This window comes from Alteromonas sp. ABH4_452, assembly GCF_056311825.1.
Genome location: NZ_CM149973.1, coordinates 1,667,058 through 1,782,400 on the forward strand (window position 1 = coordinate 1,667,058; position 115,343 = coordinate 1,782,400).

A 115,343-nucleotide genomic window follows, 5' to 3' on the forward strand; every position below is an offset into this window, starting at 1 on the left:
ATAATAAATTTAAAGATCATGACGACATTCCTACCCCCTTGAGCGAGGCTTCTCGTGAGCATTGTAAAGCGTTAACGGAACTTGCCAAAAGCTGCGGCACTGATGCTTTCGATGCTGACACGTACTGGCAAATGCAGCGACAACTTTTCAGTTCTCTTATCGAAAACGACCCGGAGAACAACTGGCTGATTTCAGATTTTATCACCCTGGGTTCGCCACTTACTTATGCCGATGTGTTGCTTTATAAAAATCAGGAAAACTTTGAAAAGCGTAAGCTGGATAGAGAGCTGCCTACTTCTCCGCCGCTCACCGAACACGGTGCCTGGTATTACGGAGGCGATGATGAATATTACCTGCATCATGGCGCAGTATTTGGTGCAGTGAAGTGGACGAATATTTACATGCCACACGGCTGCTATATTAAAGGAGATCTTATCTCAGGGCCGGTAAGCCTAAACTATAGCTTTGAGGCGTTTGATGTGGCCAATGGCACTATGATGCCCCCCAGCGACATGTCCAAAACCCCCATTGAAGAGATTTCATTGGATTATTCAAAAATAAAAGATGGTTTCACCCACACGGCCTACTGGAAGAGTGCCGAAGTACCTTCAGATAATGAACATTTAGCTGTGCTACGCAAAGCGGTGGGGTTGTATTAATTTATTAGAAATCTAAGGAAGGATGATGAGAAAGACAGTCAGTTTAGCGCAGCAAACAAAGCCCCTAGTTGCCATTAGCGTTGCTACTATTATGCTAGCCGGTTGTAGTGTTGCACCAGAGCATCACGTCAGAACAGGGTCTGACCCCAGGTTTCAGGATAAAAACGTCGCTTTTAGGACCACTTACTATTTTAGAGTATTTGATTATTGCAAAGGGCAAGATGGCAAACATCCGAATGTGCCTGCATCAGATGGGTTATATCGGTTTACCATGACGGGTAAAGCCAACACGTCTACGAATAACATCAAATTCGAATCAGGAAGCTTGAAGAGTTGGGAAATAGACCCTCTAGGGGCAGCGGTAATTTATGATGAAAATATTAAGCGCTATCGGTATGTATCTGAAAACGAAACCCAGGCAAAAGCAGAAAAAGCACAAGCATGGGATGAGTATCTAAGCCTACAGAAAGAATACAGTAGAATCCTTAAACTCGTGGATGAGCAATCCGGCGTACAAAACCTTGTTCATGTTGAATTGTTAAAAGTGCTTGAAGAAAGGGATATTGCAGACGCAGCAAAGTTTGACACAACATTAAGCGGCGACATTCTAAAAAGCAAAAGTGCCCTCGACAACTCATTTAAAGAAAACCTCGCAGAAGCAGTGATTCAAAAAAGAGCGACGCTGATTAAGGCAAACAAAGACGCCTTAAATGCGAAGCTTAAGACATTGTCTCTCGAATGGTTAAAAGCCCAAGTAATCCAAAAGATGAAGGAAAATTTGGATAGCGCTGTTAACTCTGCTTCGTTACCAGATAATTTTCTCAGCTCCCCAAATTCAAAAACGAAGTGGGATGCAATGATAACAGGGCAGTTAACCCCAAAGCTGGACTTTAACGCTAACGAAAAAGCTTACGTTAATGCCTTGTCGACATTTCTTGTCAGTAACAAAGACATATCGAATATCGCGGGCTCAGATGGCACTACGCCTTTTTCAGAACAGTTTGCTCAAGTGTTTGTGGATGATGCCAAAACAAAAAATACAGAACTGGCGGTTGTCACCGCTGATTTTACCTCGGTGCTAGATTGGCTAAAGGATTTAGCAAAAGGAGATTCAGGTGATACCTTCAAAGATTTAACGCCAGAGCATAGAGAGGCGTTAAAAAAGAAGTTATCAGAGAGAGTTGATACAATACTGGCCTACATTTCGCAGCTGCCAAGTCGCGTTGATAATCTTCCAGATTCGCTGGATTTTGATAATGGAAAAAAGTTACTTCTTCTCGCGAATAAAGATAACGTTGCAAAAGCGCTGATAGATCAAAGCGGCGTTATGATTGCGGCAGTGGCTGAAAATAGTTATCTCAATGGCGATAACAACTATGGAGGTGTATTAGCCTCTATCCGCACCGCAATGAATGCGAAATTGCAAGCAGCAACAGGAGTCGAAATATCTTCTTCAGCTTCAGTTTTAGGTACAAAAGCAATGCTTGCAAACCAAACAGAGACTATAAATTGCGAGATGCGCAAACACAAAGGCTTCCAGGTACTTGGGCCTGAAGGGTGGCGTACCTTCGACCAGGACGAAAGGCTTATTATGGCCATGTACGTTGACAATTCACCCATTACACAAGTACTCAAGCAGTTATCACAGCAAGTTTTAAACGCCCACCAAGCGAACGAGCCGCAACTACTACCTGTGGTTGAGGCTGAATTACGGCTGAGCGAAGCCAAAGAAGCGTTGACACAGAAAAAGCATTTGCTTGACGCGGCTGCGGATAGTGACCAGTTAGCGTCATTATGTGAACTGACAAAAGCCGTTGAAGCAACGCTACACGATGACAACCAGGTTGTCAGCGCAACTGGTTTGTCTTGCCAAGGAGAGGCACTATGAAAGCGTTCACTTTAATTGCAGCGTCACTTTTTCCTGTTATGGTCCATGCTGCAGGGGCTATGCGAATAGATGTGGAGGTGTACGACGGCCCACTTAGCAAAACCTTGGAAGTGCAAAAGGCGGAGTTGATAGGCACAATCAACCTCACTGCCCATGTTTTGGAAAACATAACCCGGGCGATTCAAGTCAGCGAATGCAGACTGGGTTGTTTCGGTACGCGAAGCGAATTTGGTACCGAGCACCCGAATGAGATGATAAAGCAGTGTACTGCTCCGGCACACTACTATTCTGAATTAGATATTTTAGAATCAGTAGATAAAGCCCCTGCAACCGTTGACAGGTTATTTTCTACTATTTTCCCGGAGAAAGATCACAATTGGTTTAGTTTGATGACGACAAAGCGAGAGCCTACAAGTAGCAATAGGTCTGACGAACATCTCAAATTTGACTTTTTACAACCGTACGAGTACACCACCATACCCACAAAACAAGAAGATCAACCTCATCAAATTTGTCCCCAGTTAGCGGATGTAAAGCTCAACGTACTTAGCGTACTTAATTATATTTATAACAAAGGAGTGTCACAGATTGATCAAGGTAAAAACAATATTCTGGAGTGCAGAAAAACCTTGCTTACATCGCCAAGTGAATCAAATAAAACAGTCACGGGTAACGAGCACAGCTTGGGCGTCACCGAAGACTGCCTTACTCGCATTGCCAATGTTGGTAAGCTTTTAACGGAAGGGGCAGAGCATTGGGCAACAACGCAGGTGGCTATTTTGCCGAATTCCAAACGCACTCGCATCGCCATTGCAAGAGCTGCGGTGACTGTTGCTGAATTAGGTAACGAAATTCTTGCTCGCACTGATGCAATTGTGCGGCAACAGCGAGGCGAAGCAAAAGCGGAATTCTTGCCCACCAGTGTGTTTTTAAGAGAATCTGAAGGTACAGATTATTTAAACCTTTTCGAGTGGTTAGATGCCACACCGAGAAAAAGTCGGCAATGGCCTGTGCAAAGCAGAACTCGCATGATTGAAAGGCTTATTAACGACAACAACTGGTCCAAAATCAATACAGCATTTGCCCAGGGTAATGGCAAAACCAGTATGGTATTTGTGAAAGACGATATTGGAAACTGGAATCTAAAAAACTACGACAATGACCCCAGCGAAATGTTACAGGCGTACAAAAGTGTAGGTACCAACCTATTAGCCAGTGCGGCAAAATTAGCGTCTGGCATGACTACGGCAGAAAATGTGATAGGAAATTTGGCGGGCATGCAGCAAGCAACGCAACAAGCGCAGAGTATGTTATTTGGTAGTTCGACAGGCACGCAGACGGATGACTTAAGCAGCAACATTGAACAGCGGATTAGGAAGCGAATAGCATCTACCTACGAAGACTACGCAGCTCGCATTAAGGCCAAAGATGCCGAGATTAAAAGTCTCGAAAGTGAAGTGCAGTCGACGGAATCAGCCTTGAAGGCAGAGAAACAGGCGTTGACAAACTATTTTGAAGAGCTCGATGTCAGGCAGCAGAATATCGCCTCTGCACGAGTGCGATTTCGAGAAGCAGAAGACGCTTTTACCTCAAAGCAATCTGAAGTAACGGCAAGTGATAATCCCACGAAAACATTGCTCCAAGAATACAAAGATGCCAATGAAGAAATGCAAAAAGTAAAAAATACACTTACCACTGCGGAAAGTAACTTAAAGACATTCCAGACGACAAATTCAGAACTTCTAAGTAATTACCAAATATTAGAGACAAAACTTAATACGCTGAATGATAAAAAAAGCGAAGCAGAGAAGGTACGTGAAGGGTTACCGGGCGAAGCCGTAGTGGTAATAGAAGAGATTCTCTCCCACTACCAAGAAAACCTCGTTGCATTGAAGAGTAGTATTCTTGGCGCCTCGATACCACAGAAGTAATAACCCGAATGTCCACTGTCAAAAAATAATAATTTCACTAGCTGAGCCATCATTTTTAGAGCGGGTTAGCGCTTTCTGCTTTGGTTTAGGAAATAATAGTAAGTTGTTGGTGGTGGGCGCCTTGAGCCTGTACCGAGTATCATGTTTACCATAGCTATTCCATTGCGCGGAATAGAATGCATCCTTTTGGTGCTCGTATCCGCAATACTTAGGAAGTCAACCTGAACCATGTCAAGACAACTAACAACAAAACAACTGTCAACACACCAAAAGTGAGTCGAGCCTTTTCACATTTTTCTTTGAGTTTTATTAAAGGCTCTAATTCCCCCTTTAAGTTTGCATTTTTGCTCTTGAAGCCTTCATTCTCTGTGACGAGTGATACCTGTCTTTTAAGTAGGTGTTCTATCATGTTTTCGACAGACATTTGTTCAATTTTGTCATTTTAATTGAATCAATAGTACGAAAAGTTCGGGGTCTATTCCCAAATTCCAAATTTTTAAACTAATTACCATTTTTGTTTCCAAAATGCCTGAAGTCAGAGCTCAATAGCAAAGTTATAGTTTGTTCGAATCAACGCAGAATTGTTGTTTCTTTATTACTAATTAATTATTGAGGATATTATTATGGCACAATCAAATTCATCTAAACCTGCTTCTAGCCACCCTGGTCCTGGTGGAAACTGGCCATCTACTACAGGCAATAAATCAGGTGGAGATCGAGGTAATGCAGCTCCTAAAAGCGGCAAAAAGTAATAAAGAATGGGCCCTTGAGGCCCTTTATATAAATGGAAAATAATACAGCCACATTTCCGACCGTCGGTGAGTACGTTCGAGAAATTTTTAATATTACAGGGCTCTTAGCGCAAAAGGATAAAAGTAGTTCGATTTTAAGCGATAGCGAAAAGAAAAAACTACAAACCAAGCTAAAGCGATTAGCTGATGAAAGCTCTAAAATTGATGGAAAGCTCGACGAATTACTAGATTCACTTAAGCTCCTGTTAGAAAAAGCATTAGGCGAAGAGAGAATTGTTTGGATGGTATTGGAAGCCGTTGAAGATCTACTCTCTACATACAAAGGAGTTTTGGGTGATGATGGTACTTATCTTGATAAGAAAAAATCGACTAAGTGGTTTATAAAACAGTATGTCTTAGATCGAGTTTTGCTTTCTTTCTATAAGAACTATTTAAGACTAAATGTACCAGCATCGAAACTGAGCCTACCGGACTTAAGAATCTGGGCTTTGCCTAATATTGAAGGACAGAAAATCAGTTGGCCATTAAGGCATGCCTGGCAACTCATTTATGACTCTTAGTCTATTAGCCAGTCTTCATTTCATTATCCAGATAAGAGCTTGGAGGACTACAGAGCAAGTCAGAATTTAGAAAATGCCCAACACTGGAGCACTACCGATCAAATCCCGACCATTAGTTCGCTATTTGATAATTTGGAATATTCGCTAACGTTATTGGACTCTACATCAAATGACCCTGCTAGACGAATAGTAAGTGCATCAGAAAAACAGCGATTAAAGCTAATTTTGTTTATTGGGCGAGTATCTGCTTATTGTTTTAGAGAACTAGAACGTAACTTTGGGCGTGAGTTTTTGATCGAATGCCTGAAGCATGTCCAAGGCCAGTCTAGTAGGCTATCACGTATCAATCTAAGGCTAGAAAAACACTTAAAGACTGTAGAAAAATCCATAGGCTTAATGAGTGAAGTCGATGTTAATCAACTTTATTTTTATGAAATATCTGAATATTGGGCACAGTTTGCAATATCTACTGAATACGGCTCTAGATTATTACAGGGTTACATAACTGATGAATCTTTTTCGAATTTAACTGAATTAGAAAAATCAAAATTGGTAATTGCTCATGTTGGGACATTTGCTGGTCATGGTGTGTTAACTCTGCTAGGAATGACACCTAGTGTAAAAGGAATGCCATCTGAGTTTCCTGAGCTACTTTGTGTAGGCCTTGAATTAAAGAAGAACCCTACATCTTTGGGCGACATTGATAATTATCACAACTGGTTGAGGAAAACTGGGCTTGATGATGTCTTAAGTTGGTTAGTAAATTGGTGTTATGCCAATTACTTTTATACTCATAAGTCATTCGATAAGTCATATGGTTACTATGAGAAAGCCTTTAATCAGGCAAAATATAGTGCAGGTCGTAATCAGTATCTACTTGTTAACCAGTACATTGAATCATGTGCTAAAAATGGTAAATATAAAGAAATGAAAAAAGCTGTAGCTTGGGCGCAGTATTTGGGTATAAAAATAAGGTGGCTAAGAGGCTGGGATGATCCAGAATCCGAAGCCAGCCTAAAAGGCTTATACGAGTTAATGGGAAATCAGAACATGCAATATGCCCAAATATAGTAAGTGAAACTTGCTGTTAGGTCCTTTATGCAAGTATTCACATTTTTAATTGTTGAATCGACCAGATTTCTCTAGACTCTTAATTGTTTTATAACTATGTGTACCAAGGGCAAAAGGTGGTTCACTTCTCCCAAACTGAGATTGGTTAAATCAAAGATGCCAAGAGCTTTGTAAAAGGCACGATATCTTGGTTGACGCTGGCAGCCTCCAACACTTGCATATATTCATCTCATCGTTCGACGGGTACAATTGTCCATGGATAGCCACCAGACGCCATCAATAAATTCATAACAAACCTTCCCATTCTGCCATTGCCGTCAAAGTAAGGGTGGATGTAGACGAAAATGAAGTGCCCCAGTACCACTCTGACGGCTGCATTTTTCTCTTCTGCGAGCAGGTCGAAGAGTATTGGCATCATATCGCGAACCGCTTCTCTACTTGGTGGAGTATGCATAGATTGACGAATATAGACTGGTCCTGTCCGGTAACCAGCCAAGTCCGACTGCTTAATAATACCACCAGCCACACTTGGGCCAAATAAGGCGAGATACCAATCACTGTGATACTGCCCAGCTATCAATCCTTATCTATAGGTTTTAGTGTTATATCATTTATAGGTTTTAATGACTTTTTTGTTTTAAGGCTTTAGCGCTTTTCTTATGTCATCGAATTCGATGATGTTAGATAAGAGGCCGGTTTAAATGATTTTACACTGAAGGTCAGGTTTAAACTTTGCTTCATTGAAAGGGCTTGAAGATTAAAATGAACTAGTTCAAAGTTGATCGTGAATATTCGCCGCAATCCGACAAGTCGAATTACTTTATTTATACCAGTGCGGTAAAAAAGCCTAACATTCCGAGAACACTCAGTCTTACCGCTTACTATTCCTTTACACCTCGAATATTCCCATCCATCACAAGCGCCTCAACCAATCCGCCATCGCTTTCATCATCCGTCTCAAAACGAACACTACTCCCATTCTTAGCAAAAAATCGTCCGCCACCCTCATGAAAATATTCTTCATTTTCAACATACGGTAAGGCGTTAAGCACAAAGCCATTGGCTGTTTTTTCTAGCACCACATCAACGTTAACTGGCTTGGCCACCACATAGGTTCCAATATATTTACTTAATTCCTTTTGGCTTATGGGTACTAACTTCCTAACTTCAGCTTCCGAGTAGCCTACGTTTAACGCTTCTTTTAAGCGTATTTCTAGTTCAGTTATTAGCTGCCTACCGTTGTTGCCGTTCGTCATAATGGCGTAGCCGTTGCCGGTATCTAGTTCAAGGTATAGCTGCGACATGAACCCAGCATCTGCGCCACCGTGACCGAATCCTAAAATTTCACCGTTATCATCCATATTGATGAAAAAGCCGATGCCAACATTAGGTGCTTCATTGGTTGATGTATTGTTGGTCAACATTTCCTGTGCGGTGGCTCGCGATATCCAGTCGGTTTTCTCCCCTAAATACGCACTGCGTACGCCGCTTGCCAGTTTCAACATGTCTGATGGCGTGCTCCACATACCTGCTGCTGCAAGCGTAGCGTAAGTATGCGGGCCACCCTTAATTGGCGCACCGTCGCCGTCATAAGGCGTAGCCATGTTGTTCGATAGTTTTTTCGATATGGGTTGGTCGAAGCCAGAGCGGGTCATGCCTAAAGGTTTAAACAAAAGCCGTTGCGACATGGTTGGCAGGGGCTCGTTGGCTACGTCTTGCAAGGTAAGTTGAGCAAGCGTAGTGCCGCCACCGGAATAACGCATTTGCGTGCCGGGTTGAGTATCCACAACAACAGCGTCGGTATTGGCGGGGAATGCCCCTTCTAGCACTTGCTGCAAGTTAGGTACTGGTTTGCCCGCCGCGTAACCAGGGAAGCCATGTACTGTGGTGCCCGCCGTGTGGCTTAACAATCTGCGCAATGAAACAACGTCTTGCCCAGTCCATTCATGTTCAGGTAACTGCCAGCTGGTGAGTAAGGTATTAACATCTGCGTCTAAATCTAGTGGGTTATCTTCGCGGTAGTTCATCAATACTGCTGCAAATGCGGGTTTAGAAATACTGCCTGCTTGGAACACCGTGTTTTCATCAACAGCCAATTCAGAAGTTAAATCTTTAACGCCGCTTTGCATGGTCCAAGCTAGTTGCCCATTTCTCATAAACGCGACAGACACACCAGGTACATCATAATGCGCCTGTCTTTGTTCTAAAGATTGGTAATCAACCTCTTGCCCTTCAATTCGAATGCGTTCTGTCAGTCCAGTTTTTAAAAGATTGGCTTCTTTTGACTTTGTGCTTTTCGCAATCTTCTTTCGCAAGTTAGCTAGCCGCGTTTTATAAGCGCCATTCTCAACGTTTTCTTCATAGCTCATTGCCAGCGCTTTCTCTCGCATCTCAAGTGCCATGGCTAAATCACCGTTAGCTTCATAACCGTCTGCCAGGCTGTCGTAGGCATCAGACTTGTTAGGGAAGCGAGCTATATTTTTCTTAAAAATTGAAATGGCAGAGTCAAAGTCTTCTTTGTTTAGCGCCGCATAACCCGCGTGGTTTACGGCTTTATATTCTGGCTTTGCTTCAAAAGCGTATTTTGCAGAAAGGTCTTTATAGTATTGCTCTACCGCAGGAATACCTTCTTGTATTATTGCACCTGTTGGGCGTAACGAATTTAGCTGCTTTTGAAGCGCCAAGCTCATACCAGCAAGCGCGGTCGTATTGTGGCTTTCAGATGTGTCTAGCTCGGTGTCAAAGGTAAACCCTTTTCGTTCGCTGCTATTTAGTAGTTCAGAGTAACGTTCGTATGCGCTTTGCATGTTTCCACCTTCGTTACCCATATTTATGTATAGATATTTGTTAAGGTCGCTATTTGATGCAAAGAATGCTTTTGCCTCTGGAAATATCACTTCTTCGTGCCACCACAAACTTGGGCTAAATGCGAAGTAAGCTTGAAACAGCTCAGGCCGCTCTTGCAGTGCGTATAAGGTAAAAAGGGCGCTTAATGAATGCCCGGAAACAATCGCGTAGTTATTGGTGCGATAGTTTGCCTTTACGTAAGGCTTTAGTTCTTTTTCTAGAAAGTCTAGAAAATTCTCGGCACCACCAGATATTCCCCACTGGTTGTAGCTTTCATCATAGGTAGGTGTGAAGTCTCGCGTGCGCTCGGTGTTGGCAATACCGATAACAATCATTTCCTGCGCCATTCCAGACTGATTTAGCAGATCAAGCGTGCCTACGGTATGGGCAAAATTACGCTGTCCATCTAGTAAATATAAAACTGGGTAGGTGGTGTTTTTGTAGTGGGAATAGTTATTAGGTAAGTGAATAAGCAGTTCTCGCGACTCATTCAAAACTTCTGACTTTATTGTTGTAACCACGGCCTCGCCACGTACTTTGGCGTTTACGTGAAAGCTAAGGCTAAAAGTAAGTAAGGCGCCGATAAAAGCACAGGCAAGCTTTTGATACATTTGAAATTCCCTTTTCCGCTATCAGGCGCGAGTTTTGTATTATTTGTTTATCCTACGCTGTCATAGTCGCTCTTGCTTGTCAAAAAATAGCCAAATAATAGCCAGCTAAATAGAAAAAAGCCGCATTCAGCAACGTGATGCGGCTTTCCGAGCTGGGCTGAATAGACAGCCTTATAGAGCAATTGCGTAAAAGGGGTTAGCTAGAACGACCCTCACTCATAGCTGCCTGTTCAAATACCTTAACTCTAGACATATGATCACCTCCTTATCTTCGTTGCTAAAACTAAATTGAAAATAACATAGGCGAGGCTTAAGTAAAGCATGGCTTTATTAAAGAAATTTTAGGGAAGTACATACCGTTCAAAATACGAATAACAAAACCACCGCGACAATATAAACCTGTTTAATTAAATCTACGTAACTAATGCTAACTGAAACCCTTTGCGCCGCCCGTTGACGTGTAATTAACGCCTCAACGTGTAAGTAGCAGTACGCAAACCTTAAAAAAGGTTAGAACGCAGATGCAAACAACAAATACGCACAAAAACAGCATGAGCCGAAACGCTGCACTATTGGTTATGCTTTTTGCTACCTCTTTTTTTACGTTTGGCCAGTCAAACTCATCTGAACAAATTGATATGAAAGGCAGTAATGGCACGACTGTTAAAGGTAGTGTTCAAGCTACCTTCGACAGCCCGTGGGCTATGACGTTTTTGCCAGATGGGCACAGCTTGGTAACGGAAAAGGCTGGCACTTTGTGGCTGCTTGATGAAAATCAGCAAAAGCGTTTTGCGGTAAGTAATGTGCCAAATGTTACTGCGCGTGGACAGGGCGGTTTAGGTGATGTCATTATTCACCCGGGTTTTGCGTCAAACAACACTATTTATATTTCCTACATTGAACGGGATGAAAAAGACGATGCGTTTAGCGGCGCAGTAATTGAGCGGGCCACGCTTACCTTATCTGATAGTGGCGCGAAGCTATCTGATAGAGAGCTAATTTGGCGTCAGTCGCCCAAAGTGACGGGGAACGGTCATTATTCTCACCGCATGGCGTTTTCCCCTGATGGCTATTTATTTATTACCTCTGGCGAACGCCAGAAATTTACGCCAGCTCAAAACATGGCAATGAATTTAGGTAAAGTTGTACGCTTAAACGACGACGGTAGTGTGCCAGAAGATAATCCGTTTTATGGTCAAGGCAGCGTAACCGAACAAATTTGGACGCTAGGGCACCGCAATCCGCTAGGTATAGATTTTGATGATCAAGGGAATTTATGGGTTCACGAAATGGGACCGCGCCATGGAGATGAACTCAACCTTATCGAAAAAGCTCGCAACTACGGTTATCCCACTGTGTCGCAAGGCGACCATTATTCGGGCGTAAAAATTCCTAATCACGAAGATATTCCTATTTTTAAATCGCCGGAATTAGCGTGGGTGCCTGCTATCAGCCCCGCCGGCTTTATCATTTATAAAGGGGATAAATTTAGCGACTGGAAAGGTAACGGCTTTATCGGTGGTTTGTCTTCAAAAGCGCTGGTACGTGTTGCTTTTGGCAAAGATGAAGAAGGCAAGTGGAAAGTGGAAGAAGCAGAGCGTTACGAATGGGGTAAGCGCGTACGCGAAGTCGAGCAAGACAGCATGGGCAATATCTATGTGCTTGAAGATAAGGAAGGTGGGCGTTTGATTAAATTAAGCCAATAAAACGTAAGCGCGTTATTATTTGGCTTGTTGATGTGATAGTTTTCAATTCACGCTCAAATATGGAAAACGGAAACAAATTTTAGGAACTCTATGATTCAATCTCCTCAAAACTTTAACTTTGAACGTTGTGAAGACGAGCCAATACACATTCCCGAAAGTGTACAAAGTTATGGGTTTCTTATCGCGTTTAGCTACGACGATTTAAATATCTCAATTGTTAGTGAAAACTGCGACACGATATTTGCTGAGAAGATCATAGGTAAAAACTTTTTAGATATTCTTTCCTCTGATACTAATGAGCGCGCGTTTCTTGAAGAAACCTTCGATAGAGTGTCGAAGAGCAAAATACGGCTGCCCATTAAGCTGATTTTAAATTCGTCGCTTTTAGTAGAAGGGGAAGCAGGAGATTATTTAGCGGTTGTTTACGATTCAGGTCATCATTATGTGGTCGAGCTCGAGCCTGCTACAGAATTTAGAGATGCCTACAGCGCAGAGCAATTTATTAAGCTTTATTCAATGTCTATCGCGCCACGCTTCAAGGAAATGACATCTCTCGGTGAGATGGCGCAAGAGATGGTGTCGACCATTAAATATCTCACTAACATGGATAGAGTGGTGCTTTACAAGTTCAACGATGACTACTCAGGTAAGGTTATCGCGGAAGCTAAGGCTGAAGATATGGAGTCTTATCAAGATTTGTACTTTCCCGCTTCAGACATACCAAAACAAGCCAGGGAGCTCTACAAAACAAATTGGGTACGGTTAACGCCTGATACAGAATTGCCCCCAGCTAGATTGGTGCCGTCCATCGAGGAGACTGGAAGAGACCGGTTAGACCTCACTCGTTCGCTGTTGCGCACTTTCTCGCCTATTCACCTTCAATATATTAGAAACCAAGGGTTACGCGCGTCGTTTTCCATATCTTTAGTTACAGACGGAGAGTTATACGGGCTTATTTCATGTCATCATCGCGAGCCTTGTTATATCCCTCAAAATGTTAGGCTGCAGTGTGAAAACTTAAGCCAGTTATTTAGCTGGCATCTGTTGGCAAAAGAAGAAGAAATAGCCAAGCACAAAAAATATGTCACCGACGAAGCCGTGGATGCCATGCTAGACAAAATAGGGCCAGCAAATCCTATCAGTCGCGTTGTGAAAAGCGGTGAACGGGCGTTTTTAGATGCGCTTAATAGCTCTGGTTTTGTTTACTATTCACAGTATGAAACCATTACGCTTGGTGAGAGCTTACCAATAGAACTTATCAAAGATATCTTTTCTAAAGCTAGCAGAGAAGGCGGTTTTCCTTACACTAACGATTCACTTTATGATGATTATCCTGAAGCGCGAGAGTATGGAATAGCGGGTATTATGATTATCCCGCTGTTTGAGAAAAAGCAGTACTTTACCGCTTGGTTTAGAAAAGAAACCCATCGCGTTCAAAAGTGGATTGGCGCTGAAGATGAAAAATCGGAAGATGCGCCGAAAGCAGAACGTCTTAAACCTCGTTCAGCGTTTACTATCCATACCCGTACAATTGAAGGGCGTTCAACAATATTTGATAAAACTGACGTCGATACTGCCAACCGGTTAAACAGGATGTTTTTGGTTTATGCACTTGATGTGCAAGAACGTATGCATATCAGTATTCAAGAACTTGAAAAGCAGGATAACTACAGAAACGAATTTCTTGCTACCTTGGCGCATGAGTTGCGAAACCCATTGGGCCCAATTATGTCGGGCGCAAGCATTTTAGAATCGGTTGATGATGATAAAACCCGCAAAAGAGTAACGGCAATTATTAATCGTCAAGCCGAATACATGTCCAAACTCATTAACGATTTAATGGACGTATCTCGTATTACGCGAGGCAAAGTTAAGCTTGAATTTGAGCGGTTAAGCATTCAAGACGTGCTTTCTGATTCTCTTGAAATTGTCGAACAGCAAGTAAAGGCGAAAAAGCACGATATAACCGTAAGTTGTCTTGAGGAAGATGTGACCGTTTACGGCGACAAAGCGCGTTTAAGCCAGATCTTCTCTAACATTATTCACAATGCGACCAAGTATACAAAAGAGTCTGGAAAGATTGTTGTAGATATCAGAAAAGAAGGCGTGATGATCGTCGTTTCTGTGAAAGATAACGGAATGGGTATTCCAGAAGATAGGCTAAAAGACGTGTTTAACATGTTCACTCAAATTGAAGCCCATTCTACCCATACCAAAGGCGGTCTTGGTATTGGCCTAACCCTTGTGAGTAAGCTGGTGGCTTTGCACCACGGTGAAGTCTCTGTAGTGAGTGATGGCGTTGACCAAGGCAGTACCTTTGAAGTAAGGCTACCTATTTCTAAAACCGCTTACGAACAGACAGAAAGTACAGAACTGGAGTCTTCTGTTCAAAGCAAAGGTAAAGTGATGTTTGTAGATGATAACGCAGACCTTATCGACGCTTATTGTTTGCTGACTGAATCTATGGGGGTTACCGCTCTGGGCATTACCTCGCCTAAGGAAGCTGTTGATGCATTTAAAACCTTCAAACCTGACTATGCATTTCTAGATATCGGCATGCCAGATATAGACGGTTACGAGTTAGTTAAAATGCTTAAGGCGTTACCTGAAGCGGAGAATACGAAATTTTATTCTCAAAGCGGGTGGGGGTCAGAAAAATACGTTGAAGACTCTAAATCAGCTGGGTTCGACGAGCACTTTGTAAAACCTTTGTCCAAAGAGACTATTAAATCTGTGCTAAGTTGAGTTTGCTAAGCGGGCCAGTGCGGTAGCTAAAGGTTGGTGCTGAGCAAAGAAAAGTGCATGCAAGTGAATAACAGCCGCGAAACGGTTATAATGACAGGCAAACGTAATTAGGAATAAATATGAAAGTCTGTGGTATAGATTTAAAAGGTAACGAAGCAATCATTAGTTTAGTGTCGCTAGCTGACGGTTTGTTTCATTTGCCCGACTGCCGTACGCGCCGTTTAACCCTTGCCGATACCAGCGCTAAGGGCTTGAAAAGCTTTCAAAGCACCTTCGCGAAGCTTGTCGAAGACTATAAAATTGATGCGGTAATCATTCGCCAACGTCAAAGCAAAGGCAAATTTGCGGGAAGCGCAATTGGTTTTAAGCTAGAGGCCGCTATTGAGTTAATTGATGGGTTAGAAGTTATTGTATTTAGCCCAACAGATATTAAAGAATCGCTACGCAGAAACCCGCTAGCGGTTCCGTTCTCTGAAACTGGTTTAAAACAGTTTCAAGAAACCGCGTTTACCACAGCATATGCATGGCTGATGAAAAATGAGTATGCGTCGCAAGAGTCTAGCGAAGGCTAATCATTTGCCGCCTGCTGTTTGCTAATACAGAAGCGAAGCCTACATTTTTTTGTAGGCTTTGCTATTTACCCCATCATCCCTTTAACTTTTTCACCTAATTCCACCAAAGCGTCGTGAAGGGTTTCCAACTTTTCATTAAAGTCGTCGGTTATTTTATGTTCGTTGCGCTTTATGGTTAGTTCTATCGTGCTTGCTAATTCAGCGAGTGGAAATGCGCCGATATATCGAAGCGCCGTTGTGAAGATGTGCGCTATTCTTGCGATGGAAGGGTAGTCATGGGTATCAATGGCTTGTTTGAGCGCGCTTATCTCACCTTCTAAAGCCACAAAATCGTTAAGCAAGTCGTTATAAAGCGTTTCATCACCAAGCAAGGTTTCTAGGGCTTTTGATTTGTCTATTAACGTAAGTGAATCAGTCGCTATGAGCTTGTCTTTAGCGACTTCTGAGGTGGCCGAAGACTGCCTTTTATCCAATACCTCAACAAGTACATCAAAAAAGCGATTAGGGTCGACGGGTTTATTTATATGACCATCCATGCCAGCCGCTAGGCTTTTATCAATGTCTTGCTGCATCGCATGAGCGGTTGTGGCGATAATAGGTAAAGTTAACTTCAGCTCTTCTCTAATGTGTTTGGCAGCCGTTAAACCATCCATTACCGGCATCTGAATATCCATCAATACTACGTCGAATGCGCTGTCTTTACGCAGTATGCTTATTGCTTCTAAACCATTATTGGCAACTTCAATCGAAGCTTTGGTTTCTGCTAAAAGGCCTATAGTTACTTTTTGGTTTAGTGCATTATCTTCAGCAAAAAGAATACGTGTACCTTTTAAATTAGGCACTGTTGGCTTTTCTTTAGGCAAGGCTTTAGTTTTTACGTTAAGACAAAGCTCTTGCAGTTCATCTATCAGTTCACTTGTGCTAAATGGTTTCTTAATAAAGTTTCGTATACCAAGTTGGTTCGCCTGTTCTCTCATACGTGGCGATTCAAACGCATAGAGCATGATCACTTTTGGCTGCTTAATTGAAAACTCTTGGCTCATTATTGCCGCTACATCCAGGCCATCTATATCTGGCATATTCCAATCTAAAATGAGGACATCGTAGGGTGATGATGCGGCCAATGCAACGCGCATTTTTACAACCGCGTCTTTTCCGCCAGAGGCGATATCAGCTTGAATGTCGGCCATTGAAAGAGCTTCAGAAATTGCGTCTCGCGATGCTTCAATATCGTCTGCGATAAGCACTTTCAGTGCAGAAAGCTGCTTAGATGGCGAAATAATTTGTTGAGAAGCGTCCTGCGTCACTTTTACGGTAAAGTGGAAAATAGAGCCTTTTCCTAGCTGGCTTTCTACCCAAATTTCGCCACCCATTAAAGCGGTGAGCTGTTTACAAATTGCTAGGCCTAAACCTGTGCCACCGTAGCGCCTTGAAATGGACTCGTCACCTTGATTAAACGGTTGGAAAAGTTGGGCTTGATGGGCGCTACTTAAGCCAACGCCTGAATCTTTCACTTCAAACTCAAGTTGAATATCGTCTGCGGTTTGTGTGCACCTAACGCTTACCGAGATAAGACCATCTTCAGTGAATTTAAGCGCGTTACTTAGCAGGTTGTTGAGCACTTGTTGTATGCGCAACGGGTCGCCAATCAAGTTTAGCGGCACGTCTCGAGAAATATGTTGTATAAGTTCTATGTGCTTTTCTTGTGCGCGTGTTAGGTGCAGTCTAATAGTTTGGTTTACTAAAGCATCCAAATTGAATTGCGTCGACTCGATATCCAGCTTGCCAGCTTCAATTTTAGAAAAATCGAGAATGTCGTTGATTATACTAAGTAGCGTTTGCGATGCACCTTCAATCTGAATCAAATTGGTTTGCTGATCTTTGTCTTCTGCAGTGCGTTGAGAAAGCTTGGTAAGGCCTATAATTGCGTTTAGCGGTGTACGAATTTCATGGCTCATACGGGCTAGAAAATCTGACTTAGCTTTAGTCGCTTTACGTAAGTCCTGCGTCAGAGTATTAAGTGCTTTTCGCTGTAGTCGGGTTCTAAGCCATAGCCCGACTACTAAACCTAATGAAAGGATCACAAAGCCAATAAAATAAAGTTGCTGAGTGTTCTTTTTCTGTTGGATAAGGTTTCGCTGTTCTTTGAGCTGATTGTCTTTTTCTAGAAGCTTTATTGTTTCTTCTTTTTCGGACACGGCTAATCGCACGCGATGAAGTGCCATTAATCTGGACTGTTGCTCATTAAAACTTTTCTTGAATGCTTGTTGATGTTGCTTTGAATAGCTAAGTGCGGCTTCGAGGTTTCCGTTTTGTTCGTGAAGCTCGATAAGTTGGTTTAAAAGGTCGGTAACTAATACTTTGTCATTTTTAATGACGTCTTTTTCGAGCCCTGCTTCAAGTTCGCCGATAGCAAGCTCAATTTCACCCTGTTGTTTATAGATATCTACAAGGTGAAGAAGGTGAGAGCCTTCGTTATAGCGAAACCCAACCTGACGGTCAGCTTCTGCTGCTTGATTCAGTTTTTTCAGTGCTTCGCTCAAATTCCCTTGTGCAATGTGCAGCTCTACCATTGCGCTGTGTACAATGCCAATAAAAGGGTAGTTAGCTTCGCGAAGCATATTTTCGGCTAACAATAGGCTTACTTTCGCATTTTGATATTCGCCTAACGCACGCTGTGCATACCCTTGGAAAAAGTATGCGGTTCCTTCTCCCTCTTTATTATTAAAACGTTGCGCTGCAGCCAAATACTGATGCGCAAATGTCAGCATTAGTTCGTAATTTTTTAGCGACATGTAAACGTTGCCCATGGCGCTATACACCAAAAGAACGCGGTCGCTTCCTACTTCATTGTAAAAATCTAGCGCTTGGTGCATGGCTTCTAGTGCGCTGGCATGCTCGCCTGAAAAGTCTAGAATTAAGCCCTCTAAACGATACGATTCTGCAAGCGCCCGCAGATTTTCTGATGAATTCGCATACTTTCGGGCTTCAAGTAACGCTTGGTAGGCCGACGCATAATCCTGTTTTAAAACATAAAAATACGATTTAATGTTTAAGAACTGTGCATGTTCGAAAGCATCTGGCTGAGCTGCAAAAAAAGCATGCAATTCTGTAAACGTATTTTGAACGTTCGGGTCGTTCTCTTGAATTCGAGCTCTAAGCTCAGAAAGCTGATGTACAGCAGAGGAAACCTTGTCTTGCGGTGTAGCGAGAGCGCGCGCAGGCAGTGTCATTAGGGCAATGACACTAATAATGCACAAGACAAAGCGCTTCATAATTCGCTTACTATGAGTTAGTAGCTAACAACACGAATCGTCTTACTGGTATCGTCAAAGCGCTTAGATAATTCGTCCCAGTTTTTATCTGCAATAATTTTTACTTCATCGGCAGATAAGCCGTATTTCTTTGCTGTTGCAACAGGGTCGCTTTTGTAGGCGTCCATAAGCTTACTGTTGGTATCTAGTTCAACCATGAAATCTTGAATAGATTTTGCCATTTTTATTATCCTTTTTAATTTACAGTCGGGTTTCTATAGTTAGTCACTTGTTTTTCTGTTAGCCCTAGCTTTGCTAATCGGTCCTGCCTATACGCTGGCATTCCTCTGGAAGGAACAACGAGAGTAGAGATTAAAGTGGGTTTTGCGAATTCTAGTTCACGAAGCAGAACTTTTTCTATTTTGGGTTCGCAAAGTGGCAGTGTCGCCGCTTCATAAATAATTAGTTCGTGATCCGCTGGATAATGCTCCGCCAATATATCTGCCAACATGGCCAGCCCTGATTGGCTATGATTTGCGTCTAATACGCTCAATGTGGCTTCTCCGGCTAAACCAATTTGCCAGATTATTTGCGTCATATGTGGGTCGATGCGGTAATCGCGAAACAGGAACTGGGTGGCTTCGTAAGACTGACAGCCAAAGCGTGAGGGGTCTATGCCTAAATCGGCAATTAAGCAGTCTTCTGCCGATACTCCGGGCAACATTTTTGCCTCTAAGTTCATCTGTTGAACACGGCGGACAGCTTCATGAGAGGGGGTAACAAAAACACCAGGGTGACCATAAAAAGCAACGCAAACTTTATTGCCTTCTACTACAGAATCTACAATTCTATCGGCCATTTGAGAATAGGTGAGGGCGCGGGATTTACCTTCTTCATAAAGGTCGTCTAGCGATACACTATTAGGATTAAGTTTGGTTACTACGTGTTCGCCAATTTTGTTCATGATGCCCATGAAGACGATGTCGGCATTTTCAATATGGCTTCTAGCGGAAAGCGTCATTTGGCCTGCAACACTAATGCCTGTGCCGACCACAACGAGTGACCCTTTTTTATTGGTGTCCATACTTCCTATACCGTCTACGACACTGTTGTTTTGCCCACTATAAAATAGAATTAAGGTTTTTGCTATATTCACAAGTTAGCCCAAGACCAATAAATTATATTAAGTAAACGTTTGATTGTGTTTAGGCTATTATCGAAAAATATCGCTAATAAGAATGTATAAAAAGGATTAAAGCGTGTTCTCAATTCATGTAGAGCGAACCATAAATAAACCTGTTAAAGAGGTTTTTTCCATATTAAGTGACCATGCTAACTATGCACAGTTCAAAGCTATTGAGCAGTCTAATTTATTGGTTAAAGGTAAACATGAACCAAATGGACTGGGTGCTGTACGAGAAATTATTTCTGGGGGCTCGAACCTTCATGAAGAGATAGTGGCTTACGAGCCGCCTTATAAACTAGGCTACAAAGTGGTGAAGTCGAAGCCTTTACCATACGATCATCAGTTAGGTGAAATAACACTGAAAGAAGAAGATGGAAAAACGCATGTTACTTGGCGCTCGAAAGGGCACATTACCATTTTTCTCTTAGGTAGCCTTTACTTTGATAAACAGATTCAAAGTGTTGGGAGCCGAGCCTTTGGCAGTATTTTAAAGCAGATTGATAATATGGCGTAATCAAGCGGAATAAAGCGTAATCAAGCGTAATCAGGCGTTAGTGTTAAAGTTTCGCTAACCCGGCGGTAAACACGGCTCATGTAACGGGTATATAGTAAGAAGCATATGCCCGTTTTTAGTAACAGGCACGAGTTTAATTTAAGGCTGGCCCGTTATTGGCCCTTAACAGCTGGTTCTACAAGTCATTGGCATAGAGCTGTGTTCACTTCTTCTAGAACGTCTGCATATCGGCAGTGTTCAAAACTGCCAAATCCTTTCACTTGTCTTATTTTTAAGCGGCTAAATAAAGGCATTGTCATGCCAGTTAGAAAGCGGCAATAAATAGAAGGGGTAATAGTGCCTTCAAACTTACCGCTTAAATGCGCTTTTAGCGCTGTCATAGCTTCAGATACTTGCTCACTATCTGGTGTTGATATTGGTGATGAATAGCTAAGCTTGGCCACATCGCCTTTACATACACTGCAATGTCCACACGTCTTCGGCGCTAGAGTATCATCAAAATATGCAGCCAAGTTGTGGCTTAAGCAGGTGTCTTGTTCGAAAAAGCTTACAAGTGCGGCGATGCGCTCAACCTCTTTACGCTCGTTTTCCGCAAAATAGTGGGCTAGTTTGTTTGCCAAATCGCCGTCTTGCAGTAGTTCGTTGTTAACACGGTATACATCTGTAATTAAGCGCGATGCAAGCTCTATATGATTGTGCTCGTGCAAGTATTCTAAGGCAGCCACTACTCTAGAACGTTCTGCGCCGTAGTGCTGATAAATACTATCAAAATCGACCACGCCCCAGACTTTTTTCATATTTGAATGGGTAAATACGGCGTCTAAAAAGCGCGCACGCTCTTCTGAAAACAGACTTAATATAGTGGCTTTATCGGTAATGAAGCGGAATTTGTATTCTGCGAAATAGGCATATAAAGGGCGAATAACGTTAGCCAGTTCAAGCTGTACCAACAGCGTTTTAAGAGGGAGCTGACGAATATTACTCGCACTTGATAAGCTATTTATCTGTGTTTCCCATTGGTATACGCTAGCTTCGTTTTCAATTGATGGGGTGATTTGGTTAACTGCACCTTGCATTTCTCTATTATGCGTTACTCTTTTTTCCATCGCAGGGGCTTGCGACTTAATGTCGTTAATAACGCGTTCAATAGCGCTTTTATCTGGCGTGTCGCCGTAAACAAAGTTTTCTATGGTGACAAGCCCATCTAAGTTCGCGAGTACGGTACAGTTTGCTGCTTTTCCATCTCGTCCGCCCCTGCCAATTTCTTGGCTGTAGTTTTCGATAGATTTTGGCAGGTCGTAATGAATTACAAAACGAATATCCGATTTATCTATCCCCATACCAAAGGCAATAGTAGCTACAACAACTTGAATCTTATTGTTCATGAAGTCTTGTTGGATACTTTGCCTTATTTCACTGTCGAGGCCAGCGTGGTAGGCCTTCGCCGCAAAACCTTGCTGCTGCAAAAAGCGCGCTACTTCCTCTGCACTATTTTGTAATGTAACGTAAACAATCCCTGCACCTTGTTGTTTTTGAATTTCTTCAATCAATGCTTGGTTTTTATGGGGCTCGAGAACAGGGCGCACATATAAATTTAAGTTAGGTCGATAAAACCCTGTTTGAATAATATTGGCAGGTGCGATATCGAAGCGGGCCGACATATCTTCTTTTACTTTTTTAGTGGCCGTTGCTGTAAGTAGCAATACCAGTGGGATGTTAAGCTCTTTTGGGTAGGCGGGAAGTTTAAGATAATCAGGGCGAAAGTTATGGCCCCATTCAGAAATACAGTGCGCTTCGTCAACCACCAACATACTGACCTGAACGGATTCAATAAACTGCCTAAAGCGCTCGTTCTTAAAACGCTCCACTGACACCATTAAAATTTTACACTGCCCTGAACGCACATCGTTCATCACTTGTTTGTTTTGCTCAGGTGTTAGCGTGGAATCTATGCTAGCTGCTGCAATGCCTTTGCTATGCAAAAATTCCAGCTGATCTTTCATCAGCGCTAGTAGTGGCGACACTACCAAGGTCAAATGTGGCAGCTGCGTAGCGACGAACTGGTAACACAAAGATTTGCCCGAACCCGTCGGAAAGATCGCTAACGTTGAATGTCCACTAAGTAGAGAATCCACCGCCTCTTTCTGCCCCTCACGAAACGCTGAGAAACCAAAAGTTTGCTGTAAAATATTGGGGTCAGAGTACATTAATTTATTTCCAAACAGTTTGTCGTTAAGTGTTCGCAGGTTTGAGCTAGTTAGCCAACGCGACGTTTTTAATAATAAAGGGGTCAGAGTACATTAAGCTATTTCCGAGCAATCAGCGGCTAACTGCTTACTGATTTGCGGTGGCCTACCCAAAGCTTCGTGTTTTAAGCGGTGCCCAGTCAGGCTTTCAATTTGCTGTTTAAATGTATCGTTTCCCAGAACTAGTCCTCTTCGAGTACCGCTTTGAATTTTATCAATGTCAGTTTGAGGCAGTTCATCATCGAACAGAGCGCGGTAAGCGGCAATACGCTGGTTTTCTGAAGCTCCTAAATTTAGGTATACAGGATGAGGACTGTGCAGTGACGAAGGTGTACCTAACGCATTTATTCTGTAACTTGACCATTTATATTCAACCGGCTTTTCGACCATGTTCGCTCTTACAGGGTTCAGCTCGATATATCTATAAACCGTGAGAAGATATTCGTCGTTAGAGACCAGACAGGAATGAAATCTTCCTTCCCACAACGTCCCAGAGCGTTCATATTTGTGGTTAAAGTACCTCACATACATGCGGCCAAGCGCTTGCATCATCTTGCTTACGCCAAGGTTATCAAGCTTAGGAGTGCAAAGTAAATGAACATGATTGGTCATCAATACCCAAGCATGTATGCCTACATCAAATTTTGCAGAGAACTTTTTAAGCCAGCTAATATAGGCAATGTAGTCGTTTTCACACTTAAAGCATATTGAGCGATTGTTACCTCTTTGGATGACGTGTTGAGGATAGCCTGCGGGAGCCAAACGAGGTTTCCTTGCCATAATTTCACCAAATTCCTTTCTATATTCTTTCTACTAAAATGAATGAATTGAGAAAAGGCTACAACCCTGTACCTATCAAAACTGGTCTAACGGGCAAGCTGGAAGAATGAAATGAATGGCTTGTTTGGCTCTCCTAAATTAGAAAATGTACTCTGACCCCATTATTCATATCCCCAGGGGGCGCTTGGCGTTGCTATGGGATTTTCGAGATCAAAGTCTACCTGTACTTCGCGGGCAGGGCGAATTAGTCGATAGATAAAGCGACTTGGGTAGATCATCATTTGCCAGACATTATCCGTTGATGCTGCAATTCCCGATTCTATAAATAACGCTTTTGAATATACATCTGCAGGAAACGACTGCACTTGGGGGAACCCTTCATCTACTGTGTGGCCGCCATACATGGTCGAAGAGTGGAAACTGCCGTCTTTATTTCTGTGGTCGTGTTTTAACATAAGACCAGCGCCAGTCTTTGTTAATATCCAGGTGCGGGACGCGTCTTCACCCACATGAAAAGGTATCTGAATTTCTGAGTCTGTACACTTTCGTATGTGCATAACAAGTTCTGCATCACCGAAGGTATTACCTACATTATCTTTACTCACTTTTCCTTGAAACGCTTTTCCGCAGTGCGCTTTTATCGAATTAAAAAATGCGTCCTGGGTAGGAATTGAAACCAAAGGTGCAGCTTTACCAAACGCCACATTGCTTATTACAGCAAGCCCAAGTAAGACGTACGCACAATACTTTTTCATTTCTTAATTCATCATAGCAAGTTGATACAGGCTTAGCAGTGTAACCCATCTGATTAATGGGGTCAGAGTACTTTATTGATAAAGGTTATGACGTGATGTGTGATTAGGATATAGGCGCTATCACTTGGTGAAGCCGTTAGGTTGCTTCGCGGAAAAGCTCGTAAAAATGTACTCTGCCCCATTAATTTTGAGGGGCTCTATCTGAGTTAGCGGGGAAATGTACTCTGACCCCATTTTTTTTGAGTGTATAAGTGGTCGAAACGCATATGTATTCGAAATATAAATACTGCTGATAGTGGTGGCATGTTAGCTTAACAGTACATAGAGCGTTTAATTTTTAGGGCACAAGAGTCAATATGAATAAATCTAAACAACTATTTACGCTAATTACATCAGAAGGTGAGCTTCAGGTATCGCTAAAAGAGGTAGATGTTCCAGAGCCGAAGCCGCACGAAGTTATTGTGCGCATGGAAGCTTCTCCAATAAACCCGTCAGATATGTGGCCTATGTTTGGCCCGGCAAGCCTTGATAAAGCCACTTTCGATGCTGATAAAAATGCATTGATTGCGCCGGTACACAAGCCTTTACTTAGCCGTATTAAGTCTCGTCTCGACCAAACTTTGCCTATCGGAAATGAAGGTGCAGGTACGGTTGTTAAGGCAGGTGAAAGCCCGGAGGCGCAAGCATTAATGGGCAAAACCGTATCTATTCTTACGGGCGCAGCGTACACCGAGTTTGCGTGTGTGCCCGTGCAGGCGTGTTTACCTCATATGGATAGCACTACGCCACAACAAGCTGCGTCGTCATTTGTTAATCCGCTTACTGCACTTGGTATGGTTGAAACCATGCGTATGGAAGGGCACAAAGCCTTGGTTCACACTGCAGCGGCGTCTAACCTTGGGCAAATGCTGAACAAGATTTGTTTAGAGGAAGGCGTAGAGCTAGTCAATATCGTTCGTAGCCAGGAGCAGGTAGATCTGCTTAAAGGTATTGGCGCGAAAATTGTGCTTGATTCCAGCAGTGAGAATTTCAAAGCAGAACTTTACCAGGCCATAGACAGCACTGGCGCTACGCTTGCGTTCGACGCCATTGGTGGCGGTGAGTTAGTTAGCGATATCCTTACCATGATGGAAGCATCGGGCAGTAAAGATGCAAAAGGCTTCAACACTTATGGATCTGACAGCAATAAACAAGTGTATATCTACGGTGGCTTAGATTTCTCTCCGACTATTTTAAATCGTGCTTATGGCATGACGTGGAGCATTGGTGGATGGTTGCTAATGCGCTTCTTAGGCAAGCTTGATAAGAAACGCGTAGGCGAACTTTATCAAAAAGTGGCTATGGAAATTAACACAACGTTTGCGTCGTCCTACAGCAAAGAGTTGAGTCTTGAAGAAGCGCTTCAGCCAGAGAATGTGGCTCTGTACAATGCGAAGAAGACTGGCACTAAGTATCTGATTGTGCCAAACAAGGGCTAGTCAGTAGAACGTTTAGATACGACAATCTGAGTTTAATTTTAATCAATAAAAAGGGGCTGTTGATCTTTGGTGTACAAACTGCGGTTTAAAGTACATTAAAGGGCTACAGGCCTTTTTTGTATTCGTTATCATATAGCTGCAAAGAAGCTGAAAATGATGCGAACTAACCATTAACCCAGATAAAAGGTCGTTAAGATAGCATGCCTGAAGGCCCAGAGATCCGTCGCGCTGCGGACAAAGTCGAAGCAGTAATTAAAGATACTCTCTTAGAAAAAGTAGAGTTTGGATTAGCTCAGCTAAAACCCTATGTTAAACAGCTAGAAGGCGAAAAAGTCTTGCGCATGGAAACCCGTGGCAAGGCGCTAATTACCCATTTTAGCAATGCGCTCTCTATGTATTCACACAATCAGCTTTATGGCGTGTGGCATACCTGTAAACGCAACGAAATGCCCGAGACTACCCGTCAGCTAAGAGTAGGGCTTCATACCGCAACACACAGTGCTATTTTGTATAGCGCGTCTGATATAAGTATTTGGCCAACACAAACCATTCATGAGCATCCGTTTTTGCAGCGAGTAGGGCCTGATGTACTAAACAATTCGGTGACAGAAAAGTTGGTACTAGAACGCTTACGTTCAAAAGCGTTCTATAATCGAGCGCTAAGTGGTTTATACCTAGATCAGCGCTTTATGGCGGGGCTGGGCAACTACCTTCGCAGCGAAATACTATTTGCAGCAGGCGTTCACCCATCACTTAAACCCTCTCAGTTAGATGATGAGCAGCTGCGCAGCTTGGCACATCACACCTTAGCAATATGCAAACGCAGCTATGAAACCGGTGGCTATACCGTGTACACAGAATTACGCGAAGTGCTTGAAGCAAAAGGCGTCAACTTTGAAGGTACGCGATTTATGGTGTTCGACAGAGAGGAGCAGCCTTGTAGAGTCTGCGCCACTCCAATAAAACGCCAAACGTATAACGGGCGACGTCTTTATTGGTGTAGCCGGTGCCAGGCGAAGTGAACCACATCCCCGTTTTTTGATGATCAAACAATAATCTGTTTGACTTGTCTCCAATTACGATTAATTATATCCGTAACTGGTTACGGAGTTTTATAAAGTGAAGTCATTTAATGAATTGGGGCATATTGCATTAGGTACTGCCTTACGTCAGTTAGCCGCGCAGGTGTCAAAGGATGCGGAAAATACCTATGCGAAATTTGGATTTGCGATAGAGCCAAAGTGGTTTCCAGTATTTTACGTGCTCGCGTCAAAAGGTGCTGATTCTGTCGTGAATATCGCTAAAGAGATAAATCATTCTCACGTGTCGGTGAGTAAAATCGTAAAAGAAATGAAAGCACGCGACCTTATTGAAAGTTATAAATCGAGCGACGATTCGCGGGTTACTTTGGTGGCTTTAAACGATAAAGCGAAAGCGATGGTGCCCCATATGGAAAAGCAGTGCGATGCCATAGACGCTGCCATGCGCGAGCTAAGAGATGAAACGGGTATCGATTTATGGGAAGCGGTGAGCGTAGTTGAAAGGCATCTTCGATATCGCCCCATAAGTGCAAGAGTGGACGGCGACTCGCCTGATATTAAGGTAGTCGATTATGCGCCTAAGTATCGCGAGACATTTAAATCGCTCAATGTAGAATGGATAAGCAAATATTGGGAGCTCGAAGAGCCCGACTTTAAAGCGCTCGACGACCCTGAAGGCTACATTTTGAATCAGTCGGGTGTGATATTGATCGCGTTAGATAAGGGCGAACCCATAGGCTGCTGTGCACTTATCAAACAAACTGACGATACGTTTGAACTTGCCAAAATGGCGGTGTCTCCCAAAGCTCAAGGTAAAGGGGTAGGGCTGCTGTTAGGTAAAAGTATTGTCGAAAGAGCGAAATTGATGGGATTAAAGCAGCTTTATTTAGAGAGCAACTCAGTACTTAAGCCGGCAGTAAGTTTGTATGAAAAGATCGGTTTTAAGCATATTAAGGGGGCTTCATCGCCTTATGCTAGATGTGATGTGCAGATGGAGCTACGATTAAAATAGTCTGGGTGTACTAAAGCATAAAGAAAGTACGCGCAAAAAAAGGCAGGCTTCTAGCGACCTACCCGGTGCTTTACAAACATGAGCACTATCATCACGATCAAACCAAATATAGCAATACAGAACGACCCAATGGTGGCATCTCTGAAGCTAAAAAATTGTGCCACGGAGCCTGCACCGATAGTGCCTAACATCATTCCCACGCGGGTGGCATTTGAATAAAACGCTGATGTGAACCCTGTTAAATCGGGTGCTTGTTGTTGCAGTAGCGTCAACCCAATGCCAGCATATAAACCGTAGAACAGTGCGTTTAATATTTGAAGTGTTAACAGCTCCCAACTTGACTGAGAAAAGTACACGCCAACGTAAAAGCAACAGCCGAAAATAAAAGCCACAGCCATAATACCCGCAGGAGGGAAGCGTCGAGCCAGCTTGGCCGCGAGTAACATAGTAGGTATTTCAAGCGCAGCCACTACGCCCATCATTAGCCCTGGCAAATTTTCCGCTAATCCTAGCTCATTCATAACGTATAAAGGCATGGATGATAAATACATAACGTTGCCCGCCATTCCGGCAAGTATGGCCAACCCAACTAGCCAAAAAGGCAGCGATAGCGAGCCTTTGAGGCTTGTATTGAGCGACTGTTGGTTGGCTTTTTGAGGCGGCACAACATTCACTACGAAAAGCGTTGCAACAACCACGCACGAGATGGCCACCGAGAAGGACGCTGCGAAGCCAAAATTGGCAACCAGCGTAAATGCCAGCGGCGGACCTACTACCCAAGCGAGAGAGATAGCAGCGCGAACTTTTGAGTTAAAGGCGGCTAAGTCGATGTCTTGGTTTTTTGCCCATAATCCCGAAACGGTCAACATCTGAGACACGGCCCCGGCACCTACCGACATAAACAATACGCCTGCTAGAAAAACGTGCCAAAACTGTTTGCTGAATATAAACGCGACCATGGCTATACCCACGCAAATCATGGTGAGCCCGTAAAGACGATTTGCGTTAAAACCTTTGTCTGCCAAGTGACCTAAGTATTGACTGATCACTAAACCTGATAACGTCACAGACACCATATATATACTGATATAAATAGGCTCAACATTGATCTCATCAATGAGAAAGTAGCTCATCAGTGGCGTAACAAACGATGATGTTAGGCCAGTAAAAAGGCTTAACAACAGAAAAGGAAGTTGCGGTGAAAATGTGTGACGCGATGACATGAGGATACGAGCTCCGAGGGGCTGTTGAACGAGGTTGATCGAAAATCGTAAAGAAAAGGTCGCAGCCCTTAATAACGAGGGCGCATTATAAGTGCTGCGTATCTCATGTCTATGACAAAGCTTTTATTAGTTATGCTGTTTCAGAGACTCGGTTTACATCATACGCTCAAGCCCTGCGCGCTTTTTTAATTTACAGAAAACTCGCAATCTCGCTAAGCGATTTTTTATTTTTGGCGTGAGCAGGAATGGTGGCATTGTCCGCCGGATAGCCAGCAATTATAAGCATGTAAGCGCGCTCGTTGTCTGGTCGTTGGCACACATCGGTTAGAAAGTTCATAGGTTTTGGCGTATGGGTCAAGGTTGCTAAACCTGCGTTGTGAAGTGAGGTGATAAGCATACCCACCGCGATACCCACCGATTCGTGCACATAATAGTTTTGGCTTTTTTCTCCTGCTTCCGTCTCACCAAACTTCTGACTGAAAACTGCAATAAGCCAAGGCGCTGTTTCCAGATAGGGTTTACTTGCGTCAGTACCTAAAGGCTTAAGGTCATCCAGCCACTGTTGCCCAGCACGTCCATTGTAAAAGCCTTGTTCATGGGCTTCAGCTTGTTCGCGTATTTGTTGTTTTACTTCGGGCGACTGTATTGCGGCAAAATGCCAAGGCTGATGATTCGCTCCACTAGGAGCAGTGCCAGCGGTCAAAATACAGTTTTCAATTACTGCTTTATCAACGGAGCGGTCGCTAAAGTGTCGAATGCTGTGGCGACGCTGCATGGTTTTCAAGAATTCTTCGCTGCGAGCTAGCATTTGCTCTTTAGGGTATTCAATAAAATCGTTGAGTGGTGAATGGTCGTGAGGCTGCATTTACTGTCTCTTATTTGTTTTCTATTACTTTATCGCTTCTGACGCGTTAATAAAAATAAAACGGGCAAAACAAATGTTGTAGTGCAGAGCAAAATACCAGGTTACGTGATTATGTATGCACATTAAAAAAGCGATTCACTCAGGCAAAAGTGAATCGCTTTGGTGCAACTATACGGGAATTGCAAGCGACTATTAGTGACGCTTGAACGGTGGGCGCGTGCCTCGTTTTTGTGTGTCAGCTTGCTCTCCGAGTACCTCAAGTTGAGCTACGTCGTAGACCGGCATCATTTTTGTCACTCTACGAAATGGGGGCTTGCCGCGCATAATGACGTCTTTCACTTCTACATACTCGATGGCGTCTTGTCCTACCGACTCTAGTTGTGCAACATCATTAACCGACAAGCTTACGATTTTGCGTTTAAACGGTGGCTTACCTGAATAATCAACAACTTGCACATCAACCGTTTCATCGCTTGATGCGGACATTGCCTGTACTGCATTTGCAGAAACGCCAAGTGAAACAGCGGTAATTAACGAACCCAATACATAGCGTAATTTCATGTTGTGTCCTCTTATTGAATTGCTACTTTAGTCTATTGTATGACCAAAAAAGTTCTAAACAATGGCGATTGGTGATAGCCATTTACTATCACTTAACTGCTTATAGAAAATTTCAACAATCAAGAAGATCGCGAGGAATAGAGCGATAACGGTTCACGATAGACATTGGGTGGTTAATCATAGTGCAGAAAAAATGAGTGGATGCACCGTTGTGGTGCTATAGCGCTATGTAGTTTTGAAGACTGCTGGCTAAATCAATCACTTACCCTTTGGTCTTTATCTTGCTGTCACCTAATACCTATTTAGAATCGGCAGAAGGTATCGTTGCGGTGAAGTTAAAATTCAGGGTGCCGTCTTTGGCGCTATCAACTTTATTATTCGCTTTTGCATCGACAGTGTCGGCGATAGAACAAAGTATTCCACTTTCACAAAGCAAAGGCGGCACGCTCTATTTAGAGGCGACCTTGGAAACGTCTGTGAATGCTTCATTTTTATTGGATACGGGCTCAAGTCTGCTGACCCTAAATCAAGCCACCTTCGATGCTTTAACACGTAACCAAAAGCTGCTTGCCACTCGAACTTCGGCAGCAAGAATGGCGAACGGAAAGATCGTAAAGATATCTCAGTATCAGTTAAATTCTGTTCGAATTGGTAACACTTGTGAAGTCGGGCCGGTGGAGGTCGCTGTGCTTCCGAAAGGCAATAATATTTTAGGCATTAATACCTTATTAAGGGTTGCCCCCTTAACGATAACGTCCGATTCTGTGATTTTAGCTGGGTGTGAATAGCCTTAATTAAAAACACCTGTTTTATCAAACGCCAACAAAAAAGCGAACCCGAAGGCTCGCTCTCTATTTTTTATAGCGCGATTAACTTAATCGTCGCACTCGCTAACGTCGCCGCCCATTTGCTCTTTCATTTTCACGCAAGCTTCATGTGCTTTCTTCGCTGCTGCATCTTTAAACTCACCTGCTTTTTCAGCAGTCGCGTCATACGCGTCAGAGGCCATATCTTTGCCGTCTTCATATGCGTCTGAAGCCATCTCTTTGCCATCTTCATAGGCATCAGAAGCCATTTTCTTACCGTCATCAAAGGCATCAGATGTTGCATCTTTGGTTTCATCCCAAGAATCTGCCGCGCCTTCTTTCGCCTCTTCATAGGCTTCAGAAGTTGTCTCGCCTGCCTTTTCCATCTCTTTGCTTACTTCGCTTTTTGTTTCTTCGCTAGATTCTGTACAGCCCATTAAAGACAGTAGTAGTGCTAACGCCATTGCTTTAGTTTTCATTATGAAGCTCCTTTTACTGGGATAGTGGCTATTTTTATAACCGATCAACATGGTGTTCGAACATGCAGCATAAGGCTAAGTGGTACTAGCCATTTAATATCAATATTTGGCAAGCTGAATATTCAACTAATCCAGTCTAGCCTACTTATCTAGTAAAGTGTAAGTAGACTTTATGCGGAAAAATGAAAGGTTTATAACAAAATTTACGCGATTTATAGAATATGTGTGCATCGCAAGACGTGGTTTTGTGATGCACTACGCGGGTTAATCTTCTGGACCTTGCGTAGTGAATACAAGATGTCGACGCATGTCTTTCAACACTACACCTTTTTTAAGTAGCGCTGCACTTAATCGTCGCTGCCATTTTTTTAATTCAGGCTCGGCCCGTGACAGCGTCTCTTCACTTTCGAATTGAAATCTTAGGAGTAAAGAGCCGGGGAATTGATGATATTGAACGTCGAACCAGCATTGTTGCATACCTTCAAGTTCTTCAATTCCTTGTGCTTCCAAGCTATCGGCTACACTGAAAACCAGTGCTTGTTGTTTAAGCTGAACGGCAGAGAGCTTTTTCATTACAGGTGTTTCTCGATAGCTACTTCAACGCTTTCGGTGACGTCGGCACCTTCAATGGTTAACCAAACTTGCCCGTCTTGAATGGTAACTTGTATTTGCATAGAGCGATGAACTGCTTTCGCCAACGTAGCAGCTAGCGGCTCTGGCAAAGAAAAAACTGATAGGTTTTTTCTTGTCTGTAACTTGTTTTGCTCTTTCTTCCACCAGGCATCAAAGCTATTGTCAGCGTATGAATAAATCATCATCTGTTGACTTTGATTACAGCCCTTTTTGATGCGCTGTTCTGACGGTTGGCCTAATTCTATCCACAATTCTATTTCATCGCTGAAGCTCTTCTGCCATAGATCAGGCACGTCGTCATCAGAGAGCCCTTTGGTAAACTCCAAACGCTCGTGAGCATTAACAATAAAGGCGATAATGCGCAGCATCATGCGCTCGTCATTTTCGGATGGATGCCGGGCAATAGTAAGGTTGTGATCGTTGTAGTAGTTACGATCCATATCCGTTATTGATATGTCAGCTTTAAAAATGGTCGCTTTAAGAGCCATGGTGATCCTGCTTTGTGTTTATTAAGGCTTTCGAAAAACCTCGTGTGCCATGCGAACAAACGCTACAGCAAATTTTGACGCTATATTACCAGTAAAATGCGTTGCCTGCTGTAGCTAAGAGGCCTATATCACAGGTAAGTACGCGTTTATTTTCATGCGTAATGAAATTTTAAACAAACCTTCTCGGTCATGTTCTTGGGCATCGCGCGAAGCGCGAATAACTAAAACAGTAAACAAGCCACAATAAGAATATAAATTTGGAGAAGGATTAATGAAAAGACTCGTCGCTATGGCAGCTATGGTATTCGCCTGTATTGCGGGTACATCAAATGTACATGCTTTAGAGCGCGGAGCCATTGCAGAAGATGCTAATTCGGTGACGCCATTACTCAATGGCCAAGTTGCGCCTAAAACAACGCTTAAAATGGCTGACGGTTCACCAGTAAGCTTACAAGCGCTGACTATGCAAAAGCCCAGTATTGTACTTTTTTATCGTGGCGGGTGGTGCCCATACTGCAACGAACAGCTTGCCCAGCTGAAAGATATTGAAAAAGACTTAGTGGACATGGGGTATCAGATATTGGCAATTTCGCCTGAATCACCTGCGCGTTTACAAGAGCAAAAACTTGAAACTGAGTTTTTGGTTACACTGCTATCTGACGATAAATTAAATACGATCCGCGAATTCGGCGTTGGGTTCTACGTAGATACCATGACTGAATTAAAATACAAAACCTATGGTATTGATTTAACCAAAGATGAAAGTGGAAAAAGCGTGTTGCCAGCGCCTGCTATTTTTATGCTAGATAAAAAAGGGAAAGTTTTATTTAGTTATGTGAACCCAGATTACAAAGTTCGCCCTTCGGCAGAACTGGTATTAGCAGTAGCAAAAACACTTAAAAAAGAGATGTTATGACTTTTGCAAGCCTTATCAAGGCTCAGCCCTTGAGCCTTGATAAGCTATCGCCACCACCACTTAAAAAGCCGCCAGTACTTAAACGGAAAGCAGAGTTGCGATTTGCGACGCTAGTTTTTTAGGGGCAATGTAGGTATCGCCCTTACAGTCTTTTACTACGTTCAATAGTGCTTTAAGCAGCGGTTTATTTTCTACATTGCGCTGACACACCGCGTGAATAGTATTGAGCGCTAGTGTCCCTCCCAACGTTTGCATATTGTCAATATTCAAATTTTGCAAAACGCGATTTGCCGTATAGCGGCGCCATGACATGTGATAGCTGTCGAAATCGCACGATAGGTCAACGCTGAGTGCCGCTTGAAGCGCCCAACTTGAAGGTCGGTAGTGCAATAGGTGTTCGGTAAGTAAAAAGATCTCTAGTGCGTGCTCAACAAATAAACAAGGCTTAGCGTGTTTACTTAATTCAACTATCGGGAACATGCCTTCAGTAGCAAACATCGACGTCACAAATTCAAAGGTGTAATAGCCATCGCCATGAATGGCAAGCAGTAACGATTCTATCTCATTTAGAAGAGCTGAATCCGAATGGTTTCCGATGTGCTGCAACGTTAAGTTATCTAAAAATTGCGCAACGATTGGGTAGCGTGCATTAAGCTCTACCCATTTGCTGTTTGTTGAATAACGTTTCGCTTTTTGGCTTTCTAGGTAACACTCATAGCAGGCCAAATTGACAGAAACGTAAGGCGAACTTGTCGAATAAACATATCCTGCCCATGCCATCATTGGCGATGAATTTAGGCCGAGCGCTTTTATATCTTCAATTGACGTACCTGGCGAACAAACTATTTCGACAAACCCATGGGCGGCCATCACATCTAGCCCCATAAAATCGGGGGCTTCTTGCATGTGTTCGAATGAATACGCACCATTACGCCAGCCTGCTAAATAGCAGCCTTCTATACACTTTCCGCACATAACTGTGCTCCTATTATTTACGTTATAAGGGGAGGTGACTGGTTAGTCTTAGGTGGAAAACAGCTTATGTACAAAGCCACATCATAAATTGGGAGAACTTGGCTTTGAAAAACTGCACAAAGCATCGATAAGTATTGCGTCGACACAATGGCCTAAACATAAAACAAATTTCGTTTCAAAAAAAGCACAGTTTTGTCCCGCTATAAAAAAGTTATTTTCTGGCAGAAAGCGAGGGTTTATGCGGCAAGTGTTATACTTAAGAATGCTCTAATCCAAATCGTATTCCCATGATCAATAACACACTTCCGCTTCTAGATTTACACCGCCACCTTGATGGTAATGTGCGCCCGCAAACTATTCTTGAGCTTGGGCAGCAGTTTAATATTAATCTGCCCGCTAACTCGGTAGAGGGGCTGCGACCGCACGTTCAAGTAATGAAAATCGCGCCGGATTTGGTGTCGTTTTTAAATAAGCTAACGTGGGGCGTTAAGGTTTTAGGCAATCTTGATGCTTGTAGACGTGTGGCTATTGAAAACGTTGAGGATGCGGCAAGGCAGGGCATTGATTACGCAGAGCTGCGCTTTAGCCCCTACTTTATGGCAGAAAGCCACGGTTTGCCTACACAAGGTGTGGTTGAAGCGGTTATAGACGGTGTAAAAAGCGCAGCCAAAAAGTATGATGTTAAGGTTAACCTGATAGGTATATTGTCGCGCTCTTATGGCGCGAAAGCATGTCAGCAAGAGTTAGATGCAATACTGGCGTGCAAAACTCACATTACTGCTATCGATTTAGCGGGCGATGAAAAAGGATTTCCTGGTGACTTGTTCGTAGAGCACTTTAAACAAGTGCAGCGTGAAGGGTTAGCTATCACAGTGCACGCGGGTGAGGCGGTGGGCCCTCAGAGTATATGGCAAGCTATCGATGATTTAGGTGCTACGCGAATAGGGCATGGTGTTAATGCCATTTATGATTGTAAGCTTATGGACTATTTGCGCGATAAGCGCATTGGCATAGAAAGTTGTTTAACCAGTAACATACTCACAAATACGGTAACTTCATTACCAGAACACCCGTTAAAAACCTTTTTAGATCACGGCATATTAGCCTGCCTAAATACCGACGATCCAGCCGTCCAAGGTATAGAGCTAGATCACGAATTTAATGTGGCGGCTAAGCAAGCGGGCCTGACTGCTTCTCATATTAAACAAGCGCAAGAAAACGCCTTAGAAATAGCATTTTTAAGCGAAAGCGAAAAATCCGCACTCATCAAGAAAGTGGGGTCAGAGTAACGACACTGACCCCACAACTTCAGTTTTAGGAAGGCTTGAGCTCGACAACTAACCTTAAATGGTTGTCTTGGGCGATGGTATGAAATGGGTAACAGGTGACTAAATACAGCCTTTTTTGATTGCGCTGAACATTCAGCGTTTGGTTTTTTATATCAACAATGCGCTTGGCTGAAATTCGATAGGGGTGCCATATCCCATCAGACGTTTGAAGTTGTAGCGCATCACCAATATTCACCTTTTCAAGAAAGGCGAAATGGGTGTCTTTGTGGCCTCCAATAACGCTGGTTTCACTGGCCAGCTCTCCAGCATTGATATGTCTTCCTGGGCCAAAGGCCAACGCATTACCCTGGGCACCTTCTAGAATATATAAGTCGGTATCGCTTTTGGGGTGCACTAACCGCCCGACGGGCCACGTGTCTGCCCATTGCCACGGCTTAACTTCAGCGCCCGTTTGCAAGGTTTCTGCCCAAGCTTTTTTGATCAGTACTTGGGCTAACTCTGCTTTTATCGATATCCACGCAACATTGCCAAATCCAAAGGCTATAGCCGCAATAAGCAACACACTTATGAGTATTTTAGGCTTAACCATTGTGCGTTACTCTTTCGTCTTTTATGAAAATACGGCATTGCCTTAAAAGAAAACCTTGAGTTTCCCTCGTGTAAAGCAGTATCAAAAAGAGGAGTGAAAGAGCACCAATTGCCAGGTAAAAATTAATTCCTGCAGAAGTTTGCGGATAGCTAACGGCACGCATTTGTGTACCCTGCGGCATTAGGTTTTTTATATTCTGCGATTGAACGTTTGCCGATTCAGGTCTTGATACTACCTCTTCAATAGCAACAAAGCTGGTATATGCCGTAATTAAATTGTGGGCTAAGGCTACGTTAATAATGTCGTTTTTAACCTCGTTTTCTTTTCTACCAAGAGCCTTTTCATCCATTAGCGCCGCAACTTTTTTACGTGCCCATGCGGTAGCGATACCATTGCGTTGAGTTGAGTGTGATGGTTTAGCATTAGCCGAATTATCGCTTACGTTATTGGTACGCTGAGCTATTAAAGAACTAGCTTGTATACTGCGTTGCCATCTATGGGTATTACCGTCTTTGTCAGTTAAAGTACCCTCAAGCACCAAGCTATTGTCCGCAGTATTCTGTTCCAAATTATTACCATGACTGCGCTTTTCGTAGGCAAGGTCGGGCACTTTTAAATTAATGAGCAGTGGCTCGCCAGCGTACAAATCAGGCAGACGTTTCGGGTAAACTTCAACATTATCCTTGTGCCGCATATTCATTGGCAGCGTTAAAGAAAGATTGCTCAATACAGGGCTTTCAAGCTTGCTAAATAAGCGCTGCATTTCTTTTTGAATGTTATTTTGGTTGTCGACAAACACATAACTACCTCGGCCGAATTGTGCTGCGCGGGTCATAAAGTAGCTGTTAGGTGCGCTGCCAATTCCTACCGTAAAAAGCCTTGCGCTACCTAGCTGTTGTTGAATCATTGAAAAGAGTGCAGCTTCATTTCCGACGGCGCCATCAGTGATAAATACAACCTGTTTAATGTAGTTTTCTTTTGGCTGTGTGCTTAGCGCTTCTAAAAGGGCGCCCGCCATTTCGGTCCCACCGTTTGCGTGTAGCTCAGAGATAAAAGATAGGGCCGTTTTTATATTATGTGGCTTAGTATTGGCAGGTTGACTGAATAGTTTTGTGTAGCTTGAATTGAATGCCACAATATTGAACCTGTCCTTTGCGCCAAGTCTTTCAACCGCTAGCTTTAACGCGGCTTTAGCATCTTTAATCGGACGTCCGCCCATCGAACCCGATGTATCTATGATAAAAGTAATGTCGCGCGGAAAGTCTTGTAGATCGTCAGGGTTAACTTGAGGTGGTGTTAGCATAACTAGCGCATAGTGATCTGAATCTATATCTTCAGCGAAATAGGCTGCTTGTGGAGTAGCGTCCTTCGATGGACGCCACCGCAACCACACATCTTTATTCATGGTTACGTGTTTATCACCAATCCAAGCGCGGTATTGATATTTAGCGTTTTCAATAGCATGCCAGTTAAGTTGATGGCCTGTGCTATTGATAGAATCAAGCGGCACTCCCGCGTTTATTGTTGCATTAAAAGAAAGCTGATTCGTAATACTATCGGGCTGAGCTGGCGCCATAAACGGTGTTATTTTATCGGCGTCACTGACTTCATTTGTGGGTAGTGCCCAGCCTGAAATAAATGTGTTGTTGCTCGATAAACGACTGCTGCCATGCTCTGTGCTTTGCGGGGCTCGCTTACTTCTACTATCAGCGTCGTCGCTGGACGCGTCATTGACATTTTCTTCTTTGTGATTGTTTGCGCCAGTGTTGCCAGGGTAAGCATGTTCAATTAAATCGGCATCGCTTAAGTTTCTTGTAGGAATGCCAGGGATATAGCGAGGAGTAAGGGTGGTAGGAAGGTGGAAGCTAAACTCTCCATTATCATACGCAACCTGCTGTATGTACTGTAACTTAACCGTGATCTGTTCATGTGGAGCTATATTTGCTAAATGTTGAGTGAATAAGTTCGGGCGCTGTTGTTGCGTTAAGCTGGCTTTCTTTCCCGCTTTTTTTGCTGCATCAAACGCTTCTTTGGCTTGAGCTTTCGGCTTTATTTTCCCGACGATAACTCTATCGCCAATAAGCATTTCCATACTATTTATCGCCGCGTTTTCATTAAGCGGAAAGGTATACACACCATGTTTCCATTCATCGCTATCATTGGTAAACGTTTGAGAATAGGTGACGTGAGCAATCATGCCGTTAACTTGCAGCTCAACGTGAGTAGAGTGTAATAAGGCGGGTGACGGTTCTTCACCCTTGCTCTGCATCATGAGCTCACCTGACTCTGCGCGACTTAATGGGCTTACCGCCACACCAAGCAAGAAACACAGAAATGAAATAAGTATTAACAAGGTATGGCTGCGAGACTTTGGCGCGTGTTGCCGCTCGCGAAACAAGGGCCTATGTGTGCGACTAGGGGTAATGTAGTCACGCTTGGGTGTTTTGGTAAATAGCATGGAATAAGCTCGCGTTAAGTGACGATGCTTATAATTAAACGCCCAGAATAGGGCGAATTATGAACAGTTATTATGGCGAGGTGGTGAAGAAAAATGGCGAAAGTGTGTTTCCCGCTTGCCGTTCAGTGCATTCTGGAAGGCGCAACATTTAAACACGCTAACATTGAACAACCTATGCAAGCTACAAACAGCGAAGAACTTCCTAGGTTTAAAACGCGTTAGCCCAGAAACGCGTTGCATTAGATAAAACTGTTTACAGGCTAGCGCTTTATTATAGGGGAGGGGAAGACATTTAGCTTTTTTGCTCCGATAGTGCAAAGCAGAGTTATGACGAAAATGACTGTTGTTGTAATCACCATTTCAGCATGCTCATGAAAACGGAAAAAATATGATAATGTCCTTAGCGCAAATACGCTCACTACAATTATAAAAAGCATGTAGGCAATATATTTACCTATTTGAACAATTGATATATTCATTGAATAGCTCCGAAGTCGGAGGCGTTACGCCTCCGGATTTTTATTCTAGAGACGTGCGTTCTGACATTTTGTCGCCAATTTTACCTCCAGCGTAACCTAGGCCGCCAGAAATACCGCCTAAAGCTGCGCCAGCCCAGCCTCCACCGATACCACCTAGTGCCCCTGCACCTACAGAAGCCATAAAGCCCGCAAAACTAAAATCACCCCAGCAGTGCTCTTCACAGCCGCCGGAAACATTCTCGATATCAGTAAAACTTAATTCTTGCATTGTATAATTCCTTTTATGAATTTACCCAACATTGGGTAAGAGAAAAGGTATACAAAATGCTGACTGAATTTAACTGAATAGAAGTATAGTTTTGTTAGAAACCCCTATTGCGCGGTTCACTAGCTGCTTGCAAGATTAGCTTTCAATATTATCGCGCGCTGCTTGATTTAAGAGCGCTTACGTTTCAGGTCATCTGGGGTATGGTCAGCTACAAAAGCATTCCTTTCGCCCATAGGCTTGTCTTCGCCTTTGGTACTATCGGCTGTTGTTTGAAGCTCTATTGCAGAATTGACCTCTGCACCGATAAGGATGATGTAGGCACTTATATATAGCCACATGAGTAAGATGATAATGCCGCCCACAGAGCCATAGGTTTTGTTATAACTTGCAAACTCATTCAGGTAGAAAGAAAACGCATAGGATGCAACCAGCCATAGTATGGTGGCGAACAGCGAACCTGGTGTCACCCAACGCCATTGGGCTTCGCGGCGGTGGGGCGCATAGCGGTACAACGCTGATAAGGCTAGGTTGAACAAGCCAAGCATGATAGGCCAGGTTATCCATGTAGCTTGCTCTGCGCTAATAGACTTTGCCGTTATCCAGACTATCGCTTCTGGTAAAATGGTTATGCAGGCTAGTGCGACTATTACAGTTAAGATCATGAATATCGTGCAGGTCACACGAGCCAGTATCCCTCTTAAAAAGCCTCGCCCTTCCGATTCACTGTACGTGATATTACAGGCTTTTATAAGTGCATTAGCGCCTTTGCTACTGCTCCAAAGTGAGAGCAAAAGGGTAAATAAAAAGCCCCAGCCGAGGGCCGAGCTTGATTTTTCGGTCAAATTGGTAAGCTGCTCTTCAATAATATACCGGCTATCGGCTGGCACTACGTTAACAAGTAACGACATATGGGATTGTAATTCTTCTGGTGAAACCATAAGACCGTATAGGGCGATAGTTGCACCGAGTAATGGGAATATCGCCAGTAAACAGTAAAAAGCAACACCCGCAGCAATAAGGGGAATATTGTCTTTTTGCAGGCTAGTGAATATACGTTTCGTTATGCTCCACCAGCTTTTTAGTGAAAGCTCGAACGCAGATTTTGCGTGGCTGAATCGTCCCTTGCTCATATTTCCTCAAATCTTTCACGGTAAGTACGCGTTTGTATACTTTGATACATCAAAATGAAGAAGACGGCTTAATAAGCTCTGTAAATCATTCATGGAGCGTGCGAATAATTGATAAAGCCTTCAATAAAGCTTAATTTGAACATTAATTAAAAAATTTAATTTAAACAATGGATTACGTGTTGTTGAAGATGGTGGTTTGTAATTTGCAGTCTACTTTTTACCAAATTGATAAGCGTAGCCCTAGATAATCGTTCTAGCGTCTGTAGGGCTTCGGGTATTCGATAGAACGTTCAAAAGGAGTAACTAGTATGAGCAACACGCAAAATCTTCAGGGTAAAAAAATTGCTATTTTAGCGACCAATGGTTTTGAGCAAAGTGAATTGGTTCAACCTAAAGAAATGTTCACCGAACGTGGCGCAAAGGTTGATATCCTATCTATTGAAGATCAAACCTCTATCAAAGCCTGGGATGAAGACGACTGGGGTAAAGACGTAAATGTTGATTTGCAGGTTACATCGGCAAATCTTAGTGATTACGACGCTCTTGTTCTTCCGGGCGGTCAGATAAACCCAGATGTACTTCGTACCAACAAAGACGCGGTAAGCTTTATCAAGGAAGCAAACGGTACTGACAGCATCAAAGCCGTAGGTGCAATTTGTCACGGCCCATGGCTATTAGTGGAATCGGGTTTAGCGAAAGGTGCAACACTTACTTCATTCCCTAGTATTCAAACGGATTTGAAAAACGCAGGTGCGAATTGGGTAGATAAAGAAGTGGTGACCGATGACAAGTTAGTTACCAGCAGGAATCCTAACGACATCCCAGCCTTTGTCGATCAAATTAGTAAGATGATTGCATAGTGTCTTTCCAAACTTTAGCTTCTCTTCACATTACGAAGCTGTGAGAGAAGCAGACTTACGATAATTTCTATGAGTTAAAAATGGGAGATGATATGTCAGATTCTACACCGAGCGACAAGGTTATTGCGATTACCGGTGCTTCTAGCGGTATAGGTAAAGAAACGGCAAAACAGCTAGTTGATAAAGGTTACAAAGTTGCGCTTATCGCGCGAAGTGAAGATAAGTTAAGCGAATTAGTTAACGAATTGGGCGAAGACAATGCACGCGCTATCAAGGCTGATGTGAGTAACTTCGACGAAGTGAACCGCGCATTTGAGCAAGCACATAAGCACTTTGGTCGTCTAGATGGCGTATTTGCCAACGCTGGGCGCGGATCCAAAGCTGCCGGCATCGAAAAAGGTGATGTAGAAGACTGGGACGGGATGTTAGGCGCTAACGTCAACGGTTTACTCTATACCGCTAAAGCAAGTTTACCTTTTCTTCGAAAAACGAAAGGGCACTTTATTATCACCAGTTCTGTAGCCGGAAGAGTGGCTATTAAAGGTTCTGTTTACGGTGCAAGTAAATGGTTTGCCTATGGTTTCGGTCAAAATCTTGCCGAGGAGATGCGCGAGTGGGGTGGTCGATGCACTACAATCTGCCCCGGCATGGTAAACACACCATTTTTTGACGAGCCCAAGGAAGATAAGCTTCAGCCAGCAGATATAGCAAAGTCGGTATTGTTTGCGCTAAGTGCAGATGAATCGGCCTGTGTTCGAGAAGTTTATGTGATGCCTGCGAAGTAAACGAACTAACCACCGGGTAAGAGATAATTTATTCAAGCAAAGGGCAGGGTTAGTCACTGCCCTTTTGTATTTGCCCCGCTACTATTTTTAACCTGCCTTATTAATTTCATGAAGCTATCCAAATTAGCCAAATAAAGTATTTTCCCCATCCTGTTACCCCTAATCTAGGTGTGTAGATAAGCGCTAATTGAGTGAGGTAGGCGATTTCTAATTCTTCATTGAAATGGCTTTGCCTAAGGGGCCGCGGCGCAATAACAATAACAGGAGAGTAAGATGTCTAACGAATTTACGGGTAAGACCGCTATTATTTCTGGCGCCGCTGGCGGCATAGGGTTAGCGCTGGCAGAGGCATTGGCAAGGCAGGGTATGAATATCGTCATGGGCGATATTGATAATAATGCATTAGCCGAGTCGGGCAATGATTTACGAGAGAAAGGTTTTGATGTACTGACTTGCGCCCTAGATGTTACCGACTACTCCCAGTGGGAAGATATAGTTGCCAATGCCAAAGAGAAATTTGGCAAGGTTCACATGGTCATTAACAATGCTGGTGTGGGCGGCACCCCAAGTAAAGTAGAAGATTCAGAGCATGAAACCTGGCGCTGGGTTATGGATGTGAACGTAATGGGCGTGCTTTATGGCGCACAAGCATGCGTACCAGCCATCAAAGAACACGGCGAAGGAGGCTGGGTATTAAACGTAGCGTCAATGGCGGGAATGATGGGAATGCCATATGCTGGTGCTTATTGCGCTTCAAAAGCGGCGGTGGTATCTATGACAGAAAGTTGGGTGCCAGAGTTGAAACCTTTTGGTATTCACACCTCGGTATTGTGTCCAGCATTTGTAAAAACTCGCATCCATGAGTCGTACAGAAACAGACAAGAAAAGTATGCAGTGGCAGCTGAAAAGCGCATTGATAAAGAGAAGCTCAAAGCAGGCGCTCAAGCGGCAACTAAAGCAGTAGAGTCGGGAATCGATGCCTCTGTGCTAGCTGAACGCGTGATAGAGGCGCTTCAGTCAGAGCAAACTTATATTTATACACACCCGAATTATCGAAAGGTTACTACGGCCCGCTTTAGCGCGATTGATAGCGCCTTTGTCGATGCTGAGCAGAGTCAGGCCGTAGGTCATCTTATTGATGATGAAATCGTGACTTTTTAGTTCATTCGCGGCTACGGTTTGCGTATAAACACACGAAAGAGCCCTGAATCTTGTCTTCCAAAAGCCGTTATATAACGGCTTTTGATGTCGTGGGAGTCTGAAGGTCAATGACGCGGTCACAGACTTTTTCTAGCTGTGTTCTATCGTGACTGATAAAGAGCACCGTGCAATTTTCTTCTCTGCATTGATCGACAAGTAAGTGAGTAATTGCCTTACTTGTAATGGGGTCGAGCCTAGATGTTGGCTCATCAGCTATAAGTAGCTTGGGCTTTAGTAGCAGCGCGCGCAGCAAGGCAATGCGTTGAAGCTCACCTCCACTTACCTCAGAGGCGCTGCGCTCAAACAATTGCTGGTTAAGGCCTAGTTGAGATGAAAGTAAATCGGCACGCTTTTTAGACACCTTGTGAAGCTTTATTACGTCATCAATCAATGATTTAAGCGTAGTGTGATCGGCAAATGAACTGGGGGGATCTTGATATAGCTTTAGGGTTTGATAACGGTGTAAAAGCGTATGAAACGCAATATTGCCTTGATAGGGTAGAAGCCCAAGTAGAGCATCACCTAGAGACGTTTTTCCACAGCCGCTATCACCACAAAGCCCGACAATTTCGCCTTCCCCTAAAGAAAAACTAAGGCCAGTAAATAGTGTACGGTTACCTCTCATAATTGTGAGGTCATTCACCGATACCAGCGGTGCAAACCTATGCGTTTTTTTTGTTGTAGCCGTCCAATGTTGCGGAGCCGACGCAATAAGGGCTTTGGTATAATTTGATGAAGGGGAGGACAGTATCTTGCGGGTATCACCTGTTTCAACCAGTTTCCCGTTTTTAAGCACCATACATTTACCACCCAATGCCTCTGCCACTGAAACATCGTGCGTAATGGTAAGTAGCGTACCGTCGTTAGCTTTTTGCCTTAGTTGCTCAATAATATGATGTTTGCGTCCGGCATCTAGCCCTTTTGTGGGTTCGTCGGCTAGAAATAAAGGTGCATTAGTCGCTGATGCACAGGCAAAAGCAACACGCTGTGACATTCCACCGGAAAGTTGAGAAGGGACCTTATCACTGTCGTCTTTAAGAGCCAGGTTGTCTAGCTGTGTCTTCGCACTCTTTTGTGCTTCGCGAGCACCGTTGCCCAATGTAAATCGAAAAACTTCGGCGACTTGCTGGCGAATTTTCATCATTGGGCTTAGAGAATGCCATGGCTCTTGCGGCAGCATAACAATGTCTCGCCCCCACAATTGTTCACATTCACGTCGGTTCGCACGAAGCATATCTACACCGTTTACCAGAACATTTCCCGTAACCTTCAGTGCAGGCGGTAAATCGCCCATAATTGCTTGCGCTAGCAGACTTTTACCTGCCCCAGTTTCACCCAATATAGTAAGCGTCTCGCCTTGTTCAAGGTTAAGGGATAAATCCTCTACAATAACGGTGTCTTGCGCGTAAATTGATAAGTGTTCAATAGCAATATATTGGCTCACAGTTTGCGCTCCAATGCATCACTCTTTGATAGTCTACTGCTGCTGTCAAAAATGAACTTATTTAAACGAGGTGTATTGTCACTCTTCGCAGAAAGTAAGTGAAAGCCCAGTACGAGAACGAATAGGATGAAAATAGGTTGTGCGAGCAGCCAAGGTGCTTCGTGATAGTATGGAAAAAGCTCAACTATCATCAGCCCGAGCTCAGGGCTGGGTGGTTTTAAACCAACATAAACGAAGCCCACCGATGCCATGGCGATAATTGAGGAGGAGGCACCAAAAGCAGCAAGTGATAACACGTCTTGTCGAATGGCGGGCCATATATGCTTACTAAATAAATAGCGTTTTGGAAAACCCATTAGCGCAGAGTTTTCCAGTGCAGGGCCTGCCACTACTGGTAGAGTGATAGCACGTACCAGCCTGAAGTACTCGACGGCCAGTACTAAGGAAATGGCTAAATACAGCATAATGAAAGAGCCTGGTACTAGCGCCGCGAAAAGAAGAATAAGTACCAGTCCGGGGAGCGCCAATATTGTATTGGCAATGAAATTCAATGTCGTATCTACCCAACCTCTACACCACGCTGCAATTACGCCCGTTAGCACGCCAATGATTGATGAACTTAGTACACACAGTGCAGCGAGAGAAAGTGATATGCGTAGACCCTCTGAGATTCTGGCCAGCATATCGCGTCCGAATTGATCTGTACCTAACCAATGTTCCGCACTTGGGGCTTCGAGCACTTGCTTTAAATTTTGTTGGTTACCGTTTGTTCCCAATAGAACAGGCTCGCCCAACGCAAGTAATAAGAGCAGCATCAAAAGTGAAAAGCCAATCACTTTTTCAACAGGTAAGGCGGGTGTATTCATTGGCTATGTCCTCGATTTTCCCTCACCCTTGGGTCGAGTGCATACTGACTTAAATCGACAAGTGTGTTGACCAATACGAATAACAAGCCCATTAGCAAAGCAGTGCCTTGTAACATAGTGATGTCGCGGGCAAAGACAGCATGGGAAAGTCCGTGTCCTATGCCGGGCCAAGCAAAAAGGCTTTCAATCATAATTACGCCTTCAATCAACCCAATAAGCTGAATGCCCATGAAGGCTAGAGCAGGTATAACGATGTTTGGAAGCGCATGGCACCTGAACGCCTCTAGAGCGCTTAACCCTTTGATCTTGGCGAAATGGAAATAACCCGACTGAACCGCATTAACAGTACTGTTTCGAATTACGCGGTTTGATATAGCGGCCAGGCTTAACCCTAAGGTCATTACAGGTAAAATGGTATAGACAAAGCCTGAAGAGCCCGCAACCGGAAGCCAGTTGAGCTCTAGAGCAAAAATAAAGATGAGAATTAGCCCTAAACAAAATACCGGTTGAGAGCGCACGAACGTGGAAAATACTAATACTGTTTTATCGAAGAGAGAGGCGCGGCTTTTAGGAGAATTTTCACTTTTTCTAGCGCTTCTGATGCCGCTATAAATTCCCAGAGGAAACGCAATTAATGTGGATACAAGAATAGCGAGCCCAGCGAGAACAAGGGTGTAAGAAAGCTGATTTTGTAGCTCAACAACAATAGGGGCTCCCGTAACCAAACTTGTGCCTAAATCCAGAGAGGCTAAATCGGCCATCCAGCTTACGTACTGTTCGAAAGCGCTTCTGTGTAGACCAAGTTCTTCTGCTACGGCGTTAGCGGCACTTGTGCTTACCGCATCATCACCGTAGCGGCCAGCCGCTATTTTGTAAGCCATATCTCCAGGTAGTGAACGGGCTATAATAAATGTGAGTGTGCCTACACTCCACGCCATCAGTACTGCTTGAAGCAGCCGTTGAAGTAGGATTTTTCTCATTGCTATGGGGTTATTCTCATTTGAGATACACGAAAAGAGCGCTCGTAAGGGTCGAAGCTAAAGTTTCTAAGTCGCCTAGATGTAGCCGTTTGCTGTACATAGTACATAACGGGGATGAGAGGAACGTCTTTTTGAACTTCTTGCATAATTGATGATATCAACGATTTGTAAGCGTGTTCATCCGTGGTGTGACTTAAGGTTTTTAAATCACTAAACACTTTTTCATTTTGCCAGTTCATTGGCCCCCAATCTCCGCCTTCTTTTGAAGAAAAGTCAGCCAGCATTATACCGAGAGGGTCTGGGATGTTAGCAAAGTTACGCGCCATAAGTGCAGTCTGCAATGTACCATCAGCATGCCCTGAAGGAATGGCACTTACATTTTCCATATGGACAGAGAGCTTCACTCCAATGCTAGCCCACTGATCTTGAATTGCCGTGGCAATGGTAATGAGTTCTGGGCGATTGGCATAGGTAATCATATCCAGCGTTAAAGGTGAGCCATCTTTGTAGCGCACGCCATTCTCACCTACTAACCATCCTGCGTCGGTAAGCAGTTGTTCCGCTTTTTTCCTGTTTAACAATGAGCCGCCATTTTCAACGCTATTATTAATTGTTGGGTTATTGTTAGCGTCACTCATTGAAATAGTATTGGTAGCATTATCTGTAGTAGAACGAATATGCCAGTCTCGAATATTTGGGCCAAATAGCTGATCAGCAGAGATATTCGATATACGCATTACGCCAGATGCAATGCCTTTTCTGTCAATCGCTAAACTCAGTGCTTGTCTTACTTTTACATCTGAGAGGATAGGATGGCCGCTATTTAACTTAACTAAAGTGGTGCGAGGGATCCTGTCGCTAAACACGTTTACGTTAGAGTCAGTGCGCAACATGCTAACCGCGGCAGGGTCGAGGTTGTACACAATATCTGCTTGCCCCGTTCGTACCATAAGCGCCCGCGTTTCAGAGCGGTGACCCGTTACGTACTCAACGTTTTCAATAACAGCGGGCTCGCCCCAATAATTGTCGAAGCGTGTGGTTGTAATATTGTGGGGTGGTTCAAAGTGCGTAATTTGATAGGGGCCTGTACCTATTAAGGTTTTAATTCGATTGAACTTGCCGAAGGTAGCAGGTGCCACGATCGCAGTTGCATAATTACTTAACAGAGAAGGGAAAGGACGGTAACTTTGGTTCAAGGTGAACTTGATAGAATATTCTGATACCACCTCCATGTTGGCGATCATATCTTTTGAAAATGGCGTTGGTTTACCAAACGCGACCGAAAGGCTTTTGTAGACGGCGTCGGCGGTCATTAATGTGCCGTCATGAAAATACACATCAGGACGTAAATTAAATGTCCAAACAGTAAAGTCCTCATCATTTGACCATGAGCTAGCAAGTCCTGGGATAAGCTGACCTTGGGTATCCACGTCTATGAGAGTTTCCAGAATTTGCATTCGTGTAAACATGTAGCCGGTACTTGCCGGATCGTTATTGACTGGTTCAAAAGGACCACTGATCAGAATTTTGTTTGTAGGTTGTGAAGGTGTGCAGGCACTAAGTAGAACGCTGGCAACGACGAGTAAAATTGTTAGATGTCTAATCCGCATATTATTTTTATGTATTCCCTTCGAGCCTTTAAGCTTTTTCGTGTCTATTTGAATCCTGTGAATCAGTATTAGTATTCTTAGGCTGACGCCCTGAATAGTAAAACAAAGATCCAGCTCGGATAATATACGATTTGTTGAATAAATGTACAGATTGAGTCGGTAGGGCTAAACTACTTTTTGAAAAAATGCACTGGCTAATGACCATCAAGATATTAAGTAATGTTAAGTCGGTGCACAATATTTTCAACTTTTGTAATGGGCAGTTGGTCGTATGTTACATTGTAACTTTAAGCATTTATTAGTAATGCTATAGAGTGATAGTACTACAAATTAAAAAAGGGTTTTGAGCCCTATCAAACACACTGGATAACAATAATGAAAAAGTTTCTTAAAGCGGCAGTTGCTGTATCAGTTGCACTTGCGTGCCCCCCCGCCTTTGCAGACAAAAACGACAAGAATGAAGTCTTCAGCAGTTCAACATTCAAAGCCATGGAACTTAGAAACATTGGACCTGCTTATATGTCGGGCCGAATAGCCGATATTGCAATTGACCAGAACAACCCATCTACTTGGTACACCGCTGTTGGCTCTGGCGGTGTGTGGAAAACTACCAACGCGGGCACAACCTGGGAGCCTATCTTTGATGACCAGCCTGTTTATTCCATTGGTGATGTGACCATTGCGCCAAGTAACTCAAATATCATTTGGGTGGGAACGGGCGAAAATAATGGCGGTCGCCACATCAGCTTCGGCGACGGTGTTTATAAGTCGTTAGACGGCGGACAGACCTGGAAAAACATGGGACTGTCGAAGTCAGAGCACGTTTCAGACATTATTATCCATCCTACTAACCCGGATATTGTATGGGTTTCAGCTCAAGGTCCACTTTGGAGTGGCGGAGGTGAGCGAGGCTTGTATAAAACGACCGACGGGGGCGAAACCTGGAAGCAAGTGCTTAAGCCTGCTGATAAATGGACGGGCGTAACCTCACTACTTATTGACCCGCGTAACCCAGACAAACTTTATGCTGCAACGTGGGCGCGTCAGCGTTCAATTGGTGCCTATGTGGGAACGAACGAAGGCGCAGGTATCCATACTTCCAGCGACGGAGGCGAAACCTGGACTGAACTTAAAACAGGTTTACCACAAGGCAATATGGGTAAAATTGGTATGGCTATATCACCCATGAACCCTGATGTTATCTATGCCACTATTGAAACCGATAATCGCGGTGGTGGCTTCTATCGCTCAGCTGATCAGGGCGCTAGCTGGACTAAAATGTCTGATGAAGTAGGCGGCGGTACTGGCCCTCACTATTATCAAGAAATTTTCGCCGACCAGCATCAGTTTGACCGTGTTTATATCGCCAGCAACTACAGTAAAGTATCAGACGACGGTGGTAAAACATGGACGCCTATTAATACTAAGCGCAAGCACGTGGATGACCACGCTATGGCCTTTCACCCCACTGACCCGGATTTTGTTTTAATGGGGTCTGATGGCGGTATCTATATGTCTCACGACAGAATGGCAAACTGGCGCTTTATGGCTAATTTGCCATTGACCCAGTTCTATAAAGTTGCGCCAGACGATTCAAAGCCTTTTTACAAGATTTACGCAGGGGCGCAGGATAACTCTACCCAAGGCGGCCCTTCACGCACTATGCGAGAAGAAGGGATTAAGAACAAAGATTGGTTCTTAACGTTAGGTGGTGACGGACACGGCCCTGCGGTAGAACCTGGCAACCCTGATATTATGTATTCTCAGTGGCAGCAGGGTAACTTGACCCGCGTTGATATGAAAACCCGTGAAGGTGTATACATTAAGCCTCAGCCACTTCCAGGCGACCCGGCAGAACGATACAACTGGGACGCGCCGATAAATGTTTCAGCTCATGACCCAGCGCGTATTTACTTTGCATCGCAGCGGGTCTGGCGTAGCGATGATCGCGGTGACAGCTGGACACCAGTATCAGGCGATTTAACGAAAAACGGCAATCGTATGCACTCGCCATTAATGGGGCGCACGTGGTCAGTAGAGGCCGGTTGGGACTTATATGCCATGACCGAATTCCACACCATCGCCAACTTTGCTGAAAGCCCGGTAGATGAAAATATTCTGTGGGCAGGCACTGACGATGGCATTATTCAAGTGACCACCAACGGCGGCAAATCGTGGAAAAAGATTGAGTTAGACGATATTAGAGGCATTCCTGCCAATTCTTATGTGAATGATATTCGCGCTGACTTGTTCGACCCTAACACCGTATATGTGGCGCTGGATAACCACAAATATGGTGACTACAAGCCTTATCTTATTAAATCAACTAACTTGGGTAAAAGCTGGACATCACTTGCTGAAGACTTGCCTGAGAAGCATTTGGTTTGGCGCATTGTGCAAGACCATGTGAACAAAGACCTGCTCTTTATTGGTACAGAGTTTGGTGTGTTTTTCTCGGTAGATGGCGGTAAAGACTGGGTTGAGTTAGATGGTGGCATGCCGACCATTTCGACTCGTGACGTGAAAATTCAGCGCCGTGAGAATGACCTGGTGGCAGGTACTTTTGGTCGTGGTATCTACATTCTTGATGACTATGCGCCGCTGCGTTCCTTAACAGAAAAGTCAATGCAGCAAGAAGCTATCTTGTTTGCCCCAAGCCGCCCAGTTAAATGGTTCCAGCTAGATGACAATCATACTGACTCTGACGGCGACGACCGCTTTGTTGCAGAAAACCCTGAGCATGGTGCAACCTTCACTTATTACCTGAAAGACAGTTTGCTTACGGCAAAAGAAAAACGCCAAGAAGCAGAGAAGAAGTTAATAGAGGATAAGAAGTACCCTAAATACCCTAGCTGGGAAGCTGTGGAAGCAGAGAACCAAGAAGCGGCGCCTGCGGTTTATGTTGAGGTACGCGACAGCGACGGAGACGTTATAAAGCGCGTTGAGGGTAAAGCGAAGAAGGGCTTACACCGTATTACCTGGGATATGAAGCATACATCGACGAGTCCGCTTACGGATAAGGAAAGCAAAGACAGAGGTCTGATGGCGTTGCCAGGCACCTACACTGCTACCTTGTTTAAGCGCGTTAATGCTGAGGTAACACAACTTTCTGAACCTGTTTCGTTTGAACTTAAGCCTATTGTTCAGGGGGCGCTTGAAGGTGCTACTTATGAAGAAATTGCTGCTTATTCAGATAAGGTAAGCACAGCGCAAAAACGTGCACTTTCTTCAACGACAGTGCTGACGCAGCTTAAAGATACAATGGCTCTATTGCGCACAGCTATTGACCGCACGCCAAATGATGTGGCAAAACTTGAAGCCCAATTTGCTGCGATTCAAGACGAGTTAAACGAAGTGAACAGAGCGTTTTACGGTCTTAAATCACGCGATAAAATGGGCATTAAGCCAGCGAATATCATGAGTCGCCTGCGCTATGCTCGTTCTGCGTTAGGTTCATCTTATGGGCCTACACAGCAACACAAAGATCAGCTTGGCTATGCTCAAGACAGCCTAGATAGCGTAGTTACGCGCATCAGTACTTTACAAAATACTGCTGTACCTAAGCTGCAACAAGCTGTGGTTGATGCTGGGGGACCGTGGACAACAGGTCTTCCTGTAATCGCTAAATAGCGGCCGACTAGCCTGACTTTCAGTCTAATTGTTAGTCTAGTTGGGCTTAGCACGCGGCAGTAGCATTACTGCCGCGTTTTTCTTTTTATTTTCAATCAGATTTTCGGTACGTACTTCTATCATTCGTACGTATCGGTTAGTGAGACCTTTATTGTTTTCTTTTTTTCCAGCTCAACGTTCTTCAATGTTTATTGATACTTCATCAGGTTTACCTGCATCTATGACTTCGCCTTTAATATGTTCGTCGCCTATATCTTCGACAAGGGCTTTTGCAGTGTTTTTGCTATTACTTTTATCGACACCGAGCTTTGCTCAAAGCGAACCATCCAATAGCGTTGAACGCTATACGGTAACGGCTACGCGCCCCTATTATGACGAAGCGCTCTCACGCATATTTCCACAATATGATTTTGATAAAAGTAGTCTTGTTTCGCCTTTGCACGCCAATGATGTGCTGCTTCAATCGCCGTCAGTATCGTTAAACGGGCAGGGAGGACAGATACAAAGTATTAGTGTGCGAGGGTATTCGCGGTGGCGAATTCAAACCTTGCTGGATGGCGTGCCTATTGTTAGCGATAGGCGCGCAGGTTCAAGTGTAGGCTTTATTCCGCCTGACTTTATTTCGTCAGCCACCGTATTACCGGGCGCAGCTTCCACTTATCTAGGCTCGGGCGCTATTGGCGGCGCGGTGAACTTACAGTTTGAATCACTCAAAGAGTCCTATTTGAGAGTAGGTTACAGTAGTAATCAGCAGATGAAAGCCGTGAGTTATGCCGGAACCAGTGCTGCCGATAGCAGCAAAAATGGCGCAAACGGCACATACAATTCAGGCATTACAGATTGGAATATCTCATACAGAAGCGCGAATAACGGTGAGGATGCGAACGGAAATACCCTGTTTGATCAATTTGAACAAACAGGGTTGTTTCTTAGGCACAGACCTGAAAATAGCATGATAAAAGAAGCATGGACACTATATTCAAACAACAACGACATTGGTAAATCCAGCAGTGATTATCCTGAAAGCAGAATAACAACCTACCCAAATAATACCCATTGGCTTGGCAAAATAGCGTTTGAAGATAAACTATTTGCTGGGAATATTTGGTGGCATAAATCAAGCTTAGATACCTCGGTGTTGCGACCAGAAAGCAGGATAAATGACAGCGAAAACGAGGCGTTTGATTATGGTTTCAATATCAATACAGATACGCAGTTAAAAGGCTGGGACTTAAACTGGCAGTTTCAGTTATCCGGTCGTGAAGGTGTGGTGGCAGATGAGAGAGAATTCACTTTAACCCCAGTCGAAAGCGCATCGCCTAACTCTACATCGCCCAGTTTGATAACAAACGCATTTGAATCTGAACTTGCCTATGAAGTGCGTACTCTCGACGCTAGCGAGATTAATACTGCAGCGGTTGTTGATGCTTCACATCAATGGCAACGCTGGTCCGTTGCCATGGGGGCAAGGATTGATTGGCAGCGACAGTCTGATGGTTCAGGTGCTAGCACAGCTCAGCCTAATGATGTCCAGCCTAGTAGGTCGCAATCAACCACGAATTTTAGTGGCTATCTGGGCGCAAATTATCAGATTTCTCCCCATTGGTCAGCTAGCATGTATGTTTCTAGTGCATTTAGAAACCCATCTTTAACTGAGCGCTTTTTTGCTGGGGAAACGCCTCGAGGTACGGTGCTGGGTAGTACTCAGCTTGAAACCGAACAAGCCCTTAATAAACAGCTAACCCTGGCCTATAGCGCAAGACACATTCAGGGCTCGATTGAAGTGTTTCATCAGCAAATTGATAACTATATTGAACGTATTACAGTTGCTGAAGATGTACTTCAATATGCTAATTTAGATAGTGCAACTATAGAAGGCGCCAGCTATCAGGTTAGCTGGCAATCACAAGACAGCATCGTAGATGCTCGTCTTAGTGGCATGTGGATTAGCGGTGAAGATAACTTGGGCAACACCATTGCAGATATACCGGCAAACTATCAGCGTCTAGATGTAGGTGTTAATTGGCAAGCCACGCGCTTTTTTACGGTACTAAGCTATCGGGCTAGTAAGTCAGACATTGCAGACGGCGAACGAGCCCTTAGCGACGTTTTTACCCTGGATATTGGCGCGAACTGGCAGTTAGGTGAGGATATGCAACTTCAAGCAAGCTGGAGTAACCTCACTAACCAACACTATTACACCAGCGCTGATGACAAAGCCGCGTTTGCTCAAGGGGAAAGTGTACAGCTAGCCATCACTTACCAACTATGAGTTATTAAATGGCTGGCGGTATTTCTTTTTTCGATATTTGCTTTTCAGGGTGGTGTATAGCATAACAAGGCCGGTTACCCACAGCACAAAAAGTAAAAGGGCGGCGGGTAGAAACAGCCATAGCTTGGCACCTTCAAAGAACCAGCTGCCGTCATGAATGGCTTCGATAGTGTCTGTGCGTCGGTAGGCAACCTGAAGCACATCGCCACTTTGGGCATCAAGCTGCACTTCCCAATGGTTCTTGCCGCGAACTTTTATGATGCCTTTTCCGGGGCGAACATCTAAACGGTCGATATCGTCCCACGTATTTAAGTTAACCTGAGGCACCTGTTTTACAGCATCAAGCACTTCCTCAAAGGGCAGCGTCGGCGCGCTGTTTTGGCCTTTTTGCACTTTTTGCGTAGGCGGTTGGATCCAGTCGAATTCTTTTTTAACCTGCAATAACAAGCCGCTAGCGATAACAATGATCACAGGGATAAAAATAACCAGCGACAGCCACAAGTGAATACTGCGACTATACTTGCGACTGTTTTTGCGAAAGGAAGCGGACATGAAACAACACTTAAAACAAAACGTTAAATACACCGCATACTATACGGTAATCTCGATAGGCAGTAAAAACCGTCTAGCGCGAGGTTTATCTGTTTAAACGGAATTATCCAACGTCATTTGGTTGCGGGGTGATTAAAGTGAAGCTTTGTATCGCAGGTAAGTGAAACAACCGACTCGGTTAATATAATTTCGCCAATTTCTTGCCAATGCGCTTTGTCTATTCCTGCATCATTAAACTCGGCGGCAGAAATAGCCCAAGTCAGTGTCTTATTGGGGTAATGCTGTAACGACAGCTCATCTCTGAAATCATCTTCGTCTACCAGCGGTGTATCTGGGCTTAATGCGGCTCTCAGCCAGTGAGGGCCTTGTTTTTCGGTTTTTACTTCAAGCTCTCGCTTTATCTTGGTTTCTTTCGAAGTTATTGGTGCTGAAATGCTCAGTTCTGACGAACTTTCTTCTGTATGCCCCGCCATTCTGGAGTTTGCATCACCAACCTTTACCGCGGCTAAATGAGAAACGGGTCTAAACCGCGCATTGGCTTTTTTACCGCTAAAGTCTTTATCGGCTTTCTCAAGGTCGCTTTCCAATCGATAGGCAGTAAGCAATTGGCTAAAGGGCGGCAGCTCACCAAGTGCTGGTTCGTTAGTCATTCGCAAGCTTGCAACATGCTGGGTTTTAGTTCCCCCCAGCGAGTGCATTAAAAATATGTTCTCAGTAAGTGCACTATGGGCATTGGGGAAGAGCTTAACTGCCATACCAAAAGCACGCTTATCTCGCTGCTTTGTTCCGCTTAAACTGACTGAAGCCCTGACAATAATAGGTACCTCTGTACCCGCTTGAAAAAGGCCAGAGTAAGGGCTGTTTTGACTCATCTTCCAAGTACCAGCAAAGCAAATTCCGTTGGCTTGAAGTAGCTTATGTTTGGTGTCTAATTCGATAAAATTTGCATCAGATGAAAGGGTCCTTTGAGCATGTTTCAACAGTACATTTTCGTCGTTGACGTCAAAGTGTTTGCGCGACACATCATATTGCGGAAGGCTTGAGTAAGGGTCAGAAAAAACAAGGCTTTTCACTTCCTCGAACGCACTCAATGGCGCAGCTAAACCGAGCTTGGCTTCACTAGTTTCTGCATGACTTGTTACACAATAAAAGAAAGTGGTTAGTGCAAAAAAACGGCATGCCTTGAAAGTATTTTTAAGTGTAAAAGGTCTTTGTTGATACTGAGTAGTTTGAAAAAGGCACATTGAAATGACGTGCTCCCCTGGTACCACAAGAAATCAACAACTTGCCTCTACACGAAAGCGAATGGGCGAACATTTTACTCCCAATCAACTTTTGGGGCGAACGCATACCATTGGCTGTGTTGCTGTCGAAATCACGCAAAAATGTAATCTTGATTGCACCTTATGCTATTTGTCAGAGCATTCGCAAGCAGTTCGTGATATTCCCATTCAAGAAGTGTTCAAGCGATTAGACAATGTGCTTAAACACTATGGGCCTGGAACTAGCGTGCAAATTACTGGGGGCGATCCTACCTTAAGAAAGCGCAGCGAGCTTATCGATATTGTTGCCTATGCAAATCAACTTGGCTTACATACGGCGCTATTTACAAACGGTATTGCTGCCACTAGGGGCCTGCTCACTGAGCTTGTCGAAGCAGGGCTTAACGACGTTGCATTTCACGTAGACACCACCCAAGAACGCAAAGGTTATGATGATGAGCTGTCGCTAAATGCTATTCGTGAAGAATACATAGAACGAGCCAAAGGTTTGGGGCTCATGATCATTTTTAATACCACAGTACACACCGATAACTTCAAAGAACTGCCCATGCTGGTGGATTTTTTTGTACAGCACGCAGATGCGGTAAGTTTTGCTTCGTTTCAGCTACAAGCTGAAACCGGACGAGGCGAGTGGGGCGCACGAACTGATGTGGTCGACCCGCTTACCGTAAAAGCTGCAATCGAGAAAACAATTTCTAAAGCTTTGCCGTGGGAAAAGGTACGCATAGGCCATAGTGATTGCCATAGCTACATGCCCACTTTAGTGGCTGATAAGCAGGTCTATTCGGTAGTTGACGATAGCGAGCTATTCGCCGAGTTCATTGAAGATTTCAAGCATATACAAACTACCCGCCAGCATGGTAAGGCAAAAATAGTAAGAGATTACATTCAAGCTTTACTGTTGCGCCCTCACTGGATTTGGCGGTTAGCAAAGGCATCATCGGCAAAGCTGTTAGAAATGCGCAGTAGTTTAGTTAAAAGTCGCGGGCGAATGCACAAGCTGTCGTTCTTCGTTCAAAACTTTATGGATGCCAGTGCGCTGCAGCAGGACAGAATTGATGCGTGTTCATTCATGGTAATGACAGCAGACGGCCCCGTTTCCATGTGTAAACACAACGCAGAGCGCGACGAGCACATATTAAAGCCGCTTTCTTACACCAACCATCGGGGGCAGGTAAAGCAATATCAGCCTTTAGGCGAGCGGTATCGAGAGAATAACGTGATCCCTATTCGACTGCTTGCCGATGATAAGGCTGTTCACGAACCCATCATTGGGGCCTTAAATGAATCAATCAGTGAGCCAATTAGCGATCTAAAGCAAGAGCTAACTCAGAAGTCAGCTCACGGGGTAAATAACGATCTTGGCGCTAGACCAAGTAGCGTTCACTCAAATCAACAAACTTCAGAAATAGGATAAGGAAAAAGCCATGCAGTATTCTAATTCGCTCAAGTTTAACAGCGCTTTCGGTGACGCTTTACGGGCGTTTGTTTCATTGGGTTTAGCGTTTTTCTTGTTGTTTTTCGTACAAAGTGTAAGTGCAAGCGAAAAGCCAAATGAAGTAAGTTCAATGAGTGCTAACGCCGAAACCCAAGCGCTTGTTACGCTAAAGCAAGCTTACAAACAAGCGAACCAAGACTGGGAGTATGTATTAGCAAATTATGTTGATGAAGAAGGGCGAACTAATTTTAAGGCCTTGTCTGAGGATATTGCGCGGCTCGAAAATGTCGTGACGTTTATTGGTTTTGCTAGCCCAACAGCAACACCTGAATTATTCACTTCGCCAGAAGAAGTAATGAGCTATCACATCAATAGCTACAACGCATTAGCAATGTTTGGCGTGATTGAAAAAGGTATTCCAGATGGCTTTACCAGCTTTTTTTCTCGCGCCGCGTTTTTTAAGTTTCGGGATGTGGTGATTGGCGGGAAGGTCACTAATCTATACGACTATGAAAATGATGTGATAAGGCCGCTTGACGAACCAAGAGTACACTTCGCCCTTAACTGCATGGTGAAAGATTGTCCACGACTACCTAAAACACCGTTTTACCCAGAGTCATTAAATGAAACGCTAGAAAAGCTTACCTATGAATTTTTCAACAAGCCAAAGTACTTCTATTTGGATGATAAACGCAAACGAGTGTATGTATCAGAAATATTAGACTTCTATACAGAAGACTTTGTTGCGTCGGGCAAAGCCCGAGACTTACCTCAATATATCAACAAATATATTGAGCAACCTATACCTTCCAATTACAAGCTTCGCTTTATTGATTACGACTGGCGTATCAACGCACAGCCAACACAAAGCCGCGTAACACAGGTTTCAGAGAGCGAGTTAAATAAAACGCCTAGCGAAGCTTCAAACAACCCTATAGTAGAGGCTGCTTTTGCGCTTCATTCTAGGGAAAGTAATACCCATGAACCTGAGCGTGGAACTGCATCAGACGCGCCTTTCATACTTACCAGTACGCCTAATCAAACGACAGTTTTGGAGCTTTATACATCTCAAGGTTGCAGTAGCTGCCCGCCGGCAGAAAAATGGATTTCAGGCTTTGTAGATAGCGATAAATTATGGACAGAGCTGGTTCCTATCAACTTTCACGTGGACTACTGGGACTACCTTGGTTGGAAAGATCCGTTTGCCGATAGTGCTTTTAGTAAAAGGCAACGAGATTACAAGCGCGTAGGCAAAGCCAACACTATTGCCACGCCCGGTTTTGCTCTAAATGGTCGCGCTTGGAACGGTTGGTTTCGCGGGCAGCCGTTACCGAACAAAACTGTCCCTCTGTCTGGCGTACTTCACGCTTCGGTAGAAAACGGCAACATAGACGTGACGTTCAATAAAGCAAACGCCAACAAGGATAATCCTTCACTAACGGTACATACGGCATTACTGGGCTTTGGCATAGAAACATCGGTAAAGCGAGGTGAGAACGCAGGGCGTAAGCTAACTCATGATTTCGTAGTGCTAGATTACAAAAAAGCGGAGCTAAGTAGCGAAACTGACAATGCTCGCGCATTTCAATATGAGACAAGCTTACCTTTGCCCAGCAACACGCATGTAGCAATCACAAAACGCGCCCTAGTTATTTGGATATCCCATACTAACGACCCTTCTCCAATTCAAGTCGCCGCGTCTTGGTGGATGTGAAGCGGCCTCGTTGGGCCGCTTTTGATGCTCAGTTTTTACCAGCGATTATCTTATCCATAGTAATGGGGAAGTCTCGCACCCGCACTTTGCATGCGTCAAAAATCGCGTTAGCGATAGCGGCGCCAGCACCAGTAATGCCTAGCTCACCAATGCCTTTTGCGCCTACCGGCGATGCGGCATAATCAGGCTCTTGTAAGAAATCTAAACTTACCTCGCTAATATCTCTATTTACGGCAACGTGATACTCGCCGAAGTCTGGGTTTACGAAGCTTCCCGTGTCTGTATGGTGGTGGATCCCTTCGGTGAGCGCGTAGCCTGCGCCCCATACCATTCCACCTTTTATTTGAGACGACGCCGTTTTCATATTTAAAATTTGCCCCGCACTGAACATGCCGTACTGTCGAAGAAGCCTAACTTCACCTGTGTACTCATCTACCTCGACTTCCGCGAAGTGCGCGCCACAGGAGTACTGTTCATCATCACTGGTGTCGTCTTCGGATACTTTGCCGCTTGCTGATAACGGGAAGTCGCTGCGAGAGATAAAGTCGTCTAGCAAGTGCGTGTCAGTCGTAACATCAATGTTACCTTGTGCGCTAGGCTGTAACTTTATCTGACCATCTGAAATATGCACTTCCGCTTGGCTAAGGGCAGAGGGAAGTGAGCTTTTAATATTCGCAATAAGCGCTTCACACGCCTTTTTCACCGCCGAACCAGAGCTAGCGGCTCCGAATGAACCACCTGAACCGCAAGAGGCGGGGTAGCGGCTATCGCCGAGTTTTACTGTGACATTGTCTACCGACGTATTTAAAGTATCGGCGGCAATTTGAGTAAGAATAGTGTAGGTGCCTGTACCAATATCTGTCATGTCAGTACGAACAGTTACCTCACCATTGGCACTTAATTCAACTTCAGCGGAACTCTCTACCAACACATTCATACGCATAGCGCTCGCTACGCCATGACCGATTTTTTTACCCGGTGTGGGCTGTGCTTTGTGCTGCCAATTGAAGTTTTGCGCGCCTTGGCGAAGGCACTCACCTAAGTTGTGGGTGGTAAACCGCGTGCCTTTCATAGGGTGTACGACAGGCAGGTTTTTTATGCGAAACGTAAGCGGGTCGATACCTGCTTCGTGAGCAAGTTCATCAATAGCCGACTCAAAAGCAAGAGAGCCAATGGCATCTCCGGGAGAGCGGGTAGAGTCGATAAGCGGTAGGTCTACGTCTTTAACCCTATGCGTGCTCTCGATAAACTGTGATTTATAGGTAACCCGTGCGCCAGCCCCCGTTGCTTCGGCAAATTCATAGCCTTTAGCTTTTGGCATAGCGCTTTTGTGCTGTACGCTTAGCAGTGCATGATCATCACCAGACGCAAGGTTTATCTGTTGTGTACTGTGCCCACGGTGAGGAGTGTTATAAAACACTTGTCGTCTACTTAACACCACCTTTACCGCGCGTTCTAAATGTCTGGCGCCTATACAGGCAAGCGTAGCATCGTAGTGAAGACCTAATTTAGAACCAAAGCCTCCACCTACAAAAGGGCTCTGCACTACAATGTCTTCTGGCTCCATTTCAAGAGTAATAGCGAGAGCTTCTACAGCCGTTGCAATAATTTGCACGCTACAATAGACCTCAAGCTTTCCATCTTTAAAATCGGCAACCGTAGCGTGAGGCTCCATAGCGGCCGAGATTTGGCTTGGCGTGGTATAGGTTGTGTCAACGCTTGCGTGAATATCGCTTGGCTGTGGTTTATTTCCGCTAGATGCGTCTGCCTCAAATCCACCATCTAATGACTCTGGCTTTTGCGTAGCATCATCAAACTCTATGAGTAAGTCTGGTGTTTTACCATTTATGGTATAGCTGACTAGACTTGCAGCATAGCGTGCTTGCTCCAAAGTGTCTGCAATAACTAATGCCACGGGCGCACCAAAATGACGAATGTGAGGTTCGTTAAGTACGGCGCGACTTTGGGTAAACCGGCTTTCATCCGCAGGCTTACTAAATGGCTTAAGGGGCCCTGCATTAATATGTGTGATCACCGCGTGTACGCCATCGGCCTGTTCTGCTTGCTCTGTATTAAGGGATGTGATTTCACCGACGGCAGTGTCACTTGATACAACCCAGCCTATCAAAGGAGTGCGTTCGCTCATATGCTCTGCTGCATACCTTGCTTGGCCTGTCACTTTTGCAGCGCCATCAACCCGGCTAACTGACGTTCCTACCGTTTTAGCGTTATGCGTTGTCATATAAAGCTCCTTCATGCTCGGGGTGCTTTTCCTGATGTTCTGCTATCTCTAAAAGCACTTTTTCTAACGTCCTGCGCAATAGTTCTGGTTTGAAATCGTTACTGCCGTAGGTTTTTGCACTGGATAATTCAGCCTCAGCCGCTTGCGATATAACTTCAGGTGTTATCTCAGCGCCTTCAAGAACGCGTATTGCCTTTTGCGGGTACCAAGGCTTGGTGCCTACACCACCAAAGGCGAGCGTAAGGTCTTTAACTCGTCCATGGTCAATTTTTAAGCCAGCAGCAACAGACACAAGGGCAAACGCATACGAAGAACGGTCTCGTACTTTATGGTAGTACTGCGTGCCGCTAGATTTCTTCTCTATGCTGATATGGGTGATAAGTTCATCTTCGCCCAACTGATTTTCTATGTGTGGAGTGTCGCCTGGTTCACGATAGAAATCCCTTAGCGAAATTTGTCGAGTTTTGCCATTAGGTTGCTGGGTATGTACTTGGGCGTTTAGGGCCATCATGGCCACGGCCATGTCGGAAGGGTGTGTGGCAATACAATGTTCACTGGTGCCAAAAATGGCATGTATTCTATTCATGCTGTTAATAGCGCTGCAACCAGTACCAGGCTCTCTTTTATTGCAGGCTTTTGTTGTATCGTAGAAGTAGTAACAACGGGTACGCTGTAATAAGTTGCCGGCCGTCGTCGCGCGGTTTCTAAGTTGGACCGTTGCGCCGCTTAATAAAGCTTGTGCAAGTAAAGACAGTGAGGGCTGCGTGTGAGCAAACTTCGCTAAGTTTGAATTAGTCACCATGGCGCCAATATAATAGTGATTGTCGTCTTCGGTGATAGCGTTAGCTTTTTCCCATTTCGCAAGACTCACCAATGTTTTAGGCGTTTCTACCTGTAATTTCATTAGGTCTATTAGGTTGGTACCGCCGGCCAAAAAACGTGATGTATTATCTAGCGGGACATTATCTAGCGGGGCATTATCTAACGGGGTTTCGCCGTCGTAGTGATGGAGATTAAATGGCTGCATTACTGTTTCTCCAAAGCAATCACATCTGTGATTGCGTCCACAATATTTGGATAAGCGCCGCATCGACAAAGGTTACCGCTCATGCGTTCGCTGATGTCTTCCTTAAGAGATACTGTACTATTACGAGAACGGCTGTAAGTAACAGCGCTAGGTTCTTTATTACTTAGTTCGCGAAGCAAGGATACCCCTGAACATATCTGACCGGATGTGCAGTAGCCACATTGAAACGCGTCACGCTCGATAAAGGCTTGTTGCAAGGGATGGAGTGATTCACCTTCGCCTGCACCGTTGTTTATACCTTCAATAGTTGTGACTTCAGCGCCTTCTAGCTGAAATGCAAACACTAAGCACGCGTTGATGCGCTCGCCGTCGGCGATTACAGTACACGCACCGCACTGACCGTGGTCGCAGCCTTTTTTAGTGCCAAACAGTGATAAATGTTGATGAAGAAAATCTAACAGTGTAGTTCGCGGGTCATCAGGAAGACTGACGTCTTTCCCATTGAGATTTAACGTTGCCATGGAAGGTTCCTTTTACCAATGAGCTCAATTTCGGTACTCCAGTGAAATGAGCGTGACGAGATTTACAATATGGTTACGCCATCAAAGTTAATTTGGTTTCACCATGAGCCAACTGGTGACGCTTGCTTTTAGCCCGTGATAGATGCAAATGCTTAAGTGGTGTAAAATATAAAAAAGAGCGGATGGCTCTACACCTTTAATCTATGCCGCTTATTGGCTACTCCACTTTTCAGGCCCATTTTCATGATCCACAACGATGTTCTACGTCGCCTTCGTTATGCATTAGCTATAAACGACACCGCCGCAATAAGTATTTTTAAATTAGTTAACTACGATATGGAGATTGACTATTTACATGCCGTAATGAAGCGAGAAGACGAAGCTGGCTATTTGCCGTGTCGTGATAAGATTATTGCGCTGTTTCTTGATGGTTTGATTATAAAGAACCGAGGCCGACAAGAAGGGCAAGCGCCCAGAGAGCTTGGGCCAAAAGAGCGATTAAGTAACAACGAAGTACTTCGCAAAATTCGTATAGCAATGAGTTACAAAGATGAAGATATGATTGAAGTACTTCAACTGGCTGGCTTTAGAATTAGCAAAAGTGAGCTTTCTGCATTGTTTAGAAAGCCAGACCATCGCAATTACAAACCAGCGGGTGATCAAGTGGTCCGTAATTTATTGCAAGGTATGGTGAAAAAGTATCGACCTGATTCATCAGGTACCGGCCGCAGTGCGCAAACAGGTCTTCAAAAGCCAGCCGCTAATGTGTCACACGAGAATCGGTCAAACGATAGTAAACGCGTTAAAGGTAAACCGAACGAGAATAATCCTCATACTAACAAGCCAAGAGTTACATCGTCGGTAACTAATAAGGCTAAGCGCTCAGTTAGCCACAGTGCTAACAATGAAATGCAAAAGGCCAAAAAGCAACATAATGCATCTGTGTGGGGCGAGCTACCTGCTAAAAAGCGGTGAATAAAGTTCACCGCTAGATGACTTCCATTTGCCAGTGCTTGAGAGCTTGTTAGGCTTACTGACTTCAATCAACATAGGATGGAGTTTTCATTTATGCGGTTTACTTTTGGGCTTGCTACGCTTCTAGGTATAGCAATCATGCTAGTAGGGTGCGGTACGACTAAAAGCGATAAGAGCGAAACAAAGAGCTACAAGGCCGAAACGCCATCTTTAAATGTAGACAACATTAGCTCCCAGTCTATAGTTTACAAGACAGTTAATGGTAAACGTTTAGCATTGGACCTATACATGCCAACTTCCTCTGAAACTGCCCCTACACTCGCCGTATGGGTTCATGGTGGTGCATGGATGAGAGGGAGTAAAAACGAGACCCTGTCCAAAAATGGTAATTTAGTCGCCTCTTTGCTCAATGAAGGTGTAGCGGTTGCCGCAGTAAATTATCGACTTAGCGGTGAGGCTATTTATCCTGCAGCACCCAATGACATAAACGATGCGATTAATTTTTTAGTTGATAATAGCGATAATCTTAAACTAAGCGCTGATCACGTGATCATGATGGGGCGCTCAGCGGGAGGGCATCTGGCCTCGCTTTTGACCACATCAAACAACGACGACGCTCCATTTCTTGATGCAAAGCCGCGCTACCGCGTTATTGGTATGGTCGACTTTTTTGGGCCTTCTGATCTTATGGCCTTGCGGGGTAACAGCGGCAAAGTGGATCACGACGCGCCTGATGCCGCAGAAGCTCAATTTTTGGGTGAACCTCCGCTGGCCAACGAAGCTCTAGCGCGAGAAGCCTCGCCGACCACTTATATAGATAACGAAACGCCGCCTTTTATTATTTTCCATGGACTTGATGATGGTGTAGTACCCGCTACGCAAAGCGAATTATTAAGTCGCCGCCTAGACCAGTTTGGCGTGCCAAATGAGTTGTTCCTTGTTAAAGGTAAGCGCCATGGCGATCCGGTATTTGATACCGACGAATTTGTCTCGAAAGTAGTTAACTTTGTAAGAGAAGTTAAAAAGGAAAATAACTAAATTTATTTCAATAGAGTAAAAGGGAAAAATTATGAGCCGACATTTTGATAAGGCCGAAGGCCTGTATGAAGAAAAAGATGCCGCCACACAAGGCTTTGTGTTCAACCAAACTATGCTGCGCATTGCCGATCCCAAGCGAACGCTAGACTTTTACACGCGAGTGATGGGGATGACGCTCATTAAACGTCTAGACTTTGAAGAAATGAAGTTCAGCCTTTATTTTTTGGCGGCAGGTGATGATTTCTCTGATATTGCCGATGATGAAAATGAACGTACCCAGCAGACTTTTGGTCGCCCAGCTATGCTTGAATTAACCCATAATTGGGGCGATACGCCAGAAACCGTTAGCTACCACAATGGCAATACCGAACCTAAGGGCTTTGGTCATATTGGTTTTCATGTACCCGATGCAGAAGCAGCCTGCGCCAGATTTGAATCCCTAGACGTTCCTTTTCAAAAAGGACTCAATGATGGCTCTATGAAAGGCATCGCATTCATTAAAGACCCAGACGGCTATTGGATTGAGATTTTTGATGCATCAAAAGTTGCTGAAACCTGTGCGCCGCATTTGAAAAAGTAGCTTAGAGATTTTGAGGGCTCTTGCGTGTTGTTCGCAGCGTTTAGCTAGCCAGAAATTTTAAAAAAGGTGTCAATGGAAAAGGGTAGCTTAGTTAAACCGGCTACCCTTTTTGTTTATTAGTTCGCTTCCAAGGTTAGCTCAACGCCGCTAACTTCAGTATGTAAGTCGTGCTGAGTATTAAGCAAAAATAAACGGTTTGCTTCAATTTCCCCTTCGTTGGCTAAATAGCTTTTTACCGCTTTACTGCGCAAGCCGGCAAGTTCAATTAACGCGCTTTCTGGAATGTCGATACTATTGCGAAGCTTGTTGTAACGGGCAATCGTCAGTGCTTTTTGCACGTCTTCTTCGTTAACCGTATCAATAAAGTCATCATTACTGTTTTGACTTTCACCTTCACTTGCTAACTCAGGGTATAGCTGAGCCACCATTTTCTTATATTCTTGATCAAGGTCTGGCGTAAACATCTCTACATAATGTGACAAAAGGGCGTCGGCTAGTGGACCTTCCAATGGTATACGGCTGCCGGTTATTACCTCATCTTGCGTGCTACCACTGTTGCTGGGATTTTCAACCTCACTATCGGCAGAAGTACTCTCGTTCGCACTCTCATTACCTGAAATTCTAGATGGTTCAACAAGCCCACTTTTTGCAAACAGCGTGGTGTTTAACTGGCGTTGTGCCAGCATACTTGCATCTGATACCGCATTTACCGTACCTTCAATGTTCACTCTTAGCCCTGGGCGTTTTTTTAACGCCTCTGCTAGGGTATTCAGCTTTTCCTGTGCATCCGCGCCGAGTGAATGTTCTCCAAATTCAAACTCAACGCTGTCTAGCTCGTCATCGCTGCCAACCAGATTTGCTAGTAGCGAAAACGGCGCGGTCACAGCCTTGGTAATGATATTGCCAATAGCATTAAGGATTATGGAGCCAAAGCTAAAATCTGGGCTGTCTACGTCTCCAGATACATCTAAACCTAAATCTATAACGCCGTTGCTATCCTCTAGCAGCGCGATAGCGAGCCCAAGCGGCAAACTTAGCGCTTGGTCAGAGTTAGATTTTTTGCCTAACGTTAGCTGGTCAATAACCACATGATTCTTACCTTCCAGCACTTTCCCATTAAGCTTGTATTGCACGGCTAATGACAACAAGCCTTTGTCAATGTAATAGCCCATATAGGTGCCAGAGTAGGGGTTAACTGAAGTCAGTTCAGCGCCTTTTACAGAGAAGTTTAAATCTAGGTCTAGATCACTTTTTAATGGGTGAATGGTGCCCGCTAGTTTTACCGGTGCATAGTTATCTATTTTTCCAGTGATATCCACATTAGCTGGCGTATCTGAACGCGAGTCTATGCCTGATACTTTGCCATTTAGGCTTTCTATGGCCGACGCGAACTTCGGTGTTAATGAGTGATCAGCAAAGTAGGCTTTACCGTTCTCAATTGATATGGCATTCACAACAATAGCAAGCTCTTCAGCGTTTGAAGTTGCCATTTCGTTAGTTGCAGATGCTGCCGAATTTGCTGGGTTTATGCTTTCAGGTTCACCAGCGATATCATTCTTAACTGTCTTTTCTGTTTTGTTGTCTTTGGTTGAAGCAACAACTAGCTTGCTCACATTGGTTTGCTTGGCTTCGTCAATAATGAGTCGAGCGAAGGGAGATTGTAACTGAATATTGTCTACGCTTAGCTGGTTTAAGGCGCGGTTAAAGTTAATATCGTCCACTATTAAAGATTGCCATTGCAACAACGGCTCTTTGGCGTCATCTAGTACACTTAAGTCAGACACCTTCGTATTTGCCTTAACGTTTAGTGTTTCAGTTCCCTCATCACCCATTGCAGCGTCAAATTCAACATTTAGATTGAAAAAACCTTTTTCAAGGGTAACGTTGGCATAGGGTGAAGCATATTGCTGAAATTGGTTAAGTGCTAGTTGCTCAATGGCTGCTTTGCCTTGCACCTCTTGTTCTGCAATAACTAGGCTTCCGCTACTTGTCAGGGTACCTTTTGATGTATTGCTAAAGGCTTGGGTATCGGCAGAGACTTGTAGGCTTGTGGTGTAAGAAATGGGTTTAGAGAAATCAGTGGTGATTTCACCGCTTTCAATATCCAATCGACTAATTCTATAGTAGGTGCCATTACTTATGCTGCGCTCTAGCATATCAACGGTGCCGTTATTGAATGCAAACTTTTGTAGCGCTACTTTCCATGTCGTCTCTTGCTCTAGTTCCGGTGAGCCATTTTTAGTTTGGGCTGCTGTTTGCATCTCTTCGCCTGTTGATTCTAGCGAAACGGTCTCTGCATCAACGCTGTTGTCAGTTTCAGGTGTTATTTGTTCTTTAAGCTGAAGGCTCTTGTCCTTAATTCCAGACTCAGAAGGCGAATTTGTGTTCGCTTTGGCGCTTGCTTGAGTAGCAGAAGCGGTCAGACTTTTAGGTGTAAACAGGCGTTGTAAATCGAGCCCTGTCTCGTCAAACAAGCCAGACACTCTGACATCGTCTAGCGCAACTTTAGCAATATTTACCTGCTGCTTTGCGCCGTTTACGTTTATGTCGTGAACGGCAAATGAAGGGATGGCGAGGATCTCTTTCGAGGTACTGACACTATCTGGCGAGCTTGATGACGCGGCTGCTGATGTGGGTGATGGTGCAGCGGAATTAAACACCAAGTTGTTGACGGAAAACTCACCGCCTTCCAGTAAAAACTGAAACGCCTCTCCCTCTTCAAAAGCCTGTGCTCGAAGGCTTAAGTTAACCGTGCCGTCCACTAGTTTCGCTTCTACCAAATCTTTCGATAGCGACCAAAGCGGTGCTAAAGCAACGTCACTTATCGCAACGTCTGTAGCAACTTTAAAGGGAGACAGTTGGAACTCACCTTTAATCGAAATTTTGCCTTTTTCGGCGGTAAGTACATCAAACTGGTATTGATTAAACGCTGCTTCGCTATTGTCATTAACACTAATTACAGCATGCGTATCTAGATCTTGAAGTGCAACGTCCAATTCAGGGTAATCAAGCAAGGTATCGGTAATTTCGTCTTCTAAAACAATATGGCCGTTACTTAGTTTAAATTGACCTAATGTTATTCTAGGGATCTGCCCGTCAGATACCTCTTTCTCTTCATCTTTCTCATTTGTACTGCGCTTTTCAATGTGGGAAAGAATGTCGGAAAAGTTAAATGTTAGTGTGTCGCTATCGGTATTTAAACGTGCAACTTTTGCATATGGCGAATCGATAGTTAACGACTCAATTGCAGGAGTGAGAGTAAGCAACGTTTGCCAAAAGCCAATGTCTAAAGAAAAATTACCGACACTGAAAAAACGGTCGCGTGACAATTCATTGTTGATATCGCTTTCACTGCTACTTTTACTCAGCTCGTCACTATCACTGGTGGTTGATGGCTTAGATTCTGGATAGATGAAAAAATCAGTAATGCCTACCTTCAATAGAAAAGGGTTTATTGCAATATCTTTTACCGTGGCATTTCGGCCTGTATTTTCTTTTACTAGGTTAGGTAATTTTGCCTCTAGTACCGCAGGAGTTACTACGCCTAAAAGAAGGGCATAAATAAGATAGAAAAGGACAAGGTAAGTAGAAACCCGAAACCACTTTGGTTTCGCTGAAAACCAAGATGTTGCATTTTGCATAGGCGATTAGGCTGCGTAATTGAGTATGAAAAGATGAGCAAGGTTGCTATTAGAAAAATACAACCTTGCAAAAAAGGTTTAAAGCGTATTAGTTTTTGCTAAGCAGCATATCTCAATACGCTTTCGATAGATTACAGAGCTGCTAGTAAATTATCTAGGCCAGATTTAAAGAGTGCTTGTGTTTCTTCATCGGCATTTACATTTAGGTATGAGCTGATTTGCGTGGCAAAGCTGGCAATCATATCGGTTGATAAGCCTAGCGCCTCAAACTGTTGCTTCAAATCATTTACAGATTTAAGTGTAGAGCTATATTCAGAGGCTTTATTAAGCAAACCTGTTAGTGACGAACTAGAGCTTGCAGCCGTATCACTGCTAAGTGACGGTACATTTTCAAGTAGGCCATCAATGCCAGGAATGTTGTTTGCCAGTTGCGCATATTCACCGCTAGAAAGGTTACCTTGAACATAGTTCATAATAGAGGCAATACCGCCCTCTGACTGCGTTTTAGATACATTAAGATTGTCAGAAACTGTACCTATCAAGCTAGATAGGTCGATACCAGACGCAGCACTTGTTGCCATTTCAGTTAGGCTACTAGTAGTAACAGTCGAGTCAGCTTTCTTATCGCCTAAAAGGCCTTTAAGCTGGTCGATATTGGCGTTTGCGTTTGTTGTAAAGACGGTAAGAGCAAGCACAGCAGGTGCTAAAGCGAAACGGTTCATAATAAGTTTCCTTGTTGTACGCCAAAAAAGTAAAAGCCCTAATGGCGTTGAGCGATTGCAAATAATCGTAGTTATTAGCTATCGATTATCTAAACCTTCCATAAATTAGAAGTATTAAGGTATGTGATTACTTACATTCTACCTTAGAAAAGCGGTGTTTTCTTCATGTGAAATGTAAAGGTGCTTTACACTTTTACTTAATTGAAGTGGAGCTAGGTAGTACGCAATAGTGAGATCTAGGCTAGTTTGGATCAACGAAAAATTAAGTCAATTAGACAAAACACTAAAAGGAGCGGTGTGCTCCTTTTAATATTCTGACTGATTGTTGGCCTTGCTTACTTTGTTTCTGGCGGAATGATTATACGCTCTACATCTGGAGAAGCATTCTTTCCAGCATTCGTGGTATCGAGTTGCGAGCCCAGTTGATAGTCTAATTGGACGAGAAGCCCAGTTTGTCTGACGCCTTTGCCACCTTGAATACGTGGTTTATATTCCCACTGTTTTAATGCCACTTTAGCACTTTTATCAAACACGCCTGCCGGCTGAGATTTAACCACTTCTACATTATCCGTTGCGCCTGTTTCAGTGATATCGAAAGACAGAACGACAAAACCTTCAAGTTCATTTTGTTCTGCTTTTTCTGGGTAGATGGGTGGAACGCGTTTAACTGGTGATGCTTCATTAACTTTTAATTTATCCATGTTAGCTTCAGCTTTTGGCGGTGGCTGAGGCACATTAGCCAATGCGGTATTAATAGTCAGTAAAGCTGCAACAGAAAGTACGCTCGCTGCCAGTACTTTATTGCTGCGCATAGGTTGTTTTATAGCATTTAGACGTTTGATCATAGTCGTCTTTTCTCCAAAGGTTGGGTACAAAGTTATAGTGCTTGAACAATGCTCGGCACACTGCACGAGTGCTTTTGCATAGGTGAGTTTTTCCTTCTCTGTCTTGTTTTTTAGTACAGTATGATCACAAGCCAGCTCTTGGTTTATTCTGAAAGATTTAAGCGCAAGCCAAACTAGTGGGTTAAACCAAAATAGAATGGCGATAGTGAGTGCTAGCGTATTCCACAGGTGGTCATAATGTTTGCGATGAACGTTTTCATGTTCCAATACCAGTGTCTGTTGCTGTTTTGAAAACGTGCTTTTAAATGAAAAGGGAATAAGCACTTTGGGCGCGATGAAACCAAATAACATAGGGGTTGCTGCCTTGCTGGAATAGTAGGCATTGGTGTGGATAGCGCGTCGCTTCCCTATCGATGTCCATGTTGTAATATGGTGTACTAAAACATAGGCAGTGATAATGCTTGCGCCTATGGCCCAAAGAGTAAACCAAGTTTCGAACGCTACGGTATTCACTGTAGGTTTAACACCCACTACATAGCGAGCAAAGTTATTTGACGGGATACTAACCATCGACAGCGGAAGGTTATTAACTATCAGGCTGCCTGGTATCAACGCCCATAGCTTATACATAAATGAGGCACCTAACCTAGACGTGAAAAAGTGCTCGGAAACAATGAGTAAAATGAGACCGAGCGACAAAATGCCTTGTTGAGCGATGATCCAATCAATCATTATTTTCTTCCCACTCCTTTATAAGCGCTTTAAGCTCGTTCACATCTTGCTTAGACAGTGAGTTTTGATTTGCAAACCCGGCGACCATAGGCGCGACTTTCCCTTTAAACAGGCGACTAACGAAGCTCGCTGCTTCTTTTTTCGTATAGTCTTCGCGCGCAATCAGTGGGTAATAAAGGTACTGACGCTGCTGTTTTTCAAAACCTAATACTTCCTTTTTTACCAAGCGACCCAATAGCGTTTTTACGGTTTTTTCGTGCCAGTCTTTTTTATCATTTAACCTTGAAACCACTTCACTTGATGTAGCGGGGTGGTCGTCCCACAATACGTCTAGTACTTCAAATTCGGCGTTCGAAATTTCGGGCTTATCTGACATTTTACTCATAGTGACGAATTCTATTTTACTGATTACAGTTGTAGTCGATATGTTTAGATTACACTTGTAATTCTAAAGCGCAAGGTTTTTTTGTGTGTTTTTTAAACCAGTTTTGTAAGGAAAGAGAAATAAGTTCAGTGCTTTCGTATTTTAGATCAGGGAAGTGCCTGAAAGTGTGAGACAAATAGGCTAACACGTCGGCATACGTGTGACGATGTGTTAAAAAAGCGTGTAGTTCTTTTTAGTAGAGGACGTTAAAGTTAAGCTCGTTTGACTCTAAAAATTCGCCTAAGATACGCGATTGTTGGTTTCCTCTTGGAACCATTACGTAACACGATGGCTTAGGGGATACTTCCTGAAGGTCATACCATAAGGTATCCAGTACATCATTGCCGAATTTTAAAAACGTTTCCCCCCAAGACGTTTTATAGATTACTGCTACATCCTCAACCGTGGCTTTTTGACGTAAAGTCGGGAAATTCACAATAGAGAAGCATGCGGTTATACGCTCAGGAGCAAGTAGGTCATTTCGGGGGAGGGACGACACTCTGACGGGCGGGAAATGCTTGCACAAGTGCTTCAGAAGATCGTTAAGGTCTAATTCACTTACTTCGCCATAGTTATAATCTAAATAAACTTTACTGCGAGTATCAATTATTTTACTTGAGACCAACCATATCATTAGCGCAATCGCACTAGGCGCTTGGGATATTTTCTGTGCTTCATCAATAATACCGGATTTACTCAACAAATCACCGGCATAGGCAGACCATACTTCATCACCGTTTTTAAGCTGGCGCATGGCGATAGTGATTTTTTCGCAGTAAAGGCTTTCGTCGAAGGCGCGCCGAAGAAATTCTATTTTATCTTCTTTTTTTGCGTAATAGGTACTTAAGCGCCTGCCCAACACCGTCATGTCCTTTTCGTCCATAACTTGCTGGTGGTCGCTAAGCTCTTTAGAAATACGTCGATAGCACTTCAAAAGAAAACTATGAACACGGCGACTAAGTTGTACACGCTCACTAAATGTCCAATCCTGTTGGTTGTCTAGGTGGTGAATTTGCTTTCGGCTCCACCACCATTGTCTAGCATAAGACGCCAAAATCCGGCGTTTAAAGTTTGGCTTTTCTCCCTCAAAAAGCGGCTGACTTAATGGGCATGCACATTTTAAGTACAAGCATTGCTGTAATATCTCAATGTCCTCGGGCTGTCCGTTGGCTTTATAGTGGGTAATAAGTTCGTCAAACATCAATGCGTAAGGGTCGATGTCTGCAACGCGGCCCGGTGCTTCAACACCACGATGAACGTGTTTTTTAAGCAGATTACAGAGCGGCTGCCCGTGTGCAATATTGGCCAAGTAGACTTCGAGCTTTGCCATTTTCAAAACCGACTTGAATGGGGAGTCCATTGCTTTCCCCAGTTGCCAAATGGCTGCGCCAAACAGTTCGCTGGCATCAAGCTTTTCTAAGTGGCCTAAATCCATAAACCAATCTAAATCTGGTGAGCCGCCTTTTTCCAGACTGTTGTAAATAGCCTGATATTGCTTTTCGCTGGTTTTTTCTGGGGTAAGCCACCAAAAGGGCGCTTTGCCCGCTACCACTATGTTGGTGTTGTAAAACTCAGCTTTTAAAAATAAAGCTTGTGCAGAGCCAGCGCTTTCACCTTCAGCAATACCGAAGTCATTCTCCTTTACTTTATCAATCTCAGATAAAAAGAAGTGAACTTCAATGCCAAAGGTGCTTTCCGCCCATTTCTCAATAGCAGTTAACTTTTGTTGTAGTAAGGAAAGTTCAGTTTCTGAAAAGCGATTGCCTTCAATGCACACCCAAAAATCGAAGTCCGAGTCATCGGTTTGCGCAATAGTGCCCACGCTACCCATGAGTACGAGTGACTCAATGGCTCGCTGTCTAGGCCAGATCTGCTTGATATCAGAGAATAGATGATTCTTCGTTGGGAAAGACCGTATAAGCGCTTTTTCTATATCAGGCCGAAAAGAATAGTTATTGATGCCAAAAGGTACGCTTTCGCCGGACGATGGTGGGGCAATATAACCAGGAAGATCTTCGTGATTTACGTGAACGAGGAATGGAAGCACATGAAAAAGTGGTTTGTGCTTTTCAGGCATGAGGGTAAGCGCACGTTCGATGCGGGCTTTGTTATACCTTAATACACGCAATAACCTAATGGTAAGGTTTTGCTGAACGGAAAGCGGCTGCTGCGTTGCCATTATGTTAATCTGCACTTCTTCATGCCGCCAAGCATAACGCTAATTCGCGTCGACTTCCTCTATTTTTGGTAACTAGTTAAACTTGGTCGTGGAATCGATTTTGTGCAGTAAGCCATCATTTACCAAGTGAACGCATTGTGCCATCGATAAGTCCAGGCTGCTTTCCAGAAAAAGATGTTTCATAATTGTCTTGGTGTGTTCTTAGGTAACGTAATTTCAACCCTAAGCCCGCCTTGTTCTGGACTTTGCATGACAAGCGTTCCGCCATGCTTTTCCACAGCTTTTAGCGCAATGGTTAAACCCAGTCCAAAGCCCTCGGTATGCATCTGATTTCCAGCTCGGTAAAACGGCTGCATCAACTTTTCAATTTCGTTGTTATCTACGCCCACACCCTTGTCTTCAACAACGATGAAAACATTATTAGTATCCGAAGCAACGTTTACAGATACCGGCTGCCCCTTGTCGGAGTACTTACACGCATTACCTACGATGTTGTCTAACGCCTGGTGCAGCGCTTCGGGATAACCATTTATGATGGCATCGCTTTTACAGGACTCTTCGAAGTCTAGCGAGGAAGGAATACCGGGATAGTTAATAGCCATATCGTCCAAAACACGAATGCATAACGCAATAACATCACAAGGTTCAGCTGTCTGTGGAGTATGTTCTAGCGTTGAAAAGTTCAGTATTTGCTGAATGAGTTGGTCCATTCGATGGCAGTCATTGTGTATCTGCAGAACGTGTTTGTTTTCTGGTTGATGCTGTTCGATTATTGCTGCTGACGTTTGAAGCCGAGCTAGTGGTGCGCGCAATTCATGGGATACGTCGTGCAATAACCTTTTTTGTGCCTCTATAGCATCAGCGGTTTTACGAACCATAAAGTTTATATCGGCTGCTAAATCGCTGAGTTCGTCTCCACGAGAGAGTAGCTGAGAGGGAACCTGCGTCGCTGTCTGGTCGTTCGCGTATTTTCGACTAAAGGCGCCTAAATACTTAATCGGTTTTACAATACTCCAACTAAGTAGGGCACTTACTAATGCCGAGGCTAAAAATATAAATACAAACTGCACTGACTGGAAGCGGCTTAATACATGTTTATAGATGCGCGGTGTTTGCGGTTGTCTAAATTGAACGATGTACTGCGTATTTGAGGGGCCATAGATTTCACGTGTTACCCGTTGGTCCTCAGGCACCTTATTCATTCGGTAGTGATAAATTGGTTCGCCATCTACCGAGGAAATTAGCATGGGGATTAGCTGGTTTTCTCGGCCATTTCTTCGTTTAATCCACTCTTTAATCTCGTTTCTAGCCCTGCCTTTTGTAAACGTTTCATGCTCGTATCGCCATACAATTTTCTCTGCCTGATTAGTCGCATCGTCGAAAAAACGTTTGGTATAGTTACTTGAGGTATATTCGTTTACCAATACGTAGCCAGTTGCCGCCATCACCGCTAGGCTGGCTATCCAAAAAGCAACAAAAATTCGCCAAAATAAGCGTTTAAACCCTAAGTTAGCTTTTATGTCCGACCATTTAATGCTACTTATCATGACCTATATCTTCTATTCTGATTTCTGAGGTACGGTTAGCATTTGATAGCCAACACCGCGGACAGATTGAATAACGTTAGTAACCCCTGCAGCTGAGAGCTTCTGACGAATTCGGCTAACGTGAACATCCATCGCTCTATCATAGGCTTCCAATGGTCGTTTCAATACCTCTTGCGTCATCTCCTGCTTGGAAATGGTTTGCCCTACACGCTCCATCAGGTAGCTAAGCGCGTTGAACTCAGCCCCCGTTAACGCAACAGATTTGCCATTGACGGTGGCTTGGCGTGCGCCGATATCTAAATGGATTCCATGTAGTTCGCTTGGCGAAGCGGCAGGCGTTGTTTTTAAGTACTGAGTTCTTCGGATGATAGCGCGGATACGGGCGCCAAGTTCTCTTGGGTTACAAGGCTTAGGAAGGTAATCATCAGCACCTAACTCAAGACCCACAATTCGGTCTATGTCATCCCCACGACCTGTCAACATAAGAATAGGGGTTTGCTTTTCGGCCCTTACTGATTTCAACACGTCAAGGCCCGACATACCGGGCATCATAATATCTAGCACTACGGTGTCGTACTGATCGGTGTTGAGTAGTGTTTTTATCGCTTCATCGCCGCTGTGGATGGCATCAACACGAAATCCGTCCCCTTCTAAAAATTCTTGAAGTAGGGCACACAAGTCTTTGTCATCGTCGACGAGTAAAACGTTTATTTTATCATTTTCCATGCCCCGAATATTACCCCTATTAACTGCAGTGTTTTTCAACTTTACCGAACTTTACACTAGCTTAACCCTACTTATCGATTGATTCACGCATACTTAATTCCGTTGATGAAACAACATTATTTTTTAACGTCATGCATAAACATGGCAAAACAAGTAGGAAGATTAAGATGAAAAAATTAATTACCGGTGTTTTATTAAGTGCATGTATCGCAACCACTGCTTACGCAGGCGGTAAGAATTCAGATGAACGTAGAGGTGGAGATTTCTTACCTTTGCATAAAATGGAAAGAGTACTTGATCTAACTGACGAGCAAATAGTGCAGTTTGAAGCATTGAAAGACGAGCTTAAAGCTGAGCGTCAGGCTAAAAGAGCCGAAATGGGTGAAGAAGGTAAGCGCAGAAAAATGAATGCACTAGCGGGCCTAAACCCAGACGACGCGAACTATCAAGAAAAGGTAAATGCGATTGCAGAGCAAAAAGCGGAAAAAGTAAAAGCGCGTTTTCTTAAACGTGCCGAGCTTCGCATGAAGGTTGCTGAAATTCTAACTGATGAGCAACTAGAGAAGTTTGATGAAATGAAGAAGAAACGTGGCAAAAAACAGCGTCAACATAGCTAATTTATACCACGTTTAATCAGTAAAAAGCGCCATTATGGCGCTTTTTTGTTTACGAACGTTATAGTGTTGTCAGCATTTGTTGTAAGAGAACAGCATGGTTCGCAACCTTGATAAACGTGTTTCGCTAGTTTTGATTAATTCTTGCTGGATACTGTTCAAGCAAACTTGTTACAAGTTCATCGAGCTTGTTTTGTATACTAATACTGTCTTTAGACTCGAGTTCAACGCTTCCCGATGCGCTATAAATAAACTTCCCATCTTTCACGATATCTATTTGAAGACCTTGTTGGAAAGAGGTTTGCTCGCCCACCGGTATGCTGAATATACTGCCGAGAGAAATGCCTCCAGAGCGCCCAAAGGTTCCAGTACCCAATCCTAAATTTAACGTGGTTCCATCTTCTTTTGTGGTAGTTGAAGGAAGGTAGCCTACTGACACATCGGCTTCATTCTCTGTTGTTGGCGTTAAACCTTTGGTAATTAAACGCTCGGTTATGGTTGAAGATAAATGATTAGCAAGAGTTTCATTAATAGGGTTTAGGGGCGCTTGAATATAAAAAGTTTTAATGTCAGCAAAGTTTTGCGAGTCATCAACGCTGACTTGAGGTTTGCTGGCGCACCCAACAACTAACGCTAAACTTAAAAACGACAATAAGGCTGCCTTAATACCATACTTCTGTTGCCAAAAGCCTTTGTGACATTCTGTTGAAGTTTGACTTCGCATAATAAACTCTCTTTAAATTACTGCTGTAAAAAAGGTTACTCAGTCAGCAGATAGGTTTAACTATATCTAACTTTAACGACAGAATACCCTGTTTTAGATCTGAATTAACACACAACGGGGTGACAATACGCTACAGCCTTTTGCTTACTGAAGATAATTCGTTGAACTGTTGTCACACGTCGTCGAATTGTGCTCTGCCTAGGTATTTAAACCGTATGCTTAGTCATCCAAAGTTGGTTACCTACTTTCTGATACGCATGCTAAAGCGTACGCATAGAAATTTACGGTAGGCGAGCGGCTATGTCTTAAAAAAGGTTTGAAGGTAAAGGATATGCATATTAAGCGCACGTTAACAGCTACTGCGATAGCGGCAGTTTTTTCTATTAATGCAGCGGCACACGAAGCACAGGATTCTCAAGTTGAATTGGTCGGCGACATTAAAGGCACACAAATTACTGGCGTGACGGTAAGTAACGATGGACGAGTATTTGTAAACGCGCCCAATTGGCGAGACGGCGTAGGGTTTTCTGTGGCTCAGGTTACCGATAACGGAGAGTTTGTTGCATATCCTAATAATGAAACAAACGAGTGCGTAGCGCAAAGCGAGGTAAGAAAGGATTGCTTTTTGGCCGTGCAGTCAGTGGTTGCCCACAAAGATAAACTGTATGTATTGGACACCCGCAACCCTAAATTTAACGGGGTAGTGGATGCGCCGCGCTTGTTTGTTGTTGATTTAGCTTCAAACGAAATCGAAGGAACCTTGATCCTCAGTGAAGATGCCTATCACTCTGATTCTTACATTAATGATTTACGCGTAGACGAGAACACAAATCGCATATACATGACGGATTCGGCACATGCAGGCTTAGTGGTCTATAACCTTGATGACAATACCAGCTATCGCATTTTAGATAATCATGAAACCACAAAAGCTGAGGTAGAGTCTTTAAGTATTCAAGGTAAGCCTTTCAATATGACCGTTCAATCAGACGGCATCGCGTTAGATACTTTGAACGACACATTATATTTCCATGCTTTGTCGGGTTATTCACTCTATGCCATTAATACCTCTGATATAAAAGAAGTATCGAATGAGGTACTGGCTAAAAAAGTGCGCAAAGTCGCTACAACAGGCGCGCCAGATGGCATGATTTATCACGAGGGCAACGTCTATTTAGCTGACTTAGAAAAGCAAGAGGTGCAGTACCTTACACCAAGCCTGGACCTTCGCACACTTGTAAAAGGCGATGTGGTGAACTGGGCTGATACATTTAGTATTTATAACGGTTCGCTTTACTATACCAACAGCAAAATCCAAGATGCGGGCAGCGATGTAAGCGACATGACGTTTGAAGTATATAAAACAGCGCTACCTGCGCGTTAAAGTACAAGGAATATGGAAATGAGTTTGACAAAAGTGAACGGCAAAGCGGCAATTGTGTTGGCAGTAGCGTTCTTTATAACGGGGCAGGTTTCAGCTAAATCAGATTTTGAATATGGTCCAGTGTTTAGCTCTTTCGGAAAGCATGCGCCTGTGGAAGGCATCAGTTTCACTGAAAATCAGACATTCAAGGTTGCATTTGACGTAGCTAAAGCGGCAAAACCAGGCGAGGTTAACCGCAAGTTTGAGTCGCTGGCTCGTTTTATCAATATGCATGTAGCTAACGGTGTGAAGCCGGAAAATCTTTCGCTTGCGCTTGTTGTTCACGGTTCTGCCACAGAAGAAATGTTAAAGACTGAACTCTTCAAACAGCGCAAGGGGCAACCTAACGGCAATGAAGTTCTACTTACTGCTTTGATAGAGCAAGGCGTTAAAGTGATAGTGTGCGGGCAGTCTGCTGCGGCTCATGGCGTTGAAAAAAGCGCCTTGATAGACGGAGTGGTAATGGACTTATCAGCCATGACAGCCCACGCTCGCCTGGCGCAAAAAGGGTATTCGGTTAATCCATTTTGAGTTGGTTTGTATAGGTGTAGGTAAGTGTTGTTCAGTTTAAGTGGTTTCATGTTTAGTTTAGATATCAAATACACCACTGTAAAAAAACTATTTTATTTAATTTATTCATATGGTTATGTCTGATTTTTGTAAGTTAAAATCCGAAGCTTGAATCTCAACTATAAACATCGATTGATACCCATACAGAAATCTAACGTACCAAACCACCATGTTGATAAACTCATCAGGTTCATGATGAAGACGGTGATGAAGAGTATGGCAGTACAACACCGCGTCGCACGGCAGTCACTTCCTACAGGCCCAGTGACAGCGGCGTATGAACGCAAGGTGGATGCGGGGGAGGTGCAACAAGATAACGCGCAATTTGTTCTGGCGGCAAAACTCGATGCTCTATACGAGTCTCTTGCTTCGCTCCCCCCAGTACCCATGCGCACCGACCATCAGACAGTGGGCAGCACTACAAGCAACGGTCCGCTGTTATTGGTGCGTTCTTTGGCATCCGCGCAGTCCTTTCTTCGAAAGAAGTTCCATTTGTGGTCTTCTGGTCCACCACCGCGAGGTATTTACATTCATGGGCCGGTAGGGGTCGGCAAAAGCTTTCTAATGGATCTCTTTTACGACTTGGTTAATGTTCCTGATGATTCTTGCTTTAAAGATAACAGTCACAAACACGCAAAAATAACTAAACGCCGCGTTCACTTTCATGAGTTCATGCTGGACGTCCATCATCGAATCTTTTTCTACAAACAAGAGCACCCACGGGATGATGCAATCCCCATAATTGCGCAACAATTGGCACAAGAAGCCCAACTCCTCTGTTTCGATGAATTTCAAGTGACAGACGTTGCCGATGCCATGATTTTGAAACGACTTTTTTTATACTTATCGGATTGGAATGTCGTGGTGGTGGCTACCTCGAATCGCTCCCCCGACGCCCTTTATGAGGGAGGCATTAACCGCTCTCTCTTTTTGCCATTCATAGACATGTTAAAAGACGCGTTCGACGTTATTTCTATGGATAATTCCCAGAAGGATTATCGACTTGAAAGTAGGGCGGATGGCCAATCCTATTTTTGGTCAGATAAAAGTATTCATGGCGATAATAATATTAACAACAACATACAGGGGCAGTTGGAAGAAATATTTGGTGGCACTACATCCACAAATGAGACCGAGAGCATTTCCGTCCTCTTTGGTCGCAGCGTCCAGGTCGCCCGATTCAATGACCGGTGTGCCTGGTTTCACTTTTCCGAGTTATGCTACCAACCGCTGGGGGCGGCCGATTATATTTCCCTCTGCCGGCGATTTCCGGTCATCATCATGGACCGCGTCCCCCAACTGGACGCCAATTACCTTAACGAAGCTCGACGGTTCGTGACTCTCATTGACGCGTGTTATGAATCTCGTACCCGCTTGGTGCTAGCGGCACACGTCCCGCTCGACGAATTGTTTGTTGATTTTGAAGCGCAAGTCGAAAGCAGTGACGGTGATGGCGAATTGATTGTCAATGACAAGGGAGGAAACTCGAGTTCTTTTGCGACCACAATGATCCGCACCAAAGAGGGCGAATATTATGAATGGTCGGCGACGGGGCGAATTGGCGTGTCACTGGCACAATTTTCGTCTGCCAATGATCTCGCTTTTTCTTTTCGACGAGCCGCGTCTCGGTTAGTTGAAATGGGTGGTAAGGGATGGGGGCGGCAATAACGAAAGGTTTTTATCTTGCTCAATTATAACAAACCTGCCCCAGCGCAATAATGCGTTCAAATGGCGTGGTGTCGGGTAATGTACCTAAAGCAAAACCACTCGCGTTACCGAGTCTAGATTCACAAAAAGTGTGGGCAATGTCGATAAAGGCGTCGTTGTTATTGTGCGACGTAGCAAGAAGAGAACATGCTTGTAGCGCTAGCGCCATTTGCTCAGTTAAATATCGGCTTCGCATTTCCATATTCTGCGTATTTGATAACTCGTCAAACAGCTTACTAAGGTGCATATCATAGTGCTTATTTTTGCCTACCTGTGTTTTAAGCTCTTTAAACAAGGCCTCTTTAACATTCGGCTCTTTGGCAAGTGCGCGCAGTACATCCAAGCATTGCACGTTTCCACTGCCTTCCCAAATAGAGTTTAGCGGGGCTTGGCGGTAATAACGGGGCATAGGGTTTTCTTCAACGTAACCAATACCACCTAAACACTCTTGCGCTTCGTTTACAAACATAGACGTGCGCTTACAAATCCAGTATTTTCCAATTGCAGTGGCCAGCCTCGCCACTGCTACTTCATGGCTATCACCCGGTGCACTATCTACCGCTTTTGCCACGCGCATAGTAAGCGCGGTAGCAGCTGCGCATTCTATCGTTAGGTCTGCCAACACATTTTGCATTAAAGGCTGATTGATTAGCGTTTTGCCGAAGGCATCGCGGTGACTGACGTGATGTAAGGCGTGAACCAGTGATTGCCGCATAAGAGCAGATGAGCCAATCATGCAGTCTAATCGGGTCAATGACACCATATCTATTATTACCGGCACGCCACGGCCTTCTTCGCCAATTAAATATGCTGTAGCGTCCTGAAATTCAACTTCCGAAGAGGCATTGCTCCAATCGCCTAACTTGTCTTTCAAGCGCTGAATGCGAACGTTATTAAGTTCACCGTTTTCCAATACCCTTGGTAGTAGAAAGCAGCTTAGTCCGCCTTCGGCTTGCGCAAGAATAAGATGTGCATCGCACATGGGGGCAGAGAAAAAAAACTTATGTCCTACAATATGGTAACTGCCATCAGCCTGCTTAGTCGCTTTAGTTGTATTACGCCTAACATCTGAACCTCCTTGTTTTTCAGTCATCCCCATACCAATTGTCAGCCCGTATTTTTGGCTTGCCGGTAAGGAACGAGGGTCGTACTCGCCGTTGATAACTTTATCTAAGTAGTAAGGTGGTAAGTTGTTTCCATACCGCATAGCCGGAATAGCGGCGTGTGTCATGGTCAGTGGGCAAGACGTACCAGCCTCAGCTTGATAATGCATATACATTAATGCTGCGCGAACAGTATGTGCACCCTCAACCCCCTCATGCTTCCACGAATAGTTATGCACATTGTGTTGCATCGCACTTTCCATAAGCGCGTGATAGCTAGGATGAAACTCTACATTGTCTGCACGACGGCCATAGCGATCAAAGGTCTGAAGAACGGGCTTATTTTTGTTAGCGAGTTCTCCATGATTCATAAGTGCATTACCTGCAAGTTGACCATATTTATCTAGTAACCCTTCGTCATACTGGTGGGATGGTGGCAAATGCTGATTTACAAACACACGTAGCAACGCATCATCACGCCACAAATTGTAGGGGGCTGGAATGGTGGGTTGGTTTTCTACAAGGTGCGTAACAAATCGATTAGATGAGGTCATGGCATTTCCACTCAATGAATATGTAAAGCGTATCGTTGTCCTAAGGCTTTACATTAAATCATTACACTAGAATATTACAGTAGTGGTTGTAAATTAATAAATTATGTAATGTTTGTGCCGGGCCTTTGTTTATATAATGATGGAAGCGACATGGCTGAGCTTATGCCATGTAAGCAATCAAATAAGTTGAAACAGAAGTCATTGCTTAGCCACTATCTAAAAAAAGAAGTAAATAGAACTTGCTGCTAGAAAAAGAGAAAAAGCCCGTCGCACGAAAACTACTGCTAAAGCTACTGGGTTCCCGTGACAATATTAAAATGAATGCTAGTGCGGCTGTTCGTGTGGGAGCACTGTTTGGTATTTCCGAAAACAACATTCGAGTAACGCTCACACGCCTGCAGTCTGCCCAGCTCATCACCTTGGTTGACAGGGGAGATTATAAATTGGCTGACAAGGGGATTCGTTTCGCAAAGGAAATACATCAGTGGCGAGAGGATGAAAATGGCCTTGTACCTTGGCAGAACGATTGGGTAATTGCTCAAACCAGTTTACTCTCTAAAAGTGATAAAAAGCAGCTGAGGACTACTGAACGTGCCCTTAAGCTTGTGGGTATGATGAAACTTGCAAGTGATATGTATATTAGGCCGAACAATTTTTCAGGTGGTGTAAGTGAGGTGCGAGACAAACTTCACACTCTTGGTCTATCAGGCAAAGCACTTGTGTTTAGCGCCAGCGATTTTGATAATCAAACGCAAGCTAAGGCTATGAAACTATGGAGCCACCTAAACTTAGAAACGCTTTATAAAGAAGGATGCAGTGAACTAGAGAAATCTCTTGCCCGATTGCCTACTTTACCCCTTGAAGAAGCCACCAAAGAATCTTATCTGATAGGAGATAGGGCGTTATATCACTTGGTCTTTGACCCTTTGCTGCCAACACCATTTGTAGATGTAGCAATGCGCGAGCGTTACCGTAACCTTGTAAAAAAATACGATGATATGGGCGCACAGATATGGCTTCGCTTTTTAAACCAAAATTAGGTGAGTAAACGCTGAATTAGAACGGAAGTAGCTGAAATGGAAGTAAATATGACCGCATCAAGACCGTTATTTAAACATATTCGCAATCATACTGCGCTTTTTACTGAGCTTTCTCAATATAGAAACGCCGCAGTGAATGTGCTGGGTTTCACAGGTTATGAATTTCACAAAACACCGAAATTTGTTACTGAAGATGGAAGCAGACTTACTATAGAGCCTGAAAGAAGTATAGTTCTTCCAAAAGTGAACGTACTGGCAGGGCTTAAAAATAAGCTAACACAAGCTATTCCAACGTTACACATGGTTGAGCATAGTGAAATAGGCTATCGCTATCCAACAGCAGCATTAGCAGGGTTAGATGCACCATTTATAAAGCGTATGCGCTCTGAGTATTTTCATAAAGTAGATGAAGATAGAAGTATTTGTCGTCCTGTAAATTTGTCATATGGAATAAAAAGTCGCGGGAAAGCAGATAACCGACAAGAATACGAAGTGTGGATGCCAGAAGAAGCGCCAGATCAAAATCCGCTGCCTTTGCTCATAAACGCGTACGGCGAAGATTTACCCGATGATGTGAGGCACTTCGTGGAGCAGCCATCAAAGGTGCATGGTTGGATGGGCGTTAAGCGCGCGGCATTTGAAGCGCTTTATACAAATAAGCAATACTGCGGTGATCTAATTATTTGTATCGCCATGAGCGTAGATGCTTACAATATCGGCGCCAAGCCAGATTTGGCCTATTCTCCAGAAGCCGAGAGTTCTATTGCAGTGAGTAATGCCGAGTTTGAATGGGAAATAGAAGGTTACTATGCGCCGCGAGGCTGGGCTTTCGATCACGATGAAGTGTGGGCTGCAATCAATCACACGTTAGAAGCTATCAATGAGCCACTCGATGATTTCTATGGTAAAGAAATTATTCCTATTGCCGAAAGCAAAACAGAGCGAATTTTGTCAACGCTAAAATCACTAGGCGTTAAGCAGGAAGAGGTAGACGAACTCAATCTTCAGCCATGGGAGTTCATGCTTACTGAAAGTGAGCACAGAGTTAAAGCGCATGATCCTAGTCGTTCCGTTAATTTATTAGGTAGACTCAATCGACTCTTTTACCAACCAGAACAGCAGTTGCCTTCACTTAATTGGATGCATGATCTCATTTTGTAGGTCAAAAATTTAAGGTTACGCTGGCAACAACTATTACCCCACTATAATTTTTTGAATTAAGCGCGCTGAAAGTAATTTCATGCGCGCTTTTTTGTGCGCTTGTTATGGGCGACCTGTAACTAAAAAGACTTATATGTAAATTTTTATATAAATGTTGTTATTTTATGTAAATTACTTTCATTTTTGTCGTGATCTGTATGTTTAAATCCCATTTTCTGTAATTAAATTACGAAAAATGCTTTATTTTTTGAAAGTTTTGGTCATAATGTACACATCACTTAGGTGATATCTAATTTAGTTACAAAATAGGAATTCAAAAATGAAACTGTCTACTTTCGCTATTGCTCTAACACTATCTGTTGCTGCTACTCAATCTTTCGCAAAAGATGTAGTACTAAAGCCAATTAACGACAACATCGAAACACAAGCGTGTTTGACTGCGGCTAAAGAGGGTTTTGGCTCTGCTTTGCGTCTTGTACGCTCTAAAGGTATCAACGCTGAAGAGTTCAGTGCATCTGTACGTTGTAACGGTGAATCACTTCGCACTTTCGCTTACATGTACAAGAACAACAAGGCAACTGAAAACGCAAAAACAGTAGCACTTGTTGCAAAGAATAAAGATGTTGCTTCACAAGCGTGTCTAGAAGCACTTTCTGTAGGTAAAGATGCAGCACTAGCGAAGTTTGGTCTGGAAGGTGAGAACATTATCTGTAACCACAAAGAAATGTCTGACTTTGTACGTGAATACAGCGCAGAAAACGTAGTAGTTCGCACTGCAGCTGAATAAGATCGCGTTTTAGGATAGCAACCTACTGCTAATATTTTGTACAGTTTCATGGCCTTTCGCTTGAAAAGGCGAAAGGCCTGACACTTTACGAGTTTTACTTTTAAATCCCTTTTCTACACTGGCTTTTCTTGCCAATAGATACCTCTTACTTTTTGAAAAAGGCATGAAGCTATACGCTTATTTATTGCTCTTCATCTGAATGAATCAAATGAAATTCGGTCTGCCTGCCATCTAAATAGCTTACTGACTTCCCGTCAAAAAATGCGTCCTCTTCCAGCATAATTCTAATTTCTTTGTTCCACTCTTTAATAAAGCTCGCTGCATTAAGCTCAATTGAATAGGCCGTCTGTGCAAACATTGGGTAGTCACCTTGAATTGGCACACCTTCTTGTGCATCCCACATTCCTATTGTTGGCCCTGCCGCGTGCCCGTGAAAACCAAGCGGGTGAGTATAAATAGCGGGCGTGATCCCTTGTTCGATAGCCTGCTGTCGCGACTTACTCAAAATAGTATTGCCCGTTCTTCCTACTTTAAAATTGCTGGTCAAAATGTCTTGCAGCTTATTACCCGCTTCAAGTGCTTTTTTAAGTGACGCTGGCGCGTCTTTTTCTCCAGGTTTTAATACGTAGGCATGCTGCTGTTGATCCGTGTTAAGTCGCAAGTAGGTAATGCCAAAATCAACGTGTATCAGGTCGCCCGGTCGTATGATGTTTTCTCCGGGACGTTTACTGAAAGCACTGATTTGATCAAACACTTCATTGTCTTGCCTTTGGATGGAAACCGTAGGATGAAACCAATTGGTGAGCCCTAGCGCACGAGTTTGATCCCGAAGCCACCAGACAACATCATCTGTAGTGGTTACGTTAGGTGTGATGACTTCATTTGAAAATGCTGTCGCTATCAGAGAGTGACCAATTTGAGTGAGTACGGGATAATACTGCATTTCCAGTTCACTTCGAGTTTCTAACCAACCTATAGCCAGCCTTTCACCACTCACTACTCGGCTTTTTAGTTCTTCAGAAAGTCCACCCATAAATTTTTCGTGTTCAGTAGCAGTCATGCCATCTGCAAGAGCAAATGCATTCGACGTATTGATAGCTATTTTTGAGGGATTCCGGGTCTCGATAATATGTTTCAATGCTTCCCACTGGTCGGGTTGTGCTTCCTTGTCCCACGCTTTTTTAAATAGCGAGCCTACTGCATATCTTGCAACGGCTAAACGTTCCAGTGGTTGACCATCGCCAGGGTTATAAATGACTAACATGGTATGGCGTCGTGCGGAAATCCAGGTTGAAGGCAGCATGGTTTTTAAAACAGGGTCTTCGTTGTATTCCCGTGACATCAGCACCCACATGTCGATGCCTTCACGCTCCATTATTTGGGGGAGTACGGAATTGAAGCGTTCAACGGTGATCTTATCTATCAGCTCGCTGCGCTGTTTCATACTAAGTATGTTATCTGCCCATACGCTTGCTGATAGGGATAACATTACTAAACCTAGACTTATCGCTAGTACCTTTCTCATCCATGTTTCCTGTCTATTATTATTGAAATGATCACAGTGCGCGTACATTTTTAGCAAACAAACTTAGCAAAAAAATTAAGTAAAAACGCGCACGAGTGAGGTAACGTTAATCTAACACTAAAATTGAAAGTTCAGCTAGATGTAATACTCGATAGCATTACACATATGAAACGACTTCAATTTCTATGTTTTGCTGAGCCATAAAATAAAAGCGTCTACCTGGTTCATAATCACCGTGGCTGTAGGTACTGAAATTTAAGGAAAGAACCCGTTGTTCGATTTCGTCTAAATTTTGAACCACAATGCCGATATGGTTAACGTTAGCCAGGGTTTTATAGTCGCTTTCTATCTCATTGATAATTTTAGGTCTATAAAGAGCAAGGTAGTCTTTATCGTTTCCTACATGTACCGTGTAGCCGTCGTTTTTAGCGCCGCCGCTCCACCTTATTTTCCAATCGAACAAAGTGCAGAGAAGGCTTGCTAGCTCATCAGGGTTTTCAACGGTGATATTTGTGTGCTCTAAGTATGCCGTGGTCATGTGTTTTTCCTTGTATAGATAATCAACGAAAAACAGCTTAATATCTAAAGCTAACTTTAGATCAAGCGTTTTTTACTCGCTATTTTGAAATTGGAAAAAGGGGCGTTATGGCACCAGAACCTATGGTAAGCATTGGCTTTATTGCTAAACGTACTGGCAATGCTGTTTCACTAATTCGCTATTATGCTAACGAAGGGCTCATTCCTTCTGTGCGCACAAATGGCGGAAATAGAGCATTCCCTCGTTCTGTCATTCGCCGGGTTTCTTTTATTTTAATCGCGCAAAATATGGGGTATTCCCTTGCTGATATAAAGAATCTTTTGTTTACACTTCCTGACAACAGAACGCCAACACAAGCTGATTGGGCAAAATTAAGTACGGTGTTTAATCAGCATATCGAAGCAAAAATTGCGGCGCTGACCAGTTTGAAAAGCTCGTTGGAAGGCTGTATTGGCTGTGGGTGTTTGTCATTAGAGCGCTGTAGGCTTTACAATACTGACGATAAGGTGGCAGCCCAAGGTAGTGGCGCCCAATTGCTCGATGAAAACGTGCAATCTCAGTTTTTAGTTTCACAAAAAAAGTAGCGCTCCATGCATCCTAAAAATCTCCATAAAAACGGCTATCCAATGGATGCGCTGTGCCAGTCATACCCTGCGCTTAAGCCTTTTCTCGTTAAAGCTAAAAGTGGCAATATCAGTATAGATTTCACTAATCCACAAGCGGTGAAGGGACTTAATGCTGCCTTGCTTCGCCACTATTATCGACTTGAGTATTGGGATATTCCTGAAGGCTACTTATGTCCCCCTGTACCTGGAAGAGCAGATTATATCCACGGTATTGCTGACTTATTAAAATCAGCAAGGTCTAATTTAAAAAACGGGCGTGGGCGAGATATACGTGGATTAGATATCGGCGTGGGCGCTAATGCTATCTATCCTATTATTGGTATTGCGTCCTACGACTGGTCGTTTGTGGGGAGCGATGTTGATGAAGTTGCTGTAAAAAGCGCTAAAGTTATTGCGAGCAAAAATAGAGTGTTGGCCGATAAATTCCAAGTGCGTAAACAAACCAATAGAGCAAGTATTTTCAATGGCGTAATTGAAGAGAACGAACGGTTTACCTTTACTATGTGCAACCCTCCGTTTCATAAATCTGCCCAAGAAGCCCTGTCTGGCACGCGTAGGAAGACATCCAATTTAACTCGCAATAAGCAGAAGCGAAGTGGTGCAAAGTTTACCGACAATCGAGTTCAAGGTTTAGGGGGTAGTACATCTAAGCTACAAGGTAAAAATGCCGCTTACCAAGGTAAGGACGCAAACTTGAATTTTGCGGGCCAAGCGAATGAACTGTGGTGCGAAGGCGGTGAACTTGCCTTCATTCAGCGCATGGTTCAAGAAAGTGTTTCTGTGAAAGACAACGTAGAATGGTTCACCTGTTTAGTGTCGAAAAGTGCTCATTTGAAACCGCTTAAAACCAGCATCAATTATTATGGTGCGACGCAGTGTAAAGTCATTGATATGGGGCAGGGGAGCAAGTTAAGCCGCTTCATAGCGTGGTCTTTTTCTGATTAAATTCATACGAATGTTGATTTGACAGTGTAGGTGATGTGAACAACTATTGTCGTAAAGGTTTGTTCTTAAATAGCACGTCTCCATTATTGTGAAATTCAAGCTCCCGACGTCTTTAATTGTTTTCTTTGAGGTTCAATGAAAAACCGTCCCTTTTCTTTATTCAATATCACCTGTCTATCTTCTTTAATTATTGTACTTTTGGGTCTTTCGAGTGCTGCTTCGTGGGGCGAAAGCTACCGCGTTGAAAAGTGGAGCGTGGCTGGCGTACCGACCTATGATGTAGGGCAATATGTATCGGCAAAAGGGTTGCCTCAGATATCTATCAAATCAATAGTCAAAGATAACAATGGTTTTGTGTGGCTTGGCACAGAGAACGGACTTGCTCGATTTGACGGACGCAAATTCGAGTTTTTCAATACCATTAATACACCGGAGTTAGGCTCTAACTGGATCAATGCACTGTTTCTTGATAATACAGGACGACTTTGGATAGTGACTGGCGTCGGGTTAGTGAGCTTCGATGATGGTAAGTTCAAGGCATTTGGCGTTAATTTTGATGACAAACCAATAAAGCAAGTTATCGCCGATGCTAAAAACACGGTGTGGGTAATTACTGATTCACTATGGTCACTTCAAGGCGACAAAGCCAAGCCTTACAGTTACGCAGATATTACTTTTACAAACTCGTATTATGACACTCGTCATTTGTGGTTGCTAACGTCTCAAGGTGAGTTGCTGCAGACCAGTCTTACATCCTCAGTGCATGAGAAGTGCCGCTACCCCATTGGCGTTTTTGCCAACGCAGAACGTCTGTTAGTGCAAAAAGATACAGTCTACATATTGCAAAAGCAAAAACTTCACCGCTTCACACTATCATCTGAAAGCTGTCTTTTTAAGACAATGCCAGCCTTTGCTGAAATTAAATTTAAGAGCCTATTTAGCACTCAAAACGGGGGCGTAGTGGCGGTTTCGGATAAAGGCCAGCTTCTTGATATTTCTTCAGAAGCTGAGCCAACTTTCAATAGCTTAACACCGTTTGTAGATAATAACCTTCTGCTCGACAACAGCGTGCTTCTTAACGATGAAGAAACGTGGTTTCTTGGAACGAAAGCAAATGGGTTAGTAATATACTGGAAAACAAACGTAAGGCGCGTAGCTCCTACACAAAATATATCTAGTGCTCGTATATGGTCATTTTTTGCCCGGGAAGATCGCTTGTACACAGCAACAAACAAAGGTGTGTTTGAAAGTAACTCCGAAGACGACTGGACACTAATAGTTCCTCCCAGCGCAATAGAAGGTAGCGATGCTTATAGCATTTTTGAAGGTAACGGCGAATTCTGGGTTGGCACTCGTAGAGGCCTTTTTAGGAGCAAGAACGGAGCATCACAGTTTGAGGCGATACCTGAATTTACAGGTCTGCAAATAAATACCTTATATCAAGGAGATGATGCGTTTTATATAGCGTCGACAAAGGGCCTATTCCAATTTGACGGTGTCAATTTTAAGTCCGTTCCACTATTTGAAAAGCAATCAGTTCGCAGCATCCTGACAGCGAAGGACGGTGTACTGTGGGTAGGCACAGAGTCAGGATTGTTTAGCCAAACAGATGGAAAGTGGCAGGAAGTAGAGTTACTTAACGGTACCAGTGTGTTTGCTTCTTCACTACTTGAGTTAAATGATGGAAGGCTTTTCGTAGGAACTTACGGTCAGGGTTTGTTGATGCTTGATGAAAGTAAGCAGTGGCGCTCATTTAACATTAAGAACGGACTACCATTTCAAAATTTTTTCAGTGTAACAACCCGTGGTAATAAACTTTGGTTAAGCGGTGCAAGTGGCGTTGCGTATGTGGAAATCGACGATATTACTGACTCGCATGTAAAGAGCACTGTTGTCTTGCGAGATGATGGCACTTTCAGCGCACGAGCCGATTTGAGATGTTGTAATGGCGCGGGTAATTTAAGATCTATAGTGTTTAAAGATACCCTATATTTGCCAACATTAAACGGTGTAGTAGCGGTTCAGAAAAGTGAAAACCATGAGTTAGCGGCGCTAACTGTCATTACGGGTGTTTATGTTGATGGCAAGCGAGAAAATAACTACAGCAATCGAATAAATCTCAACACAAAGAGAAATGCAGAGATTATTTTTTCACGTCCAATTTTTTCGGCAGAGTCGGTCCCAGAATATCGATATCGTTTAGATGACAGTGATTGGATATATTCCGGTTCAAGAGAAGAGGCTTTTTTAGCTAAGTTGTCAGCGGGAGAAACGGTTTTTGAAGTCCAGTCTAGAATTGATGGCGAGGGTTGGCTGCCTGGAGACGCAATAGTACTCTATGTAACGCCTCATTGGTGGGAGTCTAACTGGGCTAAGCTAGTCGGCGTTTTAGCCTTGCTTGCAGTTTTTTATATTATTTACCGCCTTCGCATTGCTTCGTATCAACAACGAAACGAGATACTTGAAGCTAGAGTCAATGAGCGTACTGCCGCTTTTGAGCGCGTAAACAGCGAGCTTCAACAAAAAAACAAAGCGCTAGAAGAGGCGGCAATTACCGACCCGCTAACAGGTTTATACAATCGAAGAGCAGTTAAAAATTTCGCTCCCAAGATCTTTGATGCAGTAAATGCGAAAACAGAACAGCAGGATGCGTCAGTTGGCGTCGATGAAGTGTGCGCTATTTTTCTTATCGACCTTGATAACTTTAAACAACTAAACGACACATACGGTCATGATAAGGGTGATAGTGCACTACATCATGTTGGCCAAGCGCTACGAACAGTCAGTCGAAATACTGATAGGTTAATAAGGTGGGGTGGAGAAGAGTTTTTGTTAGTCGTCCCGTCAATAAATCCAAACGATATTGGTGAGTTTAATAAGCGACTTCATAACGCTATAGCGACGCTTCACCATGTTTTGGAATTACCTAAGCCCATTACAATGTCAATAGGAGCAACTAAGCTTCCTTGGGATGATTGCATACTAGATTCAAAGGTATGGGAACATGCCATTTTGATTGCGGACTGGGCATTGTATCAAGCAAAAAATAATGGTCGAAATACCACTGTTTTTATTAATGCATATAAAGAAATGGCAGCGTGGACGGACTGGAGTGTCGATGGTCTTTCCAACGCTGCAAATAAAGGTCTACTGCTGTCTACATCTCTAAAAAATAAAAGCGATGATTAGTGCGAGCCTATTGGATTAAAAGCTGAAGGTTTTCGATACACCAAACACAATACGTTCATCGGCGGTGTCTATATCAAGGTTTGTGTTTTCAGCAGCAATTTCAAAGTCTAATCCTTTGTAGCTTGTCTGGTAGGCCAAACGGTAGTGATAGAAAGACGTGTTTTCGTCACGCCATACCCAAGTATCGCTGTCTAAAGAGTTAGATACATCAAAGCTAGCGCGAAGATTGTGGTTAGGTGCAAGTTCAAAGGTGTGAGCAATCATAGCAACTGTGTGTCTTGAGCCTGTGCCAAAGTAGTCCCACGTGTACCACAGGTTAAGCTCAGTATTACCATAGTCGCTCGCATAGCCGAATTTAGTATAAACTTCCGGATAGTTACCGTCGCTTGAATCGTCACCGCCGTGATAGGAGTAGTACGCAATGCCATAGTCAATACTGACAGTTTCAGTGAGCATTTGGTAACGACCAATGTAGGCGTCCCACTCAAGGTTGGTGTCGCCACCAAAATCAACGTTAGATGCCCAAGTACCAACGTAAGTCCCGTTATCAAAAGCTTTATCAACACCTCCCTGAAGAGCTGGGTCGTTTTGTGTTTGGCTTAAACCGTTAAAGGTATAATCTGATACTGCAGAGATATTTGCGCTCCAATCAGCGAACGTGACTGAAGAATACAATGCTGTTACGAGAGCCACTGTGAATATGTGTGTTGATGTAAAAAGAGATTTCATATTTTTCATTGTTAAACACCTGTTTTTTATCTTTGTTTTATTTGGCCCGTTTTCTATCAAATGCGCTTCTAGGCAGATTTCGGGCAATACTTACCTCCGTTAGCTCAAAACTGAGCCAACGCTAACGAGGTAAGCAGTGATTGTTCTAATTAGTTAAGGTTTTCTATCTTGGTAAAGTCGATCTTGTTTTCTTTCGGCGAGGTTTTGATGGCCGTCACCGATTTAAACTTCTGACTTAAAATGAACGCAAAGCAGCTGAAGAAGATGGCAATAACTAACGCACCCACCCACTGAATTTGCAAGAAGTCTAGTTTGAATAACAGCGTAAGCAGCGATAGTGCGACTATGTTAAGGGCAATATAATTACCTTTACCAATACGCTCCACGGTCATATTAAGGTTGTCTGTATAAAGTCTTATTAGTGAATCAAGTGAGTTGATTACAAAAACGACACCTACAAATACCATCGCCATATTGGTTATTCCTTCTGTAGGAATACCTGCGCTGTGGTAGTGGTACAGTACCGAAAACCATGCGGCGATAGGGATAGATGGGATAACCATCATAGCCAGCATAACTTGATAGGTTTTGAGACCGCCTACAAAGCGAGAGGTAAACTGACCTATCATGATGCTCCAGCTGAACCACCAGAATAGATAAAACTCGTGGTAATCATTGATGGGTAATACGAAGTTATCAATATTCGCAAAATATCCGCCAATTAGGCCTAGATTCTTGAAATAAGCCGTTATCTCGCTTTCACCAAACACAAATGCCGCAGCCCACATGCCAACAATGAGAGCGATAAATACCCAGGTTGTAGTAAGGCTTAAAATACGCACGTACTTAATGCTAGTACTTGAGTACACAGCAAAGGCAATGGCTGCAAACACGATCAGGTAGAACGCAGGCACGACCGATTCACCATCACCTACTGACGGTAAATACCATGGAAGGTTAGACAGCAGTAAGAAAGCTGTGAAAGCACAGGTCCCTATGATTACCACGTTGTTTACGAACTTAACGATAGGAAGCTCGAAGAATTTAACCTTGGGTTCTATTACGCAGAAATAAAAACAAGTAAGAAAGTAGAATCCCCAAATTAAGAAACCCCAAAACCCAAACTCAATGGCGAGAGGATTGGTGAATGCGTATTCAGGACTTGCGCTTATGTCAGCATAACCAGCAAATTCAGTGAGTGGGAACATAATGAGGCCCACATCCAAACCCGAGGTAAAAAGAATGGCAATAAAGGTAAAGGTTCTAACTGGCGTTACACCTACCACTTTCATGTTGCCCCATTTAAATAGAATATAGGCCACTGAAAGTAGAGTGAAAATAATGCCTGCACTAAGCCATACTGTCATTGTCACCCTCCCAGTATTGATAAAATTGAAACATGTTTTTTCCTTTTTTTCGTTATTAAACAGACCACCCAGCTACATGCATCGTCACCTTGATTGGCGGCATATAGGCACTGTGGAAGGTGCGCTCGTTGCAAGAACAAGCGCACTGGTGCAAAAACGTTTTAACGTTTAGCGTTGCTCGGTTTGCCAATTAGGGTGTATGTCTACCGCTACATTTTGTGGTGGTAGAGCGGGTTTACCCAAAATTTTGTCCGCCGCTTTTTCCGCTACCATTATGGTCGGTGCATTTAGGTTTCCATTTGGAATGGTAGGGAAGATAGATGAATCCACCACACGAAGACCTTTAATGCCATGTACCTTGGTTTGAGAATCTACTACTGCCATGTCATCTTCGCCCATTTTGCATGAGCATGATGGATGGTAAGCACTCTCAACAGCGTCGCGCACAAAGGCATCGATTTCTTCATCCGTTTGAATATGCTCGCCAGGCTGAATTTCGCCGTCTCTGAAGTCGTCGAATGCTGACTGTGCGATGATTTCTCTTGTTAGTCTTACGCAAGCTCGAAATCCTTCAATATCATCTTGATGCTGTAAGTAGTTAAACAAGATTTTTGGCGGTACTGTCGGGTCAGCCGACTGAATGGTAACGCTACCTCTACTTTTAGGTTTGTTGTGACCTACGTGTACCTGAAAGCCGTCTCCATCAAATGCTGATTTACCATCGTAACGGATAGCAGCTGGTAAGAAGTGATACTGAATATCAGGCCATTCCACATCAGCTTTCGAGCGAATAAACGCACAAGATTCAAAGTGATTCGTTGCGCCTAAACCAGAACGGTTAAGTAACCAGCGAGCGCCTATCAAGCCTTTTGAAATTAAGCCCAGTTTGCGGTTTAGCGTGATCGGTTGTTTACACTTGTACTGGAAATAGAACTCCAAGTGATCTTGCAGGTTTTGACCCACACCCGGCAGGTGGTGGTTAACATCGATACCTGCTTTTTCAAGAATCTCTTTATCGCCAATACCTGAAAGTTGCAGAATATGTGGCGAGCCAATAGAGCCGGCACTTAAAATAACTTCGTTAGACGTATTTACCGTTTCGGTTTTGCCGTTAACCACATACTCAACGCCTTTTGCGACTTTGTTATCAAGAACAACTTTAGTCACCAGCGCGCCAGTCACTATGGTTAAATTCTTGCGAGATTTAACTGGGTCAAGATATTCACGACTTGCTGAGCTACGAACGCCGTCTTTGACGGTCATATGCATAGGCCCGAAGCCTTCTTGTTGCTTACCGTTATAATCGCTTGTGATGTCGTAACCGGCCTGTTCACCGGCTTTGATAAAGGCGGTATAAAGCGGGTTCTTCATTTCATTGCCGTTGTTAACGCCAAGCTCACCATTGCCACCACGATAAGCATCGTTACCCTTGTACCAGGTTTCTGCTTTTTGGAAGTAGGGTAGGCAGGCTTGGTAATTCCAACCTTCTGCGCCGTGTGCTTCCCATTCGTCGAAGTCTTTGGCATGGCCGCGCACATACACCATACCGTTAATGGATGACGAGCCGCCCAGCACTTTACCGCGGGGGCAGTGCATTTCACGGTTGTTTAAATAGGGCTCTTTTTCAGTGTTGAATTGCCACGCATACTTGTCGGTATTCATAGGAATAGACAGCGCTGTTGGCATCTTAATGAAAATGCTTTTATCTGAGCCACCGGTTTCCAGTAGCAACACCTTGTGCTTTGGGTTTTCTGATAAGCGGTTCGCTAGCACACAGCCAGCAGAACCAGCTCCAACAACAATGTAATCAAATGTCTGCATATGTACTCCTACTGCGGCTTAAAACGGGCTTTCAATTTGGCTCATACCTACATAAACCGACTTGGTTTGCGTGTAGCTATTAAGCGTTTCAACACCGTTTTCCCGTCCAATGCCAGATTGCTTGTAGCCGCCTACAGGCATTTCAGCAGGAGAGTTTCCATATGCATTTATCCAGCAAATACCAGCTTGTAACTGGTGGATAACGCGGTGCGCGCGCTTGATATCTTTACTGAATACGCCCGCTGCTAAACCTAGCTCGGTATCATTCGCGCGTGCGATCACTTCGTCTTCATCATCGAACACCAACACGCTCATTACTGGGCCAAAGATCTCTTCCTTAACAATAGTCATATCGTCGGTGCAATCTGTGAAAATTGTTGGTTCAACAAAATAGCCGTTAGGCGCAGAAGCTGGAGAGGCAGCGTTACCACCGGTTAATAGCGTTGCGCCTTCTTCTTTTCCTTTAGCAATATAGCTAAGTACTAGCTCTTGGTGCTTTTTAGAAATTAGTGCACCTAGGTTTACATTAGGGTCTAGCGGATCGCCCATAATGATATTGCTTTCGGTACGGGTTTTAAGCTCATCAATAAAGGCTTGATATACAGAGCGCTGGACGTAAACACGGGTACAGTTAGTGCAGATTTCACCTTGAGTATAAAAATTGCCTAGCATAGCGGCGCTGATAGCCTGGCTAATGTCAGCATCTTCAAATACTACTAGCGGAGACTTACCGCCAAGCTCCATTGTCACGTCTTTTAAGTTCGAAGCAGCGGCACTTTGCATCACTTTTTTACCTGTGCCTACTTCACCGGTAAACGATACTTTCTCAATGTCTGGGCTGTTAGTAAGCCATTGGCCTACTTGCGCTGCGCCTTGAACCACATTAAATACGCCAGCAGGTACACCAGCTTCAGTGAAAATTTCAGCCAGTTTAAGCGCGCCCATCGGCGTTTCTTCTGATGGTTTAAATATAAATGCATTACCAGCAGCAAGCGCTGGGCCTGATTTCCAACAAGCGATTTGAATAGGGTAGTTCCAAGCGCCAATACCAGCACAGATACCTAACGCTTCTTTACGCGTGTAGAAGAAGTCGGCGCCCACAGGCTGTTGAGTACCCAATTGAGTAGGTGCAAGGCCCGCATAGTACTCAATAACATCAGCGCCAGTTTCAATATCAACACAGTCGGCTTCTTGAATAGGCTTACCGGTGTCGAGTACTTCTAATTTAGCGAGTTCATCATTACGTTCGCGAAGCAGTGCAACCGCCTTGTTAAGAATGCGAGTTCTTTCGATAGGCATCATTGCTGACCATACCGCAAATCCTTCTTTAGCACTCTTGATCGCTTCTTTTTGAATAAACTCATCAGCCACTTCTACGTGGTAAATTACCTCACCGGTTGCAGGATTGGTGACTGCAAAGGTCTCTTTGCTTTTGTTTGCCATCGGCTTGCCGTGAATGAAATTCTGATAAGTTGGTAATGACATGCATAAACTCCTACTTTTAATAGTGCTGACAACGCTCGCCAATTAGCGCGCTCTTTGCGTGAAAAATAAATACGTACCAGCTAATACACATATTTGGTTTCAATACGATGAATAGTGTTGAAACTATTTCTCTCGCTAAGCGTTCGAAACGTTCGAACTAATCGCTCTTCGCTTAATAAACACCACTTTAACTTTCTTTACCTTGACCTCTCTCTAAGCCGCGTTTCTACAGGCTTTATAGGAGTTAATTTAGATGCGCTTAAGTAGTGTTTTTATTTTAATTGGCTGTTCAATAAAAATAAATTGTATAGTGTTCTAACTATTGTTTCAACGTCGAAGCATATTTAACGGCAAGTGATAAGGATGTTAAGTGCGTGTGTTTACAGCTTAAATGCCTGATTTATAGTGATTTAAGGCGTAACATTAAATATATAAATAAAGCGCGAACTCTGCGTTAAAGCTTTTAGTTCGAACAGGATGGAGTATTAAAAAGTGTTTAATTGAAACTATTCGACAGAGAGTAGTGGCAGATAACGTAGAATAGGTAAACCACAAATTGGTTTAAACAAAGAAGCGCTCTTTATTAAGGGCGGCTGAATAATTAAAGGTGAGAACAAAGGCACGTGTAGCTCATGACAAGTACTTCGGGTTTCGGGACGTTATCCAAAACACCGAAGCATGACATAAATAGTAGTGAACCTTTCTAAATAAAATGCGACGGCAGTATTACACGTTAATTTTGCCGTCTGATTTCTAATGAATAATTGTACAGTGGTAGTAGCCAGAGTTTATAGAAACGGTGGCAACATCACCTTTATTCCAATACACCACACCTTTGTTGTTTGTGTATTTCGCTCCCGATGCAGAGCGTGATAGCTGCACAATGTGATACGCGTTGTTGAGCGAGAGTGCTTTTGTATCTGGGCCAAGCGTATTTACGCGTAATTCTGTGATACTGGCGTTTGGCGTCTCACACTTATAGGTTCTGCTATTGGCTTGCGCAGAACTGTTGGCAATATCCTGCTTTTTAGCTACACCTTTTGGCTTTTTGTTAACTCCTGCCCGGGGTTTACCTGCATTACCGGTATTGGAACCTTGTGAAGGGGATGAGATTATTGCTTTTACTGTTTCATTGTCATTACTGTCATACAGGACTAGCCACGTGTTATCCAATATTGCATAAGTTTTCGATGAAGCTAAAGCATCAACAAAGCTTTGCTCTTGCTTCATAAGCGCTGGGGCACACATCTTTCTGGTAAGTACAATTTTATCGGCGGAGAAGGGGGGAGCATTGTTGTCAGCACTGAATACTTTATTGGCATTCGCAACGTTGAGCGCCCCTGTATACTGATTACAGCCTGTGCTTCCGCTTATTCTGCTAATATCCCCGCTTACATTTACATTAAGCGTAACGTGGCTAAAGTCGATTATACCTGCTTGATTTATGCTTTCGACCTGCCAATGGCTACCCGAAAGTGCAAGCTCGTTCTCCTCAATACTTTGTTCTTGTTCATCAGTCGAATACATTGAAGAAACTGAACTACAAGCCGTTAAGGTAAGAAGTGCAGGTACAGCTAAAGTTAAAAGGTACTTCCTTTTATTCATGAAAACTCCACTTATTATTCATCAATAGCGGTAGGAGTCGCTTTTCACGACTAAGTTCAGCAAGATTATTTAGTTAAAAAACCGCAAATGCTAAACCAGTTTAGTTGAGTTTGTCGTCAAGCCGACAGTTTGTATGTGTTCGCAAAGAGTAAACTGACCCTTACAATACAAATAAAACGTTGGCGCAGTATGAAAAATCTAGAACAACACTTAAGTGAGTACGCTAAGTACCACAGAGATCAAAAAAACATCTACACCCATTATATCGGCATCCCGCTGATTGTTTTCTCGGTTTTCTGCTTGTTGAGTAAGCCTGCATTTTTTGTAAATGCTCCCATTTTGGGAGCTATGGTCATCAGCCCGGCTTTGTTCGTATGGATGATTGGCAATGCATTCTATATCAAATTAGACATAAAGCTGGGTGTTGTTATGGCATTTATTACGGGTGCTATGATCTATTTCGCTCAACCCATTGCACAGCTTAGTGTAAGTATGTGGCTTGCTATCTCGTTAGGCATTTTTATCGGTGGGTGGGTACTGCAATTTATTGGTCATCATTTCGAGGGAAAAAAGCCAGCGTTCGTGGACGATATTATGGGGCTGGCGATAGGACCACTCTTTGTGCTTGCTGAATTGAGTTTTGAATTGGGCCTTAGAAGTGCACTTAAAGAAGAGATTGAACGCCGCTCTGGACCCGTAAAGTAACTGCTTTAGACAGCGCGTTGAAACAACCAGTCTCAACGCGCTGTTATAACATAAGCGCTAAGCTTTCATCTTCTCTATCGTTTCTTTACGCAATTGTATTTTAGATTCAGCAAAAGACTGTCTAGGCAACATCTTCAGCTTTTCAGCATAACCCATGGCCGTTGCTAGTACTTGCTCCTGAGGTACTGCAGCATCTAAAAAGCCCGCTTTTACCGCTTCACTGCCTTGATAGATGCGCGAGAAAAGTAAGGCTTCAGTTTGAGACGTATTCGCGAGTCTGGCTTTGGCTAGTTCCATACCGAATGGCGGCAGCACCATACCAATGGCGGTTTCATTAAGACCATACTTAGTATCTGCATCTTTACCTATACGTAAATCTGCAGCCATAAGTATAATTGCGCCCATTGCAATGCTGTGACCTTCTGCAGCAACGACTACAGGTAGTGGGAAGCTATATAGGCGTACGATTAATTCAGCGCCTTTTGATACCAACTCGTGTTGTTTTGCTTGGTCATCGGCTTTCATTACCGATAAATCAAACCCGCCGCAAAACTTGCCTTCACCGCCGTGTAATACAACCGCTTTAGCGTTTTGCTCAGCTTCATCTAAGGCGTCGTTGAACTGTTGTATAAGCTCAAAGCCTACGGCGTTAACTTTACCGTCGTCGAAGGTGATTACTGCAATATCGTTATTAATAGCTAAATTAAACGCCATGGTATGTCCTGTCACTTTCTGGGGAGAATTAATTTACGTTACGCTCTGTTAAGCGCAACTTTCTAGCAGTGATTGTAGGTAATTGATTTCTTTTATGATAGTGCTTTAGGCTTCATCTTCGGGATACGTGCTATGAATATCGGTAATAATTCGCGGAAGTTCTGCAATAAGCTTCTTTATATCGGCGTTGTCTGCGACGCGCTTTCGCGTTATTAGCCCGCCATTGCGCACGTTTATCCTTAACAATTCGCTCTAGGTCTTGGCCGTCTTGAATCAATACTGCATCGTTGGGGGATGTACGTTTTGTCATTCTAAAACTCCAGCTTTAGCTGCTTATTGCGCCATTGTTTCGAGCGTTGGTTGAGTACGTGAAGCGAGACACTTTCAGTGGCTATCTGCTTGGCAAGGCATAACGCGGCGCTTGCCTGTTCGTCGGTCAGGTTGTTATAGGCCGGTGAGGGAATGGCCTCATACCATGCACAGCCGACAATATTGTCTAAAATCACCCGCATAAAACAATGGTCATGATGTATTGGCCAAGTGCGTTTCTTCGTTGAAGCAATAGAAGGGAGTACGTTTTTCGCGTAATGTAGAAATTCCCGTAGGTTACTTTTGTGCTTTGTTGATTTTGAAAGATAAGCGTGTGGGAATTGGTTTTGAAGGGAAGGTGTGTGCATGAGTGGTTTAGCCCCGGTCCAATTCCTTTAGGCACTATTATTACGACATAGCAAGAGTTTACACTACACCAGTGAAATTCAGAGTTACACTATTTTTAGTTTTACTGTTTTTGTTTATAGATTCTTAGTTTTATGAGTTTTAGCCTAGTGCTAAATGCTCATTATTAATTTTATGGTTGGTTAATGCGCCCTCATTTAAAAATTCTTGTTATAGAAGATGCTGTTGATCTGTTGGAACAAATTACGTCAAGTATAGGCAACACGATTGCTTACTTTGACAGAAGTGACGTCGAAATAAGCCTGCTTGAAGCGAACTCCGTTGCAAAGGCACTACAATTTGTTCGTGAAGACGGTGACATTCAGGCTGTGGTATTTAGCTGGGATGTGGTAGCGAAGGTTAAAGAGTTGACAGACGTAGCGCCTTTAAATGGCGTACCTAATGAAAATACGAGCCCCGCAGCCGAAAGCGCTAGTTCACAAAACGCGAACGAGAAAACTACAAGCGAAAAGTCGTCTGCAAGCAACGCGGTAATTGATAATAACGCCAGAGTGATCGACGCCATTAAACGTATTCGGCCTGAGCTTCCCGTGTATGTCTTAGGCGATGCAGTAAAAGGGTTGGATATTGTAAACCAAGCCAATGGCATTGAATCGTTCTTCTATCGTAACGACATTATTTCAGACCCAGAATCTATTCTTGGCTATATCATCAATGACTTTGATGATAGAAACGAAACGCCGTTTTGGACCGAATACAAAGACTATGTGGTAGAGTCCAATGACTCGTGGCATACGCCAGGTCACAGCGGAGGCGCAAGCTTTAGAAACTCACCCTATATTAGTGATTTTTATCGTTTCTTCGGTCGTAACGTGTTCGTCAGCGATTTGTCTGTTAGCGTTGACTCACTGGGCTCATTATCAGATGGCACCCACGCTATTGGTAAAGCGCAAGCCGCTGTTGCGAATACATTTGAGGTTCGCCATTCCTATTTCGTCACGAACGGCTCTTCTACATCAAACAAAATTATTTTGCAGACGCTGTTGCGTGAGGGCGACAAAGTTATTGCCGACAGAAACTGCCACAAGTCAGTGCACTACGGCATTATTCAAGCGCGCGCTATGCCAGTATATTTAGACAGTGTGTTTAACCCTGAATACGGTATTTTCTCACCCCCTAGAATGGCGCAAATTAAGCAACTTATTGAAGAAAATACTGACGCTAAGCTTATCGTGCTGACGGGCTGTACCTACGACGGGTTACTTACCGACCTTAAGCAGGTGGTAAATTTAGCCCATGAACATGGCATTAAAGTGTTCATTGATGAAGCGTGGTTTGCGTATTCGTTATTCCACCCTGCATTGCGCGACTACTCTGCTATCGCAGCTGGGGCTGACTACATTACTCACTCTGCGCACAAAGTGGTGTCTGCATTCTCGCAAGCATCCTTTATTCACGTAAACGACCCCGATTTCGATAAAGACTTCTTTAAAGAGGTCTTTGCCATTCACACCAGCACCTCGCCTAAGTATCAACTCATTGCTTCACTTGATGTTTGTCGTCAACAGCTAGAAATGGAAGGCTACAAAATTCTTAATGAGCTATTAAGCAATGTTGCCGAGCTTAAATCACAAATGGCCAAGTTCAAGCGACTTAAAATACTCTCGCCCAGTGACTTTGCGAATATGTTTTCTCATTTCGAAAGCGATAACATTGGGCATGATCCGCTTAAAATCTTAATTGACGTTTCGGCGCTTGATTATTCAAACCAAGAAATACATCGTTTCTTGATGGACGAGGTCGGTTTAGAAATAGAGAAGTTTACTCATAGCACTATTCTAGTACTGCTTACGCTAGGCGGAATGCGCTCTAAAATTGTAAGGCTGTACAACGCATTGAAACGTCTTGATGATGGCGCCGTTAACCTAAGCAAGCGTAAGAGTAAAAGCCCGTTACCGGCAGACATTCCACCAATTCATTTAGACGACCTTCCGTCAAAAGCGTTTTTTAGCCCTAGGGAAGCCATTCCATGGCAAAACAGCGTTGGTCGCACGGCAGCTGGCTTAATTACCCCGTATCCTCCCGGTATTCCGCTTATTGTTCCAGGGCAGAAAGTGGAGCAAGCGCATATTGACTACCTTCAGGCACTGGCAAGCCAGAAGCTTACCGTACAAGGTATTTACGACGGTGAAATTTATGTTGTTGCTGAAGAATAATTAAACCATGTTATAGGCAGGGTAAATTGTCACCTTGCCTTTTCCTGAACTTACCTTACACTTGCGCCGAAAGTTATAAAAAGGGCAGTGCAAATGAAACTAAGTGACGTGAAAAAGCTCCATCAAAAGAAATTTAGAACGCAGTTCGGATTCTATTTGGTGGAAGGAGAGCACTTAGTTTTAGAGTTAATTAACGTTGCTCAGCATGACAGCAGTACATCAGGTGATATCACCCTTTATGTGACAGCTGACTATGAGGCGTGGGTGAAAGAAAAACTTGTTTCTTCAGTCTCTAATATGAAGGTAGAAACGGTATCGTCGCAACAAATGCAGCAACTCAGCGATACTAAGTCACCTCAAGGTATTATTGCTCGCGTTCCACTTCCTAACTTCGCGTTGAATTCACAGCGGTCACAAACCAACATTTCAGCAAAAAAATCCAGTGCCGAAAAGTACATTTACTTGTATGAAGTTCAAGACCCCGGCAACTTAGGCACCATACTAAGAACGCTAGCGTGGTTTGGTGATTTTACGCTATTACTAAGCCCTAACAGTGTGGACCCTTACAACTCGAAAGTTGTACGCTCAAGTATGGGGGCTATTTTCCATGTGAACATGGAATTAAATGTAGCGCTCGAAAGCCTAGGCGAGCGGTTCGAACGTTTCGCTTTCTTGGATATGAGTGGTAGTAATATCACCTCTAACTCCTTTGGTGATTACCAGTGTTATCTGTTTGGCAACGAAGCCCGTGGCGTGCCTGTTGACGCACTATCACGGCTAAACGCAACGGCGTATACCATTGCGGGAAGCGGTAAAATTGACTCGTTAAACTTAGCCAGCGCTGTGAATATTTGCGCCTATGAATTAACCCGTTAAGCCCCCCTCAACTCGATTACGATAGGAAACAACCATGGCATTACAATGGTTTCCAGGGCATATGCACAAAGCCCTGAAAGAAATTAAAGAGTCGCTTAATCAAGTAGACATTCTTATTGAGGTGCTTGACGCACGTATTCCGTATTCCAGTGAAAACCCTGAAATTGCAAAAATACGCGGCGATAAGCCCTGTATTAAAATTCTTAATAAGTACGATCTTGCAGATCCAGAAATTACTGCGCGCTGGCAGGAGAGCTTAGAGAAAGAGCGCGGCGTAAAGACGATTACGACCTCTAGCGATAACCCAGGCAACAGCAAGCAAATTATGCAGCTGGTTAAAAGTATTTGTTCGTATAAAGAAGGCCAGCCTAAAGCGATTAAAGCCATGATCACGGGTATACCTAACGTGGGAAAATCGACGCTAATTAATATTTTGGCCGACCGAATCATTGCTAAAACAGGCAACGAGCCGGCTGTAACGAAAAGCCAGCAGCGTATAAACTTAGGCAGCGGTATTATCTTGTTTGATACACCTGGAGTACTTTGGCCTAAGCTTGAAAACCCACATTCCATTTACCGATTGGCTTCATCAGGTGCTGTTAAAAATACCGCTATGGAATACGACGATGTCGGTTTTTTTGCGGCAGATTACCTCATTAAAGCGTATCCAGACGTAATGAAGGAGCGCTATAAGCTAACCGAATTACCAGATACTGAAATAGAGTTTCTGGAAGCTGCTGCTAAAACGCGCGGAGCAATTCAAGCGGGTGGTCGCGTAAATCTTCATAAAATATGCGAAATCCTGCTTAAAGAACTGCAGTCGGGTAAGTTGGGGCGAATAACGCTTGAGACTCCAGAAATGCTGGAAGTCGAAAAAGAAGAAATGGCACTTGAGGCGGCAAAGAAAGCTGAAGCGAAAGCTAAGCGTAAAGCAAAATTCAAAACAGGTTCGTTGACGCCAGATAAGAAAGATAGGAAAGAAAAGCGAGAAGAGAAGCGTCAAGAACAAAGCCGCAGAATGAAGAAAAATAAATGATTACTTTTGATGCTTGCGCAATCAGAGGGAGAAGCGATACGCTTTGATGCAATACCCAAGCATTAGTTAGGAAATGACGTTGGACGATATTAAGTATTTTGATAAAGCATTGTTTAGTGAGTTAAAGCAGAAAGCGGCAGAGAGTCCTCGCCGACGAGCTAATTTTAACGTTCACAAATCTTATACTGATATGGTTCAGCGTCTTTTCATTGCCATGATGCCAGACTCCTACGTACGACCCCATCGACACGTGCAGCCTCACAAATGGGAGTTTTTTATGGTTGTGGAAGGTGAATTGGATATTCTGTTTTTCAACGACGACGGCGTAGTAAAAGAAAGAGTAACATTAAAGGCAGGTGGAGAAACCTCCGGCATTGAAATTCCACCCAATACCTGGCACGCAACTGTGTGCTCTAGCCCAGTGTTATTTATGGAAGTTAAACAAGGGCCGTATGAAGTGACGGATGACAAAGGTTTTGCAAGCTGGTCTCCTGAAGAGGGGAGCGATCTTGTACCGCGCTTTCTCGCTTCGCTTAAACAAGCAAAGATTGGTTCTGAAGTTACTTGCTTAAGCTCGTCTGTTTCCTAAAACGGCGGCTTTCAACTTGCCTTGCAGACTTTCCTTTTTGGAAAGTCATTGCTATTGCTTATCTACATGGTATGGTTAAGGATAAGTGACACGAGGCGGCTACTGTTTTCACAGAATAATCATTAGCCCAACTATCTCACTTAGTCTCGGCAAAATGCCGTTTGTACAAGTACATTGTAAAAAGAGAATTATTATGCGAAACGTTTCAACTGGTTATTTTTATAATTTTAATTACTGATTGCACCTGACCGTCGGTGTTCAGGGGCAAGTATTGGCTTCTGGGCACTGCAGGTAAAAACGTTTTGCAAAAGCCCAGAAGGTATCACCATCTGGGCTTTTTTAATGCCCGAAATTCTCGGTAAAAGACAATGAAAGAAATTACACTAGGTGACATAAGAAAGCAGCACAGAGTTAAACAAGAAGTCGTAGCAATGGCGTTATCAGTCACTGCCTCTGGCGTAAGCAAGTTAGAATCGAAGCGTATCCAAGATGTTTCTCTTCAACGCGCAGCTGCATATTTAGCAGCCGTTGGTGGAAATATGAAAATTGAAGTGACTATGCCAGACGGCGCTACTTTGCAAGTAGGGTAGTTTAGACTGGATACGCTATGTGTTTTTCATGAAAAATTAAATAACCCGCATTTGTTGTTTTCGTAAAACACCTAGACTTGCTCTAAGTAAACATGAATAAACATATTTTTACGACTAATCGCTTTAACTAAGGCACGGCTGGGTTAAAATATAGTGGAATCGATTACAAGGAGTCTTACATGGCCGTTCACGAAATTACCCATCCGCTTATTGCGCACAAGCTAGGGCTTATGCGAAATGCCAAAATTAGCAGCAAAGATTTTCGCGAGCTTGCCTCTGAAGTGGGAAATTTGCTGACCTATGAAGCAACCCGAACTTTGCCTACAGAACGCGCGACCATAAAAAGCTGGTCTGGCGACGAGGTGGAAGTAAGACAAATAAAAGGTAAGAAGATAACCGTAGTGCCTATTCTTCGCGCCGGCTTGGGCATGCTAGAAGGTGTGCTAGAGTTAATCCCAAATGCGAAGATTAGTGTTGTTGGCCTTTATCGCGATGAAGATACCCTTCAACCCGTTGCTTACTTTGATAAGGTGGTAAAAAATATCGACGAGCGTACTGCGTTGATTGTAGACCCTATGCTTGCCACAGGCGGAACCCTAATTGCTACTATTGACCTACTTAAAACGAAAGGTTGTCGCCGAATTATGGGGCTGTTCCTTGTTGCCGCACCAGAAGGCATTAAAGCCGTGGTTGATGCCCACCCTGATGTTGATATATTCACAGCTGCTATTGATGAAAGATTAAATGAAAAAGGCTACATACTGCCGGGCCTAGGTGATGCTGGAGATAAAATTTTCGGAACGAGATAAGACGCCAGTTTCTTAAAATTAAGCTTTCCAATAAAACTTAGGCTCAAACACCAGGTGTGTATTAAAAAAAAGCAGCGTTAAACGTTTAAGTTAATGTTATAGTCGAAGGGTAGTCGAAGCGCACGCTTGCTACCCTTTTTTAATTACGATTCAGGGTAGTAAGTCTCGTTAAAAGAGCTAATAACAATGAATAAAACGAAACTTACCCTTAAAGATGTTGCTGAACAGTTAGGCGTATCAACGGCAACTATTTCAAATGCGTTTAATCGCCCAGACCAATTATCAAAAGCGAAGCGCGAAGAGATTTTGGCGCAGTGCAAAAAGATTGGTTACAGTGGTCCTAATAAAGCAGCGCAAATTCTTAGAAAGGGCACCTCAAATATTGTGGCTTTAGTCCTTGCCGATAGTATCTCTTACATGGTGAGTGACCCCGTTGCTAGTACATTTATTAAAGGGGTTTCATCTGCCCTTCAGGAGAATGGAAAGCACTTATTACTCTATGCAGGTGACTCGAACAGCCTCCTTGATGTTGTTGATTTTGTTGACGGTTTTATCTGCTATGGTCAGCCACGCAACAGTAATTTGGTAAAAGAACTCGGGGTATCTCCTAAGCCGGTTGTTACAGTTGATTTTGATATTGAAGATAAGCCGTCTATTAACATTGATAACGAAGAGGCTGCGTATCGCGTAGCATCTCATGCCCTAAATGAAGGTGACAATGTAGCCATCTTTGGGCTGCGCCTTATCGACTCTCCCTCTACATGTCGAATCTATGATAGTCAGCTGATTGATGTAGACAGCTCGATTGCCCACCGCCGTCTAGATGGTTATTTAAAAGCTGCAAAAGAGAAAAACATTACGGTAAGCAATGAGCGTATATGGCACCTTCCAGAGAGTGATCGACACTTTGCAAGGCAGGCTGCCAAAGAAGTACTGACCAGCTCTCCAAGACCCAATGTCGTCTTGTGTATGAGTGATATTATAGCGCTGGAGTTGCTTAACTTAGCATTAGATATGGGAGTTAAAGTCCCAGAAGAGCTTAAAATAACCGGCTTTGATGGTATTGAAGAAGCCGAACGCGCTCGACCTAGTCTTACTACCGTATGCCAATCTAGTGCAAGTAAAGGTGTTGAAGCAACCAAAGCGCTACTTAATATGGTTTCAACCAAAAACACCTTGCCTTTCGAGCTTCGTGTTGGAGAAACTGTTTAAATAAAACCTTATCAAGAAGGTTAATAAGGCGTATGAATTTAGTGCGCCTTATTAACCGGTAGCAACCTTAGATATGGTAATGCCCTTTTTAGTAAAAAGCGTAATTAGTATTAAGCATATATGAAGGGCCAATTTGCGGTCTCCTTAATCCCACACCAACTCTTTAAAGTGCTTTCGGCACATCGATTCGTAAGTATCGTTACCACCTATTTGAACTTGGTCGCCATTTTTTACGGCATTGCCATTTTCATCTAAGCGCACAACGAAACTTGCCTTTTTACCGCAATGACAGACCGTTTTTAACTCCGACAGCTTATCTGCCCAAGCCAGCAAGTAGTGACTACCTTCAAAGGTTTCACCTAAAAAGTCAGTTCGTAGTCCGTAAGCGAGGACGGGTACGCCTAGTTCATCAACAACGTCTACTAACTGCTTTACTTGGGCTTTAGTTAAAAATTGCGCTTCGTCAATAAATACGCAGTCGGGTTTACGTGCTTCGCAATCTTTACTTATCGACGTGAACAAGTCATCGCCTTTAGCGTATAACTTAGCGTCGGCCTGTAAGCCAATACGTGATGTTACTTTGCCAACGCCGTATCTGTCATCTAGCGCTGCTGTATAGATAATTGAATGCATTCCGCGTTCGCGGTAGTTATAAGCAGATTGAAGTAAAGACGTGGATTTTCCTGCATTCATTGCAGAGTAATAAAAATAAAGTTGAGCCATGGTGATTAATAATTTTCGTTATACCAAGAGATTAAGTCGCCGGCATTCATAGGTTTAGCAAAGTAAAAACCTTGTAAGTAATCAGTACCTAGTTGAGCAAGATGAAGCTTTTGATCTACGGTTTCGATCCCTTCTGCAATAGTCTTACAGCCAAACTCTTTTGCCATTAAAAGTGTCGCTCTTATTATGGTATCACTCTCTTCAGAGCTATTCTGTACAAAAGAACGGTCAATTTTAATAAAATCGCAAGGCATTGACTGTAGGCGACTCAATGATGAGTAGCCTGTACCGAAATCATCAATAGAAACTTTGATTCCTCTAGCTACTAGTTCATTGACTTTTACGCTCACTACTTCTTTATCACTAGCAAAAACACTTTCTGTTATTTCTAAATGAAGCCGCGCCGAAGATATTTGGGTAGTCTTGAGTGCGTTGTCTACCGTTTTAAGGAAGCTATCATCAAGCAGTTGAGAGACCGACACATTAACTGAAATCGCAAGGCCTTGTTTAAACTGCCAGTGAGATAAATCTATTAGTGCGCGGTTTAACACCCAAGCACCTATTTCCGGCATAAGTCCACTGCGCTCAGCAAGTGGAATAAATACGGCCGGAGAAATACTTTCATCATCGCATTTCCATCTAAGCAGGGCCTCTACTGAATAAAGTGTATTTGAAGCTACATCCATAATCGGCTGATAGAAAACGGTAAATTCGCTGTTATCGATAGCACAGCGCAAACGTTCGCAAAGTTGCTGCTCTCGTTTAATTTCTTGGTGAAGTGCTTGGCTAAAGACACCTATAGAGCCGCGTTGTTCGCGCTTTTGGTCATACATAGTTAGGTCAGCCTGCTGAATCAAATCAACAGCAGTTTCACCATGTTCGGGAAACATAGCTATGCCAATTGTTGCATCAAGAGTTACCTGGTTATCATTTGCAATGATAGGAACGGTTACACCGCTTCGCATGGCATGGGCGACAGCTTTGGCTGTGTCGACATTCGCGTAGGGGATAACAGCAACAAACTCGTCACCTCCCCACCTACCAAGGTGGTTTTCTTCTGTGTAGTTGCGTAATCGACTGGCGATTTCCGCCAGTACTATGTCTCCAATCTTATGGCCCAGACTATCGTTCACTTGCTTAAAACCGTCTAGGTCGATAAACAACAGCGCTAATGAGTTATCGAGTGCTCGTGTGGTGTCAAGTAAGTTATTTAAGTACTTTAAAAAACCGTTTCGGTTGAGTAAGTTAGTTAGCGGGTCTCTATTAGAAAGTTGATAGAGATCAGCGGTTCGTCGTTCGACTTCAGCTTCAAGCGTCGCGTTTGATGCATCTAGTTTTTCATTGGACGCTATAAGTAACTGATTGATTTTCTCAGTCTCGCTACGCTCAACCTTCATTTGCTCAACCAAGCTATTGTTTCTTGCCTTAAGATGAAGTGTGTTAATAAAAAATTTGTTATAACGAAAGGCACTTGTAAAAATACCGAACCAAAAAACTAACCCTAAAATGCCCAAGATAAAAAACTCCCCTCCATCGTCTGTAACAGCGCATAACGACATAGGAACGAGAAGTGCCGTAGAGTAGAAGCTTACAAGTTTTTTGTTTGGCGATAGAACGGTTCCTGCTCCCCCAGCCATAGCGGCGAGTACTACCATGGTTGCAGCAAGCTCTATGGTGGTCATAGACGAATAAAATAAAATCGAATAGAGGGCCCAAATTCCACCGGTTATGTACAAGCCAGCAGCGAACCTGATTAAAGCGGGGCGAGGATTGTACGCTTTGCCCACCAAATTAACTCGCCAGTAGATAGCATCGATAAGGCGCGCTACAGAAATGCTTACCATAGCGACCCACACTTGCAACTTATGTGTAAAAACCGACGGTTCGTTGTTTTCGAAGAAAAAGACAAGGCCTGAAAATGCGAAGATAGTCATTAGAAAGCCGACGAAACTATTGCCTAAAAGCATGTCAGTGGTGTCTCTTTCTATTTCGATCTTTGAGATTAAGTCTTCTTGTTTATTCAACCTTTTGAAACCTTTACGTAGTGCCTGTTGCGTGCATCAGGGATTTTACTCAAACATCTAGTTCACTTAAGCAGCTATTAATTCTTTCCCATCTAACGCTCAAGAACGTACAGCTATACTATAGTATGTTTTTTAGTTAATAGTTTAAATGAGACCAAAGTTCAGAAAGTTAACGTCGGGACTAATCGATGAGTAAAGAAATACTTTCTTAGTGTTCCTATTCGTCGTGAATTTTTCTTAATCGATAATAATGTTTTGTTGAAGAAGCGTTTGTGAAGGTGGCGGAGCTGCTTTGGGAACAAGTATTTTAACATCAGGAGTGCTTTATCTAGTGCGATGTTAAATAAATTCTTCACAGGTTGTTTACAATGTTGTTTTTTTGTTATAGATTCTTAATCGATTAAGCTTGTTGTGTTGCCACCCACCCTAGTAGTCTAGGGAAATAGGCTACTCAGGATTTAACAACTCCAACACATTGCCGGAGAAAAACATGAAAAAACATCACACACTCAACGCACTGACTCTTGCCGTTTGCACAGCGCTTTCTGGAGCGGCTGTCGCTCAAGAAGCTGCGACATCGGACGCTGACAAAAAGTCGAAAGAAAAGTTTGAACAAATCGTTGTGACTGCTGCACCTGGTGGCGCAACTATGCAAGAAGCAAGTGTTTCTGTAAGCGCGTTTGACGAGGAAGACATTCTTAAACTTGCACCACGTTCTACCGCTGAGGTTTTCCGTGCGCTGCCTGGTATTCGTGCTGAATCATCTGGTGGTGGCGGTAATGCAAACATAACTATTCGTGGTATTCCACTTGCTACAGGTGGCTCAAAGTTCTTGCAACTACATGAAGATGGCCTACCTGTGTTGGAATACGGTGACATCAACTTCGGTAATGCAGACAACTTTTTACGCTACGACTGGTCTGTAGCTAATGTAGAAGCTGTACGTGGTGGTTCAGCGTCGACTTTTGCAAGTAACTCGCCTGGCGGTGTAATCAATATGATCAGTAACACAGGTGAAGTAGCTGGTGGTGCTATCGGTACATCATTCGGTGTTGACTATGAAGAGTTTCGTTTAGATTTCCGCTACGGTGGCGAAATCACTGATGACCTATATTACCATATTGCGGGTTTCGCTCGTGGCGGTGAAGGTCCTCGTGAAACTGGTTACAATGGTGACCAAGGCGGTCAGGTTAAATTTAATATCACGAAGATGCTAGACAACGGTCACATTCGTTTCTTCTACAAGAACTTAGATGACAAAGTGTCGACGTATCTTCCTTCACCAGTACTAGTTAAAGGTGATGGCGAATATGGCCCAGTTCCAGGCTACGATGCGAGCTCGCAAGCACTGAATTCAGCTTACAACACGAATATTTCTACTTTCGACAGTTTCGGTAACCCAGAAAACCGTGATGTTCGCGACGGTATCGAGTCAAAAGTAAACTCATTTGGCGTAGAAGTTGACCTTGAAGTAGCTGAGAATTTGTTCCTATTAAACAAATTCCGTATTTCTGATATCTCTGGTGGCTTTATCGCACCATTCACGGATGGTTTCCCAGCAGGCCCAGGTGATGTTTCAAACTTTGCTTCAGCACTTTGTGACGGCGCGACAGATGGTGATGGCAATGCATTGAACTGTGATAGCACAAGCGTAGTTCTAGCCAATGGCCCAGGTGCAGGTGAAGTATATTCGGGTCAAGCATTCACGAACCTTCAGTTCGACACGCGCATCAATGATCTTGGCAACATGATCAACGATTTCAGCTTGCGTAAAGAGTTTGATAACGGTATCGACCTAACAGTAGGTTACTACTACTCAAATCAAGACATCGCTACAAGCTGGTCAAGCTGGCAGACGTTTATTCAAACACTTGATGGTGACAATTCTCAGTTGCTTACCATTACAGATGCAGACGGTGTTGAGCTTGTGTCTGATGGTTTACTATCGGCAAGCTTCCTTTCTTGGGAGTGGGACCTTAACTATGTGACTAAAGCACCCTACATGAACGTTGGCTTCGAGTTATCGGACAACATTCTCATTGATGCGTCGGTACGTCACGATACCACTGAAGCATCTGGCGAGCTTATTAGTTCTTGCTGTGGTGGTAATGCTGATTTCGACCTAAACGGTAACGGTGTAATTGAGCAAATTGAAGATGCTTCTGCAGTTAACAGCGGATTCATCAGTGGTGGTGTAATTAACCTAAATCGCGCTGGTGCGGCGTCTCAAATCGTAGATTACAGTGCAAATAACACGTCTTACTCAATTGGTGGCTCATACCTATTGAGCGATAGCCAAACCTTCTTTGCTCGCTACTCAAAAGGTGGCCGTGCGATTGCTGACCGTCTACTTCAGATTGGCGGTACGTTGAATGCTGACGGTAGTTTAACAAGCACTACTTCAGGGTACGACACAACCAAGCAGTTTGAAATCGGTTATAAGTACGGTACAAAAGACCTAATGGTTAACGCCACCTTGTTTGATACTGTTACTGAAGATACGCAAGCAGAAGTAACAAGTGGACTAACATTCATGCGTGAATACGAAGCGACAGGTCTTGAGCTTGAAGGTCGTTGGAATGCAACGGATAACTTTGTGATGTCAGGTAACCTTACATGGACTGACGCTGAGATTAGTGATGACGTTAACAACCCAGCATTAGAGGGCAATACGCCTCGCCGTCAGGCAGACTGGATTTGGACGATTACGCCTGAGTACGTTACAGATTACTGGTCTGTTGGCGCTTCACTACAAGGTTCAACTGAGTACTATGTTCAAGATAACAACGACCTTAAGCAAGAAGGTTATACGCTAGTAAATCTTTTCGCTACCTACTGGGTTAACGATCAATTCTCAGTGTCACTGAGCATGAATAATGCAACTGATGAGTTCATCATTACTGAGTCAGAAGAAGGTTCTGCAGAAGTGGGAAGTTATGTTCGAGCGCGCCCTCTGAACGGTCGTACAACAGTACTTTCACTTAAGTATATGTTTGACTAAAGCTAGGTAAGTTAACGCGCAATATAAAGAGATTTTGCCTAGGTAGGATATATAGCACGTT

At 43.7% G+C, this 115,343-nt stretch carries 94 protein-coding genes (1 of these 94 only partly in view); 45 read left to right on the top strand and 49 right to left on the bottom strand.

Annotation, left to right across the window (positions count from 1 at the left end; translation table 11 throughout):
- From ACYX4N_RS07085 to ACYX4N_RS07110, 6 genes are all read left to right on the top strand, one after another.
- Nucleotides 1–659, top strand: the final stretch of a protein-coding gene (locus ACYX4N_RS07085) for a hypothetical protein (RefSeq protein ID WP_476056068.1). The gene continues 742 nt to the left of window position 1, outside the view; 659 of the gene's 1,401 nt are visible here — the last part of the coding sequence; its start codon lies off the left edge, out of view; the stop codon is at nucleotides 657–659.
- 25 nt (nucleotides 660–684) lie between these two features.
- Entirely contained in the window at nucleotides 685–2,547 is a 1,863-nt protein-coding gene (locus ACYX4N_RS07090) for a hypothetical protein (protein WP_476056069.1), read from the top strand.
- Entirely contained in the window at nucleotides 2,544–4,478 is a 1,935-nt protein-coding gene (locus ACYX4N_RS07095) for a hypothetical protein (protein WP_476056070.1), read from the top strand. Before ACYX4N_RS07090 ends, ACYX4N_RS07095 begins: the two co-directional genes overlap by 4 nt.
- A gap of 623 nt (nucleotides 4,479–5,101) precedes the next feature.
- Nucleotides 5,102–5,230, top strand: coding sequence for a hypothetical protein (locus ACYX4N_RS07100; protein WP_257787239.1), 129 nt, complete (start codon nucleotides 5,102–5,104; stop codon nucleotides 5,228–5,230).
- Between the two features lie 32 nt (nucleotides 5,231–5,262).
- Nucleotides 5,263–5,790 carry a hypothetical protein gene (locus ACYX4N_RS07105; RefSeq protein ID WP_476056071.1) on the top strand — a complete coding sequence of 176 codons (528 nt, stop codon included), beginning with the start codon at nucleotides 5,263–5,265 and terminating at the stop codon, nucleotides 5,788–5,790.
- A gap of 39 nt (nucleotides 5,791–5,829) precedes the next feature.
- Nucleotides 5,830–6,861 (top strand): hypothetical protein, encoded by a 1,032-nt coding sequence (locus ACYX4N_RS07110; RefSeq protein ID WP_476056072.1) that lies wholly within the window; start codon nucleotides 5,830–5,832, stop codon nucleotides 6,859–6,861.
- Between the two features lie 229 nt (nucleotides 6,862–7,090).
- Here ACYX4N_RS07110 and ACYX4N_RS07115 read toward each other — a convergent pair whose 3' ends face one another.
- Both ACYX4N_RS07115 and ACYX4N_RS07120 read right to left on the bottom strand, forming a co-directional pair.
- On the bottom strand, nucleotides 7,091–7,441 hold the full coding sequence (locus ACYX4N_RS07115; RefSeq protein WP_476056073.1) for a Fic family protein: 351 nt from the start codon (nucleotides 7,439–7,441) through the stop codon (nucleotides 7,091–7,093).
- 301 nt (nucleotides 7,442–7,742) lie between these two features.
- On the bottom strand, nucleotides 7,743–10,319 hold the full coding sequence (locus tag ACYX4N_RS07120; RefSeq protein WP_476056074.1) for a serine hydrolase: 2,577 nt from the start codon (nucleotides 10,317–10,319) through the stop codon (nucleotides 7,743–7,745).
- Nucleotides 10,320–10,840: 521 nt separating this feature from the next.
- Here ACYX4N_RS07120 and ACYX4N_RS07125 point away from each other — a divergent pair.
- The 3 genes from ACYX4N_RS07125 to ACYX4N_RS07135 all read left to right on the top strand — a co-directional run bounded on the left by ACYX4N_RS07125 (nucleotide 10,841) and on the right by ACYX4N_RS07135 (nucleotide 15,342).
- Nucleotides 10,841–12,025, top strand: coding sequence for a PQQ-dependent sugar dehydrogenase (locus tag ACYX4N_RS07125; protein ID WP_476056075.1), 1,185 nt, complete (start codon nucleotides 10,841–10,843; stop codon nucleotides 12,023–12,025).
- A gap of 90 nt (nucleotides 12,026–12,115) precedes the next feature.
- A complete protein-coding gene (locus tag ACYX4N_RS07130) occupies nucleotides 12,116–14,770 on the top strand; it encodes an ATP-binding protein (RefSeq protein ID WP_476056076.1) in 2,655 nt (884 codons plus the stop codon).
- A gap of 119 nt (nucleotides 14,771–14,889) precedes the next feature.
- On the top strand, nucleotides 14,890–15,342 hold the full coding sequence (locus ACYX4N_RS07135; RefSeq protein ID WP_474855125.1) for a DUF3010 family protein: 453 nt from the start codon (nucleotides 14,890–14,892) through the stop codon (nucleotides 15,340–15,342).
- 65 nt (nucleotides 15,343–15,407) lie between these two features.
- Here the strand turns inward: ACYX4N_RS07135 and ACYX4N_RS07140 are convergent, their stop codons facing one another.
- From ACYX4N_RS07140 to ACYX4N_RS07150, 3 genes are read right to left on the bottom strand one after another with little or no spacing between them, the layout of a single operon-like run.
- The gene (locus ACYX4N_RS07140) at nucleotides 15,408–18,617 is read right to left on the bottom strand and encodes a tetratricopeptide repeat-containing hybrid sensor histidine kinase/response regulator (protein ID WP_476056077.1); all 3,210 of its coding nucleotides are present in this window, start codon (nucleotides 18,615–18,617) and stop codon (nucleotides 15,408–15,410) included.
- A 17-nt stretch (nucleotides 18,618–18,634) separates the two neighbouring features.
- Nucleotides 18,635–18,838, bottom strand: coding sequence for a hypothetical protein (locus ACYX4N_RS07145; protein WP_474855129.1), 204 nt, complete (start codon nucleotides 18,836–18,838; stop codon nucleotides 18,635–18,637).
- Between the two features lie 14 nt (nucleotides 18,839–18,852).
- Nucleotides 18,853–19,680, bottom strand: a complete 828-nt coding sequence (locus tag ACYX4N_RS07150; protein ID WP_474805437.1) for an SAM-dependent methyltransferase — start codon at nucleotides 19,678–19,680, stop codon at nucleotides 18,853–18,855.
- Nucleotides 19,681–19,855: 175 nt separating this feature from the next.
- On the opposite strand from ACYX4N_RS07150, the gene ACYX4N_RS07155 reads away from it, so the two are divergent.
- The gene (locus ACYX4N_RS07155) at nucleotides 19,856–20,296 is read left to right on the top strand and encodes an SRPBCC family protein (RefSeq protein ID WP_474805439.1); all 441 of its coding nucleotides are present in this window, start codon (nucleotides 19,856–19,858) and stop codon (nucleotides 20,294–20,296) included.
- 182 nt (nucleotides 20,297–20,478) lie between these two features.
- Here the strand turns inward: ACYX4N_RS07155 and ACYX4N_RS07160 are convergent, their stop codons facing one another.
- The 3 genes from ACYX4N_RS07160 to ACYX4N_RS07170 form a co-directional block, all read right to left on the bottom strand.
- The gene (locus ACYX4N_RS07160; protein WP_476056078.1) at nucleotides 20,479–22,503 is read right to left on the bottom strand and encodes a RecQ family ATP-dependent DNA helicase; all 2,025 of its coding nucleotides are present in this window, start codon (nucleotides 22,501–22,503) and stop codon (nucleotides 20,479–20,481) included.
- Between the two features lie 93 nt (nucleotides 22,504–22,596).
- The gene (locus ACYX4N_RS07165) at nucleotides 22,597–23,322 is read right to left on the bottom strand and encodes a transposase (protein WP_476056079.1); all 726 of its coding nucleotides are present in this window, start codon (nucleotides 23,320–23,322) and stop codon (nucleotides 22,597–22,599) included.
- A gap of 161 nt (nucleotides 23,323–23,483) precedes the next feature.
- Nucleotides 23,484–24,077: a hypothetical protein gene (locus ACYX4N_RS07170; RefSeq protein ID WP_476056080.1), complete on the bottom strand. Its 594-nt coding sequence runs from the start codon at nucleotides 24,075–24,077 to the stop codon at nucleotides 23,484–23,486.
- A 356-nt stretch (nucleotides 24,078–24,433) separates the two neighbouring features.
- On the opposite strand from ACYX4N_RS07170, the gene ACYX4N_RS07175 reads away from it, so the two are divergent.
- The 3 genes from ACYX4N_RS07175 to ACYX4N_RS07185 all read left to right on the top strand — a co-directional run bounded on the left by ACYX4N_RS07175 (nucleotide 24,434) and on the right by ACYX4N_RS07185 (nucleotide 27,607).
- Complete coding sequence (locus tag ACYX4N_RS07175) at nucleotides 24,434–25,555, top strand: zinc-binding dehydrogenase (RefSeq protein WP_476056081.1); 1,122 nt, start codon at nucleotides 24,434–24,436, stop codon at nucleotides 25,553–25,555.
- 200 nt (nucleotides 25,556–25,755) lie between these two features.
- Nucleotides 25,756–26,577, top strand: coding sequence for an endonuclease VIII (gene nei / locus ACYX4N_RS07180; protein ID WP_476056082.1), 822 nt, complete (start codon nucleotides 25,756–25,758; stop codon nucleotides 26,575–26,577).
- 97 nt (nucleotides 26,578–26,674) lie between these two features.
- The gene (locus ACYX4N_RS07185) at nucleotides 26,675–27,607 is read left to right on the top strand and encodes a bifunctional helix-turn-helix transcriptional regulator/GNAT family N-acetyltransferase (protein WP_476056083.1); all 933 of its coding nucleotides are present in this window, start codon (nucleotides 26,675–26,677) and stop codon (nucleotides 27,605–27,607) included.
- Between the two features lie 50 nt (nucleotides 27,608–27,657).
- Here the strand turns inward: ACYX4N_RS07185 and ACYX4N_RS07190 are convergent, their stop codons facing one another.
- The 3 genes from ACYX4N_RS07190 to ACYX4N_RS07200 form a co-directional block, all read right to left on the bottom strand.
- On the bottom strand, nucleotides 27,658–28,830 hold the full coding sequence (locus ACYX4N_RS07190) for a sugar efflux transporter (protein ID WP_476056084.1): 1,173 nt from the start codon (nucleotides 28,828–28,830) through the stop codon (nucleotides 27,658–27,660).
- 190 nt (nucleotides 28,831–29,020) lie between these two features.
- Nucleotides 29,021–29,695, bottom strand: coding sequence for a nitroreductase family protein (locus ACYX4N_RS07195; protein WP_476056085.1), 675 nt, complete (start codon nucleotides 29,693–29,695; stop codon nucleotides 29,021–29,023).
- 192 nt (nucleotides 29,696–29,887) lie between these two features.
- The gene (locus tag ACYX4N_RS07200; protein ID WP_476056086.1) at nucleotides 29,888–30,256 is read right to left on the bottom strand and encodes a hypothetical protein; all 369 of its coding nucleotides are present in this window, start codon (nucleotides 30,254–30,256) and stop codon (nucleotides 29,888–29,890) included.
- 329 nt (nucleotides 30,257–30,585) lie between these two features.
- Between ACYX4N_RS07200 and ACYX4N_RS07205 the strand changes: the two genes are divergently transcribed.
- Nucleotides 30,586–31,044 (top strand): aspartyl protease family protein, encoded by a 459-nt coding sequence (locus ACYX4N_RS07205; protein ID WP_476056087.1) that lies wholly within the window; start codon nucleotides 30,586–30,588, stop codon nucleotides 31,042–31,044.
- Nucleotides 31,045–31,130: 86 nt separating this feature from the next.
- Here the strand turns inward: ACYX4N_RS07205 and ACYX4N_RS07210 are convergent, their stop codons facing one another.
- The 3 genes from ACYX4N_RS07210 to ACYX4N_RS07220 all read right to left on the bottom strand — a co-directional run bounded on the left by ACYX4N_RS07210 (nucleotide 31,131) and on the right by ACYX4N_RS07220 (nucleotide 32,662).
- A complete protein-coding gene (locus ACYX4N_RS07210; protein WP_474855153.1) occupies nucleotides 31,131–31,541 on the bottom strand; it encodes a hypothetical protein in 411 nt (136 codons plus the stop codon).
- A 264-nt stretch (nucleotides 31,542–31,805) separates the two neighbouring features.
- Complete coding sequence (locus tag ACYX4N_RS07215; protein WP_474827133.1) at nucleotides 31,806–32,114, bottom strand: hypothetical protein; 309 nt, start codon at nucleotides 32,112–32,114, stop codon at nucleotides 31,806–31,808.
- Nucleotides 32,114–32,662, bottom strand: coding sequence for a YaeQ family protein (locus ACYX4N_RS07220; RefSeq protein ID WP_476056088.1), 549 nt, complete (start codon nucleotides 32,660–32,662; stop codon nucleotides 32,114–32,116). Before ACYX4N_RS07220 ends, ACYX4N_RS07215 begins: the two co-directional genes overlap by 1 nt.
- Before the next feature lie 271 nt (nucleotides 32,663–32,933).
- On the opposite strand from ACYX4N_RS07220, the gene ACYX4N_RS07225 reads away from it, so the two are divergent.
- Nucleotides 32,934–33,578 carry a peroxiredoxin-like family protein gene (locus tag ACYX4N_RS07225; RefSeq protein ID WP_476056089.1) on the top strand — a complete coding sequence of 215 codons (645 nt, stop codon included), beginning with the start codon at nucleotides 32,934–32,936 and terminating at the stop codon, nucleotides 33,576–33,578.
- 78 nt (nucleotides 33,579–33,656) lie between these two features.
- On the opposite strand, the gene ACYX4N_RS07230 is transcribed toward ACYX4N_RS07225, so the two are convergent.
- Nucleotides 33,657–34,553 carry a hypothetical protein gene (locus ACYX4N_RS07230; RefSeq protein ID WP_476056090.1) on the bottom strand — a complete coding sequence of 299 codons (897 nt, stop codon included), beginning with the start codon at nucleotides 34,551–34,553 and terminating at the stop codon, nucleotides 33,657–33,659.
- 287 nt (nucleotides 34,554–34,840) lie between these two features.
- Between ACYX4N_RS07230 and add the strand changes: the two genes are divergently transcribed.
- On the top strand, nucleotides 34,841–35,842 hold the full coding sequence (gene add / locus ACYX4N_RS07235) for an adenosine deaminase (protein WP_476056091.1): 1,002 nt from the start codon (nucleotides 34,841–34,843) through the stop codon (nucleotides 35,840–35,842).
- Nucleotides 35,843–35,867: 25 nt separating this feature from the next.
- On the opposite strand, the gene ACYX4N_RS07240 is transcribed toward add, so the two are convergent.
- From ACYX4N_RS07240 to ACYX4N_RS07255, 4 genes are all read right to left on the bottom strand, one after another.
- Nucleotides 35,868–36,431, bottom strand: a complete 564-nt coding sequence (locus ACYX4N_RS07240; RefSeq protein WP_476056092.1) for a class GN sortase — start codon at nucleotides 36,429–36,431, stop codon at nucleotides 35,868–35,870.
- Nucleotides 36,424–38,703: a marine proteobacterial sortase target protein gene (locus tag ACYX4N_RS07245; protein ID WP_476056093.1), complete on the bottom strand. Its 2,280-nt coding sequence runs from the start codon at nucleotides 38,701–38,703 to the stop codon at nucleotides 36,424–36,426. The genes ACYX4N_RS07240 and ACYX4N_RS07245 overlap by 8 nt, the downstream gene beginning before the upstream one ends.
- 705 nt (nucleotides 38,704–39,408) lie before the next feature.
- Nucleotides 39,409–39,636: a hypothetical protein gene (locus ACYX4N_RS07250; protein WP_474855167.1), complete on the bottom strand. Its 228-nt coding sequence runs from the start codon at nucleotides 39,634–39,636 to the stop codon at nucleotides 39,409–39,411.
- A 167-nt stretch (nucleotides 39,637–39,803) separates the two neighbouring features.
- Nucleotides 39,804–40,766, bottom strand: coding sequence for a YihY/virulence factor BrkB family protein (locus ACYX4N_RS07255; RefSeq protein WP_476056094.1), 963 nt, complete (start codon nucleotides 40,764–40,766; stop codon nucleotides 39,804–39,806).
- 308 nt (nucleotides 40,767–41,074) lie between these two features.
- On the opposite strand from ACYX4N_RS07255, the gene ACYX4N_RS07260 reads away from it, so the two are divergent.
- The 3 genes from ACYX4N_RS07260 to ACYX4N_RS07270 all read left to right on the top strand — a co-directional run bounded on the left by ACYX4N_RS07260 (nucleotide 41,075) and on the right by ACYX4N_RS07270 (nucleotide 43,572).
- On the top strand, nucleotides 41,075–41,626 hold the full coding sequence (locus ACYX4N_RS07260) for a type 1 glutamine amidotransferase domain-containing protein (RefSeq protein ID WP_476056095.1): 552 nt from the start codon (nucleotides 41,075–41,077) through the stop codon (nucleotides 41,624–41,626).
- A 92-nt stretch (nucleotides 41,627–41,718) separates the two neighbouring features.
- On the top strand, nucleotides 41,719–42,411 hold the full coding sequence (locus ACYX4N_RS07265) for an SDR family oxidoreductase (protein ID WP_476056096.1): 693 nt from the start codon (nucleotides 41,719–41,721) through the stop codon (nucleotides 42,409–42,411).
- 273 nt (nucleotides 42,412–42,684) lie between these two features.
- A complete protein-coding gene (locus tag ACYX4N_RS07270) occupies nucleotides 42,685–43,572 on the top strand; it encodes an SDR family NAD(P)-dependent oxidoreductase (RefSeq protein ID WP_474805478.1) in 888 nt (295 codons plus the stop codon).
- Nucleotides 43,573–43,639: 67 nt separating this feature from the next.
- Here the strand turns inward: ACYX4N_RS07270 and ACYX4N_RS07275 are convergent, their stop codons facing one another.
- The 4 genes from ACYX4N_RS07275 to ACYX4N_RS07290 are packed head-to-tail and all read right to left on the bottom strand — an operon-like array spanning nucleotide 43,640 to nucleotide 48,511.
- On the bottom strand, nucleotides 43,640–45,055 hold the full coding sequence (locus ACYX4N_RS07275) for an ABC transporter ATP-binding protein (protein ID WP_476056097.1): 1,416 nt from the start codon (nucleotides 45,053–45,055) through the stop codon (nucleotides 43,640–43,642).
- Complete coding sequence (locus ACYX4N_RS07280) at nucleotides 45,052–45,921, bottom strand: ABC transporter permease (RefSeq protein ID WP_476056098.1); 870 nt, start codon at nucleotides 45,919–45,921, stop codon at nucleotides 45,052–45,054. Before ACYX4N_RS07280 ends, ACYX4N_RS07275 begins: the two co-directional genes overlap by 4 nt.
- Nucleotides 45,918–46,901, bottom strand: coding sequence for an ABC transporter permease (locus tag ACYX4N_RS07285; protein WP_474805483.1), 984 nt, complete (start codon nucleotides 46,899–46,901; stop codon nucleotides 45,918–45,920). The genes ACYX4N_RS07280 and ACYX4N_RS07285 overlap by 4 nt, the downstream gene beginning before the upstream one ends.
- 2 nt (nucleotides 46,902–46,903) lie before the next feature.
- The gene (locus ACYX4N_RS07290; protein WP_476056099.1) at nucleotides 46,904–48,511 is read right to left on the bottom strand and encodes an ABC transporter substrate-binding protein; all 1,608 of its coding nucleotides are present in this window, start codon (nucleotides 48,509–48,511) and stop codon (nucleotides 46,904–46,906) included.
- Between the two features lie 375 nt (nucleotides 48,512–48,886).
- Here ACYX4N_RS07290 and ACYX4N_RS07295 point away from each other — a divergent pair, with 375 nt between their 5' ends.
- Together ACYX4N_RS07295 and ACYX4N_RS07300 are read left to right on the top strand one after the other, a co-directional pair.
- Complete coding sequence (locus ACYX4N_RS07295) at nucleotides 48,887–52,141, top strand: WD40/YVTN/BNR-like repeat-containing protein (RefSeq protein WP_476056100.1); 3,255 nt, start codon at nucleotides 48,887–48,889, stop codon at nucleotides 52,139–52,141.
- 274 nt (nucleotides 52,142–52,415) lie between these two features.
- Entirely contained in the window at nucleotides 52,416–54,413 is a 1,998-nt protein-coding gene (locus ACYX4N_RS07300) for a TonB-dependent receptor (RefSeq protein ID WP_476056101.1), read from the top strand.
- On the opposite strand, the gene ACYX4N_RS07305 is transcribed toward ACYX4N_RS07300, so the two are convergent.
- Both ACYX4N_RS07305 and ACYX4N_RS07310 read right to left on the bottom strand, forming a co-directional pair.
- On the bottom strand, nucleotides 54,408–54,965 hold the full coding sequence (locus ACYX4N_RS07305; protein WP_476056102.1) for a PepSY domain-containing protein: 558 nt from the start codon (nucleotides 54,963–54,965) through the stop codon (nucleotides 54,408–54,410). The two genes, ACYX4N_RS07300 and ACYX4N_RS07305, sit on opposite strands and share 6 nt — an antisense overlap.
- Nucleotides 54,966–55,078: 113 nt before the next feature.
- A complete protein-coding gene (locus ACYX4N_RS07310; RefSeq protein WP_476056103.1) occupies nucleotides 55,079–56,056 on the bottom strand; it encodes a hypothetical protein in 978 nt (325 codons plus the stop codon).
- A gap of 157 nt (nucleotides 56,057–56,213) precedes the next feature.
- Here ACYX4N_RS07310 and ACYX4N_RS07315 point away from each other — a divergent pair, with 157 nt between their 5' ends.
- On the top strand, nucleotides 56,214–57,665 hold the full coding sequence (locus ACYX4N_RS07315; RefSeq protein WP_476056104.1) for a radical SAM protein: 1,452 nt from the start codon (nucleotides 56,214–56,216) through the stop codon (nucleotides 57,663–57,665).
- 10 nt (nucleotides 57,666–57,675) lie between these two features.
- Nucleotides 57,676–59,400, top strand: coding sequence for a DUF1223 domain-containing protein (locus ACYX4N_RS07320; RefSeq protein WP_476056105.1), 1,725 nt, complete (start codon nucleotides 57,676–57,678; stop codon nucleotides 59,398–59,400).
- Between the two features lie 28 nt (nucleotides 59,401–59,428).
- On the opposite strand, the gene ACYX4N_RS07325 is transcribed toward ACYX4N_RS07320, so the two are convergent.
- Genes ACYX4N_RS07325 through ACYX4N_RS07335 form a run of 3 tightly spaced genes read right to left on the bottom strand, consistent with a single transcriptional unit; the run spans nucleotide 59,429 to nucleotide 63,190 of the window.
- Nucleotides 59,429–61,642 carry a xanthine dehydrogenase family protein molybdopterin-binding subunit gene (locus ACYX4N_RS07325; RefSeq protein WP_476056106.1) on the bottom strand — a complete coding sequence of 738 codons (2,214 nt, stop codon included), beginning with the start codon at nucleotides 61,640–61,642 and terminating at the stop codon, nucleotides 59,429–59,431.
- Nucleotides 61,629–62,669: an FAD binding domain-containing protein gene (locus ACYX4N_RS07330; protein ID WP_476056107.1), complete on the bottom strand. Its 1,041-nt coding sequence runs from the start codon at nucleotides 62,667–62,669 to the stop codon at nucleotides 61,629–61,631. Before ACYX4N_RS07330 ends, ACYX4N_RS07325 begins: the two co-directional genes overlap by 14 nt.
- Nucleotides 62,669–63,190, bottom strand: coding sequence for a (2Fe-2S)-binding protein (locus tag ACYX4N_RS07335; RefSeq protein WP_476056108.1), 522 nt, complete (start codon nucleotides 63,188–63,190; stop codon nucleotides 62,669–62,671). Before ACYX4N_RS07335 ends, ACYX4N_RS07330 begins: the two co-directional genes overlap by 1 nt.
- A 243-nt stretch (nucleotides 63,191–63,433) precedes the next feature.
- Here ACYX4N_RS07335 and ACYX4N_RS07340 point away from each other — a divergent pair, with 243 nt between their 5' ends.
- The 3 genes from ACYX4N_RS07340 (at nucleotide 63,434) to gloA (ending at nucleotide 65,783) form a co-directional block, all read left to right on the top strand.
- Nucleotides 63,434–64,165, top strand: coding sequence for a YehS family protein (locus tag ACYX4N_RS07340; RefSeq protein WP_476056109.1), 732 nt, complete (start codon nucleotides 63,434–63,436; stop codon nucleotides 64,163–64,165).
- Nucleotides 64,166–64,258: 93 nt separating this feature from the next.
- Nucleotides 64,259–65,203: an alpha/beta hydrolase fold domain-containing protein gene (locus ACYX4N_RS07345; RefSeq protein ID WP_476056110.1), complete on the top strand. Its 945-nt coding sequence runs from the start codon at nucleotides 64,259–64,261 to the stop codon at nucleotides 65,201–65,203.
- Nucleotides 65,204–65,234: 31 nt separating this feature from the next.
- Complete coding sequence (gloA, locus tag ACYX4N_RS07350) at nucleotides 65,235–65,783, top strand: lactoylglutathione lyase (RefSeq protein ID WP_476056111.1); 549 nt, start codon at nucleotides 65,235–65,237, stop codon at nucleotides 65,781–65,783.
- A 116-nt stretch (nucleotides 65,784–65,899) separates the two neighbouring features.
- Here the strand turns inward: gloA and ACYX4N_RS07355 are convergent, their stop codons facing one another.
- From ACYX4N_RS07355 to ACYX4N_RS07385, 7 genes are all read right to left on the bottom strand, one after another.
- The gene (locus ACYX4N_RS07355; protein WP_476056112.1) at nucleotides 65,900–69,424 is read right to left on the bottom strand and encodes a DUF748 domain-containing protein; all 3,525 of its coding nucleotides are present in this window, start codon (nucleotides 69,422–69,424) and stop codon (nucleotides 65,900–65,902) included.
- Between the two features lie 131 nt (nucleotides 69,425–69,555).
- The gene (locus ACYX4N_RS07360; protein WP_476056113.1) at nucleotides 69,556–70,146 is read right to left on the bottom strand and encodes a DUF2780 domain-containing protein; all 591 of its coding nucleotides are present in this window, start codon (nucleotides 70,144–70,146) and stop codon (nucleotides 69,556–69,558) included.
- 335 nt (nucleotides 70,147–70,481) lie between these two features.
- Nucleotides 70,482–71,723 carry a M56 family metallopeptidase gene (locus ACYX4N_RS07365; RefSeq protein ID WP_476056114.1) on the bottom strand — a complete coding sequence of 414 codons (1,242 nt, stop codon included), beginning with the start codon at nucleotides 71,721–71,723 and terminating at the stop codon, nucleotides 70,482–70,484.
- Nucleotides 71,716–72,108, bottom strand: coding sequence for a BlaI/MecI/CopY family transcriptional regulator (locus ACYX4N_RS07370; RefSeq protein ID WP_476056115.1), 393 nt, complete (start codon nucleotides 72,106–72,108; stop codon nucleotides 71,716–71,718). Before ACYX4N_RS07370 ends, ACYX4N_RS07365 begins: the two co-directional genes overlap by 8 nt.
- A gap of 232 nt (nucleotides 72,109–72,340) precedes the next feature.
- Nucleotides 72,341–74,341: a class I adenylate cyclase gene (locus ACYX4N_RS07375; protein WP_476056116.1), complete on the bottom strand. Its 2,001-nt coding sequence runs from the start codon at nucleotides 74,339–74,341 to the stop codon at nucleotides 72,341–72,343.
- 164 nt (nucleotides 74,342–74,505) lie between these two features.
- Entirely contained in the window at nucleotides 74,506–75,873 is a 1,368-nt protein-coding gene (locus tag ACYX4N_RS07380; protein WP_476056117.1) for a HAMP domain-containing sensor histidine kinase, read from the bottom strand.
- Between the two features lie 12 nt (nucleotides 75,874–75,885).
- Nucleotides 75,886–76,599, bottom strand: a complete 714-nt coding sequence (locus ACYX4N_RS07385) for a response regulator (RefSeq protein ID WP_476056118.1) — start codon at nucleotides 76,597–76,599, stop codon at nucleotides 75,886–75,888.
- 167 nt (nucleotides 76,600–76,766) lie between these two features.
- On the opposite strand from ACYX4N_RS07385, the gene ACYX4N_RS07390 reads away from it, so the two are divergent.
- A complete protein-coding gene (locus ACYX4N_RS07390) occupies nucleotides 76,767–77,216 on the top strand; it encodes a Spy/CpxP family protein refolding chaperone (protein WP_476056119.1) in 450 nt (149 codons plus the stop codon).
- A gap of 124 nt (nucleotides 77,217–77,340) precedes the next feature.
- Here ACYX4N_RS07390 and ACYX4N_RS07395 read toward each other — a convergent pair whose 3' ends face one another.
- Nucleotides 77,341–77,937 carry a DUF4136 domain-containing protein gene (locus ACYX4N_RS07395; protein WP_476056120.1) on the bottom strand — a complete coding sequence of 199 codons (597 nt, stop codon included), beginning with the start codon at nucleotides 77,935–77,937 and terminating at the stop codon, nucleotides 77,341–77,343.
- Nucleotides 77,938–78,268: 331 nt separating this feature from the next.
- On the opposite strand from ACYX4N_RS07395, the gene ACYX4N_RS07400 reads away from it, so the two are divergent.
- The 3 genes from ACYX4N_RS07400 to zapE all read left to right on the top strand — a co-directional run bounded on the left by ACYX4N_RS07400 (nucleotide 78,269) and on the right by zapE (nucleotide 81,598).
- Nucleotides 78,269–79,321: an L-dopachrome tautomerase-related protein gene (locus ACYX4N_RS07400; protein WP_476056121.1), complete on the top strand. Its 1,053-nt coding sequence runs from the start codon at nucleotides 78,269–78,271 to the stop codon at nucleotides 79,319–79,321.
- 18 nt (nucleotides 79,322–79,339) lie between these two features.
- The gene (locus ACYX4N_RS07405; RefSeq protein WP_476056122.1) at nucleotides 79,340–79,891 is read left to right on the top strand and encodes a DsrE family protein; all 552 of its coding nucleotides are present in this window, start codon (nucleotides 79,340–79,342) and stop codon (nucleotides 79,889–79,891) included.
- A gap of 255 nt (nucleotides 79,892–80,146) precedes the next feature.
- Complete coding sequence (gene zapE, locus ACYX4N_RS07410; RefSeq protein ID WP_476056123.1) at nucleotides 80,147–81,598, top strand: cell division protein ZapE; 1,452 nt, start codon at nucleotides 80,147–80,149, stop codon at nucleotides 81,596–81,598.
- A gap of 19 nt (nucleotides 81,599–81,617) precedes the next feature.
- Here the strand turns inward: zapE and ACYX4N_RS07415 are convergent, their stop codons facing one another.
- Nucleotides 81,618–83,294, bottom strand: a complete 1,677-nt coding sequence (locus ACYX4N_RS07415; protein ID WP_476056124.1) for an acyl-CoA dehydrogenase family protein — start codon at nucleotides 83,292–83,294, stop codon at nucleotides 81,618–81,620.
- 239 nt (nucleotides 83,295–83,533) lie between these two features.
- Between ACYX4N_RS07415 and ACYX4N_RS07420 the strand changes: the two genes are divergently transcribed.
- The 3 genes from ACYX4N_RS07420 (at nucleotide 83,534) to ACYX4N_RS07430 (ending at nucleotide 86,282) form a co-directional block, all read left to right on the top strand.
- Nucleotides 83,534–84,334, top strand: coding sequence for a PaaX family transcriptional regulator (locus ACYX4N_RS07420; protein WP_476056125.1), 801 nt, complete (start codon nucleotides 83,534–83,536; stop codon nucleotides 84,332–84,334).
- 48 nt (nucleotides 84,335–84,382) lie between these two features.
- Nucleotides 84,383–85,495 (top strand): hypothetical protein, encoded by a 1,113-nt coding sequence (locus ACYX4N_RS07425; RefSeq protein WP_476056126.1) that lies wholly within the window; start codon nucleotides 84,383–84,385, stop codon nucleotides 85,493–85,495.
- Nucleotides 85,496–85,814: 319 nt separating this feature from the next.
- The gene (locus ACYX4N_RS07430; RefSeq protein WP_474805534.1) at nucleotides 85,815–86,282 is read left to right on the top strand and encodes a DUF3718 domain-containing protein; all 468 of its coding nucleotides are present in this window, start codon (nucleotides 85,815–85,817) and stop codon (nucleotides 86,280–86,282) included.
- 181 nt (nucleotides 86,283–86,463) lie between these two features.
- Here ACYX4N_RS07430 and ACYX4N_RS07435 read toward each other — a convergent pair whose 3' ends face one another.
- Together ACYX4N_RS07435 and ACYX4N_RS07440 are read right to left on the bottom strand one after the other, a co-directional pair.
- The gene (locus tag ACYX4N_RS07435) at nucleotides 86,464–87,807 is read right to left on the bottom strand and encodes a M24 family metallopeptidase (protein WP_476056127.1); all 1,344 of its coding nucleotides are present in this window, start codon (nucleotides 87,805–87,807) and stop codon (nucleotides 86,464–86,466) included.
- A 157-nt stretch (nucleotides 87,808–87,964) separates the two neighbouring features.
- Nucleotides 87,965–88,345, bottom strand: coding sequence for a VOC family protein (locus ACYX4N_RS07440; RefSeq protein WP_476056128.1), 381 nt, complete (start codon nucleotides 88,343–88,345; stop codon nucleotides 87,965–87,967).
- Nucleotides 88,346–88,452: 107 nt separating this feature from the next.
- Between ACYX4N_RS07440 and soxR the strand changes: the two genes are divergently transcribed.
- The 3 genes from soxR (at nucleotide 88,453) to ACYX4N_RS07455 (ending at nucleotide 93,105) form a co-directional block, all read left to right on the top strand.
- Complete coding sequence (gene soxR / locus ACYX4N_RS07445; protein ID WP_476056129.1) at nucleotides 88,453–88,929, top strand: redox-sensitive transcriptional activator SoxR; 477 nt, start codon at nucleotides 88,453–88,455, stop codon at nucleotides 88,927–88,929.
- A 6-nt stretch (nucleotides 88,930–88,935) separates the two neighbouring features.
- Nucleotides 88,936–89,916 (top strand): 23S rRNA (adenine(1618)-N(6))-methyltransferase RlmF, encoded by a 981-nt coding sequence (rlmF, locus tag ACYX4N_RS07450; RefSeq protein WP_476056130.1) that lies wholly within the window; start codon nucleotides 88,936–88,938, stop codon nucleotides 89,914–89,916.
- A gap of 135 nt (nucleotides 89,917–90,051) precedes the next feature.
- Nucleotides 90,052–93,105 carry a ligand-binding sensor domain-containing diguanylate cyclase gene (locus ACYX4N_RS07455; RefSeq protein WP_476056131.1) on the top strand — a complete coding sequence of 1,018 codons (3,054 nt, stop codon included), beginning with the start codon at nucleotides 90,052–90,054 and terminating at the stop codon, nucleotides 93,103–93,105.
- Nucleotides 93,106–93,120: 15 nt separating this feature from the next.
- On the opposite strand, the gene ACYX4N_RS07460 is transcribed toward ACYX4N_RS07455, so the two are convergent.
- From ACYX4N_RS07460 to ACYX4N_RS07480, 5 genes are all read right to left on the bottom strand, one after another.
- Nucleotides 93,121–93,843, bottom strand: a complete 723-nt coding sequence (locus tag ACYX4N_RS07460) for a TorF family putative porin (RefSeq protein ID WP_476056132.1) — start codon at nucleotides 93,841–93,843, stop codon at nucleotides 93,121–93,123.
- A gap of 140 nt (nucleotides 93,844–93,983) precedes the next feature.
- Nucleotides 93,984–95,201 carry a BCCT family transporter gene (locus tag ACYX4N_RS07465; RefSeq protein WP_474805547.1) on the bottom strand — a complete coding sequence of 406 codons (1,218 nt, stop codon included), beginning with the start codon at nucleotides 95,199–95,201 and terminating at the stop codon, nucleotides 93,984–93,986.
- A 168-nt stretch (nucleotides 95,202–95,369) separates the two neighbouring features.
- Nucleotides 95,370–97,022: a choline dehydrogenase gene (gene betA, locus ACYX4N_RS07470; RefSeq protein WP_476056133.1), complete on the bottom strand. Its 1,653-nt coding sequence runs from the start codon at nucleotides 97,020–97,022 to the stop codon at nucleotides 95,370–95,372.
- 18 nt (nucleotides 97,023–97,040) lie between these two features.
- A complete protein-coding gene (gene betB, locus ACYX4N_RS07475; protein WP_476056134.1) occupies nucleotides 97,041–98,507 on the bottom strand; it encodes a betaine-aldehyde dehydrogenase in 1,467 nt (488 codons plus the stop codon).
- Nucleotides 98,508–99,260: 753 nt separating this feature from the next.
- Nucleotides 99,261–100,112, bottom strand: a complete 852-nt coding sequence (locus ACYX4N_RS07480) for an META domain-containing protein (RefSeq protein ID WP_476056135.1) — start codon at nucleotides 100,110–100,112, stop codon at nucleotides 99,261–99,263.
- A 189-nt stretch (nucleotides 100,113–100,301) separates the two neighbouring features.
- Here ACYX4N_RS07480 and ACYX4N_RS07485 point away from each other — a divergent pair, with 189 nt between their 5' ends.
- The gene (locus ACYX4N_RS07485; RefSeq protein WP_476056136.1) at nucleotides 100,302–100,817 is read left to right on the top strand and encodes an Mpo1 family 2-hydroxy fatty acid dioxygenase; all 516 of its coding nucleotides are present in this window, start codon (nucleotides 100,302–100,304) and stop codon (nucleotides 100,815–100,817) included.
- 57 nt (nucleotides 100,818–100,874) lie between these two features.
- On the opposite strand, the gene ACYX4N_RS07490 is transcribed toward ACYX4N_RS07485, so the two are convergent.
- From ACYX4N_RS07490 to ACYX4N_RS07500, 3 genes are all read right to left on the bottom strand, one after another.
- Nucleotides 100,875–101,531, bottom strand: a complete 657-nt coding sequence (locus tag ACYX4N_RS07490) for a crotonase/enoyl-CoA hydratase family protein (RefSeq protein WP_476056137.1) — start codon at nucleotides 101,529–101,531, stop codon at nucleotides 100,875–100,877.
- Nucleotides 101,532–101,661: 130 nt separating this feature from the next.
- The gene (locus tag ACYX4N_RS07495) at nucleotides 101,662–101,841 is read right to left on the bottom strand and encodes a hypothetical protein (protein ID WP_476056138.1); all 180 of its coding nucleotides are present in this window, start codon (nucleotides 101,839–101,841) and stop codon (nucleotides 101,662–101,664) included.
- Nucleotide 101,842: 1 nt separating this feature from the next.
- Nucleotides 101,843–102,208 carry a hypothetical protein gene (locus tag ACYX4N_RS07500; RefSeq protein ID WP_476056139.1) on the bottom strand — a complete coding sequence of 122 codons (366 nt, stop codon included), beginning with the start codon at nucleotides 102,206–102,208 and terminating at the stop codon, nucleotides 101,843–101,845.
- A gap of 183 nt (nucleotides 102,209–102,391) precedes the next feature.
- Here ACYX4N_RS07500 and ACYX4N_RS07505 point away from each other — a divergent pair, with 183 nt between their 5' ends.
- The 7 genes from ACYX4N_RS07505 (at nucleotide 102,392) to ACYX4N_RS07535 (ending at nucleotide 109,534) form a co-directional block, all read left to right on the top strand.
- Nucleotides 102,392–104,422: an aminotransferase class I/II-fold pyridoxal phosphate-dependent enzyme gene (locus ACYX4N_RS07505; protein ID WP_476056140.1), complete on the top strand. Its 2,031-nt coding sequence runs from the start codon at nucleotides 102,392–102,394 to the stop codon at nucleotides 104,420–104,422.
- Between the two features lie 93 nt (nucleotides 104,423–104,515).
- The gene (locus tag ACYX4N_RS07510; RefSeq protein WP_476056141.1) at nucleotides 104,516–105,298 is read left to right on the top strand and encodes a TrmH family RNA methyltransferase; all 783 of its coding nucleotides are present in this window, start codon (nucleotides 104,516–104,518) and stop codon (nucleotides 105,296–105,298) included.
- 34 nt (nucleotides 105,299–105,332) lie between these two features.
- On the top strand, nucleotides 105,333–106,334 hold the full coding sequence (ylqF, locus tag ACYX4N_RS07515) for a ribosome biogenesis GTPase YlqF (RefSeq protein WP_476056142.1): 1,002 nt from the start codon (nucleotides 105,333–105,335) through the stop codon (nucleotides 106,332–106,334).
- A gap of 79 nt (nucleotides 106,335–106,413) precedes the next feature.
- On the top strand, nucleotides 106,414–106,923 hold the full coding sequence (locus tag ACYX4N_RS07520; protein ID WP_476056143.1) for a WbuC family cupin fold metalloprotein: 510 nt from the start codon (nucleotides 106,414–106,416) through the stop codon (nucleotides 106,921–106,923).
- A gap of 368 nt (nucleotides 106,924–107,291) precedes the next feature.
- Entirely contained in the window at nucleotides 107,292–107,513 is a 222-nt protein-coding gene (locus ACYX4N_RS07525) for a helix-turn-helix domain-containing protein (RefSeq protein ID WP_014950268.1), read from the top strand.
- 179 nt (nucleotides 107,514–107,692) lie between these two features.
- Nucleotides 107,693–108,322: a uracil phosphoribosyltransferase gene (gene upp, locus ACYX4N_RS07530; RefSeq protein ID WP_476056144.1), complete on the top strand. Its 630-nt coding sequence runs from the start codon at nucleotides 107,693–107,695 to the stop codon at nucleotides 108,320–108,322.
- Nucleotides 108,323–108,508: 186 nt separating this feature from the next.
- The gene (locus ACYX4N_RS07535; protein WP_476056145.1) at nucleotides 108,509–109,534 is read left to right on the top strand and encodes a LacI family DNA-binding transcriptional regulator; all 1,026 of its coding nucleotides are present in this window, start codon (nucleotides 108,509–108,511) and stop codon (nucleotides 109,532–109,534) included.
- A 144-nt stretch (nucleotides 109,535–109,678) separates the two neighbouring features.
- Here ACYX4N_RS07535 and ACYX4N_RS07540 read toward each other — a convergent pair whose 3' ends face one another.
- Nucleotides 109,679–110,257 carry a thymidine kinase gene (locus ACYX4N_RS07540; protein WP_474805577.1) on the bottom strand — a complete coding sequence of 193 codons (579 nt, stop codon included), beginning with the start codon at nucleotides 110,255–110,257 and terminating at the stop codon, nucleotides 109,679–109,681.
- 5 nt (nucleotides 110,258–110,262) lie between these two features.
- The gene (locus ACYX4N_RS07545) at nucleotides 110,263–112,281 is read right to left on the bottom strand and encodes a putative bifunctional diguanylate cyclase/phosphodiesterase (RefSeq protein ID WP_476056146.1); all 2,019 of its coding nucleotides are present in this window, start codon (nucleotides 112,279–112,281) and stop codon (nucleotides 110,263–110,265) included.
- A 490-nt stretch (nucleotides 112,282–112,771) separates the two neighbouring features.
- Here ACYX4N_RS07545 and ACYX4N_RS07550 point away from each other — a divergent pair, with 490 nt between their 5' ends.
- Nucleotides 112,772–115,282: a TonB-dependent receptor gene (locus ACYX4N_RS07550; RefSeq protein WP_476056147.1), complete on the top strand. Its 2,511-nt coding sequence runs from the start codon at nucleotides 112,772–112,774 to the stop codon at nucleotides 115,280–115,282.
- The last annotated feature ends 61 nt before the right edge of the window (nucleotides 115,283–115,343 follow it).

Bases quoted from the DNA above. Each gene is read 5' to 3' on its own strand.
- ACYX4N_RS07090 (WP_476056069.1), top strand. From the start codon at position 685: ATGAGAAAGACAGTCAGTTTAGCGCAGCAAACAAAGCCCCTAGTTGCC.
- ACYX4N_RS07095 (WP_476056070.1), top strand. From the start codon at position 2,544: ATGAAAGCGTTCACTTTAATTGCAGCGTCACTTTTTCCTGTTATGGTC.
- ACYX4N_RS07100 (WP_257787239.1), top strand. From the start codon at position 5,102: ATGGCACAATCAAATTCATCTAAACCTGCTTCTAGCCACCCTGGTCCT.
- ACYX4N_RS07105 (WP_476056071.1), top strand. From the start codon at position 5,263: ATGGAAAATAATACAGCCACATTTCCGACCGTCGGTGAGTACGTTCGA.
- ACYX4N_RS07120 (WP_476056074.1), bottom strand. From the start codon at position 10,319: ATGTATCAAAAGCTTGCCTGTGCTTTTATCGGCGCCTTACTTACTTTT.
- ACYX4N_RS07125 (WP_476056075.1), top strand. From the start codon at position 10,841: ATGCAAACAACAAATACGCACAAAAACAGCATGAGCCGAAACGCTGCA.
- ACYX4N_RS07130 (WP_476056076.1), top strand. From the start codon at position 12,116: ATGATTCAATCTCCTCAAAACTTTAACTTTGAACGTTGTGAAGACGAG.
- ACYX4N_RS07135 (WP_474855125.1), top strand. From the start codon at position 14,890: ATGAAAGTCTGTGGTATAGATTTAAAAGGTAACGAAGCAATCATTAGT.
- ACYX4N_RS07140 (WP_476056077.1), bottom strand. From the start codon at position 18,617: ATGAAGCGCTTTGTCTTGTGCATTATTAGTGTCATTGCCCTAATGACA.
- ACYX4N_RS07145 (WP_474855129.1), bottom strand. From the start codon at position 18,838: ATGGCAAAATCTATTCAAGATTTCATGGTTGAACTAGATACCAACAGT.
- ACYX4N_RS07150 (WP_474805437.1), bottom strand. From the start codon at position 19,680: ATGGACACCAATAAAAAAGGGTCACTCGTTGTGGTCGGCACAGGCATT.
- ACYX4N_RS07160 (WP_476056078.1), bottom strand. From the start codon at position 22,503: ATGTACTCTGACCCCAATATTTTACAGCAAACTTTTGGTTTCTCAGCG.
- ACYX4N_RS07165 (WP_476056079.1), bottom strand. From the start codon at position 23,322: ATGGCAAGGAAACCTCGTTTGGCTCCCGCAGGCTATCCTCAACACGTC.
- ACYX4N_RS07170 (WP_476056080.1), bottom strand. From the start codon at position 24,077: ATGAAAAAGTATTGTGCGTACGTCTTACTTGGGCTTGCTGTAATAAGC.
- ACYX4N_RS07175 (WP_476056081.1), top strand. From the start codon at position 24,434: ATGAATAAATCTAAACAACTATTTACGCTAATTACATCAGAAGGTGAG.
- nei (WP_476056082.1), top strand. From the start codon at position 25,756: ATGCCTGAAGGCCCAGAGATCCGTCGCGCTGCGGACAAAGTCGAAGCA.
- ACYX4N_RS07190 (WP_476056084.1), bottom strand. From the start codon at position 28,830: ATGTCATCGCGTCACACATTTTCACCGCAACTTCCTTTTCTGTTGTTA.
- ACYX4N_RS07195 (WP_476056085.1), bottom strand. From the start codon at position 29,695: ATGCAGCCTCACGACCATTCACCACTCAACGATTTTATTGAATACCCT.
- ACYX4N_RS07200 (WP_476056086.1), bottom strand. From the start codon at position 30,256: ATGAAATTACGCTATGTATTGGGTTCGTTAATTACCGCTGTTTCACTT.
- ACYX4N_RS07210 (WP_474855153.1), bottom strand. From the start codon at position 31,541: ATGAAAACTAAAGCAATGGCGTTAGCACTACTACTGTCTTTAATGGGC.
- ACYX4N_RS07215 (WP_474827133.1), bottom strand. From the start codon at position 32,114: ATGAAAAAGCTCTCTGCCGTTCAGCTTAAACAACAAGCACTGGTTTTC.
- ACYX4N_RS07220 (WP_476056088.1), bottom strand. From the start codon at position 32,662: ATGGCTCTTAAAGCGACCATTTTTAAAGCTGACATATCAATAACGGAT.
- ACYX4N_RS07225 (WP_476056089.1), top strand. From the start codon at position 32,934: ATGAAAAGACTCGTCGCTATGGCAGCTATGGTATTCGCCTGTATTGCG.
- ACYX4N_RS07230 (WP_476056090.1), bottom strand. From the start codon at position 34,553: ATGTGCGGAAAGTGTATAGAAGGCTGCTATTTAGCAGGCTGGCGTAAT.
- add (WP_476056091.1), top strand. From the start codon at position 34,841: ATGATCAATAACACACTTCCGCTTCTAGATTTACACCGCCACCTTGAT.
- ACYX4N_RS07240 (WP_476056092.1), bottom strand. From the start codon at position 36,431: ATGGTTAAGCCTAAAATACTCATAAGTGTGTTGCTTATTGCGGCTATA.
- ACYX4N_RS07245 (WP_476056093.1), bottom strand. From the start codon at position 38,703: ATGATGCAGAGCAAGGGTGAAGAACCGTCACCCGCCTTATTACACTCT.
- ACYX4N_RS07250 (WP_474855167.1), bottom strand. From the start codon at position 39,636: ATGCAAGAATTAAGTTTTACTGATATCGAGAATGTTTCCGGCGGCTGT.
- ACYX4N_RS07255 (WP_476056094.1), bottom strand. From the start codon at position 40,766: ATGAGCAAGGGACGATTCAGCCACGCAAAATCTGCGTTCGAGCTTTCA.
- ACYX4N_RS07260 (WP_476056095.1), top strand. From the start codon at position 41,075: ATGAGCAACACGCAAAATCTTCAGGGTAAAAAAATTGCTATTTTAGCG.
- ACYX4N_RS07265 (WP_476056096.1), top strand. From the start codon at position 41,719: ATGTCAGATTCTACACCGAGCGACAAGGTTATTGCGATTACCGGTGCT.
- ACYX4N_RS07270 (WP_474805478.1), top strand. From the start codon at position 42,685: ATGTCTAACGAATTTACGGGTAAGACCGCTATTATTTCTGGCGCCGCT.
- ACYX4N_RS07280 (WP_476056098.1), bottom strand. From the start codon at position 45,921: ATGAATACACCCGCCTTACCTGTTGAAAAAGTGATTGGCTTTTCACTT.
- ACYX4N_RS07285 (WP_474805483.1), bottom strand. From the start codon at position 46,901: ATGAGAAAAATCCTACTTCAACGGCTGCTTCAAGCAGTACTGATGGCG.
- ACYX4N_RS07290 (WP_476056099.1), bottom strand. From the start codon at position 48,511: ATGCGGATTAGACATCTAACAATTTTACTCGTCGTTGCCAGCGTTCTA.
- ACYX4N_RS07295 (WP_476056100.1), top strand. From the start codon at position 48,887: ATGAAAAAGTTTCTTAAAGCGGCAGTTGCTGTATCAGTTGCACTTGCG.
- ACYX4N_RS07305 (WP_476056102.1), bottom strand. From the start codon at position 54,965: ATGTCCGCTTCCTTTCGCAAAAACAGTCGCAAGTATAGTCGCAGTATT.
- ACYX4N_RS07315 (WP_476056104.1), top strand. From the start codon at position 56,214: ATGACGTGCTCCCCTGGTACCACAAGAAATCAACAACTTGCCTCTACA.
- ACYX4N_RS07320 (WP_476056105.1), top strand. From the start codon at position 57,676: ATGCAGTATTCTAATTCGCTCAAGTTTAACAGCGCTTTCGGTGACGCT.
- ACYX4N_RS07325 (WP_476056106.1), bottom strand. From the start codon at position 61,642: ATGACAACGCATAACGCTAAAACGGTAGGAACGTCAGTTAGCCGGGTT.
- ACYX4N_RS07330 (WP_476056107.1), bottom strand. From the start codon at position 62,669: ATGCAGCCATTTAATCTCCATCACTACGACGGCGAAACCCCGTTAGAT.
- ACYX4N_RS07335 (WP_476056108.1), bottom strand. From the start codon at position 63,190: ATGGCAACGTTAAATCTCAATGGGAAAGACGTCAGTCTTCCTGATGAC.
- ACYX4N_RS07340 (WP_476056109.1), top strand. From the start codon at position 63,434: ATGATCCACAACGATGTTCTACGTCGCCTTCGTTATGCATTAGCTATA.
- ACYX4N_RS07345 (WP_476056110.1), top strand. From the start codon at position 64,259: ATGCGGTTTACTTTTGGGCTTGCTACGCTTCTAGGTATAGCAATCATG.
- gloA (WP_476056111.1), top strand. From the start codon at position 65,235: ATGAGCCGACATTTTGATAAGGCCGAAGGCCTGTATGAAGAAAAAGAT.
- ACYX4N_RS07355 (WP_476056112.1), bottom strand. From the start codon at position 69,424: ATGCAAAATGCAACATCTTGGTTTTCAGCGAAACCAAAGTGGTTTCGG.
- ACYX4N_RS07360 (WP_476056113.1), bottom strand. From the start codon at position 70,146: ATGAACCGTTTCGCTTTAGCACCTGCTGTGCTTGCTCTTACCGTCTTT.
- ACYX4N_RS07365 (WP_476056114.1), bottom strand. From the start codon at position 71,723: ATGATTGATTGGATCATCGCTCAACAAGGCATTTTGTCGCTCGGTCTC.
- ACYX4N_RS07370 (WP_476056115.1), bottom strand. From the start codon at position 72,108: ATGAGTAAAATGTCAGATAAGCCCGAAATTTCGAACGCCGAATTTGAA.
- ACYX4N_RS07380 (WP_476056117.1), bottom strand. From the start codon at position 75,873: ATGATAAGTAGCATTAAATGGTCGGACATAAAAGCTAACTTAGGGTTT.
- ACYX4N_RS07385 (WP_476056118.1), bottom strand. From the start codon at position 76,599: ATGGAAAATGATAAAATAAACGTTTTACTCGTCGACGATGACAAAGAC.
- ACYX4N_RS07390 (WP_476056119.1), top strand. From the start codon at position 76,767: ATGAAAAAATTAATTACCGGTGTTTTATTAAGTGCATGTATCGCAACC.
- ACYX4N_RS07395 (WP_476056120.1), bottom strand. From the start codon at position 77,937: ATGCGAAGTCAAACTTCAACAGAATGTCACAAAGGCTTTTGGCAACAG.
- ACYX4N_RS07400 (WP_476056121.1), top strand. From the start codon at position 78,269: ATGCATATTAAGCGCACGTTAACAGCTACTGCGATAGCGGCAGTTTTT.
- ACYX4N_RS07405 (WP_476056122.1), top strand. From the start codon at position 79,340: ATGAGTTTGACAAAAGTGAACGGCAAAGCGGCAATTGTGTTGGCAGTA.
- zapE (WP_476056123.1), top strand. From the start codon at position 80,147: ATGGCAGTACAACACCGCGTCGCACGGCAGTCACTTCCTACAGGCCCA.
- ACYX4N_RS07415 (WP_476056124.1), bottom strand. From the start codon at position 83,294: ATGACCTCATCTAATCGATTTGTTACGCACCTTGTAGAAAACCAACCC.
- ACYX4N_RS07425 (WP_476056126.1), top strand. From the start codon at position 84,383: ATGACCGCATCAAGACCGTTATTTAAACATATTCGCAATCATACTGCG.
- ACYX4N_RS07430 (WP_474805534.1), top strand. From the start codon at position 85,815: ATGAAACTGTCTACTTTCGCTATTGCTCTAACACTATCTGTTGCTGCT.
- ACYX4N_RS07435 (WP_476056127.1), bottom strand. From the start codon at position 87,807: ATGAGAAAGGTACTAGCGATAAGTCTAGGTTTAGTAATGTTATCCCTA.
- ACYX4N_RS07440 (WP_476056128.1), bottom strand. From the start codon at position 88,345: ATGACCACGGCATACTTAGAGCACACAAATATCACCGTTGAAAACCCT.
- soxR (WP_476056129.1), top strand. From the start codon at position 88,453: ATGGCACCAGAACCTATGGTAAGCATTGGCTTTATTGCTAAACGTACT.
- rlmF (WP_476056130.1), top strand. From the start codon at position 88,936: ATGCATCCTAAAAATCTCCATAAAAACGGCTATCCAATGGATGCGCTG.
- ACYX4N_RS07455 (WP_476056131.1), top strand. From the start codon at position 90,052: ATGAAAAACCGTCCCTTTTCTTTATTCAATATCACCTGTCTATCTTCT.
- ACYX4N_RS07460 (WP_476056132.1), bottom strand. From the start codon at position 93,843: ATGAAAAATATGAAATCTCTTTTTACATCAACACACATATTCACAGTG.
- ACYX4N_RS07465 (WP_474805547.1), bottom strand. From the start codon at position 95,201: ATGACAGTATGGCTTAGTGCAGGCATTATTTTCACTCTACTTTCAGTG.
- betA (WP_476056133.1), bottom strand. From the start codon at position 97,022: ATGCAGACATTTGATTACATTGTTGTTGGAGCTGGTTCTGCTGGCTGT.
- betB (WP_476056134.1), bottom strand. From the start codon at position 98,507: ATGTCATTACCAACTTATCAGAATTTCATTCACGGCAAGCCGATGGCA.
- ACYX4N_RS07480 (WP_476056135.1), bottom strand. From the start codon at position 100,112: ATGAATAAAAGGAAGTACCTTTTAACTTTAGCTGTACCTGCACTTCTT.
- ACYX4N_RS07485 (WP_476056136.1), top strand. From the start codon at position 100,302: ATGAAAAATCTAGAACAACACTTAAGTGAGTACGCTAAGTACCACAGA.
- ACYX4N_RS07490 (WP_476056137.1), bottom strand. From the start codon at position 101,531: ATGGCGTTTAATTTAGCTATTAATAACGATATTGCAGTAATCACCTTC.
- ACYX4N_RS07495 (WP_476056138.1), bottom strand. From the start codon at position 101,841: ATGACAAAACGTACATCCCCCAACGATGCAGTATTGATTCAAGACGGC.
- ACYX4N_RS07500 (WP_476056139.1), bottom strand. From the start codon at position 102,208: ATGCACACACCTTCCCTTCAAAACCAATTCCCACACGCTTATCTTTCA.
- ACYX4N_RS07505 (WP_476056140.1), top strand. From the start codon at position 102,392: ATGCGCCCTCATTTAAAAATTCTTGTTATAGAAGATGCTGTTGATCTG.
- ACYX4N_RS07510 (WP_476056141.1), top strand. From the start codon at position 104,516: ATGAAACTAAGTGACGTGAAAAAGCTCCATCAAAAGAAATTTAGAACG.
- ylqF (WP_476056142.1), top strand. From the start codon at position 105,333: ATGGCATTACAATGGTTTCCAGGGCATATGCACAAAGCCCTGAAAGAA.
- ACYX4N_RS07525 (WP_014950268.1), top strand. From the start codon at position 107,292: ATGAAAGAAATTACACTAGGTGACATAAGAAAGCAGCACAGAGTTAAA.
- upp (WP_476056144.1), top strand. From the start codon at position 107,693: ATGGCCGTTCACGAAATTACCCATCCGCTTATTGCGCACAAGCTAGGG.
- ACYX4N_RS07535 (WP_476056145.1), top strand. From the start codon at position 108,509: ATGAATAAAACGAAACTTACCCTTAAAGATGTTGCTGAACAGTTAGGC.
- ACYX4N_RS07540 (WP_474805577.1), bottom strand. From the start codon at position 110,257: ATGGCTCAACTTTATTTTTATTACTCTGCAATGAATGCAGGAAAATCC.
- ACYX4N_RS07550 (WP_476056147.1), top strand. From the start codon at position 112,772: ATGAAAAAACATCACACACTCAACGCACTGACTCTTGCCGTTTGCACA.